General features: G+C 71.7%; 99 protein-coding genes and 1 pseudogene (2 of these 100 running past the window's edge). 52 read left to right on the top strand and 48 right to left on the bottom strand.

Annotated elements, in window-relative coordinates; translation table 11 throughout:
* The 4 genes from ACZ7DY_RS20055 to ACZ7DY_RS20040 form a co-directional block, all read left to right on the top strand.
* On the top strand, nucleotides 1–805 hold the 3' portion of the coding sequence (locus ACZ7DY_RS20055) for an aminoglycoside phosphotransferase family protein (RefSeq protein WP_471137087.1). Its footprint begins 95 nt before the window's first position; only the last 805 of its 900 coding nucleotides appear in the window; its start codon lies beyond the left edge, outside the window; its stop codon occupies nucleotides 803–805.
* A 267-nt stretch (nucleotides 806–1072) separates the two neighbouring features.
* Complete coding sequence (gene rsgA, locus ACZ7DY_RS20050; protein WP_471137085.1) at nucleotides 1073–2215, top strand: ribosome small subunit-dependent GTPase A; 1143 nt, start codon at nucleotides 1073–1075, stop codon at nucleotides 2213–2215.
* Between the two features lie 157 nt (nucleotides 2216–2372).
* A complete protein-coding gene (locus ACZ7DY_RS20045; protein ID WP_471137706.1) occupies nucleotides 2373–3791 on the top strand; it encodes a DNA-3-methyladenine glycosylase 2 family protein in 1419 nt (472 codons plus the stop codon).
* Between the two features lie 108 nt (nucleotides 3792–3899).
* Entirely contained in the window at nucleotides 3900–4052 is a 153-nt protein-coding gene (locus ACZ7DY_RS20040) for a hypothetical protein (protein WP_471137083.1), read from the top strand.
* 30 nt (nucleotides 4053–4082) lie between these two features.
* Here ACZ7DY_RS20040 and ACZ7DY_RS20035 read toward each other — a convergent pair whose 3' ends face one another.
* Both ACZ7DY_RS20035 and ACZ7DY_RS20030 read right to left on the bottom strand, forming a co-directional pair.
* A complete protein-coding gene (locus tag ACZ7DY_RS20035; protein WP_471137082.1) occupies nucleotides 4083–4565 on the bottom strand; it encodes a DUF456 domain-containing protein in 483 nt (160 codons plus the stop codon).
* 73 nt (nucleotides 4566–4638) lie between these two features.
* Complete coding sequence (locus ACZ7DY_RS20030) at nucleotides 4639–5643, bottom strand: helix-turn-helix domain-containing protein (protein ID WP_471137080.1); 1005 nt, start codon at nucleotides 5641–5643, stop codon at nucleotides 4639–4641.
* A 206-nt stretch (nucleotides 5644–5849) separates the two neighbouring features.
* Between ACZ7DY_RS20030 and ACZ7DY_RS20025 the strand changes: the two genes are divergently transcribed.
* The 3 genes from ACZ7DY_RS20025 to ACZ7DY_RS20015 all read left to right on the top strand — a co-directional run bounded on the left by ACZ7DY_RS20025 (nucleotide 5850) and on the right by ACZ7DY_RS20015 (nucleotide 14159).
* A complete protein-coding gene (locus tag ACZ7DY_RS20025) occupies nucleotides 5850–9617 on the top strand; it encodes a S8 family peptidase (RefSeq protein WP_471137078.1) in 3768 nt (1255 codons plus the stop codon).
* A gap of 1727 nt (nucleotides 9618–11344) precedes the next feature.
* Nucleotides 11345–12295 (top strand): protein phosphatase 2C domain-containing protein, encoded by a 951-nt coding sequence (locus tag ACZ7DY_RS20020; protein WP_471137076.1) that lies wholly within the window; start codon nucleotides 11345–11347, stop codon nucleotides 12293–12295.
* A gap of 121 nt (nucleotides 12296–12416) precedes the next feature.
* Complete coding sequence (locus ACZ7DY_RS20015) at nucleotides 12417–14159, top strand: pyruvate dehydrogenase (RefSeq protein WP_471137075.1); 1743 nt, start codon at nucleotides 12417–12419, stop codon at nucleotides 14157–14159.
* Between the two features lie 36 nt (nucleotides 14160–14195).
* Here the strand turns inward: ACZ7DY_RS20015 and ACZ7DY_RS20010 are convergent, their stop codons facing one another.
* Nucleotides 14196–17240 carry an alpha-mannosidase gene (locus tag ACZ7DY_RS20010; RefSeq protein WP_471137073.1) on the bottom strand — a complete coding sequence of 1015 codons (3045 nt, stop codon included), beginning with the start codon at nucleotides 17238–17240 and terminating at the stop codon, nucleotides 14196–14198.
* 177 nt (nucleotides 17241–17417) lie between these two features.
* Here ACZ7DY_RS20010 and ACZ7DY_RS20005 point away from each other — a divergent pair, with 177 nt between their 5' ends.
* A complete protein-coding gene (locus tag ACZ7DY_RS20005) occupies nucleotides 17418–17903 on the top strand; it encodes an ATP-binding protein (RefSeq protein WP_471137071.1) in 486 nt (161 codons plus the stop codon).
* Nucleotides 17904–18012: 109 nt separating this feature from the next.
* Here ACZ7DY_RS20005 and ACZ7DY_RS20000 read toward each other — a convergent pair whose 3' ends face one another.
* The 3 genes from ACZ7DY_RS20000 to ACZ7DY_RS19990 all read right to left on the bottom strand — a co-directional run bounded on the left by ACZ7DY_RS20000 (nucleotide 18013) and on the right by ACZ7DY_RS19990 (nucleotide 21587).
* Nucleotides 18013–19089 (bottom strand): DUF2637 domain-containing protein, encoded by a 1077-nt coding sequence (locus ACZ7DY_RS20000; protein ID WP_471137069.1) that lies wholly within the window; start codon nucleotides 19087–19089, stop codon nucleotides 18013–18015.
* Nucleotides 19090–19316: 227 nt separating this feature from the next.
* On the bottom strand, nucleotides 19317–20435 hold the full coding sequence (locus ACZ7DY_RS19995) for an FAD-dependent oxidoreductase (RefSeq protein ID WP_471137068.1): 1119 nt from the start codon (nucleotides 20433–20435) through the stop codon (nucleotides 19317–19319).
* 288 nt (nucleotides 20436–20723) lie between these two features.
* The gene (locus tag ACZ7DY_RS19990; protein WP_471137067.1) at nucleotides 20724–21587 is read right to left on the bottom strand and encodes a (2Fe-2S)-binding protein; all 864 of its coding nucleotides are present in this window, start codon (nucleotides 21585–21587) and stop codon (nucleotides 20724–20726) included.
* A 132-nt stretch (nucleotides 21588–21719) separates the two neighbouring features.
* Between ACZ7DY_RS19990 and ACZ7DY_RS19985 the strand changes: the two genes are divergently transcribed.
* On the top strand, nucleotides 21720–22436 hold the full coding sequence (locus ACZ7DY_RS19985) for a GntR family transcriptional regulator (RefSeq protein WP_471137065.1): 717 nt from the start codon (nucleotides 21720–21722) through the stop codon (nucleotides 22434–22436).
* Nucleotides 22437–22987: 551 nt separating this feature from the next.
* Here the strand turns inward: ACZ7DY_RS19985 and ACZ7DY_RS19980 are convergent.
* Nucleotides 22988–23749, bottom strand: a complete 762-nt coding sequence (locus ACZ7DY_RS19980; protein WP_471137063.1) for a hypothetical protein — start codon at nucleotides 23747–23749, stop codon at nucleotides 22988–22990.
* 186 nt (nucleotides 23750–23935) lie between these two features.
* Nucleotides 23936–25609 (bottom strand): PucR family transcriptional regulator, encoded by a 1674-nt coding sequence (locus ACZ7DY_RS19975; RefSeq protein ID WP_471137062.1) that lies wholly within the window; start codon nucleotides 25607–25609, stop codon nucleotides 23936–23938.
* 353 nt (nucleotides 25610–25962) lie between these two features.
* On the opposite strand from ACZ7DY_RS19975, the gene ACZ7DY_RS19970 reads away from it, so the two are divergent.
* From ACZ7DY_RS19970 to ACZ7DY_RS19945, 6 genes are all read left to right on the top strand, one after another.
* Nucleotides 25963–26853, top strand: coding sequence for an FAD binding domain-containing protein (locus ACZ7DY_RS19970; protein WP_471137060.1), 891 nt, complete (start codon nucleotides 25963–25965; stop codon nucleotides 26851–26853).
* On the top strand, nucleotides 26853–27458 hold the full coding sequence (locus ACZ7DY_RS19965; protein ID WP_471137058.1) for a (2Fe-2S)-binding protein: 606 nt from the start codon (nucleotides 26853–26855) through the stop codon (nucleotides 27456–27458). The genes ACZ7DY_RS19970 and ACZ7DY_RS19965 overlap by 1 nt, the downstream gene beginning before the upstream one ends.
* A 4-nt stretch (nucleotides 27459–27462) precedes the next feature.
* On the top strand, nucleotides 27463–29844 hold the full coding sequence (locus ACZ7DY_RS19960; RefSeq protein WP_471137057.1) for a xanthine dehydrogenase family protein molybdopterin-binding subunit: 2382 nt from the start codon (nucleotides 27463–27465) through the stop codon (nucleotides 29842–29844).
* Between the two features lie 228 nt (nucleotides 29845–30072).
* Nucleotides 30073–31530 (top strand): NCS2 family permease, encoded by a 1458-nt coding sequence (locus ACZ7DY_RS19955; protein ID WP_471137055.1) that lies wholly within the window; start codon nucleotides 30073–30075, stop codon nucleotides 31528–31530.
* 44 nt (nucleotides 31531–31574) lie between these two features.
* Nucleotides 31575–32726, top strand: coding sequence for an XdhC family protein (locus ACZ7DY_RS19950; protein WP_471137053.1), 1152 nt, complete (start codon nucleotides 31575–31577; stop codon nucleotides 32724–32726).
* 43 nt (nucleotides 32727–32769) lie between these two features.
* Nucleotides 32770–33111, top strand: a complete 342-nt coding sequence (locus ACZ7DY_RS19945) for a hypothetical protein (RefSeq protein ID WP_471137052.1) — start codon at nucleotides 32770–32772, stop codon at nucleotides 33109–33111.
* On the opposite strand, the gene ACZ7DY_RS19940 is transcribed toward ACZ7DY_RS19945, so the two are convergent.
* Both ACZ7DY_RS19940 and ACZ7DY_RS19935 read right to left on the bottom strand, forming a co-directional pair.
* Entirely contained in the window at nucleotides 33068–33535 is a 468-nt protein-coding gene (locus ACZ7DY_RS19940; RefSeq protein WP_471137050.1) for an SRPBCC family protein, read from the bottom strand. The genes ACZ7DY_RS19945 and ACZ7DY_RS19940 overlap by 44 nt on opposite strands.
* 99 nt (nucleotides 33536–33634) lie before the next feature.
* The gene (locus tag ACZ7DY_RS19935; RefSeq protein ID WP_471137048.1) at nucleotides 33635–34444 is read right to left on the bottom strand and encodes a polysaccharide deacetylase family protein; all 810 of its coding nucleotides are present in this window, start codon (nucleotides 34442–34444) and stop codon (nucleotides 33635–33637) included.
* Nucleotides 34445–34737: 293 nt separating this feature from the next.
* Here ACZ7DY_RS19935 and ACZ7DY_RS19930 point away from each other — a divergent pair, with 293 nt between their 5' ends.
* A complete protein-coding gene (locus tag ACZ7DY_RS19930; protein WP_471137046.1) occupies nucleotides 34738–35754 on the top strand; it encodes a hydroxyacid dehydrogenase in 1017 nt (338 codons plus the stop codon).
* Between the two features lie 38 nt (nucleotides 35755–35792).
* Here the strand turns inward: ACZ7DY_RS19930 and ACZ7DY_RS19925 are convergent, their stop codons facing one another.
* Together ACZ7DY_RS19925 and ACZ7DY_RS19920 are read right to left on the bottom strand one after the other, a co-directional pair.
* Nucleotides 35793–36047, bottom strand: coding sequence for a DUF6332 family protein (locus ACZ7DY_RS19925; protein ID WP_471137045.1), 255 nt, complete (start codon nucleotides 36045–36047; stop codon nucleotides 35793–35795).
* A 118-nt stretch (nucleotides 36048–36165) separates the two neighbouring features.
* The gene (locus ACZ7DY_RS19920) at nucleotides 36166–36570 is read right to left on the bottom strand and encodes a MerR family transcriptional regulator (protein ID WP_471137043.1); all 405 of its coding nucleotides are present in this window, start codon (nucleotides 36568–36570) and stop codon (nucleotides 36166–36168) included.
* A 476-nt stretch (nucleotides 36571–37046) separates the two neighbouring features.
* Between ACZ7DY_RS19920 and ACZ7DY_RS19915 the strand changes: the two genes are divergently transcribed.
* Complete coding sequence (locus tag ACZ7DY_RS19915; protein WP_471137041.1) at nucleotides 37047–38552, top strand: SulP family inorganic anion transporter; 1506 nt, start codon at nucleotides 37047–37049, stop codon at nucleotides 38550–38552.
* Nucleotides 38553–38994: 442 nt separating this feature from the next.
* Nucleotides 38995–40308 (top strand): alpha/beta hydrolase, encoded by a 1314-nt coding sequence (locus tag ACZ7DY_RS19910; RefSeq protein ID WP_471137039.1) that lies wholly within the window; start codon nucleotides 38995–38997, stop codon nucleotides 40306–40308.
* An 11-nt stretch (nucleotides 40309–40319) separates the two neighbouring features.
* Here ACZ7DY_RS19910 and ACZ7DY_RS19905 read toward each other — a convergent pair whose 3' ends face one another.
* The 4 genes from ACZ7DY_RS19905 to ACZ7DY_RS19890 all read right to left on the bottom strand — a co-directional run bounded on the left by ACZ7DY_RS19905 (nucleotide 40320) and on the right by ACZ7DY_RS19890 (nucleotide 44037).
* Nucleotides 40320–40892, bottom strand: a complete 573-nt coding sequence (locus ACZ7DY_RS19905) for a VanZ family protein (RefSeq protein WP_471137037.1) — start codon at nucleotides 40890–40892, stop codon at nucleotides 40320–40322.
* A 76-nt stretch (nucleotides 40893–40968) separates the two neighbouring features.
* The gene (locus ACZ7DY_RS19900) at nucleotides 40969–41361 is read right to left on the bottom strand and encodes a DUF2267 domain-containing protein (RefSeq protein ID WP_471137036.1); all 393 of its coding nucleotides are present in this window, start codon (nucleotides 41359–41361) and stop codon (nucleotides 40969–40971) included.
* Between the two features lie 118 nt (nucleotides 41362–41479).
* Entirely contained in the window at nucleotides 41480–42418 is a 939-nt protein-coding gene (locus ACZ7DY_RS19895; protein WP_471137035.1) for a YihY/virulence factor BrkB family protein, read from the bottom strand.
* 416 nt (nucleotides 42419–42834) lie between these two features.
* Nucleotides 42835–44037 (bottom strand): MalY/PatB family protein, encoded by a 1203-nt coding sequence (locus tag ACZ7DY_RS19890; protein ID WP_471137033.1) that lies wholly within the window; start codon nucleotides 44035–44037, stop codon nucleotides 42835–42837.
* 201 nt (nucleotides 44038–44238) lie between these two features.
* On the opposite strand from ACZ7DY_RS19890, the gene ACZ7DY_RS19885 reads away from it, so the two are divergent.
* Together ACZ7DY_RS19885 and ACZ7DY_RS19880 are read left to right on the top strand one after the other, a co-directional pair.
* Nucleotides 44239–44433 (top strand): hypothetical protein, encoded by a 195-nt coding sequence (locus ACZ7DY_RS19885; protein WP_471137031.1) that lies wholly within the window; start codon nucleotides 44239–44241, stop codon nucleotides 44431–44433.
* Between the two features lie 356 nt (nucleotides 44434–44789).
* Nucleotides 44790–45263 (top strand): ATP-binding protein, encoded by a 474-nt coding sequence (locus ACZ7DY_RS19880; RefSeq protein ID WP_471137030.1) that lies wholly within the window; start codon nucleotides 44790–44792, stop codon nucleotides 45261–45263.
* A 12-nt stretch (nucleotides 45264–45275) separates the two neighbouring features.
* On the opposite strand, the gene ACZ7DY_RS19875 is transcribed toward ACZ7DY_RS19880, so the two are convergent.
* Nucleotides 45276–46616, bottom strand: coding sequence for an APC family permease (locus tag ACZ7DY_RS19875; RefSeq protein WP_471137028.1), 1341 nt, complete (start codon nucleotides 46614–46616; stop codon nucleotides 45276–45278).
* Between the two features lie 254 nt (nucleotides 46617–46870).
* On the opposite strand from ACZ7DY_RS19875, the gene ACZ7DY_RS19870 reads away from it, so the two are divergent.
* A complete protein-coding gene (locus ACZ7DY_RS19870; RefSeq protein WP_471137027.1) occupies nucleotides 46871–47710 on the top strand; it encodes a SigB/SigF/SigG family RNA polymerase sigma factor in 840 nt (279 codons plus the stop codon).
* Nucleotides 47711–47728: 18 nt separating this feature from the next.
* Here the strand turns inward: ACZ7DY_RS19870 and ACZ7DY_RS19865 are convergent, their stop codons facing one another.
* The 9 genes from ACZ7DY_RS19865 to ACZ7DY_RS19825 all read right to left on the bottom strand — a co-directional run bounded on the left by ACZ7DY_RS19865 (nucleotide 47729) and on the right by ACZ7DY_RS19825 (nucleotide 58052).
* Nucleotides 47729–48961 carry a cytochrome P450 family protein gene (locus ACZ7DY_RS19865; protein WP_471137025.1) on the bottom strand — a complete coding sequence of 411 codons (1233 nt, stop codon included), beginning with the start codon at nucleotides 48959–48961 and terminating at the stop codon, nucleotides 47729–47731.
* A 13-nt stretch (nucleotides 48962–48974) separates the two neighbouring features.
* Nucleotides 48975–50186: a cytochrome P450 gene (locus tag ACZ7DY_RS19860; RefSeq protein WP_471137023.1), complete on the bottom strand. Its 1212-nt coding sequence runs from the start codon at nucleotides 50184–50186 to the stop codon at nucleotides 48975–48977.
* On the bottom strand, nucleotides 50183–50794 hold the full coding sequence (locus ACZ7DY_RS19855; RefSeq protein WP_471137021.1) for a GTP-binding protein: 612 nt from the start codon (nucleotides 50792–50794) through the stop codon (nucleotides 50183–50185). Before ACZ7DY_RS19855 ends, ACZ7DY_RS19860 begins: the two co-directional genes overlap by 4 nt.
* Nucleotides 50772–51128, bottom strand: a complete 357-nt coding sequence (locus ACZ7DY_RS19850) for a DUF742 domain-containing protein (protein WP_471137020.1) — start codon at nucleotides 51126–51128, stop codon at nucleotides 50772–50774. The genes ACZ7DY_RS19855 and ACZ7DY_RS19850 overlap by 23 nt, the downstream gene beginning before the upstream one ends.
* Nucleotides 51125–51541, bottom strand: coding sequence for a roadblock/LC7 domain-containing protein (locus ACZ7DY_RS19845; RefSeq protein ID WP_471137018.1), 417 nt, complete (start codon nucleotides 51539–51541; stop codon nucleotides 51125–51127). The genes ACZ7DY_RS19850 and ACZ7DY_RS19845 overlap by 4 nt, the downstream gene beginning before the upstream one ends.
* 2 nt (nucleotides 51542–51543) lie before the next feature.
* On the bottom strand, nucleotides 51544–52899 hold the full coding sequence (locus ACZ7DY_RS19840; RefSeq protein ID WP_471137017.1) for an ATP-binding protein: 1356 nt from the start codon (nucleotides 52897–52899) through the stop codon (nucleotides 51544–51546).
* 853 nt (nucleotides 52900–53752) lie between these two features.
* Nucleotides 53753–55276 carry a glycosyl hydrolase family 18 protein gene (locus ACZ7DY_RS19835; protein ID WP_471137015.1) on the bottom strand — a complete coding sequence of 508 codons (1524 nt, stop codon included), beginning with the start codon at nucleotides 55274–55276 and terminating at the stop codon, nucleotides 53753–53755.
* Between the two features lie 259 nt (nucleotides 55277–55535).
* On the bottom strand, nucleotides 55536–56351 hold the full coding sequence (locus ACZ7DY_RS19830) for an alpha/beta fold hydrolase (protein WP_471137013.1): 816 nt from the start codon (nucleotides 56349–56351) through the stop codon (nucleotides 55536–55538).
* 351 nt (nucleotides 56352–56702) lie between these two features.
* Nucleotides 56703–58052, bottom strand: a complete 1350-nt coding sequence (locus ACZ7DY_RS19825) for a wax ester/triacylglycerol synthase domain-containing protein (RefSeq protein WP_471137011.1) — start codon at nucleotides 58050–58052, stop codon at nucleotides 56703–56705.
* A gap of 343 nt (nucleotides 58053–58395) precedes the next feature.
* Here ACZ7DY_RS19825 and ACZ7DY_RS19820 point away from each other — a divergent pair, with 343 nt between their 5' ends.
* Complete coding sequence (locus ACZ7DY_RS19820) at nucleotides 58396–59058, top strand: hypothetical protein (RefSeq protein ID WP_471137010.1); 663 nt, start codon at nucleotides 58396–58398, stop codon at nucleotides 59056–59058.
* 94 nt (nucleotides 59059–59152) lie between these two features.
* Here ACZ7DY_RS19820 and ACZ7DY_RS19815 read toward each other — a convergent pair whose 3' ends face one another.
* Together ACZ7DY_RS19815 and ACZ7DY_RS19810 are read right to left on the bottom strand one after the other, a co-directional pair.
* Entirely contained in the window at nucleotides 59153–59659 is a 507-nt protein-coding gene (locus tag ACZ7DY_RS19815; protein ID WP_471137008.1) for a DinB family protein, read from the bottom strand.
* A gap of 76 nt (nucleotides 59660–59735) precedes the next feature.
* Nucleotides 59736–60989, bottom strand: coding sequence for a serine hydrolase domain-containing protein (locus tag ACZ7DY_RS19810; protein WP_471137006.1), 1254 nt, complete (start codon nucleotides 60987–60989; stop codon nucleotides 59736–59738).
* Nucleotides 60990–61221: 232 nt separating this feature from the next.
* Here ACZ7DY_RS19810 and ACZ7DY_RS19805 point away from each other — a divergent pair, with 232 nt between their 5' ends.
* The 6 genes from ACZ7DY_RS19805 (at nucleotide 61222) to ACZ7DY_RS19780 (ending at nucleotide 69690) form a co-directional block, all read left to right on the top strand.
* Nucleotides 61222–62826 (top strand): alpha/beta hydrolase, encoded by a 1605-nt coding sequence (locus ACZ7DY_RS19805; RefSeq protein WP_471137004.1) that lies wholly within the window; start codon nucleotides 61222–61224, stop codon nucleotides 62824–62826.
* 742 nt (nucleotides 62827–63568) lie between these two features.
* Complete coding sequence (locus tag ACZ7DY_RS19800) at nucleotides 63569–64510, top strand: hypothetical protein (RefSeq protein ID WP_471137002.1); 942 nt, start codon at nucleotides 63569–63571, stop codon at nucleotides 64508–64510.
* A gap of 124 nt (nucleotides 64511–64634) precedes the next feature.
* Nucleotides 64635–66158 carry an amino acid permease gene (locus tag ACZ7DY_RS19795; RefSeq protein WP_471137000.1) on the top strand — a complete coding sequence of 508 codons (1524 nt, stop codon included), beginning with the start codon at nucleotides 64635–64637 and terminating at the stop codon, nucleotides 66156–66158.
* A gap of 72 nt (nucleotides 66159–66230) precedes the next feature.
* Nucleotides 66231–67031: a GNAT family N-acetyltransferase gene (locus ACZ7DY_RS19790; RefSeq protein ID WP_471136998.1), complete on the top strand. Its 801-nt coding sequence runs from the start codon at nucleotides 66231–66233 to the stop codon at nucleotides 67029–67031.
* A gap of 271 nt (nucleotides 67032–67302) precedes the next feature.
* Complete coding sequence (locus ACZ7DY_RS19785) at nucleotides 67303–68508, top strand: NAD(P)/FAD-dependent oxidoreductase (RefSeq protein WP_471136996.1); 1206 nt, start codon at nucleotides 67303–67305, stop codon at nucleotides 68506–68508.
* Between the two features lie 366 nt (nucleotides 68509–68874).
* Complete coding sequence (locus ACZ7DY_RS19780; protein ID WP_471136995.1) at nucleotides 68875–69690, top strand: helix-turn-helix domain-containing protein; 816 nt, start codon at nucleotides 68875–68877, stop codon at nucleotides 69688–69690.
* Nucleotides 69691–69732: 42 nt separating this feature from the next.
* Here ACZ7DY_RS19780 and ACZ7DY_RS19775 read toward each other — a convergent pair whose 3' ends face one another.
* Both ACZ7DY_RS19775 and ACZ7DY_RS19770 read right to left on the bottom strand, forming a co-directional pair.
* Nucleotides 69733–70554 carry an SAM-dependent methyltransferase gene (locus ACZ7DY_RS19775; RefSeq protein ID WP_471136993.1) on the bottom strand — a complete coding sequence of 274 codons (822 nt, stop codon included), beginning with the start codon at nucleotides 70552–70554 and terminating at the stop codon, nucleotides 69733–69735.
* A 207-nt stretch (nucleotides 70555–70761) separates the two neighbouring features.
* Nucleotides 70762–70989, bottom strand: coding sequence for a DUF397 domain-containing protein (locus ACZ7DY_RS19770; RefSeq protein ID WP_471136991.1), 228 nt, complete (start codon nucleotides 70987–70989; stop codon nucleotides 70762–70764).
* Nucleotides 70990–71535: 546 nt separating this feature from the next.
* On the opposite strand from ACZ7DY_RS19770, the gene ACZ7DY_RS19765 reads away from it, so the two are divergent.
* Nucleotides 71536–71814, top strand: a complete 279-nt coding sequence (locus ACZ7DY_RS19765) for a hypothetical protein (RefSeq protein WP_471136990.1) — start codon at nucleotides 71536–71538, stop codon at nucleotides 71812–71814.
* 89 nt (nucleotides 71815–71903) lie between these two features.
* Here the strand turns inward: ACZ7DY_RS19765 and ACZ7DY_RS19760 are convergent, their stop codons facing one another.
* Nucleotides 71904–73109 carry a magnesium and cobalt transport protein CorA gene (locus ACZ7DY_RS19760; protein WP_471136988.1) on the bottom strand — a complete coding sequence of 402 codons (1206 nt, stop codon included), beginning with the start codon at nucleotides 73107–73109 and terminating at the stop codon, nucleotides 71904–71906.
* Between the two features lie 209 nt (nucleotides 73110–73318).
* Between ACZ7DY_RS19760 and ACZ7DY_RS19755 the strand changes: the two genes are divergently transcribed.
* Nucleotides 73319–74581: a winged helix DNA-binding domain-containing protein gene (locus ACZ7DY_RS19755; RefSeq protein ID WP_471136987.1), complete on the top strand. Its 1263-nt coding sequence runs from the start codon at nucleotides 73319–73321 to the stop codon at nucleotides 74579–74581.
* Nucleotides 74582–74588: 7 nt separating this feature from the next.
* Here ACZ7DY_RS19755 and ACZ7DY_RS19750 read toward each other — a convergent pair whose 3' ends face one another.
* Nucleotides 74589–75359, bottom strand: coding sequence for an SDR family oxidoreductase (locus tag ACZ7DY_RS19750; RefSeq protein ID WP_471137704.1), 771 nt, complete (start codon nucleotides 75357–75359; stop codon nucleotides 74589–74591).
* A 212-nt stretch (nucleotides 75360–75571) separates the two neighbouring features.
* On the opposite strand from ACZ7DY_RS19750, the gene ACZ7DY_RS19745 reads away from it, so the two are divergent.
* The 4 genes from ACZ7DY_RS19745 (at nucleotide 75572) to dmpI (ending at nucleotide 79209) form a co-directional block, all read left to right on the top strand.
* Nucleotides 75572–76078 (top strand): carboxymuconolactone decarboxylase family protein, encoded by a 507-nt coding sequence (locus ACZ7DY_RS19745; protein WP_471136985.1) that lies wholly within the window; start codon nucleotides 75572–75574, stop codon nucleotides 76076–76078.
* 115 nt (nucleotides 76079–76193) lie between these two features.
* Nucleotides 76194–77957, top strand: coding sequence for an AMP-binding protein (locus ACZ7DY_RS19740; protein WP_471136983.1), 1764 nt, complete (start codon nucleotides 76194–76196; stop codon nucleotides 77955–77957).
* Between the two features lie 24 nt (nucleotides 77958–77981).
* Nucleotides 77982–78890, top strand: a complete 909-nt coding sequence (locus ACZ7DY_RS19735) for a LysR family transcriptional regulator (protein WP_471136982.1) — start codon at nucleotides 77982–77984, stop codon at nucleotides 78888–78890.
* 136 nt (nucleotides 78891–79026) lie between these two features.
* Nucleotides 79027–79209, top strand: a complete 183-nt coding sequence (dmpI, locus tag ACZ7DY_RS19730) for a 4-oxalocrotonate tautomerase DmpI (RefSeq protein ID WP_471136980.1) — start codon at nucleotides 79027–79029, stop codon at nucleotides 79207–79209.
* Nucleotides 79210–79244: 35 nt separating this feature from the next.
* Here dmpI and ACZ7DY_RS19725 read toward each other — a convergent pair whose 3' ends face one another.
* Together ACZ7DY_RS19725 and ACZ7DY_RS19720 are read right to left on the bottom strand one after the other, a co-directional pair.
* Nucleotides 79245–80147 carry an EamA family transporter gene (locus tag ACZ7DY_RS19725; RefSeq protein ID WP_471137703.1) on the bottom strand — a complete coding sequence of 301 codons (903 nt, stop codon included), beginning with the start codon at nucleotides 80145–80147 and terminating at the stop codon, nucleotides 79245–79247.
* A gap of 128 nt (nucleotides 80148–80275) precedes the next feature.
* Nucleotides 80276–81166 (bottom strand): helix-turn-helix transcriptional regulator, encoded by an 891-nt coding sequence (locus ACZ7DY_RS19720; RefSeq protein ID WP_471136978.1) that lies wholly within the window; start codon nucleotides 81164–81166, stop codon nucleotides 80276–80278.
* 96 nt (nucleotides 81167–81262) lie between these two features.
* Here ACZ7DY_RS19720 and ACZ7DY_RS19715 point away from each other — a divergent pair, with 96 nt between their 5' ends.
* Both ACZ7DY_RS19715 and ACZ7DY_RS19710 read left to right on the top strand, forming a co-directional pair.
* Entirely contained in the window at nucleotides 81263–82948 is a 1686-nt protein-coding gene (locus tag ACZ7DY_RS19715) for an AMP-binding protein (RefSeq protein ID WP_471136976.1), read from the top strand.
* Complete coding sequence (locus tag ACZ7DY_RS19710) at nucleotides 82945–84552, top strand: AMP-binding protein (protein WP_471136974.1); 1608 nt, start codon at nucleotides 82945–82947, stop codon at nucleotides 84550–84552. Before ACZ7DY_RS19715 ends, ACZ7DY_RS19710 begins: the two co-directional genes overlap by 4 nt.
* Here ACZ7DY_RS19710 and ACZ7DY_RS19705 read toward each other — a convergent pair.
* Complete coding sequence (locus ACZ7DY_RS19705; protein WP_471136972.1) at nucleotides 84530–85147, bottom strand: GNAT family N-acetyltransferase; 618 nt, start codon at nucleotides 85145–85147, stop codon at nucleotides 84530–84532. The two genes, ACZ7DY_RS19710 and ACZ7DY_RS19705, sit on opposite strands and share 23 nt — an antisense overlap.
* Before the next feature lie 193 nt (nucleotides 85148–85340).
* On the opposite strand from ACZ7DY_RS19705, the gene ACZ7DY_RS19700 reads away from it, so the two are divergent.
* Nucleotides 85341–86561, top strand: coding sequence for an MFS transporter (locus tag ACZ7DY_RS19700; RefSeq protein ID WP_471137700.1), 1221 nt, complete (start codon nucleotides 85341–85343; stop codon nucleotides 86559–86561).
* Here the strand turns inward: ACZ7DY_RS19700 and ACZ7DY_RS19695 are convergent.
* Nucleotides 86548–87399: a hypothetical protein gene (locus ACZ7DY_RS19695; protein WP_471136970.1), complete on the bottom strand. Its 852-nt coding sequence runs from the start codon at nucleotides 87397–87399 to the stop codon at nucleotides 86548–86550. The genes ACZ7DY_RS19700 and ACZ7DY_RS19695 overlap by 14 nt on opposite strands.
* 325 nt (nucleotides 87400–87724) lie before the next feature.
* Here ACZ7DY_RS19695 and gcl point away from each other — a divergent pair, with 325 nt between their 5' ends.
* On the top strand, nucleotides 87725–89512 hold the full coding sequence (gene gcl, locus ACZ7DY_RS19690) for a glyoxylate carboligase (protein WP_471137699.1): 1788 nt from the start codon (nucleotides 87725–87727) through the stop codon (nucleotides 89510–89512).
* 82 nt (nucleotides 89513–89594) lie between these two features.
* Here the strand turns inward: gcl and ACZ7DY_RS19685 are convergent, their stop codons facing one another.
* The 4 genes from ACZ7DY_RS19685 to ACZ7DY_RS19670 form a co-directional block, all read right to left on the bottom strand.
* Complete coding sequence (locus ACZ7DY_RS19685) at nucleotides 89595–90005, bottom strand: peptidoglycan-binding domain-containing protein (RefSeq protein ID WP_471136968.1); 411 nt, start codon at nucleotides 90003–90005, stop codon at nucleotides 89595–89597.
* Between the two features lie 563 nt (nucleotides 90006–90568).
* Nucleotides 90569–92026: a catalase gene (locus ACZ7DY_RS19680; RefSeq protein ID WP_471136967.1), complete on the bottom strand. Its 1458-nt coding sequence runs from the start codon at nucleotides 92024–92026 to the stop codon at nucleotides 90569–90571.
* Between the two features lie 233 nt (nucleotides 92027–92259).
* Complete coding sequence (locus ACZ7DY_RS19675; protein ID WP_471136965.1) at nucleotides 92260–93150, bottom strand: 2-hydroxy-3-oxopropionate reductase; 891 nt, start codon at nucleotides 93148–93150, stop codon at nucleotides 92260–92262.
* A gap of 45 nt (nucleotides 93151–93195) precedes the next feature.
* Nucleotides 93196–94035: a TIM barrel protein gene (locus tag ACZ7DY_RS19670; RefSeq protein ID WP_471136964.1), complete on the bottom strand. Its 840-nt coding sequence runs from the start codon at nucleotides 94033–94035 to the stop codon at nucleotides 93196–93198.
* 126 nt (nucleotides 94036–94161) lie between these two features.
* On the opposite strand from ACZ7DY_RS19670, the gene ACZ7DY_RS19665 reads away from it, so the two are divergent.
* The 8 genes from ACZ7DY_RS19665 to ACZ7DY_RS19630 all read left to right on the top strand — a co-directional run bounded on the left by ACZ7DY_RS19665 (nucleotide 94162) and on the right by ACZ7DY_RS19630 (nucleotide 101486).
* The gene (locus ACZ7DY_RS19665; RefSeq protein WP_471136962.1) at nucleotides 94162–94440 is read left to right on the top strand and encodes a YkoF family thiamine-binding protein; all 279 of its coding nucleotides are present in this window, start codon (nucleotides 94162–94164) and stop codon (nucleotides 94438–94440) included.
* A complete protein-coding gene (locus ACZ7DY_RS19660) occupies nucleotides 94437–94814 on the top strand; it encodes a helix-turn-helix domain-containing protein (RefSeq protein WP_471136960.1) in 378 nt (125 codons plus the stop codon). The genes ACZ7DY_RS19665 and ACZ7DY_RS19660 overlap by 4 nt, the downstream gene beginning before the upstream one ends.
* Before the next feature lie 180 nt (nucleotides 94815–94994).
* Nucleotides 94995–95507, top strand: a complete 513-nt coding sequence (gene uraD, locus ACZ7DY_RS19655) for a 2-oxo-4-hydroxy-4-carboxy-5-ureidoimidazoline decarboxylase (RefSeq protein ID WP_471136958.1) — start codon at nucleotides 94995–94997, stop codon at nucleotides 95505–95507.
* A complete protein-coding gene (gene uraH / locus ACZ7DY_RS19650) occupies nucleotides 95504–95920 on the top strand; it encodes a hydroxyisourate hydrolase (RefSeq protein ID WP_471136956.1) in 417 nt (138 codons plus the stop codon). The genes uraD and uraH overlap by 4 nt, the downstream gene beginning before the upstream one ends.
* Before the next feature lie 5 nt (nucleotides 95921–95925).
* Complete coding sequence (gene pucL / locus ACZ7DY_RS19645) at nucleotides 95926–96849, top strand: factor-independent urate hydroxylase (RefSeq protein ID WP_471136954.1); 924 nt, start codon at nucleotides 95926–95928, stop codon at nucleotides 96847–96849.
* A gap of 64 nt (nucleotides 96850–96913) precedes the next feature.
* Entirely contained in the window at nucleotides 96914–98335 is a 1422-nt protein-coding gene (locus ACZ7DY_RS19640) for a nucleobase:cation symporter-2 family protein (RefSeq protein WP_471136953.1), read from the top strand.
* A 49-nt stretch (nucleotides 98336–98384) separates the two neighbouring features.
* The gene (locus ACZ7DY_RS19635) at nucleotides 98385–99788 is read left to right on the top strand and encodes an 8-oxoguanine deaminase (protein WP_471136952.1); all 1404 of its coding nucleotides are present in this window, start codon (nucleotides 98385–98387) and stop codon (nucleotides 99786–99788) included.
* 312 nt (nucleotides 99789–100100) lie between these two features.
* A complete protein-coding gene (locus ACZ7DY_RS19630; RefSeq protein WP_471137698.1) occupies nucleotides 100101–101486 on the top strand; it encodes a nucleobase:cation symporter-2 family protein in 1386 nt (461 codons plus the stop codon).
* Between the two features lie 67 nt (nucleotides 101487–101553).
* Here the strand turns inward: ACZ7DY_RS19630 and ACZ7DY_RS19625 are convergent, their stop codons facing one another.
* A complete protein-coding gene (locus ACZ7DY_RS19625; protein WP_471136950.1) occupies nucleotides 101554–102489 on the bottom strand; it encodes a scabin-related ADP-ribosyltransferase in 936 nt (311 codons plus the stop codon).
* 120 nt (nucleotides 102490–102609) lie between these two features.
* Nucleotides 102610–103176: an LGFP repeat-containing protein gene (locus tag ACZ7DY_RS19620; protein WP_471136948.1), complete on the bottom strand. Its 567-nt coding sequence runs from the start codon at nucleotides 103174–103176 to the stop codon at nucleotides 102610–102612.
* Between the two features lie 268 nt (nucleotides 103177–103444).
* Between ACZ7DY_RS19620 and ACZ7DY_RS19615 the strand changes: the two genes are divergently transcribed.
* Nucleotides 103445–104206 (top strand): MerR family transcriptional regulator, encoded by a 762-nt coding sequence (locus ACZ7DY_RS19615; protein ID WP_471136946.1) that lies wholly within the window; start codon nucleotides 103445–103447, stop codon nucleotides 104204–104206.
* A 236-nt stretch (nucleotides 104207–104442) separates the two neighbouring features.
* The gene (locus tag ACZ7DY_RS19610) at nucleotides 104443–105069 is read left to right on the top strand and encodes a hypothetical protein (protein ID WP_471136944.1); all 627 of its coding nucleotides are present in this window, start codon (nucleotides 104443–104445) and stop codon (nucleotides 105067–105069) included.
* A 442-nt stretch (nucleotides 105070–105511) separates the two neighbouring features.
* On the opposite strand, the gene ACZ7DY_RS19605 is transcribed toward ACZ7DY_RS19610, so the two are convergent.
* On the bottom strand, nucleotides 105512–105637 hold the full coding sequence (locus ACZ7DY_RS19605; RefSeq protein WP_471137743.1) for a hypothetical protein: 126 nt from the start codon (nucleotides 105635–105637) through the stop codon (nucleotides 105512–105514).
* Here ACZ7DY_RS19605 and ACZ7DY_RS19600 point away from each other — a divergent pair.
* A pseudogene (locus ACZ7DY_RS19600) lies at nucleotides 105621–106413 on the top strand (fatty acid desaturase family protein). The gene ACZ7DY_RS19605 and the pseudogene ACZ7DY_RS19600 overlap by 17 nt on opposite strands.
* Here ACZ7DY_RS19600 and ACZ7DY_RS19595 read toward each other — a convergent pair.
* Nucleotides 106410–107030: a DJ-1/PfpI family protein gene (locus tag ACZ7DY_RS19595; protein WP_471136943.1), complete on the bottom strand. Its 621-nt coding sequence runs from the start codon at nucleotides 107028–107030 to the stop codon at nucleotides 106410–106412. The pseudogene ACZ7DY_RS19600 and the gene ACZ7DY_RS19595 sit on opposite strands and share 4 nt — an antisense overlap.
* A 154-nt stretch (nucleotides 107031–107184) precedes the next feature.
* Between ACZ7DY_RS19595 and ACZ7DY_RS19590 the strand changes: the two genes are divergently transcribed.
* Both ACZ7DY_RS19590 and ACZ7DY_RS19585 read left to right on the top strand, forming a co-directional pair.
* Nucleotides 107185–107646: an SgcJ/EcaC family oxidoreductase gene (locus tag ACZ7DY_RS19590; protein ID WP_471136942.1), complete on the top strand. Its 462-nt coding sequence runs from the start codon at nucleotides 107185–107187 to the stop codon at nucleotides 107644–107646.
* Nucleotides 107647–107758: 112 nt separating this feature from the next.
* Nucleotides 107759–109024 (top strand): MFS transporter, encoded by a 1266-nt coding sequence (locus tag ACZ7DY_RS19585; RefSeq protein WP_471136940.1) that lies wholly within the window; start codon nucleotides 107759–107761, stop codon nucleotides 109022–109024.
* 19 nt (nucleotides 109025–109043) lie between these two features.
* On the opposite strand, the gene ACZ7DY_RS19580 is transcribed toward ACZ7DY_RS19585, so the two are convergent.
* Nucleotides 109044–109442, bottom strand: a complete 399-nt coding sequence (locus ACZ7DY_RS19580; RefSeq protein ID WP_471136938.1) for a nuclear transport factor 2 family protein — start codon at nucleotides 109440–109442, stop codon at nucleotides 109044–109046.
* A gap of 61 nt (nucleotides 109443–109503) precedes the next feature.
* Between ACZ7DY_RS19580 and ACZ7DY_RS19575 the strand changes: the two genes are divergently transcribed.
* On the top strand, nucleotides 109504–109941 hold the full coding sequence (locus tag ACZ7DY_RS19575; RefSeq protein WP_471136936.1) for a hypothetical protein: 438 nt from the start codon (nucleotides 109504–109506) through the stop codon (nucleotides 109939–109941).
* On the opposite strand, the gene ACZ7DY_RS19570 is transcribed toward ACZ7DY_RS19575, so the two are convergent.
* The 3 genes from ACZ7DY_RS19570 to ACZ7DY_RS19560 form a co-directional block, all read right to left on the bottom strand.
* Nucleotides 109938–110864, bottom strand: a complete 927-nt coding sequence (locus ACZ7DY_RS19570; protein WP_471136934.1) for a hypothetical protein — start codon at nucleotides 110862–110864, stop codon at nucleotides 109938–109940. The genes ACZ7DY_RS19575 and ACZ7DY_RS19570 overlap by 4 nt on opposite strands.
* 215 nt (nucleotides 110865–111079) lie before the next feature.
* The gene (locus ACZ7DY_RS19565; protein WP_471137696.1) at nucleotides 111080–111901 is read right to left on the bottom strand and encodes a chitosanase; all 822 of its coding nucleotides are present in this window, start codon (nucleotides 111899–111901) and stop codon (nucleotides 111080–111082) included.
* 170 nt (nucleotides 111902–112071) lie between these two features.
* On the bottom strand, nucleotides 112072–113330 hold the 3' portion of the coding sequence (locus ACZ7DY_RS19560) for an alpha-N-acetylglucosaminidase (protein ID WP_471136932.1). It continues 961 nt past the right edge of the window; 1259 of the gene's 2220 nt are visible here — the last part of the coding sequence; its start codon lies off the right edge, out of view; it ends in the stop codon at nucleotides 112072–112074.

Genomic DNA, 113330 nt, shown 5'->3' with positions numbered 1-113330 from the left:
CGCGGGCGGCTGGGACAACCAAATGTGGCGCCTCGGGGCGAAGTTGGCCGTACGCATCCCACGTACCGAAGGTGCCCCGGAACTCCAGCGCAAGGAGTGCCGGTGGCTGCCCGCGCTGGCCCCGCGCCTGCCGCTGCCGGTCCCGAGCCCCGTACGGACCGGTGAACCGTCCGCGCGTTTCCCCAGGCCCTGGGCCGTCATGACGTGGGTCCCCGGCGAGCCACTGGACCGCGCCGCGATCCGCCGCGGCGACCACGCGGCCGACACCCTCGCGGACTTCCTCCGCGCGCTCCACGTCCGGGCCCCCGCCGACGCGCCGCCCAGCGAGGACCGCGGCGGCCACCCCAAGACGTGCACGGACGGCTTCGACCACTTTTTTCACGCCGTCGTCCCCGGTGACCTCGCCACCGAGATCCGCGCCGTCTGGGACGACGCCGTCGCCGCGCCCGCATGGGAGGGCCCGCCGCTCTGGGTGCACGGCGACCTGCACCCGGCGAATGTGGTCGTCTCGGACGGGACGCTCTGCGGCGTGCTCGACTTCGGCGCCCTGTTCGCCGGCGACCCGGCGTGGGACCTCGCGGCGGCATGGGTACTCCTCCCCGCGGGCACCGCCGCACGGTTCTTCGACGCGTACGCGCACGCGGACGAGGCCACGATCCGCCGCGCCCGCGGACTGGCGGCCCTCAAGGCCCTGTTCCTCATGCTGATGGGCCAGAACGGAGACCAAGGACTGCCCGGCGGCAAACCGACATGGGGCCCCACGGGCCGTGCAGCACTCGAACACGTGGTTGAGGGGACGGCCTGACGGCAAGCCTTCGGACCCCGGCGGAAAAAAGAAGTGGTGCCGGGCCGGTGGGGTGGTTATGGTCTGGGTGTTGGCAGGCGGCCGTTCGGGTGCCTGGGGCGAACGAGTGCAGGATCTGGAGGTGTTGACCGATGGCTGTCGTTGTGATGGGCGCTGCCCGCATCCGGAAGTTCATCAAGTCCACCTCCGTGGCCTCCGGCTGACCTGCTCTCTCGCCCGCGCCGACAGTGCGCGGATGCCGGGGCCACCCCTGTGAAGGGTCACCCCTTGTCTTTCTCCTCTCTTCCGTTCTCCTCCTCCGCGGGTTCGGCTCCGTCCTCGTCGTCGTCCGCCCCGCACCCCCTCGCCCCGTACGGCTGGGACGCGGGCTGGGAGGCCGAGTTCGCGCCGTACGCGGCCCGGGGTCTGGTCGCCGGACGCGTCGTCCGGGTCGACCGCGGCCAGTGCGATGTCGTCACCGCCGACGGAAACGTCCGCGCCGACACCGAGTTCGTCACCCCGCGCGACCCGCTGAAGGTCGTCTGCACCGGCGACTGGGTCGCCGTGGACGCGGCGGGCCGCGACCCCCGCTACGTCCAGGCGTACCTGCCCCGGCGCACCTCCTTCGTGCGCTCGACCTCCTCCAAGCGGTCCGAGGGACAGATCCTCGCCGCCAACGTCGACCACTCGATCATCGCCGTCTCCCTCGCCGCCGAGCTCGACCTCGCCCGCATCGAGCGGTTCCTCGCCCTCGGCTGGGAGTCCGGCGGCCAGCCCGTCGTCGTGCTGACCAAGGCCGACCTCGTGCCGGACGCCGCCACGCTCGGGCATCTCGTCCAGGACGTGGAGACCGCGGCGCCCGGCGTGCAGGTCCTTCCGGTCAGTGCCACCACCGGCGACGGCGTCGACGTCCTCGCCGCCGTCGTCTCCGGCGGCACCTCAGTCCTGCTCGGCCAGTCCGGCGCGGGCAAGTCCACGCTGGCCAACGCCCTCGCCGGGACCGACGTCATGGCGGTCCAGGCGATCCGGGACGTCGACGGCAAGGGCCGCCACACCACGACGACCCGCAACCTCATCCTGCTCCCCGGCGGCGGCGTCCTCATCGACACGCCGGGGCTGCGCGGAGTGGGCCTGTGGGACGCCGAGAGCGGCGTCGGACAGGTCTTCTCCGAGATCGAGGCGCTGTCGGAGCACTGCCGCTTCCACGACTGCGCCCACGCGGCCGAGCCCGGCTGCGCGGTCCTCGCCGCCGTCGAGGACGGCACGCTGCCCGAACGCCGCCTCGACAGCTACCGCAAGCTGATCCGCGAGAACCAGCGCATCGTCGCCAAGACGGACGTGCGGGCCCGCGCGGAGATGCGGCGCCAGTGGCGGCTGCGGGGCGCGGAGGGCCGCGCGGCGTTGGAGGTGAAGCGGGGGCGCCTGCGGTGAGCCCCGGGCCCGGATGAGTCCGGGCAGAACAGGGGGGTGGGGCGGAGCGGGCCCGTTGCGTGAACGGGTGCGCCCTGCCCCGCCCCGCCGGGTCCCCGTGGCCCCGCCCACCGCCCTGTCCGAATTCCGCCAGCCGAGGCGCCCCCGGCGGATGACAATGGGTGACGTGATCGATGAAGAGACCAGGTACGAGGCCGTGCGCAGCAGGGACGCCCGCTTCGACGGAGAGTTCTTCTTCGCCGTCGAGACCACCGGCATCTACTGCCGCCCCAGCTGCCCCGCCGTCACCCCCAAGCGCCAGAACGTCCGGTACTACGCCACCGCGGCCGCCGCCCAGACCTCCGGCTTCCGCGCCTGCCGCCGCTGCCGCCCGGACGCCGTCCCCGGCTCGGCCGACTGGAACGTACGCGCCGACGTCGTGGGCCGCGCCATGCGCATGATCGGCGACGGGGTCGTCGACCGCGAGGGCGTGCCGGGGCTCGCCGTGCGCCTCGGGTACAGCGCCCGGCAGGTGCAGCGCCAGCTCACCGCCGAGCTGGGCGCGGGCCCCGTAGCCCTGGCGCGTGCGCAGCGCGCGCACACCGCCCGCGTCCTGCTGCAGACCACGGACCTGCCGATCACGGAGATCGCGTTCGCCGCGGGATTCGCCAGCGTCCGGCAGTTCAACGACACCATCAAGGCCGTGTACGCGCTCACGCCGACCGCCCTGCGCGCCGCCGCTCCCCGGCGCGGCACGGCGAGGGCGACGCCCGCCGCCGGCATCCCGCTCCGCCTCGCCCACCGGGGCCCCTACCGCGCCGGCCCCGTCTTCGACCTGCTCGCCGACGAGGCCGTCACCGGGATCGAGGAGGTCGCGGGGGAGCGGGGCAGCCGCACCTACCGGCGTACGCTCCGGCTGCCGTACGGCACCGGCATCGTGGCCGTCGAGGAGCGGCACAACGACCTCACGACGGGCGCCGGCGGGGGATCGAGCACGGAGGCCGTGCACCGCGGCGGCTGGCTCGACGCCCGGCTGCACCTGACCGACCTGCGCGACCTCACCACCGCCGTGCAGCGGCTGCGCCGCCTCTTCGACCTGGACGCCGACCCGTACGCCGTGGACGAGCGGCTCGGCGCCGACCCCCGGCTCGCCCCGCTCGTCGCCGCCCGGCCGGGGCTGCGGTCGCCCGGTGCCGCCGACCCGGACGAGTTCGCGGTGCGGGCGCTGATGGGGCGGGCGGGCACCGAACGGCTCGTGGAGCGGTACGGCAAGGTGCTGGACGCGGCGTGCGGGAGCCTGACCCACGTCTTTCCGACCCCGGCCGAGCTGACGGCCGAGCCGGGCACCCTCGGCGCGCTCGCCACGGCCCTCGCCGACGGTTCGCTGCGGCTGGACGCGGGCGCGGACCGCGACGACGCGGAGGCGGCGCTCCGGGCCCTGCCCGGGATGGACGCGCGGACCGCCGCGCTCATCCGGATGAGGGCGCTCGGCGACCCCGACGTGGCGCTGCCCGGCGCCCCGGACCAAGCGGCCGCCGACGCTTGGCGCCCCTGGCGCTCGTACGCCCTGCGCCATCTGTCGTCGCCGGGTTCCTAGGGGGCCCTCTCAGTTCCTAAGAGGCCCTCTCATCCGGGCACGGCAGACTCACCTGTGCCGCCATCCGACCAGGTGGAGGTGCCCATGCCGCTCGGACGTACAGGAAGAGTGCGACGTCTCGTGATCGCCGTGGCCGGCACCGCCGTGCCCCGACGGCGGCACGACATCGACCTGGACGAGGACCGGGACGACGGCAGGGACGGCGACGAAGGTGGGACCCGGACCACCCAGACCACCCGGCATCCCGCCCGCGGCCGCTGACGAAGCCCCACCGCACTTCCCGGCGCTTCCTCACCCCCACACCAGCGCCCCCAGCCAAGCCCCCAGAATCAGCAGGCAGGCGAAGAGTTCGGTCAGCACGCTGGTCCCGCCCATGCGCATGGCCGTCCGTGTCGCCACCGCCGCCTCCCCGTGACGGCCGAGTCGCAGTCGTTCCCCCAGGTAGATGCCGCCGACGAAGCCGGGGAGCGCCCCGATCACCGGCACCACGCAGAAGCCGAGCAGCGCCCCGGCCCCGGCGAAGACCGCCATTCGGCGCGTCGCGCCGCTCTCGCGCAGGCGCCGGGGCGGCAGCTGCCAGCGGATGGCCTGCGCCGCGAGCAGGACCGCGGTCGCGCCGACGAGGATGCCCCACGCCAGGCCGTTCGGGTCGTACAGCGTCCACCAGAGGACCGCGGCCCACACCAGCCACGGCCCCGGTACGCCGGGCACCAGCACTCCGCACAGGCCGAGCAGCATCACCACGCCGACCAGCAGGAGTTCCCACGCTCCCATCCCTCCAGCGTGCCTGAAAGCCAGTGAAACCGCAGGTCAGGATCGATCCGGAGCGGGGAGAGGGGCGGGTGCGTCAGTCCTGGGGCGGGCGGGCGCGGCGTGCCACCCAGTCCCGCTCGTACGCGTGCCAGCCCAGCTGGAGCCGCGTCGTGACGCCCGTCAGCTCCATCAGGCGCTTTACCCGGCGCTGCACCGTCCGCAGGCCCAGATCGAGCTGTTTGGCGACGCTCGCGTCCGTCAGACCGGCGAGGAGCAGCGAGAGAATCTCCAGGTCCGTGCCGTCCGGGCCGTCGGGGGCGGCCTCGGTGACCGTGCCGCCGTCCTCGCCGAGGCGCAGCGGCAGGGCCTGGCACCACACCGCCTCGAAGAGGCCCGTCAGCGACTCGAGCAGTCCGCTGGCGTGCACGACGAGTGCCGCGGGCTCCGCGGTGCGCGAGGTCAGCGGGACCATCGCGAGGGAACCGTCGGCGATCACCAGCTTGGTCGGGACGCGGTCGACCACCCGCACCTGCTCGTCGCGGCCCATCGCCGCCGACAGCTCGGCGAGGCCGGTCGGCAGGTCGAGGACGGCGCGCTCGACCACCACCCGGTAGCGCACCCCGCGCCCGGCGGCCTGCTCCTCCGCGCTGTTCTCCGTACCGGTGATCGCGACGGGGCTGCCGGTCACCAGCGCGCACACCTCCTCGCTCGCGCCCAGCTGGAGCTGGAGGAAGCGCTGGGAGACGGCGGCCGCCCCGGTGACCACCTCGACCAGGTCGTGGACGGCGGGCTCGGCGGCCTGCGCGCGGTACTCCTCGGCGAGCAGGGTCGCCGCGAGCTCGGCCTTCTCCAGTTCGTGGCGCTGCTGGGTGAGGAGCGCGCCGAGCGCGACACCGGGCGGCGCCGCCACCCAGCGGCCCGCCCTGCCCGACGCCTGCGCGGCCAGGCCGTGGCGCTCCAGGCGGCGCAGCGTCCGCTCGGTCTCCGGCTCGCCGAGGGTGAGCCGTCGCGCGAGATCGGCCACGTCGGCGGCGCCCACGGACACCAGCGCCCGGTACGCCGACTCGTGCGTCTCGTCCAGACCGATCGCTGCCAGCATGCGGCGACCTCCCTCCCCGAGGCTGTCGTTCCGGCGGCGTCGTGGCGGGAAACAGCCACGGCGTAAACCCGCCCCGGGACATCATCCCCGCACCCCCCGTCTCTCTGCCAAGGTGACGCCACCGCAGCACCAACCGTGGCCGGTTTCGCGGCCTTTGGGCCGTATCGGCCTGCGGTCTTGCGTGCCCGTCGAACCTGGGGAGAGCGATGCGCCCGATATCGCGAACGGCTTTGGGGGCGGCCTCCGCCGCCGTCCTCGCCGTCACCGCGGCCGTCCCGTCCGCGGCCGAGCCGAGCCCGCCGGCGGCCCGGAAGCCACCGCTGACGGGGAGTGCGCCACAGGGCGCCGCGCGGGACGGGGGCGGCTCCGTCGTCACCCTCGTCACCGGCGACCGGATCCTGGTGACGTCCGGCGGCAAGGGCGGCTCGGGGGCCGCCGCGCTGCCCGGCGCGGACGGCGCCGTACCGCTGATCCAGACGCGGCAGTCGGGCAAGGACCTGTACGTCTATCCCGAGGGCGCCGAGCACGCCATCGCACGGGGCCTGGTCGACGAGGAGCTGTTCAACGTCACCGGGCTCGTCCGCCAGGGCTACGACGACGCGCACACCAAGCAGTTGCCGCTCATCGCCGTGTACGACAGATCGGTGGACGTCGCCCGCGCGCTGCCCGCCACCCCGCGCGGTGCCGAGCGCGGCCGTGTCCTCGAACCGGTCGACGGCGTCGCCCTGAAGGCCGACAAGAAGAAGGCCGCCGCCTTCTGGGCGGACATCACCTCGACCAGGTCACGGGCCGCCGCCGACCTGACGAAGCTCTGGCTCGACGCCAAGGTCGAGGCCACCCTCGACAGATCGACCAGGCAGGTCCACGCCCCCGAGGCCTGGGCCGCCGGCTACGACGGCAAGGGCACCAAGGTCGCCGTCCTGGACACCGGCGCGGACGTCGGACACCCCGACCTCAAGGGCCGCATCGCCGCGACGGAGAACTTCACCGACTCGCCGGACACCGAGGACCGCCAGGGCCACGGCACCCACACCACCTCCACCGTCGGCGGCTCCGGCGCGGCGAGCGGCGGCAGGAAGAAGGGCGTCGCGCCCGGCGCCGAGCTGCTGCACGGCAAGGTCCTGAACGACAGTGGATCCGGGGCCACTTCCTGGATCATCGCGGGCATGCAGTGGGCCGTCGACCAGAAGGCCGACGTCGTCTCGATGAGCCTCGGCAACCCGGCGCGCACCGACTGCACCGACCCGATGAGCACGGCGACCGAGGAGCTCGCGAAGTCCGCGAAGGACACCCTCTTCGTCATCGCGGCGGGCAACACCGGCCCCGGCCTCAACTCCGTCTCCTCGCCCGGCTGCGTGCCCGACGTGCTCACCGTGGGCGCCGTCGACCGCGACGACACCACCGCCCCCTTCTCCAGCCGCGGCCCCGCCTACGGCTCGCACACCCTGAAGCCCGAGATCGCCGCCCCCGGCGTCGGCATCTCCGCCGCCGCGGCCGGCGGGCGCGGCGTCTACGCGTACCGGTCCATGAGCGGTACGTCGATGGCGACCCCGCACGTCGCGGGCGCCGCCGCCCTCGTAGCGCAACGCCACCCCGACTGGAGCGCCCGGCAGGTCAAGGCGGCCCTCGTCTCGTCCGCCGACAGCGCCGTCCCCGGTGACGCGCGCGAGACCGGCGGGGGCCGGCTCGACGCCAAGGCCGCGATCGACCAGACGGTCCTCGGCTCACCCGCCGTGCGCGGCGGCACCTTCGGCTGGCCGCAGGACTCCTCGGACCGCACCACGGTCGACGTGCCCTACACCAACACCACGAAGAAATCAGTCAGGTTGAGCCTTTCGGTCGCGGACGTCACCGGGAACGACGGCTCCGCCGTCCGCTCCGGCGTGGCACGGCTCGGCAAGCGCACCGTGACCGTCCCCGCCGGAGCCACCGTCAAGGTGCCGCTGAAGCTCACGCCCGACGCGGAGCTGAAGCGTGCCCAGTACGGCGACATCACGGGGCGCGTCCTCGCCACCGCGGCCGGCGGCACCCACGTCTCCACGCCGTTCTCCCTCTACGTCCAGCCGGAGACCGTCAGCCTCCGCGTGAAGCTCGTCGACCGCGACGGCAGGCCCGCAGACGGCCCGTCGTCCGTGGACCTCATCGGCACGGACACGGCGAGCGGTGAGCGCCGCTTCAACGAGGGCGCGAACGACCAGACGTACCAAGTGCGCCCCGGCTCCTACTTCCTGACGAGCTTCATCGCCACCGGCGACCGGACGGGCGGCACCCTGACGGACTCCCTCACGCACATCGCCCGCCCCCAGGTCGAGGTCGAGAAGGACACCACGATCACGCTCGACGCCCGCAAGGCACACCACCTCGCCGTCCGCACCGACCAGCCGTCCGAAGTGCGCGGCGCCACCCTGGCGTTCGCCCGCAGCTGGGGCAGGGACCACTGGCTGCACGCGGGCACCGCAGCGGGCCCCCGCACGGTCCGCGACTACTACCAGTCGGTCGGGAGCCGGCCGTCCGAGGGCACCTTCGAGTCCGGCAGCTACTGGCGTGCGGCCGCACCCCAGATCTCCCGGCTCGCCGTCGCCGGCGGCCGGACGCTCCACCCCGTCACCGCGTCGACCGGCTCCGCCAACCTGGACGGCACCGGCCGGGCGCGCCTCGTCGACGCCGGGACCGGCACCCCGGAGGAGCTCGCCGCCGCCGGGGTCAAGGGCAGGATCGCCCTCGTCAAGGTCCCGGACAGCGGCAACGCCACCACCGTGGCGGCCGACGCGAAGAAGGCGGGCGCGCTCGCCGTCCTCGCCCACCGCGCTGCCCCCGGCCGCTGGTACCCGTCGGCCGGCCTCACCGGCTCGCCGTTGCCGGTCCTCGGCATCCCGACGGACGACGCGGCGCACCTGCTGGCCCAAATCGCCTCGCGCCAGGTGACGTTGACGTGGCGGGCGACGGCCAAGAGCCCGTACGTCTACAACCTGGCGTTCCCCGGGACCGGGCCGGTCCGCGACGACCGGACCTACCGCGTGCGCGACAAGGACCTCGCCGCGAACCGCGCGACCTACCGGGCGATGGGCACGGCCACCGACTACGTGGACCTGCCCTCCGCCGCCCGACCCGGCGGACTCGAGGTCTTCTTCGGCGACCTCGCCTCCGTCCCGGCGCCGGGCAGCCGCACCGAGTACCACTCGCCGGGCACGACCGCCTGGGGCCACCAGGTCTCCAGCAGCTTCCCGTACGGCGAGTTCATGATCGACCCGGCGCGTACGTACAAGAAGGGGGAGCGGCGCACGGAGACCTGGTACGACGGGGTCCTCGTGCCCGGCACGCCGCGCGACGCCACGGGCGAACCGGCGCTCGCCGGGGAACGGCAGGGCAACCTGATCGGGGTCGCCCCCGGCTTCTGGTCCGACGCCGGACACGCCGGGATCCAGGGCGGCTTCGGCGACATCGGCTCCGTACGCCTCGAACGCGACGGCGAGCTCGTCGGGGAGTCCGGCTGGCCCGCCGGGGTCTTCACCGTCCCGGCCGAGGACTCCGCGTACGAACTCACCCTCACCACGCAGAAGATCGGGTCCCGGGTCTGGCACCGGTCCATGGCGACGGAGACGACCTGGTCCTTCCGCTCCCACCTCGACGAGGACACCTACTCGCAGGGCATCCCGATGCTCTTCCCGACCTACCGGCTGCCGGAGGACGGACTCAAGACGCTGCCCGCGAAGAACGGGACGCGGATTGAACTCGGCGTGACGGGGCACGCGGGCTACGAGCCGGGAGCGCTCGCGGGAGTGCGGCTGTCGTACTCCTACGACGAGGGCAGGACGTGGCAGGCGGCCACCACCGCCGAGCACGACGGCACGTGGCGCGCGACCGTGAACCACGCGGGCGCGTCCGGCAAGCAGGTCTGGCTCAAGTCCCGGCTGACGGACGCCCATGGCAACTCCGTCACACAGACCGTGGCCCGCGCCTACGACGTGCGCTAGCCACACCGGCCCCGCCGGGCGGTCCTCCTGTGGGGGGTGGGCCCGCCCGGCGGTCTCCGTCGTCCCGCGATGGCCGTAATTTCCGGATGCACCGTTTTCGTACGGCCTCAGCGGTGGAAAATAGGGGCATGAGCCAGCAGGGGGAGAGGCCGACCGGTCGCGACGACGACTGGTGGGGACAGCTGTACGACGACGCGGCGCCGGACACGGGGCCCGCGCCCGCACCGGACACCCTCGACGACAGGTTCGCCTCGGCGGCGGACGCGGTACGGGAAGGGTTCCCGGCCCCACGCGACCCCTCGCCCCCCGGCATGGCGCCAGGGCCCGCCGCCCCACATGATCCGACTCCGACTCCGGCTGCGGCTCAGGGCGCGGAACCGCCCCGGACCTCTGCCCCTCCTGTCCCACCAGTGCAACCCGGGCCGCCCGAACGAAACCACGGGGCCCCGCACCCGGAGAGCGCAGCCCCCGGATCCGAGCCACCCCACCGCCCCCCGGAACGCCCGCCACACGCCCCGGTGCCGCCACCCCCGACGGGAAACGCTCCCGGGGCCGACGGACGAGCAACGCAGACCGGTGGACCCCCGACCCAGGCCGACGGACGGGCACTCCAGGGCGACGGACACGCCCCCGCCGACCCACTCGCCGAGCCACCCGGCACCGCCCCACCCGCCCCCGGCCCGGACGCTCCCGCCGGACGAGGCCCCGCCGGGCCATCTGGGACCCCGCCCGCCCCCGCTGCCCCGACCGCCGTCCCACCCGGCACCGTCCCGCCCGCCGTCGGCCCGGACGCTCCCGCAGGACGAGGCACCGCCGGGCCACCTGGAACCCCGCCCGCCCCCGCCGACCCGACCGCCGTCCCACCGGGCACCACCCCGCCCGCCCCCGGCCCGGACGCTCCCGTGGGACGGGCCACCGCCGGGCCACCTGGAAGCCCGCCCGCCCCCGCCGACCTGACAGCCAGCCCACCTTCACCGCCCTTGCCCGCCCCCGCCCCGGACGCTCCCGCAGGACGAGGCACCGCCGGGCCACCTGGAGCCCCGCCCGCCCCCGCCGGGCCGCCCCCGCCCCCCACAAGCCCCCCGCCCGAACCTGCCGGGCGACCCCCTGAACCCACCGCACCACCACCCTCCTCCGCCGCTCCCGCCTCTCCGCCCACCTTCACCGCCCCCGCCCCCTGGGCCCCGCCACCCCCCACCCCCAGCGGGCCGGTGACCTTTCCGGCGGGCGGGCCGGGGGAGCGAAGGGGTCAGTCGACCCCGTCGACGGAGGGGCCCCGCGCCGAGGCCCCCGCGTCGCCCGGCCCCGAGTCCCGGCCCCAGCCTCGCCCCTCGGCGCAACCGGACGACCCCGACCCGCGCGACACCCAGGCTCTCTCCGAGCCCCACCCCCCAACCCCCGGCAACCGCCTCACCCCGCCACCGCCCGGCGCCGAGAGCCGCTCCTCGTACCCCGACCCGAAGCACCCGGACACCCCCCACCCCCGCCCCACCCCACCACCGCCCGGCGCCGGAAGCGGCCCCTCGCACCCCGACCCGAAGCACCCGGACGCCCCCCACCCCCCGAGCCCCGGCACCCGCCCCACCCCACCATCGCCCGGCGCAGGAAGCGGCCCCTCGCACCCCGACCCGGAACAACCCCAGCCCTCGCCGCCCGCAGGGCGCCCCCCTGCCCCCCGTGAGCCGGAGCGAGGAAGTGAGGGGGACCCAGGGGCAGGGCCCGGTTACGTGGGGGACGGGCCGCCGACGTATGACGCGGAGCCCACCGTGCTGCCCGCCGCGGATCCGGACGATCTCGGGGACCTCGTCGCCGACACCGTGCTCGACGGCGCGCGGTACGGGCCGAGCACGCTGCGGGCCGCCTCCGTGCGCGGGGATTCCGCCCGGTACCGGGGCGAGCCGCGCCGCGACTCCCTGCTGACGGCCCGTTTCGGCACCGGCGAGGACGCCCTCGTGCTCGTCGCCATGGCCACCGGCGCCCGCGCGACCCCAGGAGCGCACCGTGCCGCAGCCGAGGCCTGCGCGTGGATCGGCCGCGCCGTGGGCCGCAGCCACCGGCGGCTCGCGGAGGACATCCGGGCCGCCCGGCGCGGCGACCTGAAGTCGGGTCTGCACCGGCTCACCGACCGCAGCCTCGGCAAGCTCCGGGCGCGCGCCGTCGATCTGGGCCTCGAGCCCGAGGAGTACGCGGCGTCCCTGCGCTGTCTGCTCCTGCCCGCCGACCCCCGCTGCCGGACCCGCGTCTTCTTCGGCGTCGGCGGGGGCGGCCTCTTCCGGCTGCGGGACGGTGAGTGGCAGGACATCGAGCCCCGTGTCGCCGACGCCACCGGCGACGCCGTGGTCGGCTTCGGCTCGCCGCCCGCGCAGGGCCCCGACGGCGACCACCTCACGATGGACCTCGGCATCACCACCCCGCCGAGCCCCTACGAACCGGCCCCCGAGCCGCCCCGCGAACCCTTCCGGTTCCGGGCCTCGGTCGCCCGCCCGGGTGACACGCTCGTCCTGTGCAGCGGCGGCCTCGCCGAACCCCTGCGCGGCGAGCCCGAACTGGCCGAACACCTCACCCGCAGGTGGGAGAAGGCCGGTCCGCCGGGGCTCGCCGCCTTCCTCGCCGACATCCAGGTCAGGGTCAAGGGGTACGCCGACGACCGGACGTGCGCCGCGGTCTGGGAGGCATGACGGCCGCACCTGTGACTTCATGGACCCGAGGAATGACCGGGCGGGAGGACGAGTGAAGAGCGGGTCCACGGGTCACACGGGGTGAAGCACGGTTCACCAGCGTCGAGAGGTGCGTACCAGCATGGCCAAGCAGAACGTCGCCGAGCAGTTCGTCGACATCCTCGTCCGCGCGGGCGTGCAGCGCCTGTACGGAGTCGTCGGCGACAGTCTCAACCCGGTCGTGGACGCCATCCGCCGTACGAAGGCGATCGACTGGGTCCAGGTGCGGCACGAGGAGACCGCCGCCTTCGCCGCCGGTGCCGAGGCCCAGATCACCGGGAAACTGGCGGCCTGCGCGGGCTCATGCGGGCCCGGCAACCTCCACCTCATCAACGGCCTGTACGACGCGCACCGCTCGATGGCCCCGGTGCTCGCCCTCGCCTCGCAGATCCCCTCCAGCGAGATCGGTCTCGGATACTTCCAGGAGACCCACCCCGACCGGCTCTTCCAGGAGTGCAGCCACTACAGCGAGCTGATCTCCAGCCCGAAGCAGATGCCGCGGCTGCTGCAGACCGCCATCCAGCACGCCGTCGGGCAGAGCGGCGTCAGCGTCGTCTCGCTCCCCGGCGACGTGGCCGCCGAGGCCGCGCCGGAGAAGGCGGCCGAGACCGCGCTGGTGACGTCCCGGCCCTCCGTGCGCCCCGGCGACGCGGAGATCGAGCAGCTCGCGGCGATGATCGACGATGCCGACAAGATCACCCTCTTCTGCGGCAGCGGCACGGCGGGCGCGCACGCCGAGGTGATGGAGTTCGCCGAGAAGATCAAGTCCCCGGTGGGCCACGCCCTGCGCGGCAAGGAGTGGATCCAGTACGACAACCCGTACGACGTGGGCATGAGCGGCCTGCTCGGCTACGGCGCCGCGTACGAGGCCACGCACGAGTGCGACCTGCTGATCCTGCTCGGCACGGACTTCCCGTACAACGCCTTCCTGCCCGACGACGTGAAGATCGCCCAGGTGGACGTGCGGCCGGAGAACCTCGGGCGGCGCTCCAAGCTGGACCTCGCCGTCTGGGGCGACGTGCGCGAGACGCTGCGCTGTCTGACGCCGCGCGTCTCGCCGAAGACGAACCGCAAGTTCCTCGACAAGATGCTGAAGAAGCACGCCGACGCCCTGGAGGGCGTGGTCAAGGCCTACACCCGCAAGGTCGACAAGCACGTCCCGATCCACCCCGAGTACGTCGCGTCGGTCCTCGACGAGGTCGCCGCCGACGACGCGGTCTTCACCGTCGACACCGGCATGTGCAACGTCTGGGCGGCCCGCTATCTCACCCCGAACGGCAAGCGGCGCATCATCGGCTCGTTCAGCCACGGCTCGATGGCCAACGCCCTGCCGCAGGCGATCGGCGCCCAGTTCACCGACCGCAACCGCCAGGTCGTCTCGATGTCGGGCGACGGCGGCTTCTCGATGCTGATGGGCGACTTCCTCACCCTCGTCCAGCACGATCTGCCGGTGAAGGTCGTCCTGTTCAACAACTCCTCGCTCGGCATGGTCGAGCTCGAGATGCTGGTGGCCGGGCTGCCGTCCTACGGCACGGGCAACCACAACCCCGACTTCGCCGCGGTCGCCCGCGCCGCCGGTGCCTACGGCGTGCGCGTGGAGAAGCCCAAGCAGCTCGCGGGCGCCCTCAAGGAGGCCTTCGCGCACAAGGGCCCCGCCCTCGTCGACATCGTGACCGACCCGAACGCCCTCTCCATCCCGCCCAAGATCAGCTCGGACATGGTGACCGGCTTCGCCCTCTCCGCCAGCAAGATCGTCCTGGACGGCGGGGTGGGACGCATGGTGCAGATGGCCCGCTCCAACCTGCGGAACGTGCCGAGGCCGTGACGCCGGCCCCGGCACCCGCTGCGGCTCCCGCCCGGCTCAGGCCGGGCGCAGCCGCACGGTGACGATCTGGAACGGCCGCAGCGCGAGCGTCAGCCCGGCCTCGCCGGTCTCGGCCTCGCGCAGCGGCCGCTCCAGGAGGTCGGTCACCTCGGCCCGGGCCACCGGGAACGACGTGCCCAGCACCGCCGCCGCCCGGCCCCCGCGCGATTCGTAGAGACGTACGACGACGTCGCCGCTGCGGTCGTCGGCGAGCTTCACCGACTCGACGGTGACCGCCGGGTGGTCGACGCTGACCAGCGGCGGCAGGACGGGCGCGTCGGCCACCCGCAGCGGAAGGTTGAGGGCGAGCCCCTCCGCGACCGCGTCACCCGTTTCCGCCCCGGGCAGCAGCGCGTACGTGAAGCGATGTGTGCCCTGGTCGGTCTCGGGGTCGGGGGAGTGGGGGGCGCGCAGCAGGGTCAGCCGCACCGTGGTGCCGAGCGCCTCGCCGTGCTCCTCGCGCGTCACGTCGTGCCCATACGTGGAGTCGTTGAGCAGCGCGACGCCGTACCCCTCCTCGGCCACCCGCAGCCAGCGGTGCGCGCAGATCTCGTAACGCGCCGCGTCCCAACCGGTGTTGGCGTGCGTCGGCCGGTGCACATGGCCGAACTGGATCTCGGCGGCGGACCGTTCGGCGTGCACGTCCAGCGGGAAGGCGGCCTTGAGGACCTTCTCCGACTCGCGCCAGTCCACGTCCGTGACGATCTCCACGCGCCTGCTGCCCGCCGCGAGCCGGATCTCCTGCGTGATCCGCGACGCCCCGAAGGTCCGCACGACCCGCACCGCGACCCGCAGCGGCCCGTCCTCGACGAGCGCGACGGACTCGGCGTCCGTGAGGTCGGTGTGCCGGTGCCGGTAGTGCCGGTCGAGGTCCCAGGCGTCGTACTGCGTGGGGTGGTCGGGGTGCAGCTGGAGGAGGTTGCCGGGGGCCGCGAGGACCTCGCGCCCCGCGGCCAGGTCCGTCACGGAGGTGAGGAGCCCGGCTGCGTCGACGGTGACGCTCAGGTGCTCGTTGGTGAGGAGGATGGTGTCGCCGGTGGTGTGCGCGACCGCGCCGGTCCCCGTCTCCCGTGCGGCGTCCAGGGACTGCGAGCCGAGCGCGGGGACGTCGACGCGCACCAGCCGGCCATCGCCCGGGTCGACAGCCTCGCTGCGGGCGTACGGCGAGGCGTTGAGCGCGGCGGGCCCGCCCGCGCCGAGCGAGCGCACCGCGGCGGCGGTCAGCTCGTCGAGCTCGGCGAGGACCCGCTCGTAGGTCTCGCGCGCCTCCCGGTGTACCCAGGCGATCGACGAGCCCGGCAGGATGTCGTGGAACTGGTGCAGCAGGACCGTCTTCCACAGACGGTCAAGGGTGTCGTACGGATAGACGTACGCGGGGTCGCGCACCGCGGCCGCCGTGCACCACAACTCGGCCTCGCGCAGGGCGTGTTCGCTGCGCCGGTTGCCGCGCTTGGTCGCCGCCTGGGTGGTGTACGTGGCGCGGTGCAGCTCCAGGTACAGCTCGCCGGACCAGACCGGGGCCCGCGCGCCGTACTCCTCCTCGGCGGCGGCGAAGAACGCCGACGGCTTCTCGATCTCGACGCGCGGCGAACCCTCCAGGGAGCGCAGGCGCCGCGCCCGCTCCATCATCTCGCGGGTGGGGCCGCCCCCTCCGTCGCCCCAGCCGAACGGCACCAGGGAGCGCGACGCGCGGCCCTTGTCGGCGAAGTTCCGTTCCGCGTGGGCGAGTTCGGCGCCGTGGAACTGTGAGTTGTAGGTGTCCACGGGCGGGAAGTGGGTGAAGACGCGGGTGCCGTCGATGCCCTCCCACCAGAACGTGTGGTGCGGCATCTTGTTGGACTGGTTCCAGCTCAGCTTCTGCGTGAGGAACCACCGCACGCCCGCGAGCCTCGCCAGCTGCGGGAAGGCGGCGGTGTAGCCGAAGGAGTCCGGCAGCCAGATCTCCTCGGTCTCGACGCCCAGCTCCTCGCGGAAGAACCGCATGCCGTGCGTGATCTGCCGGGCCAGCGCCTCGCCGCCCGGCATGTTGGCGTCCGACTCGACCCACATCGAGCCCACCGGCGCCCAGTTGCCGTCCGCCACCGCCTTCTTGACGCGCTCCCAGATGTGCGGCTGGTGCTCCTTCACCCAGGCGTACTGCTGGGCCTGCGAGCAGGCGAAGACCAGCTCCGGATACTCCTCGGCCAGTGCCGTCACATTGGCAAAGGTCCGCGACGCCTTGCGCACCGTCTCGCGCAGCGGCCACAGCCACGCCGAGTCGATGTGCGCGTGACCGGCCGCCGATACGCGGTGGGCGCTCGCGTGCGCGGGCCTGGCCAGCACCTCGGCGAGCCGGGCGCGGGCCGCGGCGGCCGTGCCGGAGACGTCGTGCAGATCGAGCGTGTCGAGCATGTCCTCCAGGGCCCGCAGGATCTCGTGACGACGCGGACGTTCGGGGTCCAGTTCGCGCATCAGCTCGGAGAGGACCTCGATGTCCAGCGTCAACTGCCAGACGTCCTCGTCGAGTACGGCCAGATCGGCAGAGGCGAATCGGTACATCGGGGTATTGCCTGCGGTCAGGACGTCGCCGAGGGGCGTCGGCACGAAGTCGTGCAGGACGACAGGGTTGGCCGCCGCCTCCAGGAGCAGGTGCACCGGCTCGCCGCCCCGGGCGGGGGAGGCCACCGGAACATGCCGGTTGCGCGGGTGAATGCCCTTGAGGGGCACGCCGGCCGCGTCGTACACCAGCCCCTCCGCCTGGAAGCCGGGCCCGTCCCCGGTGAACCCGGGATCGATGACCACCTCGACCCGGCTGCCCCGCCACTCCTCGGGCACCTGCCCCTGGAGCCGGAACCAACTGGTGGACCAGGGGTTTCCCCACGCCGTGCCCCTCTCGAAGGGCTCGTACTCGGCTTCGAGGGCGGCCCGGACCGGCACCGGCTCGCCCGGCGCGTGCCAGACGGAGAGCGTCAGCGGGGTGCGCCGCGCGTATCGGGCAGGGCGGATGAACTGGCGGAGTGCCCGCTCCAGGCGGCCTTCGACCAGCAGTCTGTCGTCGTGCACTCGGGCTCCTCGGAACGCTCGGCGGTGGGGTCCTCCGCTTCACTTCCCCGCAATTCCCCGACGCACCCCCCGCCATTGGTTGACGATTCGACAAGCGTGCCGCCCCTGGCCCGGGGCATGCATCCCGTGAGGTTGTTCGAGCAAGGAGGCAACGCCATCGCTTTGTGGGCGGGGGTCATGACGAGGCAGTCACAGGGGGGCGGCTCCGGGGCAATCGGGGCCTCTTCGCCGAACGAACGGGACGAGAGGACCGGTGGGGCGCCGGGCGGGCCGGAGGGCGGCCGGTTCACGCGCAGGCTGGGAAGAGCCGATCTGCGCGCCGTCTCCGAGGTCAGGAGGGCGCTGAGGGAGTTTCTGCGGCACTGGGGGAACCAGGGAAGGGCCGACGTGGCCGAGCTCCTGACCAGCGAGCTGGTCACCAACGCACTGGTGCACACCGACCGCGACGCGTTCGTCACCGCGACCGTGGGCCGCCGCGGTCTCCGCGTCGAGGTACGGGACTTCGCGGGGAGCCGTCCCGAGCCGCGCGTACCGGACGCCGACGGCGGTACGAACGGGCGGGGCCTGATCCTCGTGCAGACCCTCGCCGACGCCTGGGGCGTACGGGCACACGGGGTCGGCAAGGTGGTGTGGTTCGAGCTGGGCGGCGGCGGCACGGGGTGAATCCTGCCGCCGCCGTCCGCGTGTGACGGGGCGTCACGGCACGGCCGCCGCCGCGGGGCCCGGCCGGTGCGGCGCGGGCCCGGCCGGTGCGGCGCGGGCCCGGCGGCGATCAGCCGAACTGCTGCTCCAGGTCCTTCAGCTTCTGCTCCAGCGAATCGAGCCGGGGCAGCGCCTGCGTGTCGTCCTCCGCCGTCAGGTCGACGGTGACGGGGGCGACGGGGTCGGCCCCGTCAGGGTCCTGCCTGACGGCCTGGAGGGAGGGACGGGATCGTACCGGCAGCTGGTCCTGCGCCGGTATGGCAGGGTCCGCGCCGACCTGCGCGGACCCGGCGGCCGGTGCGACGGCCTGCACCTCCACCTGGCGGCCGCCGCCGCGGCCCTGCCAGTTCCGGTGGCCCCGGCTGAGCGCCTTGAGATGCGCGCGTTCCAGCTTCTCCTGGTCGCGCCTGCGCAGCCGGGTCCGCTCCTTCTCACGGCGGTCCTCGCGGACCTCCTCGACGGCCTCGTCCAGGGTGCGTACGCCTTCGAGGAGCATCAGCGACCAGGCGCCGAAGGTCTCACGAGGCGCGCGCAGCCACCGCACGATGCGGATCTGCGGCAGCGGACGCGGCACCAGACCCTGCTCGCGCAGCGCCGCCCGGCGGGTCTGCTTCAGCGCGCGGTCGAAGAGCACCGCCGCCGACAGCGACATCCCCGCGAAGAAGTGCGGGGCACCGGCGTGGTCCAACCCCCGCGGCGCGTGCACCCAGTTGAACCAGGCGGCCGCGCCCGCGAACGTCCACACGAGCAGGCGGGAGCCGAGCGCCGCGTCGCCGTGGCTCGCCTCGCGCACGGCGAGGACGGAGCAGAACATCGCCGCGCCGTCGAGCCCGAACGGGACCAGGTACTCCCAGCCCCCGGAGAGGCTGAGGTTCTGCTGCCCGAAGCCGACCAGGCCGTGGAACGAGAGCGCGGCGGCGACGGCCGCGCAGCAGAACAGGAGCACGTAGGAGGCGGTGCCGTAGACGGCCTCCTTGCGCCTGCGGCGTTCCTCGCTGCGTTCCCACGAGTCGTCGTTGGCGCTCCCCTTGGCCGCTCCGTCGTGGCCTCGCCTGCCGCGCGCGAGCACCGCCACCGCCACCAGCAGGCCCAGGAGCAGGACGGCGCCGGGGAGCAGCCAGTCCAGCGATATGTCGGTCAGTCTCATCTGGGGGTCCCTTGCGTTGCGGTAGGGCGTAACGGGCGCCATATTGACCCAACCCCGAAGCCCCGCAGGGGGTTTCGGGGCAAGAGGACGCCATGGGGGTGCAAGGGAGCGTGCAGGGCGCACTTTTGCTCGAACTCACGCGGGAACGCCGGGTGTTGAGTTCGATTGATCGTGCGCTCCGCGTGCCCCGGTGAGACCGTGGGTCAGGCCGTGGGTCAGGCCGTGGGTCAGGCCTGCCCCTGCTGCAGGAACTCGGCGATCGGGTCCGTGCCGGAGCTGCCTCCCTCGCCGTCGGGACCCTCCAACGCGGCCTTCGCGCTCCGGGGGAACATGGCCTGCTCGTACGCGGTGAGGGCGGCCTCGACGTCACCGGGGTGCGCCGCGAGCGCCTCGGCGAGTTCGGCACCGTCGTACAGGGCGAGGTTGGCGCCCTCGCCGTTCGGGACCGAGAGGTGGGCCGCGTCGCCGATCAGGGTCACCCCGGGCACCCGCTCCCAGCGGTGTCCGACCGGCAGGGCGTAGAGGGGCCGCAGGGTCGGCGCCGTGTCGGCGTCGGTGATCAGGGCGGTGAGTTCGGGCGCCCAGCCGTCGAATTCACGGGCGATCCGCGCGGTGGCCGCCTCGGCGTCGGTGAAGTCGATGCCGGCGAACCACTCCTCCGTCTCGGTGAGTCCCACATAGGCGTGCAGGGTGTCGCCGCGCTCGCGGTGGGCGAAGATCTCCCTCCGCGGCGCGAACGCCAGCATCGAGCCCCCGCCGACCGCCTTCGCGGTGGCCGGGTGGCGGGTGTCGGCGTCGTGGAGGTAGGTCTCGACGACGGACCTGCCGCTGTACTCGGGGGTGACGGAGGTGAGCAGCGGGCGGACGCGGGACCACGCGCCGTCCGCGCCGACGAGCAGGTGCGTGGTGAGCGCGGCGCCGTCGGCGAACGTCACCTCGTGGCGGCCTTCGCCGAGCGCGCGGACGCCGGTCACCTTGCGGCCCCACCGGACGGTGCCGGGCGGCAGCGAGTCGAGCAGCATTTGGCGCAGCTCGCCGCGCTGCACCTCGGGGCGGCCGCCCGTGCCGTCGTCGGCCTTGTCGAGCTGCACGTTCCCGTCCGGGGAGAGGATCCGGATGGCCTGGCGGCCCGGCAGGACGAGGTCGCGGAACTCGTCCATCAAGCCGGCCGCGCGGAGCGCCAGTTGGCCGTTGTAGTCGTGGATGTCGAACATGCCGCCCTGGGCGCGCGAGGTGGGGGAGGGCTCCGCCTCGTACACCGTGGCGGGTATGCCGTGGAGGTGGAGGACGCGGGCGAGCGCGAGTCCGCCGAGTCCGGCGCCGATGATCGTGACCTCGGTCGTCATGGGGGGCTTCCTTCCTTACCGATGGCCCCCGGCCGGCACCCCGTGGTTCGCGGGCGTGTGCCGTTCCGGTGGACCGGAGCGATGCGGTGACGGTGGCCTGCGGTGCTGCCGACCGGCCCCGACCTGCTCCAATCTGCCGGTGCCCGGCGACAGATCCCCGACAGCCCACCTACAGCGGGCCGGCCCCTCCGACAGCGCACCGACAGCTCTCCGACAGCCCTCCGGCAAGGGCTCGATCGCCCGGACTAGCCGTTTATCCCGACCGCCCGAAGCAGCCGTACCCCGGCCTCAGTTCGCGGCGGCGGCCGCACTCAGCCGGGCGACGCGCTCCTCGTCGCAGGTGCGCGGGCACGTGACGCAGGTGTCGTCGGGGCGCAGCGTGTAGAACATGCAGCAGCTCGCCCGGTCGCGGGTGGGGAGCGACTCCCCGTCGGGCCCCGTCAGCTCCCTGAAGCCGGCCGTGCCGACGTACGGCTTGGTGGCGCCCGGCAGCAGCCGCTCCAGCTCCGTCACCGCGCGCCGCTCCTCGCCGAAGAGGTGCGCCACGTACCAGAGGCCCTCGACGATCTCGTCGGTGGCGAGGCTCCACAGGGCGCGCGAGCGGCGCCGCATGCGGGGGCCGAAGGCGTCGAGGAGCGGTTCGAGGTGCTCGGCGACCGCGGCCCGCACCTCCGCGCGCAGCGCCTCCTCGTCCGGTACGACACGGGCGCCGGGCAGACCGGCGGCCGGGTCGCCGGGGAGGCACGCGAAGCCCGCCGGGCGGACGGCCATGCGGCCCAGCGTGCGCTGGAAGGAGACGTCGGCGACGGGGAAGCGGGGCACGCGGCGGTGCAGGAACCACGGGACCGTGATGAGCAGGGTGGCCGGCCAGGCGTACCGGTGCAGCCCGAAGCCGGCCACCACGTCCGGCCGTGCCCGGGTGCCGTAGTCCTTCTGGACCTGCGCGTCGTCCCAGGCGAGGAACGCGTCGAGGTCGGCCCCGCCCTCCGCGAGCCGGGCGGCGGTGACCCAGCCGCCGCCCTGTGGGGCCTGTTCCTCGTCTCCGAGCTCGGTGATGCGCAGCCCTGTGTACACCTCGTGGAGGCGGGCATAGGAGTCCGCTACGGCACTGGGGGCGCCCTGGGTGGGTGCGGCCAAGGTGGGGACGGACATGCGAGGACCACCGAATCGCGATCGATAGCAGGTTAGCCTTACCTTACCCGACGTGATCGATGTTTCAACTCCGGTCGTGTCCGCCTATGGTGCCTGTCGTACCTTTCGGAGCGGACAAGGCAGGCGGACGTCGTGGAACAGACCGGAGCACGCGAGGGGGGACCCCTCGCCGGGGCGCCGCGCGTCCGGGTTCCGGAGCAGGCGGGGGCCGGGGCACGCCGCGCGGTCCGGCGCAACTCCGTGCGGGGGCAGATCCTCGACGCCCTGCGCGCCGCCCTCGTCGGCGGCGAACTCGAACCCGGCGAGGTGTACTCCGCCCCGGCCCTCGGCGAGCGTTTCGGCGTCTCCGCGACCCCCGTCCGCGAGGCGATGCAGCAGCTGGCCGTCGAGGGCGCCGTCGAGGTCGTCCCCAACCGCGGCTTCCGGGTCACCGAACGCGGCGGCCGTGAGCTGGCGGAGCTGGCCGAGGTACGGGCGCTGATCGAGGTGCCCGTCATGCTGCGGCTCGCCCGCACGGTGCCCGCGGCGCGCTGGGCCGAGCTGCGGCCGCTGGCCGACGCGACCACGGCGGCGGCCGCCGGCGGCGACCTCGCGCGCTACGCCGAGTCGGACCGCGCCTTCCACGGCGCGGTGCTCTCCCTTTCGGGCAACCGGGAGCTGGTGCGGGTCGCGGACGACCTGCACCGGCGCTCGCAGTGGCCGCCGGTGAGCGGCCCCGTCGCGGGCCGCAGGGCCGACCTGCTGGCCGACGCGGCCGAACACGTGGCACTCCTCGACGCACTGGCCGCCCAGGACCTGGGCGTGGTCTCGTCCCTGGTCGAAGAACACTTTATGGGCTCAGAATCCTGACGAGCCGCCAGGGAGGCGCGCACCCGTGCTCCCTGCGCCCAGCGGACGCCGCCCCGAGGCGGGGCACCCCCTCGCCGGCCAGGCGTCCCGGCTCGCGGCGGCACGCCGGTTGGCGTACCGCCAACCGGACGAACCGCCGGGCTCCCCGCTCTCCGAGCGGAAGCAGGCTCGCGCGGGCAGCGGGAGCGGCCGGGCCGCCCCCGGGAGGGGCCCCGTCCCGCAGACGGGAGCCATACCTCGGCGGCCGGTGGCTGTAGATGCTGGGCGAGCCAGGACGGTACCCCGCCGAGGAGTCGGAACAGGCGGGTGGCCTCGGCGCGCAGCCGGAGGAACCACCGGGCTCGCCGCGCTCCGGGCCGGCCCCTGCGTCCGGCGGACGCCGATTCGAGGCGGAAGAGCCCCTCGCCGCCCAGGTGTCCCGGCTCGCGACGCGCCGGGTGGCGTGCCGCGAGCCGGAGGAACCGCCGGGCTCCCCGCGCTCCCGGCCGCCCCCCCGGCAGCGGGAGCGGCCGGGGCGCCCGCGGGAGGGAACCCCGTCCCGCAGGCGGGAGTTATACCGCGGCAGCCGGTGGTTGCAGATGTTGGGCGAGCCAGGACGGTACCCCGCCGAGGAGTCGGAACAGGCGGGTGGCCTCGGCGCGCAGCCGGGTGGCCTCCGGCTCGGGCTCCGCGTCCGCGAGCGCGGCGAGCGCGGGGGCCGTGCCGACCAGATAGCCGAGCTCCTCACGGATGCGCAGGGACTCCGCGAAACCGTGCCGCGCCTCCGCCAACTCCCCGTCCCGCAGGGCGAGTCCGGCGAGGTGGCGCCAGGTGAAGGAGAGCAGCAGCGGGTCGCCGTGCGCGGTGGCGCCCGCGTGCGCCCTGCGGTACGCCGCCTTGGCGGACTGCGGCGAGTCGGCGATGTGCTCCGCGATCAGCCCCCTGCGGAAGTCGAGCAGCGGCCGTCCGGGGGCGTTCGGGGCGAGCAGCGCGGCCGCCCTGCCGAGCGCCGTACGTGCCTCGTCCGCCCGGTCGCGTACCCCCAAGACCGTTGAGGCGTAGGCCAGTTGGCCCCGTTCGCAGGCCGCGGCGCCCCGGTCGTCGTCGGCCTCGGCGATCGCTTCCGCGGTCCGCAGGACGTCCTCGGCCTCGCTCCAGCCGTCCCCCGTGAACAGACACCGCTCGACGAGGAGCGCCGTCCTCTGAAGTGCCGCCGCCGGCCCGGCCCGTGAGGCCAGCAGCGCCGCGGCGTCGGTCCAGCAGCCGCGTGAGCGCAGCCGCCATACCGCGGTCTGGAGTGGATCGTCCCCTGCAGTCGTTCCGGTACCAGACATGGCGGTATACGCCACGTTGCCCTCCCCGAGCGCACCATTGAGCTGTTGAGTCGTGGGCGAATCTCAGCATGGATCGCGGCGTCCGGCCAAGGGGCTGGGTGAAAGAATTCACAAAGGGTGGTCAAGGAACGGCGCCGAGGGCCGGCCGGCCTTCGGCGCCGCCGGCCGGCTCCGCGCCCGATGACCTCAGCTCATCCGCAGCGCGAGGAAGAAATCGAGCTTGTCCTCCAGGCGCGAGAGGTCACGGCCCGTCAACTGCTCGATGCGGCCCACCCGGTAGCGCAATGTGTTGACGTGGAGGTGCAGGCGCGAGGCGCAGCGCGTCCAGGAGCCGTCGCAGTCGAGGAACGCCTCCAGCGTCGGGATGAGCTCCGCCCGGTGGCGCTGGTCGTACTCCCGCAGCGGGTCGAGGAGCCGCGCCGTGAACGCCCGGCGCACGTCGTCCGGCACGAACGGCAGCAGCAGCACGTGCGAGGCCAGCTCCTGGTGGCCGGCGGCGCAGACCCGGCCGGGGCGGGCGGCGGCGACCCGGCGGGCGTGCCGCGCCTCCTCCAGGGCGCCGCGCAGCCCCTCGGCGGAGTGCACGGAGGCGCTGACGCCGAGGGTCAGACGGCCGTCGCCGTCGAGGCCGGCGGAGAGCGGGTCGTGGACGGAGGCGAGCAGCGCGTCCGCGATCAGCCCCGTCTCGTGTCCCTCGTGCTCGCCGGGGACCGCGGGCAGCGGCACGAGCGCCACGGCCTCGTCGCCGGTGTGCGCGACCGCGATCCGGTCGGAGGGCTCGGGGCCCGCCGACAGCGGGTCGACGAGGATCTCCTCAAGGAGCGACTGGGCGACCGTGCCGCCGTCGATCTCCCCGCCCTCCCACTCCACGCGGGCCACCACGACCTGCCAGTGCGGGGCCGCGCCCAGGCCGGGCAGGAGCACCGGGGCGGCGACCCGCAGCCGGGCCGCGATCTCGGCGGGCGCCGCACCCGTCTGGACCAGTTCGAGGACCTCCTGGGCGAGGCGGCGCCGCACGGTGCGGGACGCGTCGCGCCGGTCGCGCTCGACCGCGATCAGCTGGGTCACGCCCTGCAGCAGGTCGAGTCGCTCCTCGGGCCAGTCGCCCGCGTCGGCCTCCACGGCGAGTGCCCAGTCGGAGAGCACCGACTCGCGCACGTCGCGCGAGGCGCCGGCCGCTGCGCGCCCACTGGTCCGAATGGGGAACAGCGAGTACGTCACCGAGTCCACCGTCACCCGGTGCGGCCCGCGCCGGCCCGTGCGGACGGCCGCCAGATGCTCCCCGGCGAGCCGTGCGCACAGCGGTCCTGGCAGCGCCCCCGCCGGGCCGGACCCGGCGATCACGCGCCCCGCGGGCGAAAGCACCCAGGCCCGCAGGTCCAGGTCGGTGCCGAGCAGGTCGAGGACGACGTCGGGGCCACCGCCCGCCGGGCCCGAGGTCATCAGGCGGCGGTGCCGGTCGACGACGGCCGCCAGGTCCCCGGCGCGCTCGCCGGAGACCTGGCGCACCACGTGCTCGGTGATGGTCGCGAACGCCACGGACTCGTTGACCGCGAAGAGCGGGAGCCGGTGCCGGGCGCAGGCCTCGACGATGTCGTCGGGGATGTCGCCGAGCTCGGCCTCGCCGGCGGCCAGGGCGGCCACCCCGGCGCTCGCGAGGATGCGCACGAAGGGTTCCGTGTCCGAGGCGTCGCGGCGCCAGGCGAGGCCGGTGAGGACCAGCTCGCCACCGGCGAGGTAGCGGCTCGGGTCCCGCAGGTCCGTGGTCATCACACCGCGCACGGTGCGGTCCAGCTCGTCCTCGCCGCCGAGCAGCCGCAGGCCCAGCGCGTCGGTGTCCAGGAGTGCGCGCAGCCGCATGGTGTCGTCGCCGCCGATCTGTCTCGAATGGTGTGTACAAACATGTGCGCTCTGTAGCGCCCGGCCCCGCTGGCGCAGGGTGGCCGGTGTTTCCGGGGGGAACCCAAGAGGTTCCTGAGGCCCGTTCTTCATACGAATCTACAAGACGCGCGCCTTGGCCAGCCAACTCCTTCAGTGTTTCGGTGACTGACCCCATCGGACGAGCGGGCGGTGTACTTGCCCCACTCCGCGTTAACAGCACATGAACGAGCAGTCGAGGGACCAACGGCCCGAGTGGCCTAAACGGAATCCCCTGATACGGAATCTTCCGGTCCCTCGAAGCGAAAGACCCTCGACACGAAGAAGAGAGCCTCATGGACTTCCTTCGCCCCGCCAGCTGGGAGGAGGCGCTCGCCGCCAAGGCCGAGCACCCCACGGCTGTGCCGATTGCGGGTGGCACCGACGTGATGGTCGAGATCAACTTCGACCACCGTCGTCCCGAATACCTGCTTGACCTCAACCGCATCGTCGAGCTGCGCGAGTGGGAGGTGGGCGAGGAGACGGTCCAGCTGGGCGCCTCCGTCCCGTACACCCAGATCATGGAGGAGCTGCGCACCGAGCTCCCCGGTCTCGCGCTCGCCTCGCACACGGTCGCCTCCCCGCAGATCCGCAACCGCGGCGGCGTCGGCGGCAACCTCGGCACGGCCTCCCCGGCCGGTGACGCCCACCCGGCGCTGCTCGCCGCCGACTGCGAGGTCGAGGTGGAGTCCGTGCGGGGATCCCGCCTGATCCCGATCGACGAGTTCTACACCGGCGTGAAGCGCAACGCGCTCGCCGCGGACGAGCTCATCAAGTCCGTCCACATCAAGAAGGCGGACGGCCCGCAGCAGTACTCGAAGGTCGGCACCCGCAACGCGATGGTCATCGCCGTGTGCGCCTTCGGCATCGCGCTGCACCCCGAGACCCGCACCGTGCGGACCGGCATCGGCTCCGCCGCCCCCACCCCCATCCGGGCGAAGGCGGCCGAGGACTTCCTGAACGCGGCGCTCGAAGAGGGCGGCTTCTGGGAGAGCAAGAAGATCATCACCCCCTCGATCGCCAAGCAGTTCGCGGAGCTCGCCTCCGGTGCCGCCAACCCGATCGACGACGTGCGCGGCACGGCGAGCTACCGCCGTCACGCCGTCGGGATCATGGCCCGCCGCACGCTCGGCTGGACCTGGGAGTCGTACCGCGGCAAGGGCCGCAGCACTGAGGGAGTCGCATAATGCGCGTGAACTTCAAGGTCAACGGCCGTCAGCAGGAAGCCGACGACGTCTGGGAGGGCGAGTCCCTCCTGTACGTGCTGCGCGAGCGCATGGGGCTCCCGGGCTCCAAGAACGCCTGCGAGCAGGGCGAGTGCGGCTCCTGCACCGTCCGCCTCGACGGCGTGCCGGTCTGTTCGTGTCTGGTCGCGGCCGGCCAGGTGGAGGGCCGCGAGGTCACCACCGTCGAGGGCCTCGCCGACTACGCCAAGCACCGTGCGGACGCCCACCCCGGCGGCGGCTGCGCCTCCGGCGCGTGCGGCACCTCGATCCAGGACGCCCAGCAGTGGCAGGCCAACCCGGAGAAGGGCGCCACCGACTCGCAGACCGGTGAGGGCGGCGAGCTCTCCCCGATCCAGCAGGCGTTCATCGACGCCGGCGCCGTCCAGTGCGGCTTCTGCACCCCCGGCCTGCTCGTCGCGGCCGACGAGATGCTGGAGCGCAACCCGCAGCCGTCGGACGCCGACATCCGCGAGGCGCTCTCCGGCAACCTCTGCCGCTGCACCGGTTACGAGAAGATCCTTGACGCGGTCCGCCTCGCGGCCGCGCGCCAGTCCGAGGGGGTCTGACGCCATGGGAACCACAGGTACACCCACCAAGATCACACAGGGTTCCAAGACCAAGGGCGGCATCGGCGAGTCGACGCTGCGCCCCGACGGCACCCTGAAGGTCACCGGCGAGTTCGCGTACTCCTCGGACATGTGGCACGAGGACATGCTGTGGGGTCACACCCTGCGCTCGACCGTCGCGCACGCCGAGATCGTCTCCATCGACACCTCCGAGGCGCTCGCCCAGTCCGGCGTCTACGCCGTCCTGACCTACGACGACCTGCCGGCCGCGATGAAGAACTACGGCCTGGAGATCCAGGACACCCCGGTCCTCGCGCACAAGAAGGTCCGTCACCACGGTGAGCCGGTGGCCCTGGTCGCCGCCGACCACCCGGAGACCGCTCGCCGCGCCGCCGCCAAGATCAAGATCGAGTACCGCGACCTGCCCGTCATCACCGACGAGGCCTCGGCGACCGCCCCCGACGCCGTACTCGTGCACGAGGGCCGCGACGACCACCACATCGGTCACGTCCCGCACCCGAACATCGTGCACCGCCAGCCGATCGTCCGCGGCAACGCCGACGAGGCGGCGAAGAAGGCCGACTTCATCGTCAAGGGCGAGTACACCTTCGGCATGCAGGACCAGGCCTTCCTCGGCCCGGAGTCCGGCCTCGCGGTGCCCTCCGAGGACGGCGGCGTCGAGCTGTACGTCGCCACCCAGTGGCTGCACTCGGACCTCAAGCAGATCGCCCCCGTCCTCGGCCTGCCCGAGGAGAAGGTGCGCATGACGCTCTCCGGCGTCGGCGGTGCCTTCGGCGGCCGCGAGGACATCTCGATGCAGATCCACGCCTGCCTCCTGGCGCTGCGCACCGGCAAGCCGGTCAAGATCGTCTACAACCGGTTCGAGTCCTTCTTCGGTCATGTGCACCGCCACCCGGCGAAGCTCTACTACGAGCACGGCGCCACCAAGGACGGCAAGCTCACGCACATGAAGTGCAAGATCGTCCTGGACGGCGGCGCCTACGCGTCGGCCTCCCCGGCGGTCGTCGGCAACGCCTCGTCCCTGTCGGTCGGCCCGTACGTGATCGACGACGTCGACATCGAGGCCATCGCCCTCTACACGAACAACCCGCCCTGCGGCGCGATGCGCGGCTTCGGCGCCGTCCAGGCCTGCTTCGCCTACGAGGCCCAGATGGACAAGCTCGCCGACAAGGTGGGCATGGACCGGGTCGAGTTCCGCCGGCTCAACGCCATGGAGCAGGGCACGATCATGCCGACCGGCCAGCCGGTCGACTCGCCGGCCCCGGTCGCCGAGCTCCTGCGCCGCATCAAGGCCCGCCCGCTGCCGCCCGAGCGCCAGTGGGAGTCCAGCGAGGGCGCCGACGTGCGCCAGCTGCCGGGCGGTCTGTCCAACACCACGCACGGCGAGGGCGTCGTACGCGGGGTGGGCTACGCGGTCGGCATCAAGAACGTCGGCTTCTCCGAGGGCTTCGACGACTACTCCACCGCCAAGGTGCGCATGGAGGTCATCAACGGCGAGCCCGTCGCCACCGTGCACACCGCGATGGCCGAGGTCGGCCAGGGCGGCGTCACCGTCCACGCGCAGATCGCCCGCACCGAGCTGGGCGTCACGCAGGTGACCATCCACCCCGCCGACACGCAGGTGGGCAGCGCAGGGTCGACGTCCGCGTCGCGCCAGACGTACGTCACCGGCGGCGCCGTCAAGAACTCCTGCGAGCTCGTCCGCGAGAAGGTCCTGGAGATCGGCCGCCGCAAGTTCGGCACGTACCACCCCGCGTGGGCCACCGCCGAACTCCTCCTGGAGGGCGGCAAGGTCGTCACCGACGGCGGCGAGGTCCTCGGCGACCTGGTCGACGTCCTCGAGGGCGAGACCGTCGAGATCGAGGCCGAGTGGCGCCACCGCCCCACCGAGGCCTTCGACCTGCGCACCGGCCAGGGCAACGGCCACGTCCAGTACTCCTTCGCCGCGCACCGCGCGGTCGTGGAGGTCGACACCGAGCTCGGCCTGGTCAAGGTCATCGAACTGGCCTGCGCCCAGGACGTCGGCAAGGCGCTCAACCCGCTGTCCGTGATCGGTCAGATCCAGGGTGGTACCACCCAGGGCCTGGGCGTCGCGGTCATGGAGGAGATCATCGTCGACCCGAAGACCGCGAAGGTGAAGAACCCGTCCTTCACGGACTACCTGATCCCCACCATCCTCGACACCCCGACCATCCCGGTCGACGTGCTCGAACTCGCCGACGAACACGCCCCGTACGGGCTCCGTGGCATCGGCGAGGCTCCGACCCTCTCCTCCACCCCGGCCGTCCTCGCGGCGATCCGGAACGCGACGGGTCTGGAGCTCAACAAGACGCCGGTACGCCCCGAGCACCTCACCGGCACGTGATCCCCGCGGGGATCTGATCCCACGCGGATCACGCAGTCTCTCCGAGCGGTGTGCGCCTCCCAGGAACGTCACACTTCCCTTCGCCCACACCGCTCGGAGCCCCAGCTCCCCCTCATGCCGAGGGAGACGTCGTTCGTCTCGGGCCGTCCCCCGGGTCGTGCAGCCAACGCACCATCCCAAATCCCGCGAATCGAGCGGGTGCCCCTGTGAACCTTGGGAGTAGGCACCATGACCCAGTCGTCAGTGGAGCCCAAGACCACCGCAGAGGACGCGGGCCCCGGCTCACGCGTCCCGGCCGGAAGGTCTTGGCTCGACCGGTACTTTCACATATCCCTCCGGGGATCCACGGTCGCGCGCGAGGTGCGCGGCGGTATCACCACCTTCATGGCGATGGCGTACATCGTCCTGCTCAACCCGGTCCTGCTCTCCGGCAAGGACGCGGCCGGGGACACCATGGGCCAGAAGGCCCTGATCACCGCGACGGCCCTCGCCGCGGCGGTCACCACGCTCCTGATGGGGTTCATCGGCAAGGTGCCGCTGGCCCTGGCCGCCGGCCTCTCCGTCTCCGGTGTGATCTCCTCGCAGGTCGCGCCCGAGATGACCTGGCCGCAGGCGATGGGCATGTGCGTGATGTACGGCGCCGTGATCATGCTCCTGGTGGTCACCGGGCTGCGCGAGATGATCATGAACGCGATCCCGCTCGCCCTCAAGCACGGCATCACCATGGGCATCGGGCTCTTCATCGCCATCATCGGCCTGGTCAAGGGCGGCTTCGTGCACCCGGGCAAGGCCACCCCGCTCTCGCTCGGCCCCGCCGGTGAACTCTCCGGCTGGCCCGTCCTGCTCTTCGCCGGCACCCTGCTCCTGATCTTCATGCTGCAGGCGCGCAACACCCCGGGCGCGATCCTGATCGGCATCGTCACCGGCACCGTCGTCGCCGTCGTGCTCAACGCGCTCGACGTCATCGACCCCAAGCAGTGGGCGAACGGCGCCCCCGAACTGCACGGCAGCGCGGTCTCGTCGCCCGACTTCTCCCTCCTCGGCGACGTCGAGTTCGGCGGCTGGGGCGAGGTCGGCGCGATGACCGTCGGCATGATCGTCTTCACCCTGGTGCTCGCCGGCTTCTTCGACGCGATGGCCACCATCATCGGCGTCGGCACCGAGGCCAACCTCGCCGACGAGAAGGGCCGCATGCCGGGCCTCTCCAAGGCACTGTTCATCGACGGCGCCGGCGGTGCCATCGGCGGCGTGGCGGGCGGCTCCGGCCAGACCGTCTTCGTCGAGTCCGCGACCGGCGTCGGCGAAGGCGCCCGCACCGGACTCTCCTCCGTCATCACCGGCCTGTTCTTCGCGGCCTGCCTCTTCTTCACGCCGGTCACCGCGATCGTGCCCCAGGAGGTCGCGTCCGCCGCGCTCGTCGTCATCGGAGCGATGATGATGATGAACGCCCGGCACGTCGACTGGGCCGACCGGGCCACCGCCATCCCGGTCTTCCTGACCGTCGTGCTCATGCCCTTCACGTACACCATCACCACCGGCGTCGCGGCGGGCGTCATCTCCTGGGTCGCCATCAAGGTCGCCCAGGGCAAGGCCCGCGAGATCGGTGCCTTCATGTGGGGCCTGACGCTCGTCTTCATCATCTACTTCGCCCTCAACCCCATCGAAGGATGGCTGGGCGTCCACTGAGGCGCTGAGCCCTCCACACACCCGTAGAGCCTGAGGAGGCCGAGATGCTGGACATCGCCGACGAGCTGAACCGGTGGGTCGAGCAGGGACGTGAATTCGCCGTCGCCACCGTGGTGGCGGTCGGCGGGAGCGCGCCCCGGCAACCGGGCGCCGCGCTCGCCGTCGACAGCGAGGGCACGGCGATCGGATCGGTCTCCGGAGGATGTGTGGAGGGCGCCGTCTACGAACTGTGCCGGCAGGCCCTCGAGGACGGCGAGACCGTCCTGGAGCGCTTCGGCTACAGCGACGAGGACGCCTTCGCCGTGGGTCTGACCTGCGGCGGCATCATCGACATCCTCGTCACCCCGGTCCGCGCGGACTCCGCGTCCCGGCCGGTTCTCGGCGCCGCGCTGGCCGCCTCCTCCGCGGGGGAGCCGGCGGCCGTCGCCCGCGTCACCTCCGGCCCTGCCGAGCTGCTCGGCCGGGCCCTGCTCGTACGGCCCACCGGCTCGTACGAGGGCGGCCTCGGCGGCCACCCCGAGCTGGACCGCACGGTGGCACAGGAGGCCCGCGCCCTGCTCGACGCGGGCCGCACGGCGACCGTGGAGATCGGCGAGGACGGGTCGCGGTGCGGCTCGCCGCTGGTCGTGCTCGTCGAGTCGAGCGTCCCGCCGCCCCGCATGATCGTCTTCGGCGCCATCGACTTCGCCTCGGCACTGGTCCGCATGGGCAAGTTCCTCGGCTACCACGTGACCGTGTGCGACGCCCGTCCCGTCTTCGCGACGCCCAAACGCTTCCCCGACGCCGACGAGATCGTCGTCGAGTGGCCGCACCGGTACCTGGAGTCCACCGAGGTCGACGGGCGCACCGTGCTGTGCGTCCTGACGCACGACGCCAAGTTCGACGTGCCGCTGCTCCACCTGGCGCTGCGGCTGCCCGTCGCCTACGTCGGCGCGATGGGTTCGCGCCGCACCCACGAGGACCGCAACAAGCGGCTGCGCGAGGTCGGGGTCACCGAACTGGAGCTGGCGCGCCTGCGCTCGCCCATCGGGCTCGACCTGGGGGCGCGTACGCCCGAGGAGACGGCCCTTTCGATCGCCTCGGAAATCGTCGCCCACCGCAGGGGTGGCAGCGGAGTCTCCCTGACCGGCGCGCACACCCCCATCCACCACGACGGCCCGCGCTCCCCTTCGGGGCGGATCGGGTCGGTCGCCTAGGTCTCAACGGCCGCGTGCGAGGGGGCTGTTGAGTTGAGCTGTCGTGACGCCGCGCGGGCCGGAGATCGTCCGGGCCGCGCGGCCTCTCGTCGTCCCTTCACGGGAGTCACGGGAGCATGCCGACGGCATCCTCATCCGCCGCGGTGAGTCCGCGCCGGGCCGCTTCGACATCGCCCGCGCCGCCGACAAGGAGCACCTCGCGTTCGGGCACGGCGTGCAGTACGGCGTCGGCGCGCCGTCGGCCCGCATGGCGGCGGCGATCGCCCTGCTCGCCCTCTTCGAGCGGTTCCCGCTCCCGCGCCCGGACGGGACGGCGGGCCTGGCCCGGCCCGTCGGGTCCTTCAGCGCGGACGGCTTCGACGCGGTGCCGGTCCGGCTGCGATGAGGCGGTCGGCGGCCCGTGCGAACATCCGCCGGGCCACGGCCGACAGCACCCCGTCGCAGAGCGCGGGCAGCCACCGTACGTGCAAGTCCTCGCGCCACACGACCGTGGACCCGGACCCGGCGGCGGGGTAGACCTCGATCTCCGCCCAGCCCGTCACGAGCGTCCCCCGCTTCTCCAGACGGCACCGGCCCGGCACGGTGCCGTCCGGCGGGCACCACTCGACGACCTCCATCACGTCGTCGAAGCCGAGCGGACCCAGCGCGCTGCGGGCCACGAAGACCGTGCCGGTACGGGTCGGCGGGGGAGTGCGCACGGTGACGCGCGTGAGCGGGACGACGTCGCCGTGCCGCTCCCAGGTGGTCAGCCTGCGCCATGTCTCGGCGGCGGGCAGGGGCGCGTCTCTGGTGATCTGGAAGATGGCCACACCCGTGAGCCTGCCAGGCCGGCGGCCGGTCGGCAGCCGGTCCAGCCGGCCGGCCGGGGCCGGGTCCGCGCGGGTCCGGGTCCGCGAGGGCCGGGGGGATCAGCGGTAGATCTTGCCCGGCTCGGCCTTGCCCGGGGCGAGCAGCTGGGGGACCGTCACGAAGACGTAGCCGCGCTTCTTCAGCTCGTCTATGACGCCGGGGACGGCCGGCACGGTGCCCTTGTATATGTCGTGCAGCAGGATGATGCCGTCCCGCTTGGTCTGGTCGACGACCCGCTTCTGTATCAGCTTGGAGTCATTGGTGGTGTAGTCCTTCGCGGTGACGGTCCACAGGACCTCCGCGAGGCCGAGCTCCTTGGAGAGCTTGTTGACGTCGTCGTTGGTGCGGCCCTGCGGCGGGCGCATCAGGGTCGGCTTCTTGCCGATGAGCTTCTCGATCGCCTGGTTGGGGCGCTCCAGCTCCTCGCGCGCCTCCGCCTCGTCGATCTTCGTCAGGATCTTGTGGGACCAGGTGTGGCTGGCGACCTCGTGCCCCTCGGCGTCCATCTGCTTCACGAGCTCGGGGTACTTCTCTATGTGGTTCTTGCCGAGGGTGAAGAAGGTGGCGTGGACCTGTCTGTCCTTGAGGATCTTGAGCAGTCTGGGCGTGTTCTCGCTCGGCCCCGCGTCGAACGTGAGCGCCACGCACTTCGCCTTGCGGCAGTCGACGGCGCCGACCTTGCCCTGGTCGGCGGCCTTGACGTCCGCGGCGGCGTTGCGGACCGAGCTCGGCGAGGTGGTGTCGAGCTTGGTGCAGCCGGTCAGGGCGAGGGCGAGGGTCGCACCCGCCGCGAGGACGGGGGCGCCGCGACGCAACCTCTTGGGCAGAGGCGTCGTCTTGCTGGCGGAAGGCGTGTTCAACGAGGACATGCGGCCACTATACATAGCGCGTATACACGTCGTGCATAGTGGCTGGGGCAGGGACGGGTGCGGGCTCGCCGGGTGCGGATCCCCCGGGCCGTGCTCGGTGCCGCCGATGTCGGGCCCACTGCCGCTCGTACTCGCCGAGGGGACCCCGGACCCGGCGGCGGCGACATGGACAAGGACGGGCACGGCAGCGCGTACCGATCGGGATCCGTGGTCATGATGAGCGGCAGGACCGGGTGCGAAGATCCGCCGCCGCACGCGTGACGGCGTCGCACCGCCCGCCCCGGAGGAGGAAGATGTCCCCGTCCCGTCGCCCCCGCGCCGCGCTCGCCATGTCACGGGAGGCCGCCGACGCCGTCCTGGAGCCGCCCGCCCTCGCCTCCCTCGCCGAGGCCACGGACCTCGAACCGCCGCCCGCGCTCGACGACTTCCGCACCGACCGCGCACGCTCGGTCCTGGCCGGCGCCGAACTCCTGGTCACCGGCTGGGGCTGCCCGCCCCTCACCGCCGACGTCCTCGCCGGCGCCCCACATCTGCGGGCCGTCGTCCACACGGCGGGCTCCATCCGCGGCCACGTCACCGACGCGTGCTGGCGGCGCGGCGTCGAGGTGTCCTCGGCCGCCGCGGCCAACGCGCTGCCCGTCGCCGAGTACACCGTCGCGATGATCCTGCTCACCGGCAAGCGCGTCCTGGAGAGCGCCCGCGACTTCCGCGCCTCGCGCACCGCGCCGGACTGGGCGCGCACCCCGCGCGACGTCGGCAACTACCGGCGTACGGTGGGCATTCTCTCCGCCTCGCTGACCGGCCGCCGCGTCATCGAGCTGCTGCGCCCCCACGACCTGCGGGTACTGCTCCACGATCCGTACGTGTCCGAGCGGGAGGCCGCCGCTCTCGGCGCCGAACTCGTCACGCTCGACGACCTCTTCGCGCACAGCGACACCGTGAGCGTCCACACGCCGCTGCTGCCCGCCACGCGTGGCCTGGTGAGCCGCGCGCTGCTCGCCGCCCTGCGCCCCGGGGCCGTCCTCATCAACACCGCACGCGGCGCGGTCGTCGACCAGGAGGCGCTGACCGAGGCCGTCACCGCGGGCCGCGTCCGCGCGGTGCTCGACGTCACCGACCCCGAAGTCCTGCCACCCGGCCACCCGTTGTGGGAGTGCGACGACGCCCTGCTCACCCCGCACATCGCCGGGTCCCAGGGCAGCGAGTGGCGGCGCCTCGCCGAACTCGCCGTCGACGAGGTCCGCCGCTGGGTCGCGGGCGACGGCTTCGCTCATCCCGTACGGCACGAGAGGCTGCCGTATCTCGCATGAGCGCTGCTGACATCCCTGCGCCCCTGGGTCCCTGCGCCTCAGCGGCCGGCGCGCCGGTCCCTGTCATGCCGCAGCAGTACGCGTACGAGGCGCCACAGGCCCGCGCCCCCTCCCAGGACCGTGCCGAGCAGGCGCTGGACCCCGTCCGCCCGCGACGGCAGATCCCAGAAGAGGGCGGGCGCCATGACCACGCCGAACATCAGGAGACCGACGGCCGCGGCGCTCACGAGCGCGAACATGATCTCGACCGTCATCGCGTCCTTCTCCCACCGCGACTCGCGCCCCCTGTCCATGGACGGAGTCTCGCACGGGGCGGTCGGTCAGTGGCCGAAAGGCCAAGAGCTTCGCGATGCCGTTGCGCTGAATCTCCGACGAGCCGGTGATGCGGTCAGGCGGTCAGGCGGCCAGACGTCAGGCGGTCGGCACCGGGGTGAGGCGTTCGCGCAGTGCGCCGGCGAACTCCTCCGCCCGCGCCAGCTGTTTGCGCAGGTCGGCGACGCGCTCGGCGGCGGCCTGCTCGAAGAGGCGTACGCGCGTCAGGAGTTCCGCGCGCTCGTCGCCCACCGGGGGCTCCGCCGCGTCGAGACGGTCGGTGGTGTCGAGCAGGTCCCGCATCTCGTCGAGGGTGAAGCCGAGCGGTTTCATCCGGCGGATCACCGTCAGCCGCGCGACGTCGGACTCGGTGTAGAGGCGGAAGCCGCCCTGCGAGCGGGCGGAGGGGATGACCAGGCCGGTGTCCTCGTAATGCCGGATGGTGCGCAGCGACAGCTCGGTCCGTGCGGCGACCTCGCCGATCTGCATGTGCTCACTGCTCACGCGGGCGCCTTTCCTCGTCTGCCACCGAGGCCGTGGGGGCCGACCTCGATCTCTACCCTAACGTTAGGGTAGAGTAAGTGATCGTCGGGTCGGCTCGGTGCCGGCCCTCACCCATGGTGCGGGACAGGTCGCCCCGCGACCGTGCGCCGTGCCGGGGCCGACGACACCCCCGTCCCCGTAACTTTTCCCGGCCGCCCCGGCGGAGGCCGATGCCAGCAGGAGAGAGCGTGCGCATGTCCGTGATGCCCGGCGTCTCCGTGGTGCCCGGCGCCGCCGCCTGCCCGCCGTGATCCTTCGCCCCTGAGCGGCGAGCAGGGCCCTTGGCGGACCGTGCTCGCCGCCGCCGTGACTTTCCGCCCGCCGTCGCGGGCCCCGCGGATCGCCGCCCCGGTCTTCCGCGCCGTTCCGTACGCCTGCCGGTGACGCCGCCCCGCGGTGCCCCCGGGCGGGCCCGAGTACGACAGGTTCCGCTTCTCTTGTCCTCCTCCGCACCGTCCCCGGCCGCCCGGCTGCGTGGCCTGCGCCCCGACTGGTTCTCCGACCCGAAGGTCTGGCGCACCGAGATCCTGGCCGGTCTGGTCGTCGCGCTCGCGCTGATCCCCGAGGCGCTCTCGTTCTCGATCATCGCCGGCGTCGACCCCGCGATCGGCCTGTTCGCGTCCTTCACCATGGCCGTGACGATCTCGATCGTCGGCGGCCGCCGCGCCATGATCTCCGCCGCGACCGGTGCCGTCGCCCTGGTCACCGCGCCGCTCAACCGCGAAGACGGCCTCGGCCACCTGGTCGCCGCGGTGATCCTCGCGGGCGCCCTCCAGATCGTGCTCGGCGCGCTCGGCGTCGCGAAGCTGATGCGGTTCGTGCCGCGCAGCGTCATGGTCGGCTTCGTCAACGCGCTGGCCATCCTGATCTTTCTGACCCAGGTCCCCGAGATGCACGACGTGCCCTGGCCCGTCTACCCGCTGACCATCGGCGGTCTCGCGCTCATGGTGTTCTTCCCGAAGGTCACGAAGGTGATCCCGGCGCCGCTGGTCTCCATCGTCGTCCTCACCGTCATCACGGTCGCCGCCGGGATCGCGGTGCCCACCGTGGGCGACAAGGGCGACCTGCCGTCGTCCCTGCCGATGCCGGGTCTGCCCGACGTGCCCTTCACCCTCGACACGCTCACCACCATCGCCCCCTACGCCCTCGCGATGGCGCTGGTCGGCCTGATGGAGTCCCTGATGACGGCGAAGCTCGTCGACGACATCACCGACACCCGCTCCTCCAAGACCCGGGAGTCCATCGGCCAGGGCATCGCCAACATCGTCACCGGCTTCTTCGGCGGCATGGGCGGCTGCGCCATGATCGGCCAGACGATGATCAACGTACGGGTCTCCGGCGCCCGCACCCGTCTCTCCACCTTTCTGGCGGGCTCCTTCCTGATGGTGCTCTGCATCGTCTTCGGCCCGGTCGTCTCCGACATCCCCATGGCCGCCCTGGTCGCCGTGATGGTGATGGTCTCCTTCGCCACCTTCGACTGGCACTCCATCGCCCCGAAGACCCTCGGGCGGATGCCCGCCGGGGAGATCGCCGTCATGGTGATCACCGTCGCGGTCGTGGTCGCCACCCACAACCTCGCCATCGCCGTCGTCGTCGGCTCCGTCACCGCGATGGCCGTCTTCGCCCGGCGTGTCGCCCACCACGCCGACGTGACGGCGGTCCTGGACCCCGACGGCACCCAGGTCGTCTACTCGGTCACCGGCGAGCTGTTCTTCGCCTCCTCGAACGACCTGGTCACCCGGTTCGACTACGCGGGCGACCCCGAGAAGGTCGTCGTCGACCTGACCTCCGCGCACATCTGGGACGCGTCCTCCGTCGCCGCGCTCGACGCGATCACCGCCAAGTACGCGCAGCGCGGCAAGCAGGTCGAGATCATCGGCCTGAACGAGCAGAGCGCGAAGATGCACGACAACCTCAGCGGGGAATTGACCGCGGGTCACTGAGGGCGCGGGGAGGGGCGGCTGAACCCGGGGGAGGTCAGGGGTGGTTGGCGCCTTCCCCTACGGGCCATTCCAGGGTCTTTCCGGATACCGGTCGGAGCTCACGGCGAGCGAAGATCGAGATCCGGGTGAGACGGAGGGGGCGGTCATGGTGGTGGACAGGCATGCGGCGGGTGGGCGGCGGCCAGGCTGCCCGCGCCGGCGGGGACGACGGCCGTCCGGGAAACGGTTCTTACGCGTGTGGGGCGCGGCGATCGCCGTGACGGTCGGCCTCGCTGGCGTGGGGATCACGACCGCGTCGGCAACGGGGGCGCCTGGGGGACGGGACGGCGCAGGGGCGACGGGTGCGGAACGGCCGCGCGGACCCGATGGCGCGGGCACGCGCATCGCGTGGAAGCCATGCGAGAAGGACGCGTCGGCCCAGTGCGGGACGCTCTCGGTGCCGGTGGACTGGGGGAAGCCGGACGGGCGACGTTTCGGCCTCCACCTGGCCCGCCGCGAGGCGACCGAGCCCGCCGCGCGCGTCGGCTCCCTGGTGTTCGGGCCCGGCGGCCCGGGGGATTCGGGCGTCGACCGGATCGTGGGCGAGGGCAACATGAACCGGTTCAGCGACCGGCTCCGCGGCCGCTTCGACATCGTCAGCTTCGACCCGCGCGGCGTCGGACTCAGCAACCCCGTCCGCTGCTCGCGCAAGCTCCTGGAGAGCCGCCCGCCGACGGTCATCAGAAGCCGGGCCACCTTCGACGCCACGCTGAAGTACAACCGCGCCCTGCGCAAGGACTGCGCCGAGCACACCGAGAAGGGGCTCTTCGACCACGTCGACACCCTCAGCATGGTGAAGGACCTCGACGCCGTGAGAGCGGCCCTCGGCGAGCGGTCCCTCACCTTCCACGGCAGTTCGTACGGCACGCTCCTCGGCGAGCAGTACGCGGAGCGGTACCCGAAGCGGGCCCGCGCCCTCGTCCTGGAGTCGGTCGTCGACCACAGCCTGGGCACCGAGGAGTTCCTCGCCACGCAGGCCGCGTCGCTGCAGGACTCCTTCGACGAGTTCGTGGCGTGGTGCGGGCGCACCGAGCGCTGCGCCCTGCACGGCTCGGACATACGCTCGCTCTGGGCGGGCCTGCTGGCCCGTGCCGAGCGCGGGGAGCTGCGGCACGAGGGCGCGACGCCGACCCCGTTCGACCTCAACGCCCTGGTGATGAAGCGCCTGTACGCCCCGGAGTGGGCGCGTCTCGCGGTGCTGCTTCGGCAACTGGACGAGGCACCGCCGCAGCCCGCCACGGCCGAGGAGACCGGGCCCGGGCCGGCCGCTCTCTGGCCGGCCGATCTCGGCCCCAACCCGTTCGAGATCTTCTGCCAGGACTGGAGCCTTCCGGTCCGCGATCACGCGGAGTACGCGCGCCAGTTGCGTCGCGTCGCGCGCATCGCGCCGGACATGCGCTACCCCCGGGCCCTCATGTCCGTCTCGGCCTGCCTGGGCGCCCCCGCCCCCGACAACCCCCAGCACCGGCTCAAGGCACGGAACACCCGCCCCGTCCTCCTGACCAACGCGGTCCACGACCCCGCGACCGGTTACAACTGGGCCACGCACGTCGCCGGACAACTCGGCCGCCACGCGGTCCTGCACACCTACGAGGGCTGGGGCCACGGCACGTACAGCAGCAGCCCCTGCGCCCGTGAAGCGGTCGACGACTACCTGATATCGCTGAAGACCCCGCCGCGCGGCAGCAGCTGCCCGGCCGTCGAACCGACCGGGTGAGGCGCCGGCCGTCAGGCGTCGACCGCGCCGCGGCGGGTGAAGCGGTGCCACCAGTGGCGCCGGCGGGGGTGGACCGCACGGCCCAGGCGGCGTCCGAGGAGGAGGTAACCCAGCAGGGCACCGAGCGTGTTGAGGATGACGTCGTCTATGTCGAAGGTGCGCCCGGTCACGAAGGCGCCCTGCGCCAGCTCGACGAGGACCATGGTCACCGCCGTGGCCAGCCCCACCCGCACCAGACCCCGGGTGCCCGGCAGGACCACGGGCAGCAGCAGTCCGAACGGCACGCCCAGCAGGATGTTCCCGCCGAGCTGTTTGACCGTGTCGCGGAACGCGGGCTCCGAGAGGTAGGCGTCGATGGAGTCGCCCGGCGTGAAGTTGCTGTGGGTCAGCGCCTCGGAGGCCGCCGACGGCTCCAGCGTCAGCCGGGCGAGGACCACGGCGAAGGCGACCATGACCACGAACGCCACCAGCATCGTCGCCGCCCGCGCCAGCGGAGACAGCGGCGCCGCGCGCCGGGGCGCGGCCCGCCGGGCCGCCGCTCTCTCGGCTCGCTCACTTGCCTTGGAACGACCTGTTCGTGCCATCAGTGCCTCCAGGAAGGGCCATGGCGATCGTGGCGATCGGGCTGTGCGGCCGGCGGCGTTGCGCGGGCCGCTCGGCTCATGCCGGTTCGGTGCGGCCGAACAGGCCCGCGTGCCCGGGCGGGAGCTGGGTGAGGATGCGGCGCAGCAGCGCGTCGTCCGCGGTCCCCGCGAGGGTGCCGAGTACGGCGGTGACGGCGCGGCGCGCCCCGGTCGCGTCGTCACCGGTGCGCGCGGCCACCGCGTCGACGAATTCCACGGGGGTCAGCGGCTCGCTGGCCGGCTCCGCCCCGGCCAGTACGGACCCGCACTGCTCGGGGAGCAGTCGGGCGAGGTCGGTGCGGTCGTCGCCCACGAGATGGGCGCCGAGGATCGCCAGGACGTTCTCGACCGCCCCCGCCGCCTGCTGGCGACTGGCGAAGTCACCGCGCTCCTGCACCTGGTCCAGCAGTACTTCCAGAGATGTACCCATGCCGACTCCGTGCCTCATTGGTCCGGTTCTTGCTCCGGTTACCCGAGCCGGGCGGGCTGATGCGTGCCGGGGGTCCGCGGCCGCGGGGGCCGCAGGCGCGGACCCGGCGGCGGGCGCCTCACCGCACGGTGGCCCGCGCGCGGTCCATCTCCACCGTGAACTGCGCCCCGGCGAGCAGCGCCAGATTGGAGACCCACAGCCACACCAGGAAGACGACGACGCCCGCGAGGGAGCCGTACAGCTTGCCGTACGCCCCGAACCCGGACGCGTACAGAGTGAACAGGCCCGAGGAGAGAAGCCAGAGCAGCGCGGCCAGTACGCCGCCGGGCAGGATGTGGCGCCAACCGCGCGCCTCGGTCGGCGCGTTGCGGAAGAGCACGAGGACGAGCAGCGCCACCAGGCAGACCAGCGCGGGCCACCGCAGGACGGCCCACGCGGTCGTCCCCGCGTCGCCGAAGCCGACGCGCCGCCCCACGCTCGCCGCGACGGAACCGCTGAGCACCAGGAGCAGCGCGCTGGCGACCAGCAGCGCGAGCAGCGTCAGTGCCGTCATCACCACGCGGTGGCCCTTGCGCCAGGCGGGCCGGGTGTCCTCGACGCCGTGCATCGCGTGCAGCGCGCGCCGGAACACGGCCGCGTAACTGGAGGCGGACCACAGGGCGCTGACCCCGCCGGCGATCACCACCGTGAGCGCCGCCGAGCGCGCGTCCGCCATCTCGCTGAGCGCCGCGTGCAGGGAACGGCCGGACTCGGCGGGCGCCCAGTCCGTGACCTCGGCTATCAGCGCCTGCGTGGTGCCGGGGCTGACCAGGCTGATGAGGCTGACGGTGACGAGCAGCGCCGGGAGGAGGGCGAGTATCGCGTAGTACGTCAGCGCCGCCGCCCAGTCCGACACGTCGTCGTCCCACATCGACACGGGCGTGCGGCGCAGGGCGGTACGGCGCATGGCCCAGGCCGAGGGAGCGTCTGTGCCGTCGGGGGCGGGGGAGGAGCCGGCGCCGCGGCCGCGCGGGAGCCGGGGGGCCGCTCCGTGCACGGGGTGCGGTGGAATGTCCATGGGGGCTCCTTCGTGCGTACGGCGGCGCGGATGCGCTTCTTGTTCCCTTGTCCTTGTGCCCCTGCTCGGTTCTTGTGCCCCCGCCGGGACGCGACGCACGGGTAAGGGCGCGGTCGGCGTGAGAAAAGGCGGGAGTTGCCGGGGCGGGACACCGTCGCCGTGGGCGCCGCCATGTGCCCGGGACGACAGAAGCCCCGGACTCAGGGATACGGAGTCCGGGGCTTGTCCTGAGCGCTGGGCAGGCCTTGCACCTGCATTTCCCCGCAGGAAGCGGGGCGTCTTTCCTTGGACGACCAACGCCTGTCCCCCGACCGGAAGTCCGGCGCGAGGTGGCAATGACGATCTTAGTACATGGTGGCCGGTGCTCCGTACCGGGCCGGTCGCGGCGGCGGGCCGGGTGGCAGCCTGACGGTGGGTCACCGGAGCGGGTGCGTCTCCCGGACGGCCGCCGCCATCCTGCGCACGCCCTCGGTCAGGATCTCCGGGGACGTGGCCAGGTTCAGGCGGACGTGCCCCGCGCCGCCGGAGCCGAAGTCGGTGCCGGGACTGAGCGCGACCCGGCCCCGCTCCAGGAAGACGGCCGCGGGGTCGTCGCCCAGGCCGAGCCCGCGGCAGTCGAGCCAGGCCAGGTAGGTGCCCTGGCCCGGGCGGTGGCGTACGGCGGGCAGGTGCGCGCGCAGCAGCTCGGCCAGCAGGCGCCGGTTCTCGTCGAGCCCGGACAGCAGCGCGTCCAGCCAGGGGCCGCCCTCCCGCAGGGCGGCGGTGTGCGCGATGACGCCGAGGTGGCTGGGGCCGTGACCGACTTCCTCGGGAAGGCGCGCCAGGTCGTCGGCGGACTCGGGGCCGGCGACGGCGAGGGCCGCCTTGATGCCGGCCAGGTTCCAGGCCTTGGAGGCGGAGACGAGCGACAGGCCGTTCTCGGCGCCCGGCACGCTCAGCCAGGGCACGAACCGGGTCCCGGCGGCCACGATCGGCGCGTGGATCTCATCGACGACCACCCGCACCCCGTACCGGCGCGACAGCCGGGCCGCTTCGGTGAGTTCGGCGCCGGTGTGCACGGTCCCGGTCGGGTTGTGCGGGCTGCACAGCAGGTATACGGGCCGCCTGCCCGGTCCGGCGGCACGGCGGAACGCGGTCTCCAGGGCGGCGAAGTCAATCCGGCCCCGGTCGTCCAGCGGCGCCTCGACGACGGTTCGGTCGGCGTTCCGTACGAACTGGTAGAAGGGCGGATACACCGGGCAGTTGACGATGACGGGGTCGCCGGGGTCCGAGACCAGCTTGAGCATCTCGACGATGCCGAGCATCACGTCGGGGACGATCGCCGTACGTGCGGTCGCCACACCGTCCCATCCCCAGCGCCGCGCGGCGAAGCCGGCGAACGCCTCGGCATAGGCGTGGCCCGCCGGATACCCCGTGTCACCGCGCTCCACCGCATCGAGGATGGCCCGCGCCACCGGCTCGGCGAGCGGCACGTCCATCTCCGCCACCCACAGCGGCAGGACGTCGTCCGGATACGTTCTCCACTTCATGCTCGTACGTTCCCGCAGCCGCTCCAGGGACAGCTGCCGCAGCGGACCGGGGGTGCGGGGCGCGTCGGGACGGTTCGGCGAGTGATCCATGGCCCGAGGGTAGGCAGTGCGGGGCGGCCGCGGACAGAGCCGCCGCGGTGGGCACCGATCATCCGGTGTTAATCCAGTGGAACCCGAGCCGCCGCGTGGCCCACACTTGACTCCAGAACGTCACGGGTGGCAACCACTCCGTGACGATCTCCGGCGCCACCGCGTCCCGCCGGGACGCCCGACGGGAGAAGGAGGTACACCGTGCCCAAGCCCCTGCGTGTGGAATACGTCTTGACCAAGCCCAAGTCGCCCTCGTGGTGGAAGAGGAACCGTCACCTGGTCCTGCTCGTCGTCGGTCTCCTCGTCGGCGCATGGCTCGTCGACGGCCACGACAGCACGGCCGCACCCGCCCCGGACCGACCGGCGCCGTCCCACTCGGCGGTCTCCGGACGCTGACCCCCTGCCCGGGGTCGACGCCGGCCGAGGTGCCACGGGGTGGGGCGCAGCAGCAGGAGTGGTAATACGCCTCGTTGAAGCCGTCGGTGCAGTCCAGCGGGATGGGGACCCGCTGGACGTCGACGGTGCCGCCGAGCGCGGCCGCGAGCCTTTCCCGGGCCGGGTGGTGGCGCGCCTCGGCCTCCAGGACCTCGGGGGCGTACTCGTAGAGCCAGAAGTGGGCCGCGTCCGGAACGCTCCCGGAGCGCCCCCGCGGGCGACCGCGCATTCGAGGGCATTCGGGGGGCTTTCAACGGTGTTTCCGGGGTAGGCGCTCCCTCGTGAGGCAGGACTGCTTGGGTTACAAGGCGGGACCTATGGATCAGACGGGGGATGACGGTGGACGGAAATCGCTGGTCAGTGGGAACGTTTCGGTTTCCGAGGTCTTCGAGGGCAGTGACGAGATCGCCTCGGCCCGGCAGGTCGCACGGACCTTCCTGACGGACGTACAGGCCGTTCACGGCCTGCCCGTCTCTGGCCGCGCGATGGGCATGGTCCAGCTGGTGGTCAGTGAGCTGGTGACCAACGCGCGGAAGTACGCGCCCGGACCGTGTGTGCTGAAGCTGGAGGTCCACGGAGGCGCCGTCGAAGTCAGCGTCTGGGACAGCAACACCACGCTCCCCGCCGTCCTGGCGCCGGACCCGTCGCGGGTCGGCCAGCACGGACTGGAGATCGTGATGGCCCTGTGCCAGAGCTTCCAGGTGCACCGGGAGCCGGTCGGCAAGCGGATCACCGCGTCGATCGGGCTGGCCGACGACCCGGGGGGAGACCTCGCGGGCCGTCAGGTTTGACTCCGGATGTGACTACTGCCCGCGCTCGCCGTCGGGCCGGCGGCCGCGTCGTGCCGCGAGGAGGCCGAGCGCCGCGCCCACCGCGAGTACGACGAGGCCGCGCAGCCACACCTCGCGCTCGACCTGGGTGGCGAGCAGGACACAGGAGGCCGCCCCGAGGACGGGGAGGATCGTGGGGACCCGGAAGTGCTCCCGCTCGCCCGGGTCCCTGCGCAGCACGAGCACCGATACGTTGACGATGAAGAAGACGACGACCAGGAGCAGCACCAGCGTCGAGGCTAGCGTGGCCACGTCGCCGGTGAGGGCGAGCAGCAGGGAGAGCGCCGTCGTCGCGCCGATCGCGGCCCAGGGCGTGCGCCGGCCGGGCAGCACCCTCGTCAGGAACTTCGGCAGCAGACCGTCCCGTGCCATGCCGTAGGCGAGCCGCGAGGACATGATGCCGGTGAGCAGGGCGCCGTTGGCGACGGCCACCAGGGCGATGGCGCTGAACAGCTCCGTGGGGACGCCGCCCGCCGCCCGGACCACTTCGAGCAGGGGGCCGCTGGAATCGGTCAGCGTCTTCGTCGACACCGCGGCGGCGGCCGTGGCACCCACCAGCGCGTACACGGCACCGGCGGTGATCAGCGCCCCGAACAGCGCGCGGGGGTAGGAGCGGCGCGGGTCGCGGGTCTCCTCGGCCACGTTGACGGACGTCTCGAAGCCGACGAACGAGTAGTAGGCGAGCACCGCCCCGCTCAGCACGGCCGCCGCGGGCCCCTTCTGTGATGTGCCCAGGTCGTCCAGGCGCCCGAGGTCCCCGTCGCCGCGCAGCACGACCCACGCGCCGAGCCCGATGACGAGGAGCAGCCCGCTGACCTCGATCACGGTGGCGACGACGTTGGCGCGTGTCGACTCGCTGATGCCCCGCGCGTTCAGCAGCGCGAGCCCGCCGAGGAAGACGACGGCGACGAGCGCGATCGGCAGCGTGACGAACTCGACGAGGTAGTCCCCGCCGAACCCGCGTGCCAGGGCGCCGACCGAGACGATGCCGGAGGCGAGCATGCAGAAACCCGCGAGGAATCCGGTGAAGGGGCCGAACGCCAGCGTCGCGTAATGGGAGGCCCCACCGGCCCGCGGGTACTTGGTGACCAGCTCGGCGTAGGAGGCGGCGGTCAGCAGCGCCAGACAGAGCGCCACGACCAGCGGCACCCACACGGCGCCGCCCGACTCCGCGGCGACCTGGCCCACCAGCACGTAGACGCCGGCACCGAGGACGTCGCCGAGGATGAAGAAGTAGAGCAGCGGCGTGGTCAGGGCCTTTTTGAGGGGCGGCGGGGCAGCCTGTGCCGCAGGAGTCGTTCGGGTCGCTTTCACGCGGAGCCGTGTACCCGGTTCGGGGCGCGGAAGACAACGATTCCCCCGTATGCAGGATCACACCGCCGCGGCCGCGATCCGCCCCGTATTCCCCCATTAGGACCAGTTTGTTCCCGGAGTTCCAGGACACAAGGCCTTCGACGTGCTTGAGCAGCCAGGCACATTCACGGGAGCGGCCGCCGGACCGTCTCGCGGTGTGCTCGTCGCGCTCCCGTGCTGCCGACATCGACAGCTCTACGGGAAAGGCCAAGCGAATGCCGCGCAGCTCAGGACAGCCCGACCGCCACCTCGACCGCCACCTCGACCGCCACACCGACCGCCACACCGACACCCCGGAGACGGCCGCCGACTTCGAACGCCTGGCCGCACTCCCCGCCGGCGCGGAACGGCGGCGACTGGCCGAACAACTGGTGGAGGCCTGGCTCCCCATGGCCCGGCGGCTCGCCACCAAGTTCCGTGACCGCGGCGAGCCGCTGGAGGACCTGGAGCAGGTCGCCTCCCTGGGGCTGATCAAGGCGGTGGACCGTTACGACCCGGCTCAGGGGCCCTTCGTCCCGTATGCGATCCCCACCATCGTCGGGGAGATCAAGCGGCACTTCCGGGACCACGCCTGGCACGTCCACGTGCCCCGGCGCGTGCAGGAGCTGCGCGCCAGGGTGCGCACCAGCATCCGCGAACTGGCGCTCGCCGACGCCGATCAGTTCCCGACCGTGGCCCGGATCGCCGCGCACGGCCGGATGAGCGAGGAGGACGTGCTCACCGGCATGGAGGCCATCGACAGCTTCCGCGCGCTCTCCCTCGACGCCCAGCTGACCACGGGCAGCCCCGACGAGGGCGCCCCCGTGCTGGCCGACACCCTCGGGCAGAGCGAACCCGAGTACGACGCGGTGATCGCGCGCGAGACCGTCAGGCCGTGCCTGGCCCACCTGCCCGAGCGCGAACGCCGCATCCTGAACATGCACTTCTTCCTCGACATGTCGCAGGCCCGCATCGGCGCGGAGCTGGGCATCTCCCAGATGCACGTCTCACGGCTGCTCGCCCGCGCCTGCCGGAGCGTGCGCGAGCAGGTCGGGCACGACGCGGTCGCCGCCTGACCCCGCGGGCGGAGGGGGTCAGGCCGCGGCGGGCCGCAGGCGGACGGGCAGCGTCTGGTGGCCGTTGCTGAGCAGGGAGCCGAGGGGCTTCAACTCATGGGCGGGCACGGCGAGTTCCAGCTCGGGGAAGCGCTCGAAGAGCAGGCGCAGGGCCGTGCTGATCTCCAGGCGGGCGAGCGGGGCGCCCAGGCAGAAGTGGACGCCGTGGCCGAAGGCGAGGTGCTCCTTGAGGGTACGGGTGATGTCGAAGGCGTCCGCGCTCTCGCCGTGCCAGTCGGGGTGGCGGTTGGCGGCCGCGTAGGAGGCGAGGATCGCCTCGCCCCTGGCGATCGTCTGGCCGTCGGCCAGTTCGATGTCGGTCACGGCGAACCGCAACGGCAGGTGCCTGACCGCCGGTTCGAGCCGCAGGGTCTCCTCGACCGCGTCGTCCCAGGCGGCCTCTCCCGACCGGAGCAGCGCGAGCTGGTCGGGGTGGGTGAGCAGCTGGAAGATCCCCTGATCGATGACGTTGACCGTCGTCTCGTATCCGGCGCTGATCATCAGCAGCAGGGTGTCGCGCAGCTCGTCCTCGGAGAGGCCCCCCTCCTCGTCCCCGTCGCGCGAGGTGATGAGCAGCGAGGTCATGTCGTCGCCCGGTTCGGCGCGCTTGGCCTCGATGAGGAGGTGGAGCGCCTCGTAGAGGGCCTTGGTGTTGGCCTCGGACTGCTCGGCGGTCAAGGTGGTGTCGAAGACGCCGTCGACGACCCGCCTGAAGGCGTCCTGCTGTTCGGCCGGTACGCCCATGAGACGGCTGATGACCGCGATGGGCAGCGGGTAGGCGAGCTGTTCGCGCAGGTCGACGATGTCGCCGGGCGGCAGCGCGGCGAGGCGGTCGAGGATGCCGGTGACGACGCCGTCTATGTCCTCCCGCAGCGCCGTGATGCGGCGGTGGCTGAAGGCGGGCGCCACCATCCGCCGCAGCCGCCGGTGATCCGCCCCGAAGGCGGTGAACATGTTCTCCACCGCGACCCACAGGGCCAGCGGCCACCGCTGGACCGCCTCGCCGTACTCCGGCCAGTGGGCGCGGGCGTCCTTGGAGACGTCCGGGCTGGTCAGCAACTCCTTGAGCAGCGCCGGGTCGGTGACGGACCAGGCCGTCACGCCGAGGATGTCGACGCGCACCGCCTGCCCGTGCTCCCGCAGCAGCCGGTGCTCGTCGTGGGCGCGGGCCCCGGTGGGGTCGAGGGCGATCGGTTTCACGGGCGTGGCCATGGCGTGAGTCCCTTCAGACGGATGCGGCGGCGGTGGGGAACAGGACGGGCAGGGCGGTCAGTGCCCGGTGGAAGGGCCCGGGGCGCCAGACCAGCTCCCCGGGCGCGGTGGCGAGGTCCATCTCCGGCAGCGCGTCGAGGAGATGGGTGATGGCCGTCTCGGCGATGAGGTACGCGTGCGGGCGTGCGGGGCAGGCGTGCGGACCGGTGCTCCAGGACAGGTGGGCGCGGTTGCTCGCGATGCGCTGGTCCCCGAGGGCGGGGTCGTTGTTGCAGGCGGCCATCGAGATGACGACCGGCTGGTGCGCGGGGAGCAGGAACCCGTCTACGTCGACCGGGTGCGGCGGATAGCTGATGCAGTAGTTCGCCATGGGCGGGTCGGTGTAGAGCACCGTGTCGAGCGCCTCGCGGACCGAGGAGCCGCCCGCGTGCAGGTCTCCGGAGAACTGGTCGTCGGTGAGGATCCGCAGGACCGTGTTGGTGATGAGGTTGGTCAGCGGCTCGATGCCGGCCCCGTAGAGGGTGACGAGCTGGTGCGCCATCTCCAGGTCGTCGAGGGCCGCGGAGTGGGCGAGGAGCCGGGAGGTGATGTCGGCGCCGGGCTGCCGGCGGCGCAGCTCCACCAGGTCGCCGACGGCCTGCGAGAGGATCTGGTTGCCGCTGGTGGCGTCGACCCCCTCGAAGATCTTGGCCATGCCGTCGGCGATGCGGCGGCCCACCTCGTCCGGGCAGCCGAGCAGCGCGCTCAGGACACGGAAGGCGATGGGCCAGGCGTACTGGGAGAGCAGGTCGGCGCCCTCGGCGTCACGGAACTCGGCGATGGTGGCATCGGCCACCCGCTCGACGACGGTCCGCAGTTCGTGCTGGTCGACGGCGTCGAGCGCGGCGGTGTTCGCCGACCGGTAGCGGGTGTGCGCGGGGCCGCTCGAACGCAGCGCGTTGGGGCGGTACTCCATCATCGGCCGGACCGGACACGTGTCGGGAACGGACTGCTCCCACACCCGCGGGTCGGCCGGGAACCGCAGCGGATCGTTGAGGATGCGGCGGGCCTGGGCGTAGCCGATGACGAGGGTCGCGGGGACACCGGGGACGAGATCCACCGGCACGAACGGACCGAACTCGGCCCGCATCCTGGCGTACGCGGCGTGCGGATCGGCCGCGAACCCGGCCTCGTACAGGGCGATGCGGTGCTCGGACGCCACGTCGATCGTGGTCGGGCTGGTCACGGGCGGGGCTCCAAAACGGGTGCGTGCAGGTCGGTCAGGTACTCGCAGAGGGTGATCAGGGCCAGGACGCCGGACGTGCCGTCCCGCGCGTCGCACGTCGTCAGGGGGGTGTGCGGGTCCAGGTCGAGGGCCTGGCGGATCTCGTCCAGGTCGTAGCGCGGCGCCCCGTCGAAGAGATTGACCGCCACGGCGTACGGCGTGCCCTGCTCCTCGTGCAGCGCGAGGATCTCGAAGGACGCCTCCAGATTGCGGGTGTCGACCAGGACCAGCGCGCCCAGCGCGCCCTCGGTCAGCCCCGCCCACATGGGCCGGAACCGGCCCTGCCCCGGTGTGCCGAACAGGTACAGCACGAGGGCGTCGCTCAGGTGCAGCCGCCCGAAGTCCATGCCGACGGTGGTGGTCGTCTTGCGCGGGGTGCGCGCCAGGTCGTCGACCCCGGCGCTGGCCTGGGTGATCCGCTCCTCCATGCGCAGCGGCGGGATCTGCGACACGCTGCCCACGAGCGTCGTCTTGCCGACGCCGAAGCTCCCGGATATCACGATCTTCGCGGAGCGGGTCACGCCGGGAGGCACGTAGATGAGGCCGTCAGACGAGGGCGCGGAGACCACGCAGTACCTCCTGGAGCAGATCGGTTTGGGGTTGGTCGTCATCGGCCGCGACCGGGCGGGTCAGCAGGCCCGCGTCGATGAGGGAGGAGACGAGGATGCGCACCGTGGAGGGCGGGAACTCCAGCGCGGCCGCGATGTCCGCGACCGCGAGCCCGCCGCCCCTGGCGTGGGTGAACAGGCCCATCACCCGGCGGGCGTCCGCGCCAAGCCCCTCGCCCGGGCCGCTCGCGGCGAGCACCACGGTCTCCAGGCGCACATCCGGATCGGCGCGCACACGCCCGTCGGTACGGACGTAGGGCCTGACCAGATCCGGGTCCCGCCGCGGCCCGCTCACGTCGTCGGCAGGCCGGGTCCGGAAGGCTCCCGCGGGGCGACCTTCATCTCGTGGCCGACGCGCTGGGCCAGCTCCAGCATGTGATGGGTGATCAGGCCGATGTCGGCGTCCGGACCGCTGGTCTGCACCGACAGCATGGTGTTGCCGCCGGCCTGGGTGATCAGCCCCACGTGGTTGGTGAGCTCGATCAGCGCCTGCCGGGTGCCCCCGCCGCCGGTCTCCTCGTCGTAGGCGAGCGCGGCGGCGCGTACGGCCGCCGTGATCGCGGCGAACTTCTCCGCGTCGTCCTGCCCGATCCCGGACGTCCGGGAGTGCAGCAGACCGTCGGAGCTCATCAGCACCGCGTGCCTGACGCCCTCGATGGACCCCAGCGAGCGGTCCAGCAGCCAGCCAAGTTCGTTGCCGGTGGTCACGGTCAGGCTCCTTCGTGCGAGGTGGTCGGATCTTCGGTGCGGGCGCTGCGCGTCCCCTTCGCCCAGGCCGCGGCGACGGCGGGACGCCCCGGCGCCGCCTGCCCTCCGGAGGCCGCGGCCCGCTCCCCGTCCACGGCAGGCGGGCCCGCGGGCCGTGCCGTCCGGGCGCGCCCGGCGCCCGCCCGCGACCGGACGGTCAGCCCGCTGGCGGTGGTACGCCTTGCGGGCTCCGCCGCCGGGACCGGGGCGGGCGCCGCCGCGGCGGTGGTCAACAGACTCTTGGGGATGAACATGTAGACACGCGTGCCGCCGAAGGGGTTCGGGGCCTCCAGGTCGATCCGGAACCCATAGGCGTCGGCGAGGGCCGCGGCCGCCCGCAGTCCGGTCTGGGGGTGCGCGCCGAGCTGGTTGATGTCGTCGCGCCGCTCACCCGTGAGGATCTTCCTGGCCCACGTCAACTGCTCCTCGTTCATGCGCAGACCGGCGTCGTCCACGATGACCGAGACCCCGTGGTGGCCCTCCTGGAAGGCGACGTGGACCCGGGCGGAGGAGGGCGAGTAGCGGACCGCGTTGTCCAGGAGCACCGCCAGGGCGTGGACGATCGGCCCGACCGCCCGGCTCGTCACCGTGACCCCGAGCTCCTGGTGCTCGACGCGCTCGTACTCCTCGATGCTGCCCATGGCGGCCCGCACCACGTCGGTCAGCGGGGTGGCCGGCCAGCGGCGCGACAGCTTGCCCCCGGACAGGACCACGTAGTTCTGGGCGACGAGGAGCATCTGCTGCGTGGGGTGGTCGATGCCGACCAGCGTCTCGTACGCCTCGTCGCCCTCGTGCCGCCGCACGCCCTGGCTCACCCGCTGGCTCAGCTTCGAGGCCATGCCCACCATCGTGGACGAGACGGCCCGCACCGCCGCCCGGCTGGACTGCTCGGCGGCCTGCCGCGCGCGGGCGACGTCGTCCTGCGCGGTCTTGCGGACCTCGTCGATCTGGGCGCTCGTGCTGTTCTGGGCGTCGTACTGGACCTTGCGCACCGTGTGCGCGGCGGAGTCGGCCAGTTCCGTCAGGCGGCGTGCGAGCGGCGTGCCCACCAGGGCCTCGGGCAGTTCGATGTCGACCCCGTGGCCCGTGCCCAGACGCTCCGCCTCGGCCCCCAGCCTGGGGATCACGCCACCGGCGAGCTGGGCGAGCACCTCCTCGGTGGCACGCTGCCGTCCGGCGATCTCCTCGGCCTCGCGACGGAGGCGGCCGCTCGTGGCGCGTTCACCGCGGTACTGGTCCCAGAACCGCCAGGCCGCACCGCCGGCGGCCAGGGCCAGAACCGACGGCACCACGGTGGTGGCCTGTATCAGGTCTGTCATCACGTCCTCTACAGGTGTCAATGGGGGGGCGAGGCGGCCCGGTGCCGCCGGCTGGACGGGGTGACTGCGGGCGGACCGGCCCCCCGCGTCCGTGACGGGCGCGCCGCCCGGCGGGAGGGGGGTGTGCGGAGGGCGGGCGCCAACTACGAGAGGGCGCGGGCGGGTTGCCGGCCGACCGGGCGGGAGCGCGTCACGGGGGAGACGGTACGTCTCGTCGAACTCATCGGCACTTCCTGGATCCCTCGGTTCCGGCAGGCTTCCCACGGCACGCTTTTCGGCCAACTGGTGGCGCAAAAGAACCAGTTGGTCGCCGTGCGTCAACGATATCTTGTCGTGTCCACCGTTTGCGGACCGGATGACTTCGGTTAGCCGGAGGGTCAGGGTGGGGGCGCGTGGCGGGGCGGAGGCGCGTGGCTCCTCCCGGTGGCCCAGCGAAGTCAGGTGGGTGATCGCCGCGTCCAGGCGGACCGGGGCGGGAGCGAACTCGCCCGCCTCCGGGCGCGGCAGCAGGGCGCGGATGGGCGGACGGCGAGAGGTCGGCCTGAACTCGCTGGACCCGGTCGTTCCAGTCGGCCGACTCCGCAGCGAGGGTGACGAACTCCGTCGTGGCGGCTTTGAGGACTCCGCCCGCGTACAGCGCCCGTACGCGGGCCAGCCGCAGCCGTGTCGCGAGGCGGTCCTCCAACTCGCCCGCTGCCACGCCCGGTTCGGCCAGGCCTCGTGCCGCCAACTGGGCTACGAGAGCGCCGAAATAAAAAGAGAGCGGTCGTCGGGCCGCCCCGTAAACAACGCGCCCCCGCTCAGCGAAACTACCGCCGGGCCGGGGACGAACGGCCCCAGCCCGGCGGTGGGCTCAGCAGGCGCCGAGGTCCTGCCAGACGCCCCACTCGCCGGTGGTGCCGGGCTCCTCGCCCGTCGTCCACCACTTGGCCTTCCAGGTGTGCCCCTTGTGCGACACCTGCTGGCCGCCGGTGTAGACGGCGCCAGAGGCCCAGGGCGCGGCCGTGCACTGGTTGCCGCTGCCGCCCGTGACCGTCAGGGAGTACGTCGCCGAGTGCGCGGCGGACGGGCTCGCGCCGGTGACCACCAGCTTGTACGTGCCGTTGACGGCCGCCGCGGTCGTACTGACCGTGAGCGTCGAGGACCCGCCGGCCGTCACCGAGGCGGGGCTGAGGGAAGCGGTGACGCCGGCGGGGGCACCGCTGACGGTGAGCTTCACGCTCTGCGCGCTGCCGGACGTCACCGACGTCTTGACCGTGGCGGTGAGCGAGCCGCCGGCCTTGACCGTCCCGGAGGCGGGCGTCGTCGACAGCGAGAAGTCGTCGCTCGGCGCGGTGCCGCCGCTGGTGAACGGCGCGAAGATGCGGGAGAAATCCCAGGTGTTCTGCTCGATGCCGGAGCAGTTGTCCGCGGCGGCCCCGCCGGGGCAGCTGCCGTTGTCGCGCTGGAGCGCCCAGAACGAGATCATGTTGATCCCCTTGGCGACCGCCCAGTCGTACACGTCCCTGGCGTTGGCGAGGGTGAACGTCTCGGCCGGGCCGAAGTCGTCGACGCCGGGCATCTCGGTGACGCCGATCATGCCCCAGAGCTGGGTGGGGCTCTTGCCCGGGTAGAGCCGGGCGAGTTGGTCGTAGAGGCCCTGGGCGGCGGTCTTGGTGTCCTGGGCCATGTCGTGGGCGGCGTTGTCGTAGTAGTCGAACGTCATGAGGTTGACGACGTCGACGCGGGCGCCGTTGGCCACCGCGTTCCTGAGCACGGCGAGACCGCTGTCGGCCAGGCCGTGGGTCGTCGTCGGCAGGGTGTACGAGATCTCCAGCTTGCGTCCGCTCGCGGCGGCCCACTCCTGGACCTTCTTGATCGCCTTGTTCCGCCGGTCGATGCCGGCGGTGTTGTCGAGCGAGTCGACCTCGATGTCCATGTCGAGCCGGGGGATGTCGTAGGTCGTGACGACCTTCTCGTACACGGCGGCGATCTGGTCGACGTCCGTACAACTGTCGGCGATCTCGGTGCCGGTGGTGTCCGCCGTGTAGCCGCCGAAGGACGGGATGACGTCGCCGCCGCGCCCCTGGATCGTCTTGATGTCGGCGCCGAAGGACGACGCGGCGACGGGCAGTGAGGTGTCGCCGTTCCAGTAGGCGGTGCAGGAGCCCTTCGACGCGGTCTGCAGGAACGCCATCGTCAGGTGCTTGGCCCCGGACTGGGCGCTGAGCTGGGCGGGGCTCTCACCCGTCCACGACTCGAAGTAGGGCGCGAAGACACGGGCGGGGAGCGGGGTCGCGGCTTGGGCGGGGGAGCCCGAGATCGCGGTCAGGCCCAGAGCGGCCACCGCGGTGGCCGCCGCGGTGAGCGCGGCACGGAGGGAGCGCATACGTCTCATGGCCATCCAAGAGGGTGAAGCGGCGTCAACTGAGCTGTGACGCACGGGAGGTGCTTACGGAATAGTCCTGTGATCAGAGACATGTCAATGGTCTGAACCAAGTAAGGACTAGACCAATCCGCGTACCTCTCCGCGCCGGGCGTGCCCATACCGCACCCACTCGGCCCCGGCACCGCTGGTCAGACGGCCGCCCCGCCCGAGCCCTCGCCGGGACGGCCCACCGAACCACCCCGCCTCGCTGCCACCGCTGTGGAGGCGGCTACCCGCCGAGAAACCCTCCGAGAAATGCTCCCAGCGCGTCGCCGATCCGCTCGGGCGCGTTCTCCGTGGGGATGTGCCCCGCGTCCGGAATGCGTACGAGCGTGGTCCGCGGCATCTCCGCGGCGAACCGCTCCGCGTACTCGACCGTCTCGTACTCGTCGTCCTCGCCCCAGATCAGCAACTTGGGCACCAGGGAACGCCGCAGAGCCGGAACGAGACCGAGGGTGGAGCGGCTGTCGGCCGCAGCTGCCAGCGCCATCCACGACCGGCGGACGCGCGCGGAGGTCCACGGTTCCAGGTACTCGGCGACCCGCCGCCCGGTGGCGGCACCGGCCGGCGCCGCCGTCGCCGCGGCCCGGCGGGCTTCGAGGACGTCGTCGACGGTGGCACCGCCCGTACCAGGACCGGCGTCCCGGAAGCGGGCCACGTGCGGCGCGGGCCAGGAGTCGTAGGTGACCGAGTTGACGAGGGCCAGCCGAGACACATCCAACTGGCCGTGTACGAGAAGGTGTTGGGCGACGACACCCCCGATGTCATGCCCCGCAACGGCGACGGGCCCGGAGACCCCCAGAGCGTCGGCGAACCGAGCCACCCACGCCGCGAGAGCCGGAACCGTGGCCGTCTCGGGGGTGAGCTCCCCTCCCGAGCACCCCAGCCCCGGCATGTCGACGGCAACGGGCCGCAGCCCCGCCCCGGCGAGCCGCCCCAGAACCGGAAGCCAGACCCGGCTCCAGTACGTCCCGTGCAACAACAACACGACGGGCCCGCCCCGCTCGACGGTCAGATAACTGGCCACGTCACCGTCGACCTGCACTGCGGCCCTGAGTACGCCTGGATAGGCCGTATTGGCTGTAGTGGCTGTAGTGGCTGTATCGGAGATTTCCCTCATGGGGCCACGGTGGTTGGGTCGGGCCACCCGGACGAGAGTCCAAAAAGACATGCCAAGGCACATTCCTGCCATGCACGTTCCGCAGAGCCATGTCCTCCGCTGTCGCCGAACGAGTGGAGCTCCATAACCTGCACTCCTGAGTGCAGGAATTTCTCCAAGAGCGCGGCGTAAAGGCCCGGCTGCACGGAGACAAATCCGCGAGCCGCTGATGAGGGCCGGGCGCCGGGCGGCAGCCGCGAAGAGCCCCGCCCGCGGCCCCCGCCCCCACCCGACCCGTCACCTCTGCGCCAGTTCCTCCAGTTCCGCGATCACCGCGTCGCCGAGTGACTGGGCCTCGTCGGGGCCCATGTTGCACACCACCGACAGGGCGAAGGACTTCTCGGACGCGAGGAGGGCGAAGCTCGCGTTGCCCGGGCGGTGCATCGGGGGCAGCACGATGGCGCGGAGGAAGTCGTGTCCACGGAAGGTGCTCGGGTCGTCGGGCCAGCGCACGACCGTGGTGGAGGTGGCCATGAAGGACGGCCGGTACCCCCTCCCGGTCATCGGCCCGGTCGCCCAAGGGCACACCTTCCGCACGGCTTCCCCCGCCAAGATCAGGGGGGATTGGGCGGCCGCCCTGGACGGCACGGCCCGCAGCAGGGGCCGCGACCGCCGGAGCCGGTCCTCCGGCGTGTCCGCGTCGATCGGCAGCCGGACCCGGACGGCGGTGATGATGTTCCCGAGTTCGTCACGGTTGTCCTGGGTCCGCAGGTCGCAGGGGACCGCCGAGTAGACGTCCCTGCTCTGCGGCCCTCGCTCCTGCACCCCCTGCCCCTGCACCCCCTCCTCCGGCGGCCACTGCTCCGGTGCCCCGAACGTGGTGCGCAGGGCGCCGGAGACCGCGCTGAGCAGCACCTCGTTCAGGCTCGTGCGCCGCTCGCCGTCGGGCTGTTGACGTGCGGCGGACACCAGTTGTGGGGGAATGCTCAGCAGGGCGACGGAGGGGCACGTCTCGGTCGGCCGCGGCACGGGGAGCGCGCGGCCGGGAGCGGTCAGGGAACGGATCTCGCGGCCCAGCCCCCGCAGCCGTACCCGAGGCAGAGCCGTGGGCCGTGCGGACACCCGGGCCGGCGCGGTGCCGTCCATCAAGGCGCACAGCAGTGTCTGCAGAGAACGTCCGTCGAGCAGCATGTGCTGCGCCACGAGCGACAGGGCGAAACCCCCGTCGGGCCCTCCCGGCACGAGGTACAGCCGCCACGGGGGCAGCCCGCCGGGCAGCGGCCGGTCGATGGACTCGGACCACAAGTCGGCGAGTTTGGAAGGGGAGTTCAGCACGTGGGTCGCGGGGTCGAACGGCCCGGGGGTGACCCACCACGCGGACCGCCGCGGCGTCCGGCCTACGCGGGGGGCTTCGGCGCGACGACTGCCGGTGCGAAAACTGCCGGTGCGCAGACCGCTGGCGTGAGGCTCGTCGAGTACGTAACTCATCCGCTCCAGCGGCGTCCACCGCTCGGCGACCCGTTCCCGCACCTCGCGCAGATCCGGTGGTGGTCCCGAGAAGAGCGCCGCCATCCCCACCACCCCGGGGCAGCCGTTGCGCAGCAGCACCTCGTCGGAGAAGGACAGCTTCGTGCGATGTGTCGCCATGCTCGTTCCTCGAACTCGTCCGGTCTTCTTCGTCCTTGGGGCCCCGCCGCGCGGCGCGGGCCCGGCCCGGCGTCAGCAACTCCGCGCACGGAGCCGCCCTCAGGAATTCCGTGGGAACTCCGCGCGGGGCCCCAGCCTCAGGAACTCCGAGGGTCGGCAGAAGTCACGGACACACGGCCCACGTCCGACTTCGAATACGCGGCCGACGGTCACCTGTGAGAGGCATCGAATCACTCGGATGGCCCAACCGAGGCAGGCTTCCGGCGGACGCATCCCTAGCCTCGGGCAGATGGAGTACTCCCCTGCGATCCCCGACGACTCACGGCCCTCCTGGCCTCAAGCTGTGGCTGCCGGGATTCTGGTGACGCGCCGGCTGGGACGCCCGTTGACCCGGCTGTCCTGGCCCGCCGCCTATCTGCTGTGGACGCTGCCGATGCTGGCGGCCCATGCGACCGGGGGGTTGTTCGAGCAGGACGGCGCCACCGCGGCGGTCCACGGCCTCAAGGCACCGTGGCCGCGCCGGGCGCTCGCCCTCGTCATGCTGGCCGGTGTCCCGGCCGGGCTCACCCTGCTCATCGTCGGCCCCGCGTGGCTCGCGGCCGTCGCCGCCGCGGCCGTCGGCGTCCCCGCGCGTGTCACGATGCTCGTGGTCGGCGCCGCGACGGCCACCGTGATCGGCGCGGAGGTCGCCCGATGCATGCCGACCCTGGTCAAGTCCGTGCAGGCCACCCTCACGGTGCGGCGTCTGCGGGGTGACGGCGGCGCCTGGTTCCGGATCGGGATGTTCGCCGGGCCGGAGGACCGCCCCATGGCCGTCGTACGGTTGGTGCTCCACGCGATGGCGTGGCAGGACCAGCACCACCTCGGACTGGTCGCCTTCGCCTCCACGGCTCGCATCGGCCGCTTCCACACCCGCATGGGCTTCGTCCCAGACGAACACTGCCCGAACCTGCGCGTACGCCCGGCAGGGGGAGGCAAGCCGGCCGTACCGGGCGAAAAGACGTAACCTTTCGGCTGGTTGCGGCAGCGGCGGGGACACCCACCCGGAGCCCCGGCCGGGCTGTCAGTGCACGGGCCGCCGGTCGCGTAGGGGCTAGGGTCTAGCCTCCCGTCGTGCCGTCGAGCAGCTCGCGCAGGATGTCCAGGTGGCCGTTGTGGCGGGCGGTTTCCTCGGTGAGGTGGAGGAGGATCCAGCGCAGGTCGACGTGGAGGCCGTTGCGGATGGTTCCCCGGGCCCGCGCGTCCAGATCGGTTCGGGCGACCAATTCGCGGTAACGGGCGCTCTGTTCGGCATACTCGTCGAGCAGCTGCGGAAGAGGGAAGTCGACGGCGATGCGCATCTCGCGGTCGGGGTCCTCGTCGGTCCAGGGACCCTGGTCCTCCTCGCCGAGGAAGATCACCTGGAACCAGTGGTACTCGACCCAGCGGAGGTGGTTGACCAATCCGCTCATCGTCATCAGCGGTGAGGCCGGCAACAGGGCCTTGCGCGCATTCTCCGCGGAGACGCCCTCGCACTTGGCGCGGGTGGTGGCACGTGCGTAGTCGAGGAACGTGGTGAGCTGGGTGCGTTCGTCCCACGCGGGTGGTGTGTCATCGATTCTTGTCATCGCGCGAAGCGTCCACGATCACCGTGGCCGATGTCGAGGCATTTATCGACCATGCCCTCGGCTTGTCCCGCCCGACTCACCCCTTCCCTTCACCGCAGAGTTGGCGGTCCACGAGTTTCATCATGCTGCGCTCGGTGTCCTTGCCGCCGTCGCTGGTGACGTACACCGAGGCGGTCCGGGTGCCGTCCCGGGTCGCGCCTCCCCAGGTGACGTAGCCGAGCAGTTCGCCCCGGTGGCCGAAGTAGCTGCCGCCGCAGGAGAGCGGGATCTCGGCCAGACCGAGTCCGTACCCCGCACCCAGCTGGGGCGCTGGCATCGTGGTCGTCATCGCGTCGAGCTCCGCCGGCTCCAGCAGGCGGCCGCCCAGCAGCGCGGCGTAGAACGTGTTCATGTCGTGCGCGGTACTGATGATCGAGCCGGAGCCGACGGCCATGCTCGGGTCGAGCGTCGTGACGTCGGTGCCGGTGTTCGTTCCCGTGCTGGTGCCGGTGCCGGTGCCGGTGCCGGTGCCGGTGCCGAACGAGGTGTAACCGCGGGCGTGCGGGCCCGTGATGAACGGGAAGGTGCCGGGCGTACTGGTGTCCGTCAGGCCCAGCGGCCGGATGATCCGGTTTTTCACCTCCCGCTCCCAGCTCCGGCCCGTGACCTTTGGAATGATCATCGCGGCGAGGATGTAATTGGTGTTGGAGTACGACCAGTTGGCGCCGGGGGAGGGCTCACTGGGATCACTGGTATCACCGGGGTCGCGGGGCAGCGGCGGGTGCCGCATGGCCAGTCTCACCAACTCCTCCGGGGTGTACGTACGGAACCGCTCGGCCCGGTAGCCCTCCGCACTCCGCAGCGCCGGCACGTCCGGCCCGATGTCGTGGATGCCGCTGGTGTGCTGAAGCAGCTGTCGCACGGTGACCTGGCTGCCGTCGTTGCCGTTGCCCTGGACCACCCCCGGCAGCCACCGTTCGACGGTGTCGTCCAGGGACATGCGCCCCTCGCCGACGAGTTGCAGCACGACTGCGGCGGTGAAGGTCTTGGTGGCGCTGCCGATCCGGAACCTTCCGTTAGGTGGCATCGGCCTCTGGGTCCGCGTACCGGACGTCCCGGCACGCGCGCTGTCCCGTCGGCCCGGGGAGGTGACCTCGGCCTGTACGCCGACGACGCCGGATGCGCGGAGGGCGTCCACCTGCCGCTGGAGCGGATCGTCTGCCGGGGACTCCGCCACCGCCGCCGTAAGACCGGACGACGCGGCGAGGAGGGCCGCGGCCAGCCCGCACGGGACGACGAGCAGACGCCGCCGACGCCGTCCGGAGGAACGTACGCCTGCAGCCTTCGTCATAAAGATGCCTTCTCTTTCTTCATGAAGATGCCTTCGCTGTCGAGGAGTGGGCGGTCGGCGACCATCCCACCAGCGGGGAGGGGGACGGCACAGCCGGATGTCCCCCTGGTGCGCCGATGCGCTGGCCTCAGGGTGGGGCGGGGGTAAACCCCCGGGCTGGGGATGGCCTCCCTGAGGTCCGGGGGACAGCCGTAGTGAGTGGGGGCTGCTGTTCCACTTAGCGTCTGACGGTGTGACAGAGAAACGGAACAACCCCCTCGGCCCGACCGCCCGCCGCGCCTCCCTCGCCGGAGTCACCCTCGCCGCCTGCCTCGGTACGGCCCTCGCCAGCGCCAGCGCCAGTGCGGTCACGGCCGCCCCCGGCGACGCGACCACAACGACGAGATCCGGATCCGACTCGCTCGCCCGTTACTACAACCAGCCCCTGAACTGGGGCAGTTGCGCCCAGAACCCGGACGACGCCAAGGGCCGCGACCTGGACAAGGCGGGCGTGCAGTGCGCGGACGCCGTCGTACCGCTCGACTACACCGCGCCCCAAGGCCGTACCATCACCGTCGCGATATCCCGGCTCAAGGCCACCGACACCCGCCACCGCATCGGATCGATCCTGCTGAACAACGGCGGGCCCGGCGGCACCGCCCTCGAGTCACCGCCCGAATTCCACGCGTGGATGAAGAAGGCGGGACCGCGTTACGACATCGTCGGATTCGACCCGCGCTTCGTGGGCCGCAGCACCCCGCTGGACTGCGGCTGGCCCGTCGGCACGAACCTCTTCTCGGCCGGTCTCGGCCGGTCGGGTTACGACCGTCAGGTCGCCCTCAACAAGAGCCTCGCCGCCAAGTGCCGTGCCACCAACGCCTCTCTGCTGCCGCACGTCAGCACGCGCAACACGGCCCGCGACATGGACGTCATCCGCGGTGCGCTCGGCGAGCGGAAGATCTCCTACTTCGGTTACTCGTACGGGACTTACCTCGGCACGGTCTACACGCAGATGTTCCCCGGCCGCACCGACCGCATGGTGCTCGACGGCGCGATCGACCCGCGCAAGTTCGGCCCCCGACTGCTCCAGGAGGCCGTCGGCGAGAACGAACGGGCGCTCGCCGACTGGGCCACCTGGGCCGCCACCCGCGACACGACCTACGGCCTCGGCCGCACCCGGGCCGAGGTGCTCGCCACGGTCGACCGCATCATCAGGGAGTCCGCGCGCAAGCCGTTGACGGTGGGCACCGCCCCGGAGACCTTCCAACTGGACGACACCCAGGTCCCGTTCGTCCTGCTGTCCGGCGTCGACAGCGACACCGACGCATCGCGCACGGCGCTCGCCGAGAAGATCTCCGTACTGCACAAGGCCGCGAACGGGCAGCCGACCGAGCTGTCACCGTCCTTCGCCGGCCTCCTGAAGTTCGCGATGACCGGCGAGCAGTCGCACACGGGCAGCGTCCAGTCGGCGATCATCTGCGGCGACCGGGCGGCCCCGCGCGACCCCGAGGTCTACTGGCGGGACATCGAGCGCAGCCGCGCCACAGCCCCGCGTTTCGGCGCGCTGGCCCACAACATCAGCCCGTGCGCGTTCTGGGACCGGCCCCGAGAGGAGCCGACCCGGGTGAAGCACGATGCCAAGGTGCTGATCGTCTCGGCCACCGGCGACCCGCGCACCACGCACAAGGGTGCCACTGCCCTACACGGACTGCTGCCCAGCTCCAAGCTGCTCACGGTGCGGGGCGCCAACCGCCACGCGATCTACGGCCTCTACGAGAACGCCTGCGTCGACACCAAGGTCAACCGCTACCTGTCCACCGGCAAACTGCCCGCCCGCGACCAGACCTGCCCCAAGTAGGTCGCCGCCCGAGACGTGCCGAGGTATGCCGAGGTATGCCGAGAGAAGGATCGGCATCTCCCCTGTGGCAGCGTTTGATCACAGCCAGTGACCACCGTATCGAACTGGACGATGATTCCGCGCCCGGACGACCGCCTCCGGCATACCCGTACGTTCCCGGATGCTCCGTCAATGCGCCGTACCCGTACGGGATTTCGCTGTCTGCCCGCAGCCTCCACCCCTCCTCAAGTGACCTTGGTGCATTTGCCCGAGAACACGTGGCAGCAAATGCCGCAGTCCCGGCGACGCACAGCCTCAGTACTGTGACCGGCGGGCCCGGTCACAGATGGCTACGCCCGCCCGTCGCATGGCCGAAACCTGAGGCTGAGCACCCTGGCAATCCTGGGATTCACTGGCCATGCGCCTCTCCAGGCACTTAAGTACCTTCAGGCGGTCGCTGCCGACCACGGGCGAGAGCCACGGACCGGGTTTGCACCAGCGGCGGCCTCCTTCCTGCCCACCCCCCCCGCCCCTTGCCCACCGTCCTCCGCATGACCGCGCTCGCCCGTCCCAACTGCCAAGAGGGTCCTTCTGCCATGCTCGCCAGTGCACACCGTCCGGTGTCGTGCTCACACCGATCGGGCCATGCGCAGGCGCCCGGGCAGCCGCCCCATCGGGGGCCGCGCTGATGGGGAGTTCGAGCCCGGCCGGCCGGGACGCGGACCTGCATGCGGCGGTGCAGGACATCCAAGCGGGATATTGGATGCAGATGCGGCAAGTGCTGGCCCGGACGGGCAACTGGCCGCAGTGGACGTCTCGTACTCAGGTACTGGGAGTCGTCGCCGCTCAGGCCAATGTCGTGGAGTTGTGGCTGAAAGAGGAACCGGAGAGCCTCGCCGCCCGGGTGATGTACGCCAGAGTCGCCACCGAACGGGTGTTACAGGCCCACCGCAGGCACTGGGGGCGTGACCACCGGCGGGCGGGGGACCTGGAGAAACTGGTGGCCCGGGCCCGGGAGGCCTGCCATCGGGCGGGCGAGGGAAATCCCCACGACTCGGTGCCGTGGATCTGTCGCCTTGCTCTGGCCGAGACGGACACGGAAGGACGCTACCCGGAGCATCGCGTGGCCCCGCCGCCCCACGAGTACCTGCTGCCCGGCGGACCGTGGGGTCTGCTGGGGGAGGTGCACCGACGTGATCCGTTCAATCGCGAGGCGTGGCACCGCATGTCCCAGGCGCTCCAGGCCCGCCCGGGGCCGGCGGGCCGCCAGGCGGTCGCGACGGACTTCGCCCGCTGGACGGCCTCCTTCGCGCCGGTCGACTCGCCCCTGCTCATGCTGCCCCTCTACGCCCGCGTACAGGAGTACCGGCAGCGGCGGGACAACGGCGCCGAGGGCATGCTCAATCTGCTGTGGACCAGGGAGGACACCACCCGGGCCGTGACGCAGGCATTCGAGGGGTGGTTCCAGAAGTGCGATCCGGTCACCAGCTCCCAACTGGACCTGAACTACCTCGCATACGCCCTGGCGAGAGGCGGCTTCGCGCAGTGGGCGACCGAAGTCTTCGACGCCATCGGCGACTTCGCCACGCCCGCCCCGTGGCAGTACGACCCGCGTAACCCGAAGGGCCAATGGCGGAAGGCATTTGAGGAGGACCGCGACGCCTGCCTGAGGTCCCGCCCGCGGTACACGGGAGAACATCCATGAGTACCGGCCCGGTTCCACAGGCGTGCGACGCCACGCCCCACGTCCCGGCTCTCACGCCCCGCCCGGCGGCCCGGCGGCCGGCCCACCTGCCCCCCTCGATCCAGCTTTCCTGTGCGGAGATCCCATGACTTCGGTAAGAACACCGCGCCAGCAGTCGAACCCGGTCGACGACGGAGAGGACGCGCGCATCCTCCAGTCGCTGGGCTACACCCAGCAACTGCACCGCCGGATGGGGGCCTTCGGTAATTTCTCGGCGTCCCTGTCGGTGATCTCGATCATGTCGGGGACCCTGCTGCTGTTCGGCTACGGCCTGAACTCAGGAGGCCCCGCGGTGATCACGTGGGGGTGGCTCGCCGTCGGGCCGCTGGTGTTGTGCCTGGCCGCGGCCCTGGCGGAGATCACCTCCCGGTACCCCACCAGCGGTGGTCTGTACTACATGGCCCGCCAGCTCGGAGGTGAGCGGTGGAGCTGGTACACCGGCTGGCTCAACCTCCTCGGCCTGCTCGGTGGAATCGCCGCCCAGGACTACGGCATCGCGACGTTCACCGCCGCGTGGATGAACCTGCAATTCGACTACACGCCGTCCCCTGGCTCCCTGCTGGTCTTGTACGCGGTCATCCTCGCGCTGCACGCGGTCCTGAACCTCTTCGGCACACGGCTGATGAACATCCTGACGTCCCTGAGCGCGTGGTGGCACCTGGCAGGCGCCGTCATCATCATCGGCGCCCTGACCTTGGTGCCCTCCCACCACCAGTCGGCCGGCTTCGTCTTCTCCGAGTTCACCAACAACACGGGCTGGAGCGCGCCGATTTACGTGATCCTGCTCGGCATGCTGCTGCCGGTCTTCGCCCTGGCCGGTTACGACACCTCGGCCCACCTGAGCGAGGAGACCAACCATGCCTCCGTGGCCGCGGCCCGCGGGATCTTCCGCTCGGTGGCGGTGTCGTGGGTCGCCGGCGGCGTCCTGCTGACCACGCTGCTGTTCGCCGTCCAGGACTACGCCGCGACCCTGTCGGGGCCGACCGGCGTACCGGTCGCGCAGATCCTGCTGGACGCGCTGGGCATGGCGGCGGCCAAGGCCCTGCTGCTGGTGATCATCGTGGCCCAGTTCCTGTGCGGCTACACCGTGACCGCCAGCGCCAGCCGGATGATCTACGCCTTCGCCCGGGACGGCGCCCTGCCCGGATCGGTGCACTGGAAGAAGATCAGCCGTCGCACCGCCATCCCCGCCAACGCCGTCTGGCTCGCGGTCGCCGTGGCCTTCGTGCTCGCGCTGCCGTCCCTGTACTCCACGACCGCCTTCTCGGCGGTGACCGCCATCTCGGTCGTGGGCTTCACCTCGGCCTACGCCATCCCGGTGCTGCTGCGACTGATCCACGACGACCGATTCGTCCCGGGCCCCTGGCACCTGGGCCGCTGGAGCCGGCCGATCGGCTGGGTGGCCGTGGTGTGGGCGGCCGCGGTCACGGTCCTGTTCCTGCTGCCGCAGAGCAGCCCGATCACCACCACCACCTTCAACTACACCCCCGTCGCGGTCGTGGTGGCCTTCCTGATAGCGGCCCTGTGGCGGCGCTTCGGACGCGACTCGTACCACGTGCCCCGCTCCAGTTCCCCGACCGAGGAGAAACAGTTCGAAGGCATCATCTGACGACAGCGGCACGGCACGACACGGTGTGCCGCACGTAGAGTTCCAACGACCTCAACAACGCATGGGAGTACGGTGACTGCCCTCACGGAGTCCATCGAATCGGCGCAGCAACTCGCGGTGGCCTGGCGGGCTTTGGTGCTCGACCGCGATGCGGACGCAGATGTGCGGGACCTTCCCGGCATCGCCGTCCGCTGGGCGGACTGCCGGTTCTCGTTCTACAACTGCATCACTCTGACCGAGCCGGGGGCAGGGGCTGATCTTCTCGCACGACGCCTGAGCGAGGCGGCGGACATCATGCGTGCGAAGAAGCACCCTGGCTATCTGTGGCTCTTCGAGGACCTCCTGGACGAGGAGGGCCGCACCACGCTGGCCACGGCGTCCGAACAGGCCGGACTGCAGTACGCCTTCCCCGGCAGAGGCATGGCCGGCGACATACTGCCCATCCCTGACCCGGTCCACCCGGACCTGACGTTCGTACGTGGGCGCACCGACGAGCACCTGCGGGCGTACGCGGACCTCCAATCGCGCGCCTACGGGTTTCCCCTGGAGGAAGGCCGCGACGGCCTGGTCGGATCCGCGTACTGGAAGAGCGAGGTCTACGCCTACCTGGCCATGCGCGGCGACACTCCGGTGGCGTGCGCCGCGACGGTCGAGGCACAGGGCCGCCTCTTCGTCGCCTTCGTCGCCACGGACCCGCAGTGGCAACGCAGAGGCTACGGCGAGGCGGTCACACGCAAGGCCCTGCACGAGGGCGCCCGAGCCACCGGCCTGACCCGCGCCACCCTGCACGCGACGGTCGCCGGCGCCCCGGTCTACCCACGCATCGGCTTCACCCCGAACTCGCCCATCCACTTCTACAACTTGAAGGAGTGAGCCGCCGAGGGCCGAGTCTCACGCCTCCTACGTTCTTCTGACCCGGGGTATACGGGCGGCTTGGAACGCCTGGTTGGAACGGGCATGTTGACGGACTTCCGGACGTCCGGATTTACCGACTTCCGGGGTTCGTGGACCGTGTGTCCAATCCTCGAAGTGGCCCGCGGTACTCTTACCGACCTGTGATCCACGCCACATCCACTTCCTGTCAGAAATCGGGACGCTGCCCCGCTCAAGTCACCGGGCGCAAGCGAACCGACAGGAGCGAGACATGAAGCACTGCATCGTCGTCCTCGGCGCCGGATATGCCGGGGCCTACGCGGCCGGGGCCCTGGCCCGCCGACTGTCCCCGGCGGACACCGAGATCACCGTCGTCAACGCCGAGTCGGACTTCGTCCAGCGACTGCGGCTGCATCAGCTTGCGGCGGGCCAGGAGATCGAGGCCCCACAGCTCGCCGACGTCTTCGCGGGTACGGCGGTACGGCTGCGTCGCGCTCGTGTCACCGCCTTCGATCCCGAGCGCCGGGTCGTCGCCGTGGCCGATGCCGACGGGGGCGGCGAACTCGGCTACGACACGCTTCTCTACGCGCTCGGCAGCCACGCCGCCGACCATGGCGTCCCCGGCGTGGCCGAGTACGCCTTCGACGTCGCCGCCCGGCCCTCCGCGCTGCGCTTGCGCAAGCGCCTGGACTGCTTGGAGGGGCGGGGTGAAGGCGGCCATGTGCTGGTCGTCGGCGACGGGTTGACGGGAATCGAGACAGCCACCGAGATCGCGGAATCCCGCCCCGGTCTGTCGGTGACGCTGGTCGCCCGCGGTGAGCTGGGCGCCGCGCTCTCCGCCGGGGCCCGCAGTCACCTGCGCCAGACCTGCGACCGGCTGGGCATGACCGTCTTGGAGCACACTAGGGTCGAAGCCGTCGAAGAGAGGTGGGTGTTGTGCGCCGACGGTTCCGCCCTGGTCTCCGACGCGACGGTGTGGGCGGCCGGGTTCGCGGTCAGCCCCATCGCCGCCGTGAGCGGGCTTCAGGTCGCGGAGAACGGTCGGATCGTCGTCGACAGCACCATACGGTCGGTCTCGCACCCGAACGTCTACGCCGCCGGTGACAGCGCCTGCGCCATCGGCGACAACGGCCGGCCACTGCCGATGTCCTGCGCTTCGGCCGGCCACACCGGCCGGCAGGCCACGGACGCGATCGTGGGACGCCTGACCGGAAGCAGGATTGCGAACACCAGGCTGGAGTACCTGGGCAACCACATCAGCCTCGGGCGGCGGGACGGAATCCTGCAGATGGTCGACCACGAAGGACGGGCAAAGCCGACCTACATGGGCGGGCGCAAGGCCGCGCGGATCAAGGCGGGCATCGTAAGGATGTCGCTGTGGGCCACCTCGCACCCGACCTTCGGCCTGCCCAGGCGCAAGCACCGCCTCGCCAGTGCCGCCTCGGATGTGTCCACCGCCGAGAAGACGGTCGCGTAGCCGCGTCCCCAAGCTCGCCGGGCAGTACACACCCAGCTCTCAGCGGGGGTACGGCGGCGCGGGCTCCGTTCCGCCTGCCGGCAGCCCGATCTCCTCCTCGCCCGAGCGTGCCACTACACCCAACCGCCGCAACACTTGGTTCGACTGTATGCACCGCATTGGAAGCTTCTGCGATTCCGCGACGTGGCTTCGGAGCCGTCATGCAGGATGAGTGCTCGTCAACACACCAAACAGCAAGGAGCGTTGGTGGTCGGGTACTTGACCAATGCCAGTGGGGATGAACGCGGCGTGGAGCCTGCGGCAGGCGGGCGCGGCGGGGTGCGCTTCTTGCACAACGAGGCTGCGCCGTCGGCGCAGCGTCGCCTGTTGGGTCTCGAGCTGCGGGACCTGCGCCTGAAGGCCGGGCTGAAGCAGGAGGAGGTCGCACGTCGATTAGGTGCGTCCGAGTCGAAGGTCAGCCGCATCGAGACGGGCACGTTCAAGGCCAAGCCCACCGACTTGGAGCGGCTGTTCGCCGCGTACGGGGTCAGTGCCGCCGCTGAGCGTGAGCGGCTGCGCAACCTCGCGGCGGTCGCCGGCGAGTCGGCGTGGTGGCAGCCGTGGGCAGGGGTGACGCAGCGCTACTTGCAGGCCATGGTGAGCTATGAGGACCTGGCGGTACGGGTGAAGTCGTACGAGCCGTCGGTCCTGCACGGCCTGCTGCAGACGCCCGCCTACGGGCGGGCGTTGATCGGCAGGGGCCGTGGTGACAGACAAGTGCACGAGAAGCTCTGGCAGTTGAGGGCCGAGCGGCAGCGGCGGTTCGCGGCCGCTCCCGGCAAGTTGTTCATAGCCGTGGTGGACGAAGGGGCCCTACGGCGGCCGGTGGGCTCCCCGGCCGTCATGTTGGAGCAGATCGAATACTTGCTGCACCTGATGGACGGCGGCCGCCATCAACTGCGCCTCGCCGAGCTGGGCAACCCGCACGTGCACGCCGAGGTCGGGCCGACGACCATCTTCGACTTCACCGAGCGAACCATGCCTTCGGTCGTATACGCGGAACTCTACGAGGGCGGAGTGGTCATCCAGGATGAGGACCTGGTCGACCGGCGGGTCCGGGAGTTCGACGCGCTGCGATATGCCTCGCTCGCCCCTTTGGCGACCCGTCGCAAGCTGCAGCAGCTGCGCGCCCTCTACCGGTGAGCCCCCTGGGCCGCTCGGCCGGCCGGGCACGGCCTCGGGGGCTCAGGGTTTGCGCGCCACTCCGGCGTAGAGGGATACGAGTCGGTCGGTGAGGACGGCGGGGCCGCTGCCGAGTTCGGGGCGCCACTGGTGAGCCAGGACCACGCCCGGATCGATGAGTTCGAGGCCGTCGAAGAAGGGCAGGAACTCCTCGCGGGAGCGGACCTGCGCCGGAGTGCCACGAGCGACATAGGTGTCGATGATCTTTTGCCACGCCTCGGGGGCGAAGTCACCGGTGCAGTGGGTGAGGCTGAGGTAGGAACCGGAGGCCATCTGCTCCAGGAGTTCGGACACGATCCGGCCGGGCTCAAGGTGGTCGGGGATGAAGTGCAGCAGCGCGTGCAGGCTCAGCGCCACCGGTTTCTCCAGGTCCAGGATGCCTTGATCGCGGACGGCGGCCAGGAGACGTCCGGGATCGGTGGCGTCGGCGTGGACGTAGGCGGTGCGGCCCTGGGGACTCCCGGCCAGGAGCGCGTCGGCGTATACGAGCACGATGGGGTCGTTGTCGGCGTAGACGACCCGGGATTCCGGCGCGATCTCCTGGACGATGTCGTGGAGGTTGGGTGCGGTGGGGATACCGGTGCCCACGTCGATGAACTGCCGGACGCCTGCAGTGGCGAGGTGGCGCATGACGCGGTGCATGTACGCCCTGTTGACCCTGGCGACGGTCTCGATCGCCGGAAACGCCCTGATGACCTGCTCCGCGGCTTCACGGTCGACCGCGTAGTTCGTCTTTCCGCCCAAGTAGTAGTCGTACATGCGGGCGCTGTGCGCCTTGTCCTGCCGTAAGTCGATGCTGTCACCACTGTCACCACGCTCGGACACGGGTGCTCCCCCCACTGCAGCTCTCTCAGGCGTACGCGCCGAGGTCCGCCCACGTCAGGGCGGAATGCACTTGCACTGCCTCTATCCTTACTGACTGGTCACTTCCGGTGTCCAGCCTTCAAGCGCTTTCTCGATAAACCGCTTCTGGCTGTGCCCGGACAACCCGTGGCGCGCTTCCGCCGCGTCATGAATTTTCCGGGCTGATCGTCAGAGACTCCCGCGCACCAACGCGGCCGCGAACACCGCGGCAGACTTCGCGCGGACCCGGATCACGGCCCCGTCAGTGACCTTGGAGTCGCGGAAGAACACGTCGCCCTCGCTCGGGCGGGCGATCTCCACACAGGAGCCTTCGGGAAGGCTGTAAGAGCTCTTGCGCCAGGCGTAACGGACGGTTTCTGCCGGAGCAGGCAGTGACGTCTTTGCTGAGGTCCTCACCGGATGCCCTCCTTGGTTGCCCAACGTCCCCCCGCCGGAATGCAATTGCGTTCCGGCAGCTCTAGTCAGGTTCACCCCTGCGGGCGGGGTCTATGCCAGCGGCAGGGACAACGACTCGTTTTCAACCGGTGTCCGCCACATGCAAGTGCGCTCGGCAAGCGGAGCGATTCATCCGACAGTCCGACCGCGCCTGAGGGCTTGCGCGAACGCGCGTCGCCCATTCGCACATGCCACCGTTGTCCACCCGTCCACGGGTGCGGCTCAAGGCTCTCAGCAGGAGCATTGACGGCGTACGGGCCCGCGCATTGCTCCGCGGGCGAATCGAACGCCGCCCTCCGGATGCCCGGCCGCCCTCCCGGTGCCGGGGCCGCAAACGAGCCATCGGGTGCGCCTTCTGCCCCAGCAACTGGGCCCGTAGCAGAACTGGTTCGGCTTAGCGTTCACCTGCGCCGGCCCCAGGGCGCGGCCCGCACGAGGGCCCCAGCTCACCGATTGACGTCAGCGGCTGGGGCCCAAGCCACGAACGCCTCATCACAGGAGAACGCCATGGCCCCCTCCCTCCGGCGGCGCCGCCGTAAACCGCGTCACGCCCGCCCGCGCGCATCCCGCCTGCCGCGCCCGTGCCCCTGGTGCGTCAACGACATCCTCGACAGCACGTCCGCCGCCGGGGGGCAGCTCCTGATCGTCCAACCGCCCGCCCACTGGCAGCCGGCTCTGCTCGCGGTCTGCCTGCTGCTTCTGCACAGCGCGGCCCGCTGCTGCCCGCACGTCGACACCGCGACGGCCGAGCCGTACTCGCCCCACGAACAGATCACGGGCCGATGACGCGAGGACGTCGCCCCGCCTCCCTGCCCCTCATCGCCGTACACCACCGCTTCGCGTACGCAAAGTCGAGCAATGTGTCCGAGCCGCTCCTAAAGCCAGTCCCGTCGCTTGAAGATGAAGTACAGGCTCACGCACACCACGGCCATCAGGAGGATCGCGAAGGGGTAGCCGAACGACCAGTTCAGTTCCGGCATCGTGTCGAAGTTCATGCCGTAGATCGTGCCGACCAGGGTGGGGGCGAAGAGGATGGCCGCCCAGGATGAGATCTTTTTGATCTCCTCGTTCTGTTCGAAGCCTGCCTCCGCCAGTGCTCGCATCTCCGCGTTCTGTTGTTGGGTCACCAGGGTCGCGTTGACCGTGAGGATGTCGGTCAGGGCCTGGCGGAAGCCGTCGACGCGTTCGCTGGTGTGGGTGACGTGGTCGGCCACGTCGCGCAGGTAGCGCTGGAGTTCCTCGTCCGTGCCGTACTTGGCGAAGCCCGCCATCAGGGCGTGCAGCATGCCGACGAGGGGGCGGGTGGCGCGTTGGAACTCGACCATTTCGCGGGAGAGTTCGTAGATGCGGCGGGACACCTCGGGATCGCCGCTGAACACCTCGGTCTCGATCTCGTCGATGTCGTTCTGGACGCCGGCGACGACGGGGGCGTAGCCGTCGACCACCGCGTCGAGGATCGCGTAGAGCACCGCCTCGGGGCCGAGTCTGAGGAGGTCGGGGGAGTCCTCCATGCGGCGGCGGACCGCCGTCAGGTCGGGGGCCGCGCCGTGCCGGACGGTGATGACGAAGTCCGGGCCGACGAAGACGTGCAGCTCTCCGAAGTCGACCTCTTCGGGGGCGTCGAGGTAGCGGGCGGCGCGCAGGACGACGAAGAGCGTCTCGCCGTAGCGCTCCAGCTTCGGGCGCTGGTGGGCCTCCATGGCGTCCTCTACGGCCAGTTCGTGGAGGTCGAACTCCGCGGCCAGGGAGAGGAGTTCGGTCTCCGTCGGCCGTGCGAGGCCGATCCATGCCATGCCGTCGGGCTGGTCGCGCAGCTCGCGGAAGGTGTCCGCCAGGGACGTGGGCGTCGCCACCCGGACGCCGTCTCGGTAGAGGGCCGCCTGGACGACGCTGTCCCCGTTCGGCCGCTCGGGCTGTGCCGACTCTGCCGAGGTCGGTTCCGCGTCCTCGGGAGGCCTCGGGGTTCTGGAGTTCTTGGCCGGTGGGGTCGCCGACGTGCGTGTCCGGCGCATCCACGCGTGCTTCTTGGCGGTCTTCGCGGTCTTCGCGGTCTGTGCGGGACGGGCTCGACGCTCCGTCATGCTGGCCGCCTCCTGTGTCGAACGTCTGCCCGTCATCTGGCGTCCGGCCGTCCTCTGACGTCTGGTGACGTTTGGTGACGTCCGGGACGTCTGGCCGGGTCTCTGAGCAGGATAGGTGTGGGGGCTCCCGGTGGACGGCATGGCGCGTGGCCGGGTTCCGCCTGGCTTGCGGACCGTACCTGTCCGCGACTCCCGCTAGCGTGCCCCACATGACCGAGAGGCAGAGCAAGAAGAGTAGGGGCAAGTGTGCGAGTGGTAGACGTAGTGGTAGGAGCGGTTCCCTGGCCCCTGTGCTCAGCGCGCGTGCCCTCAATCGGGCCACCCTCGACCGGCAGCTCCTGCTCCGGCGTTCCTCTGACCTGTCCGTGAAGGACGCCGTCGGTCACCTCGTCGGGCTCCAGGCGCAGAACGTCAGGCCGCCGTACTACGCCCTCGCCGCGCGCCTCGCGGACTTCGACCCGGCCGAGCTCTCCGCTCTCCTGGAATCGCGCGAGCTGGTCCGCATGGTCACCCTGCGTTCCACCATCCATCTGCACACCGCCGAGGACGCCCGCACGCTGCGGCCCCTCGTGCAGGACGCGCGTGAACGCGAGCTGTCGGCGTTCCGCAAGGGGCTGGCCGGCGTCGACCTCGTCGAGCTGGCGCGGATCGCCCGTGCGGCCGTCGAGGCGGAACCCCGCACCATGAAGCAGCTCCGCGAGTTGCTGCTCGTCCGGTGGCCCGACGCCGACCCGCAGTCGCTCGCCGTCGCCGCCCGGTGTACGTTGCCGCTCGTCCAGGTCACCCCGCGCGGGCTGTGGCGGCGCAGCGGGCAGGTCGCCCTCACCACGCTCGGCCAGTGGCTCGGCGACCAACCCGACCGAAACCCCACCCACGATCCCGACGTCGCCGTCCTGCGCTACCTCGCCGCCTTCGGTCCCGCCTCCGTCAAGGACATGCAGACCTGGGCGCGGCTCACCCGGATGCGGGAGGTCTTCGAACGGCTGCGGCCCCGGCTGCGTACGTTCCGCGACGCGAACGGCGTCGAGCTCTTCGACCTGCCCGACGCGGCCCGCCCCGACCCGGACACCCCGGCCCCGGCCCGCTTCCTGCCCGAGTACGACAACCTGCTCCTCTCGCACGCGGACCGGACCCGGGTGGTCCCCGCCGAGTACAAGGGCCGCACCTGGAAGGGGAACGTCCCGTACTGCGTCTTCCTCCTCGACGGGTTCCTGGCCGGGCTCTGGCGGCTGGACGAGGACGCCAGGGCCGGGACCGCCGTACTCACCGTCGAGCCGTTCGGGAGACCCGGCCGGGAGCAGCGGGATGAGCTGGTCCGGGAGGCCGGGCGGATGCTGACGCTGATCGCCGAGACCTCGTCCCCGTCCTCGTCCCTGTCCCTGTCCCTGTCCTCGTCCCCGTCCTCGTCTCCGTCACCGGCCCTGTCCTCGCCCTCGTACGACATCCGTTTCGGGCAGGTCTACGGTGCGTGAGGTCCCGTCAGCCCTTCTGTTCGGCCAGGAACGCCTCCCACGTGCGCTTGCCCACACTGGCTCCCGGCTCGGCGAGGTTCTCCCCGGCGCGGTACGCGCGGCCCATCTTGCCCGGCACCCGGACCGGCAGCAGCGGCCGCCGCCTGCCCGTCGACTTCAGGTAGCCGCGCACCAGTTCGCCCAGCCCGTACACCTCCGGACCCGCGAGGTCGGGCACCCGGCCCGCCGGGGCGTCCAGGGTCAGCTCCACCAGGCGGGCCGCCACGTCGCGGGCGTCGACCGGCTCCCAGCGCAGCCCGCCCGGCGACGGGACCACGGGCATCTTCGCCATCTTCTGGGCCACCGTCAGCGTCAGGTCGTGGAACTGCGCCGCCCGCAGCGTCGTCCACGGGATCCCGGACTCGGCCACGGCCCGCTCCGCGCCGTACTTCGAGCGGAAGTAGGCCAGCGGGATCCTGCCCGCGCCGATCACCGAGATGTACACCAGGTGCCGCACCCCGGCCGAACGCGCCGCCCGCACCAGATTCCCGGTCGCCTCGTCGTCGCCCTTGGGGCCGCCCGCGAGGTGCAGCACCGTCTCGACCCCCTCCAGGGCGGCGTCGAGGCCGTCGCCCCGGAGCAGGTCGCAGGGGTGGTACTCGATGCCGGGCGACGGCTCGCGGCCGTTCCGGGTCACGATGCGCACGTCGTGCCCCGCTTCACGCAGGAGCGGTACGACATGGCTCCCGAGCGTGCCGGTGCCTCCGGTGACCAGGATGGGGCTAGAGGTCTTCACGATGTCTCCCAGACGTCAGACGTGGGCGGCGTGCGCCGTCCGCTCACTGCCATGACGTACGGCCCGAAAGGAATGTGACCGGTCGGCCGAGAATTTTCGAAGACGCGTCGCGAGGCGGCCGGGAAAAGAATTTTTCCGAGAGCTGTCACGTTCTTCTCCCGGGCTCCGTCAGGGCAGTGCAAGCACCAATCGAAAGCCCTGAGGAGTTGTAGACCATGGATGCACGTTCCATCACCGCTGAGATCCCGATGGTTCCGCGGATGACCGAGGACCCCGCCCAGCTCGTCCCCGAACTGGCCGACGTATCGGCGGCGTTGTTCAAGCTCGTCGGCAACGGCTCGGTGCCGCGTCCCACGATCGGTCTCGTCCACCTGCGTGCGGGACAGATCGTCGGCAGCACCTATCTGACCGTTCTGCACACCGGGTTCCTGCGCACCGGCGGCGAGTCGGAGGAGCGCATCACCTCGGTGTCGTCCTGGCAGGACTCGCCGTACTTCACCGCCGCCGAGCGGGCCGCCCTGGCGCTCGTCGAAGCGGTCCTCCAGCCGTCCCTGGACGGCGAGCGGGTCTCCGACGCGCTGTACGCCGAGGTCGCCGAGCACTATGACGCGAAGGCCCTGGCCACCCTGATGTTCGCGATCGGCCAGGTCAACTTCTTCAGCGCCGTGGCCCTCGTCGCCAAGCCGGTCCCGGGCCGGTCCTTCAAGGACCCCTGGAACTGACACCAGCCTCCCCCTTCCCGACATCGAGCACGACACCGAGTGAGTGGCCGCCCCGTATTCGTACGGGGCGGCCACGCCCGTTCCCCCGCCGACCCCGAAGGAAGCCGCACCGCCCATGACGCGTCCCACCACCGGCCCCTACGACCGACCCGGTTACGTCAGTTACGTCGAAGTCCTCCTCGACGCGCTCGCCCGCCGCCCGGACCGGCCGGCGCTGATCACTCAGGAGGGGCGCTCCGTCCCGGCGGGAACGGTGCGCGACAGCGTCCACCGCACCGCCGCCGAGCTGGCCGCCCACGGCATCGGCCGCGGGCGCACCGTCACGCTCCTCACCGGCAACCACCCCGGCGCACTCATCGCGCGTTACGCAGCCAATCTCCTCGGCGCCCGCGTCGTCTTCCTCGGCCAGGGCCTCGCCACCGGGGCGCAGGCCGAGATCGTGGAGAGCGTCGACACCGCGATGCTGCTCGTCGACCCCGCGCTGAGATCGGCCGCCGAAGCCCTGCTCCGCGCGACCGACGTGCCCCTCGTACGCACCCTCGGGCCCGATAGAGACAGGGACAGGGAGAGGGAGAGGAGCAGGGGCGAGGCGGAGGTCCTCGCCGGCGATCTCATGGCGGACGCGGCCGTCCGGCCCGCGCTGCCCGTGCCGGGCTGCGCCCACCCCGGGGACGACTGGTGCATCCGGCACACGGGTGGCACCACCGGCATCCCCAAAGGGGTCCGGATGGCGCACGGGCCGTACCGGCGCCTGCTCACCGACACCGTCGCCGGGCTGGCCCCGGACGAGCGGCCGCGCTTCCTCGCCTGCACCCCGCTCGCCCACATGGCCGGGATCATCGCCGACATCGCGCTGCTCGCCGGCGGGACCGTGGTGCTGCGCGACGGATTCGACGCCGGGGAGGTGCTCGCCTCGCTCGAACACGAACGCGTCACCGACCTCTGGCTCCTGCCCCCTCTCCTCTACGAGCTGCTCGACCACCCCCGGCTGCCGGCCACCGACATGTCGGCGCTGCGCCGGATCATCTACGGCGGCACCCCCGTCGCCGCAGGCCGGCTCGTTCAGGCGGAGCAGGCGTTCGGGCGCGTGCTCCACGGCTCGTACGGGCAGACCGAGGCGGGCTGCATCACCGAACTGCGACCCGACGAACACGACCGCGGCCTGCGCCGATGCCCCGGCGGGGACGAGGGCGCGACGGAACCGGCCGTGGCGGTGCCGGTCGAGGCGGAGCAGGGACCCGGACCGGGACCAGGACCAGGACCCGTGACCGTCGGGCGCGCGGCTCCCGGTGTCGACATAGAGATCCGGGACGCGGCCGGTTCGGTGCTGCCGGCCGGGACGAACGGCGAGATCTACGTCCGTACGCCCCTGATGATGACCGGCTACTGGCAGCAGCCCGAACTGACCACCGAGGTCCTCGTCGACGGATGGATACGGACGGGAGACGTCGGACACCTGGACGCCGACGGATATCTCCATCTCGTCGACCGGCTCAAGGAGGTGGTGATCGTGGTGGGCGGGCACGTGTATCCGGCGGAGCTGGAACAGCTGCTCCTCACACACCCCGGCATCGCCCAGTGCGCGGTCTTCGGCGTACGTGACCCGGAGGGGGCGGAGCGGGTGCACGTGGCGGTCGTCGCCGCCGACAGCGGTCCGGGTCCCAGTGAGCCGGCTGAGTCGCCCGCGCCGACCGAGTCGGGCGCGTCGGGACAGGCGTGTGAGCCCCTCACGGAGGTGGTCCCGGAGTTCGTCACGCGGCACAAGGGCGCCATGTACGCCCCCGCCCCCGCCGACGTGCACGTCGTGGACCGCATCCCGCTCACCGAGGTGGGCAAGCCGGACAAGAAGCGGCTGCGGGACTCCTTGCGCCTGTCCTGACGTCGCGCCGCATAGGCTTCCCGCATGGAATTGCGGCAGCTCAGATACTTCGTGACCGTCGCCGAGGAACTTCACTTCGGGCGTGCGGCCGAGCGGCTGCACATCGTCCAGTCCGCGGTCAGCCAGCAGATACGGCGGCTGGAACGGGAGTTGGGCGTCGACCTCTTCGACCGGTCGCCGCGCCACGTGCGGCTCACCGGGGCGGGGGAGCGGCTGCTGCCCGAGGCGCGGGCGGTGCTCGCCGCGGCCGAGCGGGCGCGGGCCGCGGTCGCCCCGCCCGCCGGGCTGCGGCTCGCCACAAGCACCGGGCTCGGGGAGCATCTGGACCGCGTGCTCGCGGAGTTTGCCGTACGGGCGCCGGGCGTGCCGGTGGAGCTGGTGTCGGGCAGCGCGCGCGAGCGGATCGAGCAGGTCGTCGACGGGCGGGTCGACGCCGCCTTCGTACGCTCGGCGGAGCCCGTACCCGGTGTGCGGATCGTGCCGCTGTGGGACGACCCGCTGGTCGCCGTCGTCCCTGCGGGGCATCCGCTGGCCGCGGGCCCGGACGTGGCGCTCGCCGAACTGGCGGAGCTGCCGCTTGCCATCACCGCGCGGCGCAACAACCCGGCCCTCGTGGACCTCGTCGTCGGCGCCTGCCGTGACGCCGGGTTCACGCCGCTGCCCGGGCCGGTCGGGGGTTCGCTGCAGGACCGGCTCGCCACGATCGGGGCGGGGGTCGCGCGCCAGTGGACGGTGGTCTACGCCTCGCACGCGCGCGTGCTGCACAGTCCGCGGGTGGCGTTCCTGCCGTTCCGCGCGCCGGGGCTCGCCCTGCCGACGGGGCTCGCGGTGCGGGCCGGGGAGCCGGCGCCCGCTCTCCGCGTCTTTCTCGCCGCGTGCGGGGTGGTCGCGGCCGCCAACTCGCCGGTGACCTGCGACGATCACGGAAGCTGATGGCTGCGCTCGCGGGCTGCTTCTTGGTCGCGCGGCGTCGGCGCGATGGACTGGGGTCGTACGGAACGCCCCGGCGGATCACCCCCGGGGCGGAAACGAAGCCGGTGAATCCGGTCCTACGCAAGGGAGTTCAGCCATGCCCACCGTGACCATCCAGCAGGGACCCCGCGACGTCGAGCTCAAGCGCGAGCTGGTCAAGCAGATCACCGACGCGTTCGTGGACGCGTACAAGATCCCGGCCGAGACAGTGACCGTCTGGATCCACGAGACCCCGAAGGACAGCTGGGGCGTGGCCGGGAAGCTGACCGCCGACAAGTAGGAAGACTGACCGCCGACGAGTGGCAGGGGCGCGCCTTACGCGTCCGGGCGGGCGCCCAGTGTGGCGCCCGCCGACGCGGTGACCACGCACAGCACCGCGATCCACTGCGACCAGAGCAGCGCCTCCTGGAGCACGACGAGGCCGATGAGCGCCGCCATCGCCGGTTCGAGGCTCATGAGGATGCCGAAGACGCGCGGCGGGATCCTGCGCAGCGCCTCCAGATCCAGCGAGTAGGGGATCACCGAGGAGAGCAGGGCCAGGCCGGCCCCCAGCACCAGGACCCACGGCTCGACCAGCGCCGTGCCGCTCTCGGCGGCGCCGAAGGGGACGGCCAGCAACGCCGCGACTGCCATGCCGAGTGCCAGGCCGTTGCCCTCCGAGGTGTGCCGGCCGAGGGCCGCGCCGACCAGGATGTACAGGCCCCAGCACGTGCCCGCGGCGAGGGCGAAGAGGAGGCCCACGAGGTCGAGTTCGCCGCCTCCCTCCATGAGGAGCACCACACCGCCCGCGGCCAGTACGGCCCAGAAGGCGTCCAGCCACCGCCGCGATCCGGCGAGCGCCACCATCAGCGGCCCCAGGAACTCGACGGTCACCGCGATCCCCAGTGGGAGGCGGGACAGGGCCAGGTAGAAGCAGAGGTTCATCGAGCCGAGGGTCACGCCGTAGCCGAGGACGACGGTCCAGGTGCGGCGGCTCATGCGCAGGGACGGTCGCCACATCAGCGTCAGGATCGCCGCGGCGAAGAAGAGCCGCAACGCGACCGTCCCGAAGCTGCCCACCGCCCCGAACAACTGCTTGGCCAGCGCCGATCCCACCTGGACGCTGACGATGCCGAGCATCACCAGGGCCGTGGGCGGGATCGCGCCGAAGGCACGTCCGGTCGCCGCGGTCAGGGAGAACCGCGGGGCGGGGTCGCGTTCGATCCGGTCGAGGTTCATGGTGGCCACGCGGGGATTGTGGCCGAACGGGCGCCGCGGGGCACGTGATTTTCCCGGGACCGGAATTCCCCTGCGGCCGCGCGGGGCCGGACCTCACCGCGCGGGTCCGGGCCCCGCCGCGACACGCCCTAGGGGAGCAAGCCGGCGCGGCGGGCCGCGACCACCGCCTCCAGGCGGGTGTGGGCGCCCAGTTTGCGCATCGCCGAGCGCAGGTAGCCCTTGACCGTCTCCGGGCGCAGCCCGAGCCGTCGGCCCGCCGTCGCGTTGGTCACGCCGGCGGCGACGCACGACAGGACGTCCACCTCGCGCGGGGCGAGCGAGACGGGGCGGTCGCGTTCCCGCTCGGGGACCGTCGCCGCCGACTCCAGTCGGCCGCAGACGGAGAGGAGTTCGGCCCGCAGCGCCGGGTCGGCGATGCGCGGGGCCAGCGCGCGCAGCGCGCCGTGCGCCTCGCGGACCTGTTCCCACGCCCCCGGGCCCGCCACCGGCTCCCGGGCCGCCGCCAGCAGCGACCGCACCTCGTCGCGCACCACGAGGGCCTGCTCGACGTCCCGGGCTGCGGCCACCGCCGCCGACAGCGTGCGGTCACCGAGCGGCTGGGCGGTGCGCAGCGCCCCGTACAGCACGCCGCGCACCTGGCGGCGGACCACGACGGGCACCGCGAGGACCGAGCGCAGGCCCTCGGCGGCGACCGCCGCGTCGTACTCGTGGCTGATGTGCCGCGACACGTGGTAGTCGGTGACCGCGCACGGCCGGGACAGGGCGACCGCCTTGCCGCCGAGGCCGTTCCCCGACGAGATGGCGAGGCCGTTCAGGGCGCGCGTCGCCGTACCGCTCAGCTCACCGATGCGCACCTGGCGCGACCCTTCCAGGAGGCCGCCGAACGCCACGGGCAGTCCCGTGCCGCGGCGCAGCCGCAGCAGAGCGGCCCGAATCTCCACCGCCTCGCCGCCGTCAGCCGACACCCGTCCGCCCTTTCCTCGCGCGACACCCCCGTCCGGGGGTAGTGAGACCCGCATCACGAATTACACGATGTCACGCAGCGTCCGGCAATGAGTACGGCAGTAACGCGGCAGGTGTCGCCGGCACGACCGCGCGATGGAGTAGGGGTTCATATGACGAGTACCGGGGCGAGCGCCACGGAGCAGTTCCGTACCGCACGGGACTTCCTCCTGCGGCACAGAGAGGACTACGCGACCGCGTACGAGGGCTTCGCCTGGCCGCGGCCCGAGCGGTTCAACTGGGCGCTCGACTGGTTCGACGTCATCGCCGAGGGCAACGGGCGGACCGCGCTGCACATCGTGGAGGAGGACGGCAGGGAGGACCGGTTCTCCTTCGCGCTGCTCTCCGCCCGCTCGAACCAGGTCGCCAACTGGCTGCGCGCGCACGGCGTCCGGGCCGGTGACCGCGTCGTCGTGATGCTCGGCAATCAGGTCGAGCTGTGGGAGCTCGCGCTCGCCGCGATGAAGCTGCGCGCCGTCGTCATCCCGGCGACACCGCTGCTCGGCCCCGCCGACCTGCGGGACCGCATCGAGCGGGGCCGCGCCCGGCACGTGGTGGTACGCCCCGAGGACACGTCGAAGTTCGACGACGTGCCCGGCGACTACACGCGGATCGTCGTCGGCGGCGCGGCGACCGGACGCTGGCTCTCGTACGAGGGTGCCGGCGACGCCCCCGAGGCCTTCGAGCCCGACGGGGTGACCCGCGCCGACGACCCGCTGATGCTCTACTTCACCTCCGGCACGACCGCCCGCCCCAAGCTGGTCGAGCACACCCATGTCTCGTACCCCGTCGGCCACTTGGCGACGATGTACTGGATCGGGCTCAAGCCCGGCGACGTCCATCTGAACATCTCCTCGCCCGGCTGGGCCAAGCACGCCTGGTCGAACCTGTTCGCCCCGTGGAACGCCGAGGCCACCGTCTTCATCCACAACTACTCCCGCTTCGACGCGGGACGGCTCATGGCGGAGATGGACCGGGCGGGCGTGACGTCGTTCTGCGCGCCGCCCACCGTGTGGCGCATGCTCATCCAGGCCGACCTGACGCAGCTGCGCACCCCGCCGCGCGAGGTCGTCGCCGCCGGTGAGCCGCTCAACCCGGAGGTCATCGAGCAGGTGCGGCGCGACTGGGGCGTCACCATCCGCGACGGCTTCGGGCAGACCGAGACCGCCGTGCAGGTCGCCAACTCACCCGGCCAGCAGGTGAAGCCGGGCTCCATGGGCCGTCCCACGCCCGGCTTCTCCGTCGTGCTCCTCGACCCCGTGACCGGCGAACCGGGCGCGGCGGAGGGCGAGATCTCCCTCGACCTGGGCGCCGACCCCGTCGGCCTGATGGCCGGCTACCACGGCGACCCCGAGCGGACCGCCGAGGCCATGGCGGGCGGCTACTACCGCACCGGCGACATCGGCGCGCGTGACGCCGACGGCTACATCACCTACGTCGGACGTTCCGACGACGTCTTCAAGGCCTCCGACTACAAGATCTCCCCGTTCGAGCTGGAGAGCGCGCTCCTGGAACACGAGGCGGTCGCCGAGGCGGCCGTCGTACCGGCGCCCGACCCGGTGCGGCTCGCCGTCCCCAAGGCGTACGTCGTGCTCGCCGAGGGCTTCGAACCGGGTCCGGACACCGCGAAGCTGCTCTTCGAGCACTCGCGGGCGGTGCTCGCGCCGTACAAGCGCCTGCGCCGACTGGAGTTCGGCGCGCTGCCCAAGACCGTCTCCGGGAAGATCCGGCGCGTGGAGCTGCGCGAGGCCACCGCCGCGGGGTCGGAGGCGGAGTACCGCGAGGAGGACTTCCGGTGAGCGAGCCGTCGTACGCGCACGGCACGAGCCGTACGCCCCTGCTCGGCGACACCATCGGGCAGAACCTCGACCGGGCCGTGCGGTCCTGGCCGGATCGGGACGCGCTCGTGGACGTCGCGGCGGGCACCCGCTGGACGTACGCCGAATTCGGCGACGCCGTCGCCCGGTTGGCGCGCGGCTTCCTCGGGGCGGGCGTGGCCAAGGGGGACCGCGTCGGGATCTGGGCCGTGAACTGCGCCGAGTGGGTGCTCGTGCAGTACGCCACCGCCCGCGTCGGCGCCATCTTGGTCAACGTCAACCCGGCCTACCGCGCCCACGAGTTGGAGTTCGTCCTCAACCAGGCGGGCATCTCCGTCCTGGTCGCCTCGCAGCAGCACAAGAGCAGCGACTACCGCGCACTCGTCGACGAGGTGCGGCCCCGCTGCCCCGAACTGCGCGCCGTGCACTACATCGGGGACCCCTCGTGGGACGCGCTCCTTGCCGCCGCCGACACCGTCGAACCCGACGAACTGGCCGCCCGCGAAGCCGCGTTGAGCTGCGACGACCCGGTGAACATCCAGTACACCTCCGGCACCACGGGATTCCCCAAGGGCGCCACGCTCTCCCACCACAACATCCTCAACAACGGATACTGGGTGGGCCGTACGGTCGGCTACACCGAGCAGGACCGGATCTGTCTGCCCGTGCCCTTCTACCACTGCTTCGGCATGGTGATGGGCAACCTCGGCGCCACCTCGCACGGGGCGTGCGTCGTCATCCCCGCCCCCTCCTTCGACCCCGCCGCCACCCTGCACGCCGTCGAACGCGAGCGCTGCACCTCGCTGTACGGGGTGCCGACGATGTTCATCGCGGAGCTGAACCTCCCCGACTTCGCGACGTACGACCTGAGTTCGCTGCGCACCGGCATCATGGCGGGCTCGCCCTGCCCCGTCGAGGTGATGAAGCGGGTCGTCGCCGAGATGCACATGGAGGAGGTCTCCATCTGCTACGGCATGACCGAGACCTCCCCGGTCTCCACCCAGACCCGCCGCGACGACGACCTGGGGCGCCGCACGGGCACGGTCGGCCGCGTCCTGCCGCACATCGAGGTGAAGGTCGTCGACCCGGCGACCGGCGTGACGGTGCCCCGCGGCACCTCCGGCGAGCTGCGCACCCGTGGCTACAGTGTGATGCTCGGCTACTGGAACGAACCCGAGCGGACCCGCGAGGTCCTCGACGCCGGGCGCTGGATGCACACCGGCGACCTCGCGGTCATGCGGGAGGACGGCTACGTCCAGATCGTCGGCCGCATCAAGGACATGATCATCAGGGGCGGCGAGAACATCTACCCCCGGGAGATCGAGGAGTTCCTCTACGCCCACCCGAAGGTCGCCGACGTCCAGGTGGTGGGCGTCCCCGACGAACGGTACGGCGAGGTGCCGCTGGCCTGCGTGATCCTGCGCGAGCCCGGCGCCACCCTGACCCTGGAGGAGCTCCGGGCGTACTGCGAGGGGCAGTTGGCCCACTACAAGATCCCGGCCGCCCTGGAGATCGTGGACTCCTTCCCCATGACGGTCTCCGGAAAGGTGCGCAAGATCGAGCTCAGGGAGCGGTACGGGGCGTGACGTCCGCCCGGCCCGGCGCCGGGGCCGGGGCCGTCAGGGATCTGCGCATGCACAGGCGGGGCCACCGGTCGAGGCCGAGCTCCGCCTCGTGTGCGCGGATCTCCCGCAGGGCCGGGAAGAGCTCGTCGTCGGCGAGCGGGCGGAACCCGATGCGGGCGTAGTACGGCGCGTTCCACGGGACGTCGGCGAACGTGGTCAGGGTCAGCGCGGAGAGACCCGCCGCGCGCGCCCGGTCCGCGGCGTGCTCGATCAGGGCACGGCCGACACCGCGGCGGGCGGCGCGGGGGTGCACGGAGACCTGCTCTATGTGGAAGACATCGGGGGTGGGGCTTGTGCCGGTGCCGGTGCTGAGGCCTGTGCCGATCAGGTACGCGAGCGGCGCGTCGTCCCCACCCTTCTGCACATCCCCCTCCCCCTCCCCGTGCACGGCGACCCAGGCGTCGCCCGCGCGTCGGAAACGCTCCAGCTCTTCGACGGTCGGCGGTTCGTCGTCCGCGACGGCGGCCATGCCGAGGGCACGGAACGGCTCGCCCGCGGCCCGCTCGATGTCCTGCAGCGCGGGCAGTTCGGCGGCGGTGACGGGACGGATCAGCATGGGGCGAGTATGCCGTGGCCAAAATCGCTTGTGCGGCAGGGGGCCCACCGGCCATCGTGAGCCGGTCCGTCGGCCGATCCGCGAGGTGAGTGTGCAGCTGTCCAGAGCCGGTGAGCCCGAGAGAACGGGGACCGAGGAAGGACCGGAGGGTGAGGCGCCGGAGCCTGCCGGGCCGCGCGGGCTCAGCCGCGGCATGGTGCTGCTGCTCGCCGTCCCCTGCGGCGTGGCCGTCGGCAACGTCTACTTCCCGCAGGCGGTCAGCCCCCTGGTCGCCGACGGCCTGAACGTGTCGGCCGACACGGCGGCCCTCGTCGTCACGGCCACCCAGTTCGGCTACGCGGGCGGCATCTTCCTCCTGGTGCCGCTCGGCGACCGCATCCCGTACCGGACGCTCATCGTCACGCTCCTCGCGCTGACCGGACTGGGCCTGCTCGGCGCGGGCGCCGCCCCGGGGCTGTCGCCGCTCGTCGCCGCGAGCGTCCTCATCGGCGTCACCACTGTGGTCGCGCAGGTCATCGCGCCCACCGCGGCCGGCCTGGTCCCCGAGAACCGCCGCGGCGCCGTCGCCGGCACCCTGCTGAGCGGCTCGATCGGCGGCATGCTGCTCTCCCGCGTCTTCGGCGGGGCCGTCGGGGAGTGGCTGGGCTGGCGGGCCCCGTATCTGATGACGGCGGCGGTCACCCTCATCATCGCGTGTGTCCTGGCCCGCGCGCTGCCGAGGTCGACCGCGCCGTCCCGGCAGCGGTACCCCGCGCTGCTCGCCGAGGCGCTCCGGCTGCTGCGCACCGAACCGGACCTGCGCCGCTCCGGTTTCTACCAGGCGATGATCTTCGGCGGTTTCTCCGCGCTGTGGACCGGCGTCGCGCTGCTCCTGACCGGTCCCGAGTACGGGCTGGGGGCCTCGGCGGTCGGGGTGCTCGCCCTGGTCAACGCCGCGACCATGTTCTGTACGCCGGTGGCGGGGCGGCAGGTGGACCGCCGGGGCTCCGACGCCGTCAACCTGGTCTGCATGGTCGCGGTCCTGGTGGCCTCCGCCGTCCTCTTCGTCGGCGGTGCCGGCGGAGTGGTGGGGCTCGTCGCCCTCGCGGTGGGGTCGCTGCTGCTCGACGTCGCGATGCAGTCGGGGACGGTCGCCAACCAGGTACGGATCTTCGGGCTGAGCGACGAGGCGCGCGCCCGGCTCAACACGGCATACATGACCTGCGCCTACCTCGGCGGAAGCGTCGGCTCCTGGCTGTCGGTGCGGGCTTACGGCGTCTTCGGCTGGCCGGGGGTGTGCGGGCTGGTCGCGTCACTGACCTGCCTGGCGCTCGCCCGGCACCTGGCGCATCTGCGGGGCGCGCGCCTGCGGGGTGGGCTGCTGGGCCGTGAGCGGCCGGGCGGGGAGCGCGGCTCCACCGTCACGCCCCGGTAGCGACCAGCTCGTCCGCGGCGCTGTTGACCGGCTGGGGCGTGCCCGTCAGGTCCAGGGTGAACAGGGGCACGCCCAGGGTGTCCGCACGGGTGCGGGCCCCGGCCGTATACCCGGCTAGGGAGAAGCAGACGCAGGTGACGGGAGTGTCGCCCGCCTCGGTCATGGCCGTGAGCCAGAGGCACTCCACGTCCCGCAGGGTGGTGGGCCGCAGCGCGGGCTCGACCTGGGCGAGCATGCCCCGGGCGGCGATCCGGGCCCCCGAGGGCGGGCGCCGGGCGGCCGTGCGCGTGTTCAGGTAGCCGAGCCACCGCAGGTACAGCGCCGCCACGGTCACGGTGTCGCGGGCGTCGCGGATGGTCACGGGCCGGAAGGCGGGCCGCGGGCGCGGGGCGGTGCGGGGGAGGGGGATGTGAGCGGGGAGGACGGGCCCGTCCCCGCCGGTGACCTCGCGGCCGGTGACCTCTCCGCTGGTGACCTCTCGGCCGGGGGGCTTTCCACCGGTGACCTCTCCACCGGTGACCTCTCCGCCGGGGGCTTCGGTGCCGGTGACCTCTCCCGCTCCCGCCACGCCCTCCGAGGCCTCCGCCGCGTCCGAGACCACCGGCACCCGCAGCACCGCCCCGCAGGCGCACCCCAGCTCCGGCCGCGGCCACTGGCCCCGGCGCCCGCAGGACCCGCACCGCACCGTGATCCACTCGTCCGCCCAGGCCCGGTCGGTGACCGGCACCGGCGCCGTGCCGCCGTCCACGGAAGGGCTGACCGGGGCGCCGCAGGCGCAGGGGTAGGCCGGGGGAGCGTACAGATGCTCGCGCAGGCAGCCCGGGCACCGTATCGGCACGTCACTCTCCGCCACCGTCACCACCGCCCGCCGTGAGCCGCCCCGCCGCGTCGCCCGTCGCATCGCGCCGTCCCTCCCATCCTCCACCCAAGGGGTGTCCGGCGGCCGGAAGTTGGGTCAACGGGTGCCGGGGGCCTTCGGGGAGCAGTTCGCCGGTTCTCTCTTGACGGTCTCCGGGCCGCCCGCTTACATTGCTTCCATATAGCAGAACAAACTTTCCACAATGCGGAAACAGGAGCTCACCGCGGGGCGCGACGGGAGCCGGATCCGCCAGCCGTATCCGGCAGCCGAAGAGCTGTCGAAGCTGTCGAAGCAGGAGAACCCCATGGCTCGTATGACCGCTGTCCGTGCGGCAGTTGAGATCCTCAAGCGCGAAGGCGTCGACAACGCCTTCGGTGTGCCGGGCGCCGCGATCAACCCCTTCTACAAGGCGCTGAAGGAGGGCGGTGGCATCGACCACACCCTCGCCCGCCACGTCGAGGGCGCCTCGCACATGGCCGAGGGCTACACCCGGGCCAACCCGGGCAACATCGGTGTCTGCATCGGTACGTCGGGTCCGGCCGGCACCGACATGATCACCGGCCTGTACTCCGCGATCGGCGACTCCATCCCGATCCTCTGCATCACCGGCCAGGCGCCGACGCACCTCCTGCACAAGGAGGACTTCCAGGCCGTCGACATCGCGACGATCGCCAAGCCGGTCACGAAGATGGCCGTCACCGTCCTGGAGGCCGCGCAGGTCCCCGGCGTCTTCCAGCAGGCGTTCCACCTGATGCGCTCGGGCCGCCCGGGCCCGGTCCTGATCGACCTGCCCATCGACGTCCAGCAGACCGAGATCGAGTTCGACCCGGAGACGTACGAGCCGCTGCCGGTCTACAAGCCGGCCGCGACCCGCGCCCAGATCGAGAAGGCCATCGGCTTCCTGCTGGAGTCCGAGCGCCCGCTGATCGTCGCGGGCGGCGGCATCATCAACGCCGACGCCTCCGACCTGCTGGTGGAGTTCGCCGAGCTCACCAACACCCCGGTCGTGCCGACCCTGATGGGCTGGGGCACCATCCCCGACGACCACGACCTGAACGCCGGCATGGTCGGCCAGCAGACCGGCCACCGCTACGGCAACGCCACGTTCCTGGAGTCGGACTTCGTCCTCGGCATCGGCAACCGCTGGGCCAACCGTCACACCGGTTACAAGCTGGACGTCTACACCCAGGGCCGCAAGTTCGTGCACGTCGACATCGAGCCGACCCAGATCGGCAAGATCTTCGCGCCGGACTACGGGATCGCCTCCGACGCCAAGGTCGCCCTCGAGCTGTTCGTCGAGGTCGCCAAGGAGCTCAAGGCCGCCGGCAAGCTGCCCGACCGCTCCGCGTGGGTCGCCTCGCACCTGGAGCGCAAGGAGACCCTCCAGCGCCGCACGCACTTCGACGACATCCCCATGAAGCCGCAGCGCGTCTACGAGGAGATGAACAAGGCGTTCGGCCGGGAGACCCGCTACGTCACCACGATCGGTCTCTCGCAGATCGCGGGCGCGCAGATGCTGCACGTCTACAAGCCCCGCAACTGGATCAACTGCGGCCAGGCGGGCCCGCTTGGCTGGACCATCCCGGCCGCGCTGGGCGCCTCCAAGGCCGACCCGGACACCCCCGTCGTCGCGCTCTCGGGCGACTACGACTTCCAGTTCATGATCGAGGAGCTGGCGGTCGGCGCGCAGCACCGCATCCCGTACGTCCACGTCCTGGTGAACAACGCCTACCTGGGCCTGATCCGCCAGGCGCAGATCGGTCTGGACATCAACTTCCAGGTCAACCTGGAGTTCGAGAACCAGAACAGCCCCGAGCTCGGCGTCTACGGCGTCGACCACGTCAAGGTCGCCGAGGGCCTGGGCTGCAAGGCGATCCGGGTGACCGACCCGAACGAGCTGGCCACCGCCTTCGAGCAGGCCAAGAAGCTCGCCCAGGAGCACCGGGTCCCCGTCGTCGTCGAGGCGATCCTGGAGCGCATCACCAACATCGCGATGAGCCCGACCGCGGACATCAGCGCGGTGAAGGAGTTCGAGGAACTCGCCACCGAGCCGGGCCACGCGCCCACGGCGATCCGCCCCCTGAAGGTCTGACACACGGACCCCCACTGACCGGGGCGGCCCACCCGTGGGGGGTGGGCCGCCCCTTCGGCGTGCGCGCCTGCCGGAGCGCCGCTCAGGCCGACCGGAGCATCCGCCACGTCTTCGGGCCGACGATGCCGTCCACCGGGAAGCTGGGGTGGTACGAGTGGTAGACGGACTGGGCCTGCCGTACGGCGGAATAGGTCGCGGAGCCGAAGTCGCCGTCCACGGCGATCTTGGCGCCCTCGTACCAGGCGCTGTTGTTCAGCAGGCACTGGATCTCACGGACCATGTTCCCCTCGGCGCCACGGGCGACCTCGGTGTTCCAGGCCCAGCTGTAGCCCGCGGTGAAGCCCGCGTGGCCGCCGCTGTTCTTCCAGTGGATGGAGCAGCCGGCCGCGGCGGAGACGTCCGCCGGCGCGGTGGCCGCGACGGCGACGGACGTGCCGGCGCCGAGGAGTACGGGTAGGACGACGGCGGTGACGGCGAGCTTGCGGATGCGCATGGTTGTTCCCCCTGGACGGTGATCGACGTGCCGCCTGGCACGTCCCAGAAGGTAGGGGACGGGCGCCGCGCGGGGCGTCAAACCGGGGGTGGAAGCGCGGTAAACCCACGCGGTACTCGGCGGGGCCGGGGCGGTGTGTGGAGTCCCGGGGACACAGAAGAGCGGCGAGTACGGGGACCGTCCCGTACTCGCCGCTCTGGCTCTACCGCCCGCCGGGGGCTGTGGAGTGGTGACCGCCCGGCTGCGCGCGACTGGCGGAACATGCATACGCGCTGCCGGGCGGAGTCGTGGGGACCCCCGGTGCGGCCGGAGGTTGTGGCCGGGGACCGCGGCGGCTGCGATGGACCGTGGATTCCCCTCCCTCAGGTCGAGAAGGAAGCCGTCGGACCTTGACCACCGCACTGGCTCGCAGAACCGCCGCGGACCCGTGCCTGTCCGCGTCAGCGGACTGCCCGCGGTGACCACGGGACCACCCCTCATCCGGGTCCGTGGCGGTGCGGGCTCAGCGTCGGCGGGTCGACCTCCCGTCAACCCACCGACGCAGCCTGGGAGTTACCGCTCGCTCAGTCCTCGCGCAGGGCGCGGACGGCCTCCTCGACGCGCTTGCCGTAGTCGGCGTCGGCGGCGTGGAAGTGGGCGAGGTTCTTCTCGATGACGTCGTCGCGGGAGACCTGCGAGAGGCCGCCGGCGATGTTCGCCACCAGACGGGACTTCTCGTCCTCGGACATCAGGCGGTAGAGCTCACCGGCCTGGAAGAAGTCGTCGTCCTTGGTGTGGGTGGCGGCCGCGTGCGTGCCGGTGTAGCCGGCGACGGCGAGCGGCGCCGACAGCGGCTGACCGGTCTCGGCGGGGCCGTCGTACGAGTTGGGCTCGTAGTTCTTGCGGTCGCGGCCGTAGGCGTTGGACGCCATCAGACCGTCGCGGCCGTAGTTGTCGACCTTGGTCGCCTTGGGCGCGTTCACCGCGAGCTGGGTGTGGTTGACGCCCAGGCGGTAGCGGTGCGCGTCCGCGTAGGCGAACAGGCGGCCCTGGAGCATCTTGTCCGGCGAGGGACCGATGCCGGGCACGAAGTTGTTCGGGGAGAACGCGGCCTGCTCGACCTCGGCGAAGACGTTGTCGGGGTTGCGGTCGAGGACCAGGCGCCCGACGCGCTGCAGCGGGTAGTCCGCGTGCGGCCACACCTTGGTGAGGTCGAACGGGTTGAAGCGGTAGTCCGCCGCTTCGGCCGCCGGCATGATCTGCACGTGCAGCGTCCAGGACGGGTTGACGCCCCGCTCGATGGCCTGGAGCAGGTCCGTCTGGTGCGAGTTGGGGTCCTTGCCCGCGATCTCGGCGGCCTGCTCGGCGGAGAGGCTGCGGATGCCCTGGTTCGTCTTGAAGTGGTACTTGACGAAGAAGGCCTCGCCCTTGGCGTTCGTCCACTGGTAGGTGTGCGAGCCGTAGCCGTTCATGTGGCGGTACGAGGCGGGGATGCCGCGGTCGCCCATGAGCCAGGTGACCTGGTGCGTCGCCTCGGGGGAGTGCGCCCAGAAGTCCCAGACATTGTCCGGCTCCTGCTTGCCCGTGAAGGGGTCGCGCTTCTGGGAGTGGATGAAGTCGGGGAACTTGATCGGGTCCTTGATGAAGAACACCGGGGTGTTGTTGCCGACGAGGTCGTAGTTGCCCTCTTCGGTGTAGAACTTCAGCGCGAAGCCGCGCGGGTCGCGGACCGCGTCCGCGCCGCCGAGGCTGTCGGCCACGGTCGAGAAGCGCAGGAAGACCTCGGTGCGCTTGCCGATCTCGTTGAGGAAGTCCGCGTGGGTGAAGCCGGTGACGTCGTCGGTCACCTCGAAGTAGCCGTACGCGCCGGAGCCACGGGCGTGCACGACGCGCTCCGGGATGCGCTCACGGTTGAAGCGGGCCAGCTTCTCCAGGAGGTGCTGGTCCTGGAGGAGGATCGGGCCACCGACGCCGGCGGTGGCGGAGTTCTGATTGTCGGCGACGGGGGCGCCGGACTCGGTCGTGAGCACACGCTTCGACATGGTGGCGAGGTTGACCTTCCGTACGGAACTGCTTCGACTGCAGACGGTGTTCGGGAGCGTATGGAGCCCTGAGCAGCTACGTCAACAGTTTGTTGAAGTTTTTGGGTGGGCCGTGTCCACGGCATGGAGTACGGCATGGGGTACGACGGGGGTTCCGGGCCGCGGCGGCGCCTGGGCGCGACAGGACAGGTGTCAGCGCCGCCACGGCCCGGAAGTTCAGGGGAGCTCGGTGATCAGAGCTCGGCGCCCGAGAGGCGCTCGACGGAGCGCAGCAGGGCGGAGTGGTCCAGGCCGCCGTCACCCTGCGCGCGGAGCGAGGCGACGAGCTGGGCGACGACACCGCCGACCGGCAGGGCGGCGCCGACGTTGCGGGCGGCGTCGGTGACGATGCCCATGTCCTTGTGGTGCAGGTCGATCCGGAAACCGGGCTTGAAGTCGCGGTTCAGGAAGTTGTCCTTCTTGCGGGTCAGCACGGTCGAACCGGCCAGACCGCCGTTGAGGACGTCGAGCGCGGCCTTCAGGTCCACGCCGGACTTCTCCAGGAAGACCACGGCCTCGGCGCACGCCTGGATGTTCACGGCGACGATGAGCTGGTTGGCGGCCTTCACGGTCTGACCCGAGCCGTGCGGACCGCACAGCACGATGGTCTTGCCCAGGGCCTCGAGGAGCGGCTTGGCCTCGTCGAAGTCGGCCTGCTCGCCGCCGACCATGATGGAGAGCACGGCCTCGATGGCGCCGGCCTCGCCGCCGGAGACGGGGGCGTCGAGGACGCGCAGACCCTTCTCCTTGGCGGCCTTGGCCAGGTCCACGGAGGTCTGCGGCGTGATCGACGACATGTCGACGATCAGCGCGCCGGACTTCGCGTTCTCCAGGATGCCGTCGGGACCGTACGCGATGGCCTCGACCTGCGGGGACGCGGGCACCATGGTCACCACGACATCGGCGTCCTTGACCGCCTCGGCGATGGACTTTGCGGCGGTGCCGCCGGCCGCGGCCAGGCGGTCCAGCTTGTCCTGCTCCAGGGTGTAGCCGGTGACGGAGTAACCCGCCTTGATCAGGTTCTCGGACATGGGGGAGCCCATGATGCCGAGGCCGATCCACGCGATCTTGGGAAGGTTGCTCATGAGGGTGCCTCTCTCAACTGCTGTCGTACGTCGGGGGGTTGGCGCTCAGCGCGCGGCGCGGGCCTCGGCGGGCAGCCAGTCGAAGGCCTCGGCGCTCGGGCGGTCGCCGGCCTTGTACTCCAGGCCGACCCAGCCCTCGTAACCCGCCTTCGCGAGCTGGTCGAGGAGACCTTCGAGGGGGAGGGAGCCGGTGCCGGGGGCGCCGCGGCCGGGGTTGTCCGCGATCTGCACGTGGCCGGTCTTGGCGGCGTACTGCTCGATGACCGAGGGCAGGTCCTCGCCGTTCATGGACAGGTGGTACAGGTCCATGAGGAACTTGGCGTTGCCGAGGCCGGTGGCCGCGTTCACCTTGTCCACGATCTCGATCGCCTTGGGCGCGCTCACGATCGGGCAGCGCGGCGACTCCGGCTTGTTCAACGCCTCGATCAGCAGGATCGCGCCGACGCGGTCGGCCTCGCGGGCGGCGAGCACCAGGTTCTCCAGGGCGAGTTCGTCCTGGGCGGCCGGGTCCACGCCCTCGACGCGGTTGCCGTACAGCGCGTTGAGCGCGGTGCAGCCGAGCGACTTCGCGAAGTCGGCCGCCACGGCGAGGTTGGCGCGGAACTTCTCGCTCTCCTCGCCGGGGATCGACAGGGCGCCGCGGTCCGGGCCCGGCAGCTGCCCGGCGTAGAAGTTCAGGCCCACCAGCTGGACGCCCGCGTCCTCGATCGCCTTTTTCAGGGCGTCGAGCTCGGACTGCTCGGGGGTGGGGGCGTCGACCCAGGGCCACCACAGCTCGACCGCGCTGAAGCCGGCCTTCGCGGCGGCCGCGGGGCGCTCCAGGAGCGGGAGCTCGGTGAAGAGGATCGACAGGTTCACATTGAAGCGCTGGTCGGAGTATCCCATGGGGCTTCCGCGCTCCTTCCGTATTGCGGAAGTTCATTTCTGCTTGATGGAAGACTGCCTCCGATCTGCGGAAGCTGTCAAGAGGGGGCTGCCGAAAAATCGAGCGGCGGCATTAGGTTGTGGAGCGTGCGATTGAGAGTGGAGTTCACGACCGAACCCTTCGATCTCGACGAGGCCCCCGCGCATGCGCTGGTGGCCCGCGAGGTCATCCAGGGGGCCCCGCTGGACGCCGTGGACGTAGGTCCGTTCGGCAATACGGCCGAGGGGGACGTCGACGCGGTGCTGACCGCGGTCGACGCGATGCTGCGCCGCTCCCTGGGCGCGGGCGCCACCCGTGTCTCGCTCCAGGTCAACGTGATCGGCGAGCCGGGCGAGCCGGCGGACCCGGGGGAGGTGGATAAGTGACCGGTTTCGGGGACGACCCGTTCGTATCGGCGGTGAAACCGCTGGTGGACGCCATGGGCGGCGAGATGATGCCGCCCGACGAGGCCGGGGCCGATGATGTCGTCCTCGCCTGGGAGGGTGAGGACGTGGTGGCCGTGCGGCTGCCCCAGCTCGCCGACTCCCTGGACCACATCCTGCTCGCCCTGGAGCGCAAGCAGGGCCGGCCGCTCGCCGAGCTCGACCGCAAGGCCAAGCAGGAGGTCGTGCGCATACTGGAGGCGCGCGGCGCCTTCTCCGTCCGGCACGGCGTCGAGACGGTGGCCGGCGCGCTCGGCGTCAGCCGTTTCACCGTCTACAACTACCTGAACAGGGAAAACGCCGCCAAGGGTCAGTAATCCCCGCGATCGGGCCGAGGCCGGCCCGTCCCTGCCGTCACTGTGAGCGGCCGAGCCGTCACCCGTATCGCCGGGTGACGGCTTCTTTGTTCAAGTTATTTCAACAAACTGTTGACGCGGTGTTGTTGAAGGTCTTAGCTGTTCCGCAGCCCGTCCAGCACAAGGCCACGGAGGCTCCCCGTGACTTCGAGTACGACACCGGGTCTCACCCGGTTCAACGCCTTGGAAGAGGCCGCGGCCACCGCCGCCCTCCACGAGGCCTGCGCCTCTTCGGCCTGGGGAAGCAGACTGCTCTCCCAGCGCCCCTACGCCACCGTCGAAGCCCTCTTCGCCGCGAGCGACGCCGCCATGGCCGAGCTCACCGCCGAGGACCTGGCCGAGGCGATGGCCGGGCACCCGCCGATCGGCCGCCCGAAGCCCGGCGACCCGACCTCGTCCCGCGAACAGCGGGGCATGGCCGGCGCCTCCGAGGAACTTAAGGCCGAAATGCTCGAACTGAACCTGGCCTACCAGGAGAAGTTCGGCCACGTCTTCCTGATCTGCGCCACCGGTCGCACCGGCGAGCAGATGCGGGACGCGGTCAAGGAACGGATCGGCAACTCGCCCGAGCAGGAGCGGGAAATCGTCCGCACCGAGCTGGGCAAGATCAACCGCATCCGCCTGACCCGCCTCCTGGAAGAGGAAGCCGCATGAGCACGGAAACGACCGCTTCGGTGTCCACGCACATCCTGGACACCAGCATCGGACGCCCCGCCGAGGGCGTCACCATCTCCCTGTCCGCCCGCGGCGGCGCCGGCGAGGAGTGGAAGGCGCTCGGCACCGGCGCGACCGACGCGGACGGGCGCTGCAAGAACCTGCCGGCCCTGCCGGTGGGGACCACGCACGTACGGCTCGACTTCGAGACCGAGCCGTACTTCCTGACCAAGCAGAACAAGCAGAACAAGCAAGCCGAGGCGCAGCAGGACGCCCCCGCGAATCGGGACAGCGGTGCGACCGGAGTGTTCTTCCCGGAGGTGGCGATCACGTTCGCCGTCGTGTCGGGCGAGCACTACCACGTACCGCTGCTGCTCAACCCGTTCGGCTACTCCGTTTACCGAGGGAGCTAGCAGACATGCCCACCATTCTGGGACAGAACCAGTACGGCAAGGCTGAGAACCGGGTCGTTAAGATCACGCGGGACGGCGACACCCACCACATCAAGGACCTGAACGTCTCCGTCGCCCTCTCCGGCGACCTGGACGACGTCCACTACTCCGGCTCGAACGCCCACTGCCTGCCGACCGACACCACCAAGAACACGGTGTACGCGTTCGCCAAGGAGTACGGCATTGAATCCGCCGAGCAGTTCGGCATCCACCTGGCCCGTCACTTCGTGACCTCGCAGGAGCCGATCCACCGGGCGCGCATCCGCATCGAGGAGTACGCCTGGGAGCGCATCGCGACCTCCGACGCCAACTCGAAGTTCATCGGCTCCGACGAGGTGAAGCACTCCTTCGTCCGCCAGGGCCAGGAGACCCGGGTCACGCAGATCACCTTCGACGGTGAGAAGTGGGAGGTCATCTCCGGCCTCAAGGACCTGGTCGTGATGAACTCCACCAACTCGGAGTTCTGGGGCTACATCAAGGACAAGTACACGACCCTGAAGGAAGCGTACGACCGCATCCTCGCCACCCAGGTGTCGTCCCGCTGGCGGTTCAACTGGACCGACGACGAGCAGCGGATGCCCCACTGGGAGAAGTCCTACGAGCAGGTCAAGAAGCACATGCTCCAGGCCTTCGCGGAGACGTACTCGCTCTCCCTCCAGCAGACCCTGTACCAGATGGGTTCGCGCATCATCAACAATCGCGCGGAGATCGACGAAGTCCGCTTCTCGCTCCCCAACAAGCACCACTTCCTGGTCGACCTCGAGCCGTTCGGTCTGAAGAACGACAACGAGGTCTACTACGCGGCCGACCGCCCCTACGGCCTCATCGAGGCCACTGTCCTGCGGGACGGCGTCGAGCCCAAGATCCCGGTCGACATGACCAACCTCTGACGCGGGATGCGCATCCCCGCCCCGCCGCAGTGGGCGGGGGTGCGCCACACCGGAGGGAACAGCAATGGCAACGCCTGCATCGGGGCCGGCAGAAGGCCCGTGTTCCACCCCACCGGACGTGACCGACGCCGCCCCGGCCGTCGACTGTCACCCGGTGGACGAGAAGCTCCACCCCTCGCGGCTCGTCCCCGCCGCGCTCCAGCACATCGCCGCGATGTACGCGGGTGTCGTCACCCCTCCGCTCATCATCGGCCAGGCCTGCGGCCTGGACACCGTGGCCCAGACCCGGCTGATCGCCGCCGGACTGCTGATCGCCGGTCTCGCCACCATCCTGCAGACCCTCGGCGTCAAGGGATTCGTCGGCAACCGCCTGCCGTTCGTGAACGCGGCCTCATCGGCCGGCATCGCGCCCATCCTCGCCATCGCCGAGACCAACGCCAAGGGTGACCAACTCCCCGCCATCTACGGCGCGGTGATGGTCGCGGGCGTCTTCTGTCTCGCCGTCGGACCCTTCTTCGGCCGGCTGCTCCGCTTCTTCCCGCCACTGGTCACCGGCGTCGTCATCACCCTCATCGGCGTCACGCTGATGCCGGTCCCCGTCAAGTGGGCCCAGGGCGGCGACGACACCGACCCGACCTTCGGCGACATGAGGTACCTCGCGCTCGCCGCCTTCACGCTCGTCGTGATCCTGCTCTTCCAGCGCTTCGCCCGCGGCTTCCTCAAGCAAGTCGCCCTGCTCGCGGGCATGTTCATCGGCACGCTCGCCGCGATCCCGTTCGGCATGGCGGACTTCACCTCCGTACGGACCGCACCGCTGGCCGCGCTGCCCACGCCGTTCGCCGCCGGAGCCCCCGTCTTCCAGCCCGCCGCGATCCTCTCGCTCTGCATCGTGATGCTCGTCCTGATGACCGAGTCCGCGGCCGGCATGCTCGCCCTCGGTGAGATCTGCGAACGCAAGACCGACGGGAAGACCATCACCCGCGGCCTGCGCACCGACGGCATCGCCACGCTCGTCGGACCCGTCTTCGGCGGCTTCCCGACGTCCGCCTTCGCCCAGAACGTCGGCGTGGTCTCGCTGACCCGGGTGCGCAGCCGGTACGTCGTCGCCGTCGCCGGTGGCGCGCTCATCGTCCTCGGCGCCTTCCCGGTGCTCGGCGCGGTCGTCAACGTGGTCCCCATGCCGGTCCTCGGCGGCGCGGGCATCGTCCTCTTCGGCTCCATCGCGGTCAGCGGCATCCGTACGCTCTCCGAGGCGGGCCTCGACGACAGCTCCAACATCATCCTGGTGGCCGTGTCGCTCGGGGCGGGCATCATCCCGCTCGCCGCGCCCACCTTCTACGCGGACTTCCCCGCGTGGGCCCAGACCGTGCTCGGCTCCGGCATCAGCGCCGGCGCGCTCGTGGCGGTCTCGCTCAACCTGTTCTTCCACCATCTCGGCACCCGTGGCGGCGCGCAGAGCGCGGCCGCGGCACTCAAATCTTCCTAGGGTCATGCCGTGCCCACATCGCATCGCCACCAGTAGAGAAGGAAGCACCATGGCAGCAGCATCGGCAACCCGGGAAGGCGCCGTAGAGCGCATCGTCATCGAGAACGCCGCCATCGCGACGGTCGACGCCAACGACACCGAGTACGCCTCGGGACACGTCGTCGTCGCCGGCAACAAGATCGAGTCGATCGGCGCGGGCAAGGCCCCCGAGGGCCTGGCGAACGTGGTGCGCCGCGTCGACGCCACCGGCCACCTGGTCACCCCCGGCCTGATCAACACGCACCACCACTTCTACCAGTGGATCACCCGGGGCCTGGCCACCGACCACAACCTGTTCAACTGGCTGGTGGCGCTCTACCCGACCTGGGCGCGCATCGACGAGCAGATGACGTACACGGCCGCGCAGGGCTCGCTCGGCATGATGGCCCGCGGTGGTGTCACCACCGCCATGGACCACCACTACGTCTTCCCGCAGGGATCCGGCGACCTCGCCGGCTCGATCATCCGCGCCGCCTCCGAGATGGGCGTCCGCTTCACCCTGGCCCGCGGCTCCATGGACCGCAGCGAGAAGGACGGCGGCCTGCCGCCGGACTTCGCCGTCGAGACCCTGGAGGGCGCGCTCGCCGCGACCGAGGAGACCGTCAAGAAGCACCACGACGCCTCCTTCGACGCGATGACCCAGGTCGCCGTCGCGCCCTGCTCGCCGTTCTCCGTGTCGACCGAACTCATGCAACAGGGCGCCGAGTTGGCGCGCCGCCTGGGCGTACGTCTGCACACCCACGGCAGCGAGACGGTCGAGGAGGAGAAGTTCTGCCACGAGCTGTTCGGCAAGGGCCCGACCGACTACTTCGAGTCGACCGGCTGGCTCGGCGAGGACGTGTGGATGGCGCACTGCGTCCACATGAACGACTCCGACATCGCCGCGTTCGCCCGTACCGGCACCGGCGTCGCCCACTGCCCCTCCTCCAACGCCCGTCTCGCGGCCGGCATCGCCCGGGTGCCCGACATGCTCAGGGCGGGCGTCCCGGTCGGCCTCGGGGTCGACGGCACCGCGTCCAACGAGTCCGGTGAACTCCACACCGAGCTGCGCAACGCGCTGCTGATCAACCGCCTCGGCGCCCACCGCGAGGCCGCCCTGAACGCCCGTCAGGCGCTGCGCCTCGGCACGTACGGCGGCGCGCAGGTCCTCGGCCGTGCCGCGCAGATCGGCTCGCTCGAGGCCGGCAAGCTCGCCGACCTCGTCCTCTGGAAGGTCGACGGCATCGGGCACTCCTCGATCGCCGACCCGGTGACCGCCATCGTCTTCGGCGCGGCGGCCCCGGTCACGCTCTCCCTCGTCAACGGCAGGCCGGTCGTCGAGGACGGCCGCCTCCTGCACGCCGACGAGGACGCCATCGCCCGCTCCGCGCGGGAGCAGGCGCAGCGGCTCGCGCGGATCGCCGCCGAGAGCTGAACCCAAGAACTCCGGTCAGGGGGGACGGCCCTTGACCGGACTTGAGCAGCCGAGCGGGCTGCTCAAGTGCCGCCCCGGAACGTGGCCCAAAGCTTCACGTTCCCGGGGCGGTCAGTAATACCTGGGCGCTTTTCCCACAACCGCATATCGAGCAAGTCCTTGCACCACGCACCACCTCCCAGAAGCGAAAAGTGCCGGCGGTTCAGCCGGTACTGGAAAACAACCGGAGGAGCCACAGTGGCCACTCAGCCCAGGTTCACCAAGCAAGGCAACACCCCGGAGCCACCACCCGTAAGCGACGGCGAGACCGCGATACATCCGGTCGACGAGAAGCTCCCCGCACTGAAGATGGCGACGACCGGCCTCCAGCACGTGGCCGCGATGTACGCGGGGGTCGTGGCCCCGCCGCTCATCGTCGGCGCCGCGGTCGGCCTCTCGCCCAAGGAACTCACCTTCCTCACCGGCGCCTGTCTGTTCACCGCGGGCCTCGCGACCTTCCTGCAGACCCTCGGGTTCTGGAAGATCGGCGCCCGGCTGCCCTTCGTCAACGGCGTCACCTTCGCCGGTGTCGCCCCCATGCTCGCGGTCGTCGACTCGACCGACAACAAGGACGACGCGCTGCCCCTCATCTTCGGCGCGGTGATCGTCGCGGGCGTGCTCGGCTTCATCGCCGCCCCGTTCTTCTCGAAGATGGTCCGCTTCTTCCCGCCCGTGGTGACCGGCACGGTCATCACCCTCATCGGCATCTCGCTGATGCCCGTCGCCTTCGGCTGGGCGCAGGGGCCCGTCCCGGGCGCCCACGACTACGGCTCGATGAAGAATCTGGGCCTCGCCGGCATCACCCTCGTCATCGTCCTGCTGCTGCGCCGCTTCACCACCGGCTTCGTGAAGCAGATCGCGGTCCTGCTCGGTCTCGTCATCGGCACGGTCGTCGCGATCCCCTTCGGCGCCACCGACTTCAGCCCGGTCGGCGACGCCGACATCGTGGGCTTCCCCACGCCGTTCCACTTCGGCGCACCGCAGTTCGCGGCCGCCGCGATCGTCTCGCTCTGTGTCGTCATGGTCGTCTCGATGACGGAGTCGACCGCCGACATGCTGGCGCTCGGCGAGATCGTGGAGCGGCCCGCCGACGAGAAGACCATCGCGGCCGGACTGCGGGCCGACACCCTCGGCTCGGCGCTCAGCCCCCTCTTCAACGGCTTCATGTGCAGCGCCTTCGCGCAGAACATCGGCCTCGTCGCCATGACGAAGATCCGCAGCCGGTACGTGGTCGCCGTGGGCGGCGGTTTCCTCGTCCTGATGGGGCTGTGCCCGATGGCCGCCTCGCTGATCGCGGTCGTGCCGCGCCCGGTGCTCGGCGGCGCGGGCGTGGTGCTCTTCGGCTCGGTCGCGGCGAGCGGCATCCAGACGCTGGTCAAGGCCGACCTGGAGCGGGACAACAACGTCCTGATCGTCGCCGTCTCGCTGGCCGTCGGCCTGATCCCCATCGCGGCGCCGGAGTTCTACCACGCGTTCCCGGAGACCGCGAAGATCATCCTCGACTCGGGCATCTCCACCGGGTGCGTGGCCGCCGTACTCCTGAACCTGGTCTTCAACCACATCGGCGGACGGGGGGCCGCGGACGAGGTGACGGCGCCCATGGAGCCCGGCGGGGAGATCGCCGAGACGCGGGTCCCGGGTCAGGCCGTGGCGCACTGACCCACCCGTCACCCCCTCCGGGCGGGCGGCCTCTCGCGCGGTCAGGTCCCGCGCGAGGGGCCGCTGTTCAGCCGTCGATGTCCATGGCGTCCGTCTGCTGCGGAGCGGCGCCACCGCCCTGCGCGGGGAAGACCTTGATGACGTTGCCGTTCTTGTCGCACAGCTCCGCGCGGAGGATGAAGCCCGGCTTCATGCCGCGCCAGAAGATGACTTCCTGCTGCTGCACGAAGGCCGTCGTGCCCAGCGTGTCCACCAGGTCGATGCCGCCGGGAGCGCTGATCACATAGCGGTAGCCGCTTCCGTCCGGCTGCCGCGCCCAGTCGGGCACGTATCCGCCGGGGGAGCGAGTGGTGCTGACGAAACCGGTCTTCTGCAGCAGCTTCTGATAGTGCCTGAGACTGGCCGGCAGCTTCTCGTTCCAGGCGTCGAAGCCCTTGCCGAGGATCTCGTCGGGCGTCCGCTTGTCCCAGCGGTACAGCAGCTCGTTGTCCTTGCGGTAGCGCAGCGGCGGCAGGGCGCGTCCCTGTTTGCGGTCCTCGCGCATGGACTTCACCTTGCCGGGGTCGGGACCGTACGTACTGTCCCCGAACCCCACCGCGGGCTGCGGGGTCGGCGTGGTGGCGCGCGGGTACTTGCCGCGCTCGGCCGCGAACGTCGCGTAGTCGTACTCGTCCGCCTCCGAGTCGATGCCGCCGTCCGAGAGTTCCTCGGCGTCGGAGTAGTCGCGGGCGTCGATGTCCATCGCCATCGGGTCCTGGCCGGGAGCGCGCTGCACCGCGGGCCCGTCGTCCTGCCGGTGGCCGCAGCCCGCCCCGTGCCGGTGCCGCTCCTGCTCCCCGGCGCCGCCCTCTCTGGCCAGCAGCTGGACGACGGCGGCGTTGCCCGCCGCCCCTTGCAGGGCGCGCAGCCGTTGCAGCCGGTCGCCCGCGCCGGCCGCCGGGGTGCGGGGCACGGCCCCCGTCCGGCCGGCGGTGTTCTTTCGGTCCTGTTCGTGTGCGCGCAACGGGGCTCCTAGGTCCACGGAGACACCCAGTCTTCCCCGCGGACGCTCCACGGGGCCAGGAACCCGAGGGCACTCTCCGGTGACTGAAGGGGCAGCGCGGGGTTGGTGCGCCGGCACAGCTCAGAGTGTGAGGTATATCGGAGCGGTCCACCCCTGGCGGCAGGAGCGGCGCAGGCCGCCGTCGCACCCTTCTACGGCGATGCGGTAGACACCGGGCTGGAGTGTGTACCACCACACCGTGCCGTCGTAGCGCCCGCAGTCACCGCTGCCCCCGCCGTGCGCGATGCACTCCTGGTCCCCGTGGATGTCCTCGGTGTAGCGCCTGATGTTGATCAGCCAGTTGTCGTAGTTCCAGGGGTCGCTCAGACCCCAGTCGAAGCGGATCCCCGATCCCCAACGCTGGGCGGAGACCACCATGTTGTTGCCCTGGTCGGGTGTCCAGGCCATGACGCCGTTCTGGAAATTCTGCAGCAGCCCCCGCCCGTACGTCGTCGCCGCGGCGACAGGGCACCCGAAGGAGCCCTGCTCGGAGCCGTGTTGGTTCCACCGCGTCAGCAAAGGCTGCGGGACCGCGTAGCCGCAGGCCGCGGAGGCGGCGTGGGCGGCAGGGGGCGGGGCCGCGAAACCGCCGCCGACCACGGCGAACGCGGCCATCGCAGTCAGCCACAGAGCACGGAATCGTCTCATCGTGATCCCTTCGGCAACCTCCGGAAACCGGCTGGCGCGTGCGGCCCGCTTCTCCGAAGATTTTCAGCGTAGGGGAGGGGTTCGCGCGACACAGGCTCTGTTCCGGTCAACGGTTCACGACAAGGAAGCTGTCCGGCCGTTGCCGGTTCGCGCGGTGGGTCCCGGACCGAATTCTTTGCCCGCTTGAAGTTGCCGCAGCGTAAGCCTCTACCGTTCTGAGGAGAGCCGGACGCTCCGGATCGGTGGAACACATGTGAGGGAGGTAGCGATGGCCTGGCCGATCGCGCAGGTCGCCCGGATGTCGGGTGTGACGGCGCGAACGCTGCGGCACTACGACGAGATCGGCCTGCTGCCGCCGGCCTGGATCGGGAGCAACGGCCACCGCTACTACGAGGAGCGCCAACTGCTGCGGCTGCAGCAGGTCCTCGTCCTGCGGGCGCTGGGCCTCGGGCTGCCCGAGATCGGCCGGATACTGGCCGCGCAGGTCGACGAGTTGGAGGCGCTGCGGGGCCACCATCGCCGGCTGCTCGCCGAGCGCGACCGGCTCGATGCCCTGGCCGGCACCGTCGCCCGCACGATCGCCGAACTGGAGCAGTCCAGGAAGAACGGCACGGGCGTGATCAAGGTCAGCCGGCCGGAGAACCTGTTCGAGGGCATCCGGTCCACCCAGTGCAGGGTGGTCCTGCGCGGTTTCCCGGAACTGGCCGGAGCCATCGAACGGCACACGTCGGCGTGGAGCCAGGCCGAGATCGAGGCCGAGGAACGCGAGCGCACGGCCCAGATGGTGCGCCTGGCCGATCTGCTGGCCGCCGGCGTGCCCGTGGAGGCCGACGAGGTGCAGGCCGAGGTCGAGGCCCAGTACCGGATAGTGGCCCGGATCCGGGTGCCCACCGCCGAGGAGTACCGCGCGATCGGGCGTACCTGCGTGGAGAACGAGCACTGGCACGCGGTGTACGAGGCGATCGCACCGGGCCTCGCCGCATACCAGCGCGCCGCCATCGAGGTATACGCCGCGACTCGGTTGCGCTGAACCGACTGGGGCCGCCGCCACGGGGGTGTGGCGGCCCCAGCCGGGTCGAATCATCCGTCGGTCCCGCCGACATCTTGACCGAAGCGAAAATATGGAGCTTAAAGCCAAACTTCAATTAATCAGGCCATTCGCTGCATAGGATCACTCAATGTGATGAATCGGGCGTCTCTTCGGCTAGGGTGATGAGTTGTCAGCCGGAGAATTTCTCCGGCTGAGCGAAAGGGAAGGCGTACCTCATGCGCTCCACGCGCACCAACCTCGTTCCCCGTACGGTCTTGATCGCCGCGATCGCTGTGGCCGGCCTGGCCTTCACCCCCACCCTGGCCTCTGCGACGGCCCGGGCCGAGACGAGCAGCTCCAGCGCAGCCACCGGCTTCGGCATCCTCGGTCTGCCCGGTGCCAACGGTGCCAACGGCGTGGGCAGTAACGGCGGCATCGGCGGCCTGGGCGGTACTGGAGGCGCGGCCGGCGCTGTCGGCAACGGCGGCACCGGAGGCGCGGGCGGCAACGCCGACGGCAGCGCGAGCACCGGCGGCGGGGGCGGCACCGGCGGTGCCGGTGGCGCCAACGGCAACGGCGGCAACGGCGGCTTCGGCGGCGAGGCCAAGCTCGGTGGTACCGGCGGCAAGGGCGGCGTAGGCGGCGTGGGCGACGCCGGCCTCGGCATCGTCGGCGGCAAGGGTGGCAACGGCGGCGTGTCCATCGTCGGCGGCGGCCACACCGGCGGCAAGGGCGGAGCCGGCGGCGCGGCCAGCCCGGTGTGCCCCGGCAAGCCCGGTGGCAATGGCACCGCGGCCACCCTCACCGCTGACGGCACCACCGGTGCCACCGGCGCGGCCGGCAGGACCACTCTCCCCTGCTGAACCAACAGCACTGAGGAGTGGTGAACGGTTCAGGCAAGCGCCCGGCTGGGACATCCCGGCCGGGCGTTCTCGCGTCCGGGAGCAGTAAGGGCACACGCAGAGCGGCGGCCCATGCGGGCTCCAGTCCTTACGCGGTGTGAACAAGGTGCTGCTGTACTGTCAAAACAGGATGCCCCAGCCCTTGGCTGCTCTTCCCCGGGTTCCGGGAAGACGTACAGGCGTCCGCACGGCAGCTGTGACGCGGGCCTGAACCGAGCAACGCGTCGAGCCCTGCGGGCCCGATCCGCACGACGCGTCGTCTCTCACGACGTGACTGATTCCGTCGATACCGCCCCCCTGATACCGCTGTGACGGTCTGTCCTGACGTCCGAGCGACCGGGCCCGTGGCGGGGAAGAGGCACCATGCCAGCCACCCTCAGCACCCCACTCCCTGTCCGCACCCTCACCCGTCGAGCGCGACGCCGGGCCCAGCGATGAGTACGCAGGCGCCGCCCCAGGCCAGGGCGGCCGTCGCCACGCGGACGCGCCGCGAGGGCAGTGACTTCGCGCGCCTGTCGAAGGAGATCAAGGACGCCGGGCTGATGCGGCGCCGGCACCTCTACTACGGCGTACGGATGGCCATGGTGATCGCGGCCTACGCGGGCGGCTGGCTGGTCTTCGCAGCCGTCGGTGACAGGTGGTGGACGCTGGCCGTCGGCGCGTTCCTCGCTCTGGTCTTCGGGCAGGTCGCACTGGTCGCGCACGATGTCGGTCACCGCCAGGTGTTCCGCAGGACGCGTTCGAGTGCTGGCACTGGAAGGCTTCAATCTCCACGTCGCGGGAGTACGCGGTCTGGCCGACCGGTCGCTCAAGCAGCGGCGGCTCGAAGGCACGCTGCTGTTCGGGCACTTCGCGCTCTACCTCGCGGCCGTGTTCCTCGTGCTGTCCCCCGGCAAGGCGGTGGCATTCCTCTTCGTGCACCAGTGCCTGTTCGGCTTCTACCTCGGCTCGATCTTCGCTCCGAACCACAAGGGCATGCCGACCATCACCGGCAGTGACCGCCCTGACTTCCTGCGCCGTCAGGTCCTCACCTCCCGCAACGTGCGAGGTGGTCTCCTGACCGACGTGGCACTGGGCGGACTGAACTACCAGATCGAGCACCACCTTTTCCCGAGCATGCCTTCCCCGAACCTGCGCAAGGCCCAGATCCTGGTCCGCCGTTACTGCGACGACCTCGGGGTGAGCTACCTCCAGACGTCCCTGATCGCCTCCTACGGCCAAGCGCTCAAGAGCCTGCACCAAGCAGGGCAGCCCCTGCGCCGACAGCGGCCAGGCCACCCTGCCGAGCGATCGGAGACGGCCTAGCCCAGCGCCCGGGCGCGGGTGAGGACTTCGGCCGGTGCCTTGGCCACCGAGCCGGTGTCGAAGGGCGGTTGCGGGTCGTACTCGGTGTAGAGCTGGATCGCCTGGGCGGTCACCTCGTCGGTGAGCAGGGCCGCCAGGTGGATCGCCATGTCGATGCCGGAGGAGACCCCGGCCGAGGTGATCACCCGGTCGTGCCGGACCACCCGTTCCGGAGTGTAGACGGCGCCGTACGCCTCCAGGTCCTTGGCCGCGTCCCAGTGGGTGGTGGCGGTGAGGCCCTCCAGCAGACCGGCCGCGCCGAGCACCAGGGCGCCGGTGCAGACCGAGGTGGTGAAGCGGGTGCCCGCGTGCATCCGGCGCACCCAGTCGAGGAACTCCGGGTCGGCCACCATGGCCTGGAAGCTGCCGCCGCCCGGGATCAGCAGCACGTCGCACCGCTCCACCTCGGCGTACCCGGTCGGCACGTGCACCGGCAGGGAGCCCAACACGTCCTGCACCAGGCCTGGTTCGGCCGTCACGAACCGTACGGTGGCGCCGGGCACGTACGCGAGGATCTCGTACGGGCCGATCGCGTCGAGGGGCTCGAACCGGTCGAAGAGCGGGATCACTATGTCCATGCCGTGCAGCCTAACCAGCGCCGTCGAGGCAAGTCGTGGGCACGAGGGGCCGTTTGGCCTCCCTTGACCTCAAGTGGCCTTCAGGTTCGATGATCCCGTGAGGGACGGATGCTCCGGCCCGCGTCATCCGACGACCCGCACGGGGAGAGCTGTCATGCGCAATGAGTCGCCTATCGTCGAAGCCGCCACCGAAGACGCCATCACCGAAGACGCCGCCATACGTCAAGTCGTCGCGGACGCCGTCGCGTTCCAGAGCGACCCGGACCGGTTCCTGCCGCTGTTCACCGCCGACACCACCGTCGTGAACTTCGGCGGGCGCCGGGTCGCGGGGAAGGACACCCTGGCACAGGCGATGCGCGAGGCCCTGGCATCACCGCTGGCGGACGTCATCACCACCGTCGACATCGAGGACATCCGCTTCCTCCGCGACGACATCGCGATCGTGGCGAGCGTCAAGCACGTCTCCGACCGTCGGCGGCCGGGTGCCGACGGCGGCCCCGTCACCCCGCTGCACGCCACGTCGGGCCGGCTCACGCACGTCCTCGTGAAGGAAGAGGGGCGCTGGCTCATCAGCTCCTCCCAGACCACGCCCATCCTGGACGGGTCGACCGGCTGATCGGCCGACCGGCCGACCGGCTGACCGGCCGCTCCCGCCCCGCCCGCCCCGGTCGGCGTTGACGTCGCATTCATGCCAGACCCGGGCGGGGGAGCGCTGCTGGACTCGGGGCATGTCCGCACCTACCCCTACACCCGCACCCACGCCCGCCCCGGCCCCGCTCCCCGGCACCGCACCCCCTGCCCCGGGTCCCGCCCCCGCCCCCCGATCCCCCCTCGTCGGCAAGCTCGCCGTCCTCTCCGTGACCATGGGGATCTTCTCCATCGTCACCACGGAGATCCTGCCCATCGGTCTCCTCACCCCCATCGGGGACACCTTCGCCACCTCCGACGGCACATCGGGCCTGATGATGACCGTGCCGGGCATCGTCGCCGCGGTGGCCGCCCCCACCGTGACGGTCACCACCCGGCACGTCGACCGGCGCCGCATGCTCTGCCTGCTGATGCTCGTGCTCGCCGCGGCGGACTTCCTCGCCGCGGCCGCCCCCGCGTTCTGGCTGATGATGGTCTCCCGCGTCCTCGTCGGCCTGGTCATCGGGGCGTTCTGGTCGATCGGCGCGGGGCTGGCCGCCCGGCTGGTGCCCGAGGCGCAGGCGGGGCGGGCGACCGCCGTGATCTTCTCCGCTGTCCCGCTGGGCTCCGTACTCGGTGTGCCGGCCGGCACGCTGCTGGGTCAACTCCTCGGCTGGCGCGCCTCGTTCGCCGCGATGGGTGTCCTCACCCTGATCGTCCTCGGCGCGCTCCTCGCCACCCTGCCGCCGCTGCCGCCCCGGCAGGTCACCCGACTCACCGTGCTGCGCGGCCTGCTCGGCACGGTCCGGGTGCGGGTCGCCCTCGTCGTGACGTTCCTGATCGTGACGGCCCACTTCGGCACGTACACCTACGTCACCCCCTTCCTCGCGGACGTGACCCACGCGGGCCCGACCCTCATCACCGTGTTCCTGCTCGCCTACGGTCTGGCGGGCATTGTCGGCAACTTCCTCGCGGGCGAGTGGGTACGGCGCGCACCCCGGCCCGCCTTCGCGACGGCGGCGGGCCTGCTCGCCGCGGCGACCCTGCTCCTGCCGTCGCTGGGGGCGGGCCGGGCCGGCGCGCTCGTCCTGCTCCTCGTCTGGGGGCTCGCGTACGGTGCGGTGCCGGTCTGCTCGCAGACGTGGTTCGTGAACGCGGCGCCGGGCGCGCCCGAGGCGGCGTCCGTCCTGTTCACGTCGTCGTTCCAGGCGACGATGTCACTGGGCGCGCTGGCGGGCGGCACGGTCGTGGACGCGACATCGGCCTCCACGGCGCTGCCCCTGGGCGGGCTCGCCGCGCTGCTGGCGGCGGGCCTGGTACTCGGGATCAGGCCCGCGGACCGCAGCAAACAAGGCGGGACGACGTGAGGGGCTCAGGAGTCGGGGCTCAGGCGCGGTCGTGCCACGAGAACGCGGCGATCCGCCAGCCCTCCGGGGTACGGACGTACTGGAAGGCCGTCGTGCCGCCGCCGCCGAACGGTTCGCCGTCCAGGAGGCCGGACTTGCCGTACTCGCCGGAGCGCGACGCGATGTCCCCGCTGATCTCGGTCCGTTCGGAGATCTCCCACTCGTGGAACTCCGTCACCCGGCCGTCGGTCAGCAACTGCTCGCGCGGCTCGATGAACCCGTCCACTGTGTAGGCCTCGAAGTCCGGCCCGGCCTTGACGATCACGCCGCCGGGCAGCATCAGCCGACGGAGCCGGGCGAGGTCGGCGGCCCTGCCGCCCCGGTTGTCGAGACAGTCGAAGAAGTCGGCGGTCAGCGCGTCGATCTCAGCCTTGGACATGCCGGGACGGTAACACCTGGAGTCTGGAGTATTTCCTCGGGGCCGTGCCACGGTGGCAGCCATGGATTGGACTGCGCCGGTCAGTACGGCCCTGGGTGGATTCATCAGTGTGGTCTCGGTGTTGGTGGCACATCGTGCGCAGTGGGGGAAGGAGGTCAAGAAGCAACGGCGGGAAGAGTTGCGGACCGCATGTGTCCAGTTCTTGTCGGCCGTGACTCGGGCCAGGGAGCAGATACACCGTGCGGGCAGGGACAGCAGCGACGAGGAGAAGGTGCGTCGGGTTCAGGACGCGTTGGCCGATCACGATGTATTCCCCGCACGCATACAACTGCACCTGGTGGCACCGCCGGACCTCGCGGAGATGTCCCGTGAGCTCGTGCATCTGCTGATCCGCTACCGGGACGCGATGACCGGTGGGGAGCCGCACCAGGAGGCTGAACTCGCGTTCACCAACCATCGCAACGCGGTGACGCAGGCCATGCAGACAGCCCTGTCTTAACCGCCGCACACCTCCGCGGAGTTGACGGAGCCGCCCGCGTTTTCGTCGTCGGTGGCGAGGACGGCGTCCCTGGTGCCCGGCACGCACTCGACGGCCTCGATCTTGTGGCCCTTGAACTTCCGCAGCACCTCGGGGTGGCGGGCGACGCTCAGCTGTACCATGCCGTGGCGGCCCACGGTGATCCGGCCCGCGTCCATGACCGCCGAGTCGAAGGGCCCGTCGTCGCCCGCGTCCGACGCCGAGCCGACTATCAGACGGCCGCTCGCGGTGACCGAGATGTCCGAGGCGTGCCGGACGTTGCCGTTCGGGTAGGGCGCGCGCAGGCGGGCCGTGGTGACGCGGCCGAAGTCGGCCTCGCCGTACTCGTTGAAGGAGAAGGGCGCCGCGTGGACCGTCGCGGGCCGCTCCTCGCCCGCTCCCCGGTCGGCCCAGACCGCCGCCAGCTTTCCGTGCCGCCTGGTCAGCGCGAAGCTCTCGTAGTCGTCGCCCTCGGCGATGGCGGGGAGCGGGGAGGTGTCCAGGACGCCGACCTCGGAGCCCTTCAGCTTCAGGTGGTAGACCAGCCCGCGGCTGGCGAGTGCCACGTACTCGGTGGAGGTCCCCGGCACCGCCTCGATGGCCTCCAGGTCGATCGGCTCGGCCCCGCCCGTCCAGGCGAGGGGTTCGATCCGGGCCGAGCGGCCGGAGCGGTAGGTGAGTTCGGCGACGCGGTTCTGGCCCGGCTTCTTGTTGTCGCGTACGACCAGGGCGTGGGCGGTGCCTCCCGTACGGCCGGTGAGGGCGAGACCGCTGATGCCGGAGGTGATGTCGTCGCCGGCCCGCTGCCAGCCGGGCGCCTGCGCGGGGGCCGCGGCGGCACCCGTACAGGCGAGGACGGCGGCACAGGCGGCGGCGGTGGTCAGCACGGTCGTTCGGAGGAACATGGGGATCTCTCACCTCGGTACGGGGGCTGTCCGTGGCGCGCGCAGGTGGACGCGCGTAGACGGGGAGTTGGGCGGGACCGTATCCAGTTCGACCCGCGGGAGGCAAGAGGAGAGAGGTAAGAGGCAGGAATAGACGCGCGGGGCGCACGTGGCGCCCCGCGCGTGGGGCGGGAACCGGGGAGGGCCGGCCGCCGCCCGTTGACGGGCGGGGAAAATCACCCGATGTGGTACGGGTCCCCGTAGACCTTCCAGTCGAGCGGTGTGTCCAGGTTGAGGTTGCGCTTCTTCAGGAACACCCGCTGGGCGGTGTCGACCCGGCTGGTGTCCTCGTGGGCCTCCTCCTGCTTCATCGCCCAGACGCGCGCGTCGAGGAAGGCGTTCAGATACGTCACTTCGTCGCCACCCTGGGCCGGCGGCTTGGCCGAACGCAGCGCGCGGGCCCGGATGTTGCGGAAGCTGGTGGAGTCGTCGCCGTTGCCGTGCATGACGATGGCGTCGTAGTAGCAGAACTGGCCGAGGACGCCGATGCCGTCCGTCTTGCCCTGCTTGACCGACGGGTTGAAGTAGACGCGGTCGCGCTCGTCGTTCTGCGCCCTGCGGAACTCCGCGTCCGTGTCGGCGGCCCGCTCCCAGTCGGGCTTGAAGTGGGGGTCGAGCCCGTCGTGCGAGTCGGTGCCGTCGACCTCGCGCAGGGCCGGGAGGTACTTGGCCAGCCGGTTGCCGGGCTTGCGCCGGGTGTAGAGCTCGACCAGGTCGAGCATGTCGCCGGTGCCCGAGCAGAAGCCGATGATGCCCGCGGTGTAGCCGCGGCCGTCGTCGATGTCCTCGCAGTATCGATACTGCTTCTTCCAGTCGAGCGAGGAGTTCTCCGCGCTGCAGACGATCTGCATCGCGATCTCCTTCTTCGCCGGGTCGTCGAGCCCGACGGCGGCGAGCCGAGAGGTGGCGAGCCGGGAGGCGGCGGACCCGGACGGGCTCTGCGTCGCGTTCGCCGCCCGGGCGCCGAGGAGCGGGCCCGCTACGGCCGCGGCGCCCATGAAGGCGAGCAGCGTGCGGCGGGAGGTGTGGGTGGTGCGCGGGACTATGTGGGGGGTCTCCACGAGGGCCTCCAAAGGGGGAAGTTCATGGTTCCGCGTCTGTTAGGAAGGTTTCCTACCAGAGATTGGAGGTGACGTATACCCGTCAAGACAGAATGGGCGCCCTGTGCCTACCGGGCGTTCAGGTGGGCCCAGACCCGGGCCGCCACGGCATACGTGTCGCCGGTCGGGCGAGTGGACAGGGGCCCGGGGTCGCGGATCCACGCGTCCTCGACGGCGAACCAGTCGATCCGCTCCGGGGCGCGGCCCTCCGCGAGCGCGGACCGCAGTTCCTTGAAGTACCGTTCCCAGCGCAGCCGGTAGAGGCCGCCGACGAGACCCGCCCACTCCCGGTTGGCGTAGTCGCGCAGTCCCGCGTCGGCGCCCGCCCGGGTGCCCCACACCGTCAGCAGCGTGAGCTGGTCGTGGGCGAGCCGGTCCCGTTCCTCGCCGTCGGCTCCCCACGCGCGGGCGTCCGCGACCCAACGGCCCAGCAGATGCCGGGAGTCGGTGGCCACAAGACGGTCGAGCAGCTTCATCAGGGTCAGCCAGTCGCGCGTGAGCGCGTCGAAGCGGGCGGTGTCACCGGCGTCGTACGCGTCCTTGAGGCGCGGCAGCAGCACCCGGCTGCGGTTGGAGAGTGCCTGCCGGGCGACGTCGAGCAGGTCGCGGCGGTACGCCGACGAGTGCCGCAACCCGCGCCGGACCGCCAGGAGTTCACCGAGGGCGGGCTCGAAGTCGGCCGGCTCGTACCGCATCCGCTTCGGCGACCAGGCCGCCGCCGACGTCGCCGCGAGGTCGGGCCGCGCCCCGAAGAGGCCGTCAGCGCCCTCCGCCCACCGGTCGGCGCGGGTGGTGCCGTACGCGGTGCGGCGCAGGATGTCCCAGGCGGCCGCGGCGTGCGGGTCGGCGGCCCCGTACCGCGCGGTCGACCACTCGGCGAACCAGGACTCCAGGTCGAGGTCGCCCGTGCGCCAGGCGAGTTCCGAGAAGAGCTCGAAGGCGGCCGGGTTGTTGTCGGCCGCCTCCGGCATGAGCGAGATGCCGCGCAGCGTGCTGCCGTCCCGCGTGCGCCACTTCTCGTACAGGGCCGCCCAGTCGGGGGTGTTGGCGCCCAGCGTCGTGTGACCGCCGAAGTTCCAGATGGAACCGAAGGTGTACGGGGTCGAGCCCCAGTCCGACTCGCGGTCGGTGATGTCGGGGAAGCGGTCGGAGAGCCCGTCGACGACGAGCATCCGCTGCTTGTCGACGGCGTCGGTGAGGGCCTTCGGCGGATTGTGCTGCCAGCCGAGGATCACCCACGTGGCACCCGGGTGCGCGGTCCGCAGGGCCTTCTCGACGCCTCTGGCGGCGTCCCCGACCGGTACGTCGCCGGGCTTGCCGCCTTCGT

It is taken from the genome of Streptomyces sp. NPDC037013 (assembly GCF_055607265.1).
The sequence above is the reverse complement of the archived record's forward strand: the minus strand, read 5'-3'. Positions and strand labels throughout refer to the sequence as shown.

Excerpts from the sequence above, each read along its gene's own strand:
- ACZ7DY_RS20045 (WP_471137706.1), top strand. The coding sequence starts at position 2,373 with ATGGGTGACGTGATCGATGAAGAGACCAGGTACGAGGCCGTGCGCAGC.
- ACZ7DY_RS20035 (WP_471137082.1), bottom strand. The coding sequence starts at position 4,565 with ATGGGAGCGTGGGAACTCCTGCTGGTCGGCGTGGTGATGCTGCTCGGC.
- ACZ7DY_RS20030 (WP_471137080.1), bottom strand. The coding sequence starts at position 5,643 with ATGCTGGCAGCGATCGGTCTGGACGAGACGCACGAGTCGGCGTACCGG.
- ACZ7DY_RS20025 (WP_471137078.1), top strand. The coding sequence starts at position 5,850 with ATGCGCCCGATATCGCGAACGGCTTTGGGGGCGGCCTCCGCCGCCGTC.
- ACZ7DY_RS20015 (WP_471137075.1), top strand. The coding sequence starts at position 12,417 with ATGGCCAAGCAGAACGTCGCCGAGCAGTTCGTCGACATCCTCGTCCGC.
- ACZ7DY_RS20005 (WP_471137071.1), top strand. The coding sequence starts at position 17,418 with ATGACGAGGCAGTCACAGGGGGGCGGCTCCGGGGCAATCGGGGCCTCT.
- ACZ7DY_RS20000 (WP_471137069.1), bottom strand. The coding sequence starts at position 19,089 with ATGAGACTGACCGACATATCGCTGGACTGGCTGCTCCCCGGCGCCGTC.
- ACZ7DY_RS19995 (WP_471137068.1), bottom strand. The coding sequence starts at position 20,435 with ATGACGACCGAGGTCACGATCATCGGCGCCGGACTCGGCGGACTCGCG.
- ACZ7DY_RS19990 (WP_471137067.1), bottom strand. The coding sequence starts at position 21,587 with ATGTCCGTCCCCACCTTGGCCGCACCCACCCAGGGCGCCCCCAGTGCC.
- ACZ7DY_RS19980 (WP_471137063.1), bottom strand. The coding sequence starts at position 23,749 with ATGTCTGGTACCGGAACGACTGCAGGGGACGATCCACTCCAGACCGCG.
- ACZ7DY_RS19975 (WP_471137062.1), bottom strand. The coding sequence starts at position 25,609 with ATGCGGCTGCGCGCACTCCTGGACACCGACGCGCTGGGCCTGCGGCTG.
- ACZ7DY_RS19970 (WP_471137060.1), top strand. The coding sequence starts at position 25,963 with ATGGACTTCCTTCGCCCCGCCAGCTGGGAGGAGGCGCTCGCCGCCAAG.
- ACZ7DY_RS19965 (WP_471137058.1), top strand. The coding sequence starts at position 26,853 with ATGCGCGTGAACTTCAAGGTCAACGGCCGTCAGCAGGAAGCCGACGAC.
- ACZ7DY_RS19960 (WP_471137057.1), top strand. The coding sequence starts at position 27,463 with ATGGGAACCACAGGTACACCCACCAAGATCACACAGGGTTCCAAGACC.
- ACZ7DY_RS19955 (WP_471137055.1), top strand. The coding sequence starts at position 30,073 with ATGACCCAGTCGTCAGTGGAGCCCAAGACCACCGCAGAGGACGCGGGC.
- ACZ7DY_RS19950 (WP_471137053.1), top strand. The coding sequence starts at position 31,575 with ATGCTGGACATCGCCGACGAGCTGAACCGGTGGGTCGAGCAGGGACGT.
- ACZ7DY_RS19935 (WP_471137048.1), bottom strand. The coding sequence starts at position 34,444 with ATGTCCTCGTTGAACACGCCTTCCGCCAGCAAGACGACGCCTCTGCCC.
- ACZ7DY_RS19930 (WP_471137046.1), top strand. The coding sequence starts at position 34,738 with ATGTCCCCGTCCCGTCGCCCCCGCGCCGCGCTCGCCATGTCACGGGAG.
- ACZ7DY_RS19925 (WP_471137045.1), bottom strand. The coding sequence starts at position 36,047 with ATGGACAGGGGGCGCGAGTCGCGGTGGGAGAAGGACGCGATGACGGTC.
- ACZ7DY_RS19905 (WP_471137037.1), bottom strand. The coding sequence starts at position 40,892 with ATGGCACGAACAGGTCGTTCCAAGGCAAGTGAGCGAGCCGAGAGAGCG.
- ACZ7DY_RS19900 (WP_471137036.1), bottom strand. The coding sequence starts at position 41,361 with ATGGGTACATCTCTGGAAGTACTGCTGGACCAGGTGCAGGAGCGCGGT.
- ACZ7DY_RS19895 (WP_471137035.1), bottom strand. The coding sequence starts at position 42,418 with ATGGACATTCCACCGCACCCCGTGCACGGAGCGGCCCCCCGGCTCCCG.
- ACZ7DY_RS19890 (WP_471137033.1), bottom strand. The coding sequence starts at position 44,037 with ATGGATCACTCGCCGAACCGTCCCGACGCGCCCCGCACCCCCGGTCCG.
- ACZ7DY_RS19880 (WP_471137030.1), top strand. The coding sequence starts at position 44,790 with ATGGATCAGACGGGGGATGACGGTGGACGGAAATCGCTGGTCAGTGGG.
- ACZ7DY_RS19870 (WP_471137027.1), top strand. The coding sequence starts at position 46,871 with ATGCCGCGCAGCTCAGGACAGCCCGACCGCCACCTCGACCGCCACCTC.
- ACZ7DY_RS19865 (WP_471137025.1), bottom strand. The coding sequence starts at position 48,961 with ATGGCCACGCCCGTGAAACCGATCGCCCTCGACCCCACCGGGGCCCGC.
- ACZ7DY_RS19840 (WP_471137017.1), bottom strand. The coding sequence starts at position 52,899 with ATGACAGACCTGATACAGGCCACCACCGTGGTGCCGTCGGTTCTGGCC.
- ACZ7DY_RS19835 (WP_471137015.1), bottom strand. The coding sequence starts at position 55,276 with ATGAGACGTATGCGCTCCCTCCGTGCCGCGCTCACCGCGGCGGCCACC.
- ACZ7DY_RS19825 (WP_471137011.1), bottom strand. The coding sequence starts at position 58,052 with ATGGCGACACATCGCACGAAGCTGTCCTTCTCCGACGAGGTGCTGCTG.
- ACZ7DY_RS19815 (WP_471137008.1), bottom strand. The coding sequence starts at position 59,659 with ATGACAAGAATCGATGACACACCACCCGCGTGGGACGAACGCACCCAG.
- ACZ7DY_RS19810 (WP_471137006.1), bottom strand. The coding sequence starts at position 60,989 with ATGACGAAGGCTGCAGGCGTACGTTCCTCCGGACGGCGTCGGCGGCGT.
- ACZ7DY_RS19800 (WP_471137002.1), top strand. The coding sequence starts at position 63,569 with ATGCAGATGCGGCAAGTGCTGGCCCGGACGGGCAACTGGCCGCAGTGG.
- ACZ7DY_RS19795 (WP_471137000.1), top strand. The coding sequence starts at position 64,635 with ATGACTTCGGTAAGAACACCGCGCCAGCAGTCGAACCCGGTCGACGAC.
- ACZ7DY_RS19785 (WP_471136996.1), top strand. The coding sequence starts at position 67,303 with ATGAAGCACTGCATCGTCGTCCTCGGCGCCGGATATGCCGGGGCCTAC.
- ACZ7DY_RS19765 (WP_471136990.1), top strand. The coding sequence starts at position 71,536 with ATGGCCCCCTCCCTCCGGCGGCGCCGCCGTAAACCGCGTCACGCCCGC.
- ACZ7DY_RS19760 (WP_471136988.1), bottom strand. The coding sequence starts at position 73,109 with ATGACGGAGCGTCGAGCCCGTCCCGCACAGACCGCGAAGACCGCGAAG.
- ACZ7DY_RS19755 (WP_471136987.1), top strand. The coding sequence starts at position 73,319 with ATGACCGAGAGGCAGAGCAAGAAGAGTAGGGGCAAGTGTGCGAGTGGT.
- ACZ7DY_RS19745 (WP_471136985.1), top strand. The coding sequence starts at position 75,572 with ATGGATGCACGTTCCATCACCGCTGAGATCCCGATGGTTCCGCGGATG.
- ACZ7DY_RS19740 (WP_471136983.1), top strand. The coding sequence starts at position 76,194 with ATGACGCGTCCCACCACCGGCCCCTACGACCGACCCGGTTACGTCAGT.
- ACZ7DY_RS19735 (WP_471136982.1), top strand. The coding sequence starts at position 77,982 with ATGGAATTGCGGCAGCTCAGATACTTCGTGACCGTCGCCGAGGAACTT.
- dmpI (WP_471136980.1), top strand. The coding sequence starts at position 79,027 with ATGCCCACCGTGACCATCCAGCAGGGACCCCGCGACGTCGAGCTCAAG.
- ACZ7DY_RS19725 (WP_471137703.1), bottom strand. The coding sequence starts at position 80,147 with ATGAACCTCGACCGGATCGAACGCGACCCCGCCCCGCGGTTCTCCCTG.
- ACZ7DY_RS19720 (WP_471136978.1), bottom strand. The coding sequence starts at position 81,166 with ATGCGGGTCTCACTACCCCCGGACGGGGGTGTCGCGCGAGGAAAGGGC.
- ACZ7DY_RS19715 (WP_471136976.1), top strand. The coding sequence starts at position 81,263 with ATGACGAGTACCGGGGCGAGCGCCACGGAGCAGTTCCGTACCGCACGG.
- ACZ7DY_RS19705 (WP_471136972.1), bottom strand. The coding sequence starts at position 85,147 with ATGCTGATCCGTCCCGTCACCGCCGCCGAACTGCCCGCGCTGCAGGAC.
- ACZ7DY_RS19700 (WP_471137700.1), top strand. The coding sequence starts at position 85,341 with ATGGTGCTGCTGCTCGCCGTCCCCTGCGGCGTGGCCGTCGGCAACGTC.
- gcl (WP_471137699.1), top strand. The coding sequence starts at position 87,725 with ATGGCTCGTATGACCGCTGTCCGTGCGGCAGTTGAGATCCTCAAGCGC.
- ACZ7DY_RS19685 (WP_471136968.1), bottom strand. The coding sequence starts at position 90,005 with ATGCGCATCCGCAAGCTCGCCGTCACCGCCGTCGTCCTACCCGTACTC.
- ACZ7DY_RS19680 (WP_471136967.1), bottom strand. The coding sequence starts at position 92,026 with ATGTCGAAGCGTGTGCTCACGACCGAGTCCGGCGCCCCCGTCGCCGAC.
- ACZ7DY_RS19675 (WP_471136965.1), bottom strand. The coding sequence starts at position 93,150 with ATGAGCAACCTTCCCAAGATCGCGTGGATCGGCCTCGGCATCATGGGC.
- ACZ7DY_RS19670 (WP_471136964.1), bottom strand. The coding sequence starts at position 94,035 with ATGGGATACTCCGACCAGCGCTTCAATGTGAACCTGTCGATCCTCTTC.
- uraH (WP_471136956.1), top strand. The coding sequence starts at position 95,504 with ATGAGCACGGAAACGACCGCTTCGGTGTCCACGCACATCCTGGACACC.
- pucL (WP_471136954.1), top strand. The coding sequence starts at position 95,926 with ATGCCCACCATTCTGGGACAGAACCAGTACGGCAAGGCTGAGAACCGG.
- ACZ7DY_RS19640 (WP_471136953.1), top strand. The coding sequence starts at position 96,914 with ATGGCAACGCCTGCATCGGGGCCGGCAGAAGGCCCGTGTTCCACCCCA.
- ACZ7DY_RS19635 (WP_471136952.1), top strand. The coding sequence starts at position 98,385 with ATGGCAGCAGCATCGGCAACCCGGGAAGGCGCCGTAGAGCGCATCGTC.
- ACZ7DY_RS19620 (WP_471136948.1), bottom strand. The coding sequence starts at position 103,176 with ATGAGACGATTCCGTGCTCTGTGGCTGACTGCGATGGCCGCGTTCGCC.
- ACZ7DY_RS19615 (WP_471136946.1), top strand. The coding sequence starts at position 103,445 with ATGGCCTGGCCGATCGCGCAGGTCGCCCGGATGTCGGGTGTGACGGCG.
- ACZ7DY_RS19610 (WP_471136944.1), top strand. The coding sequence starts at position 104,443 with ATGCGCTCCACGCGCACCAACCTCGTTCCCCGTACGGTCTTGATCGCC.
- ACZ7DY_RS19595 (WP_471136943.1), bottom strand. The coding sequence starts at position 107,030 with ATGGACATAGTGATCCCGCTCTTCGACCGGTTCGAGCCCCTCGACGCG.
- ACZ7DY_RS19590 (WP_471136942.1), top strand. The coding sequence starts at position 107,185 with ATGCGCAATGAGTCGCCTATCGTCGAAGCCGCCACCGAAGACGCCATC.
- ACZ7DY_RS19585 (WP_471136940.1), top strand. The coding sequence starts at position 107,759 with ATGTCCGCACCTACCCCTACACCCGCACCCACGCCCGCCCCGGCCCCG.
- ACZ7DY_RS19580 (WP_471136938.1), bottom strand. The coding sequence starts at position 109,442 with ATGTCCAAGGCTGAGATCGACGCGCTGACCGCCGACTTCTTCGACTGT.
- ACZ7DY_RS19575 (WP_471136936.1), top strand. The coding sequence starts at position 109,504 with ATGGATTGGACTGCGCCGGTCAGTACGGCCCTGGGTGGATTCATCAGT.
- ACZ7DY_RS19570 (WP_471136934.1), bottom strand. The coding sequence starts at position 110,864 with ATGTTCCTCCGAACGACCGTGCTGACCACCGCCGCCGCCTGTGCCGCC.
- ACZ7DY_RS19565 (WP_471137696.1), bottom strand. The coding sequence starts at position 111,901 with ATGGGCGCCGCGGCCGTAGCGGGCCCGCTCCTCGGCGCCCGGGCGGCG.